Source organism: Streptomyces sennicomposti, assembly GCF_019890635.1.
Classification (GTDB): domain Bacteria; phylum Actinomycetota; class Actinomycetes; order Streptomycetales; family Streptomycetaceae; genus Streptomyces; species Streptomyces sennicomposti.
In genome coordinates this window covers 1-115343 of record NZ_JAIOAB010000016.1, presented here as the reverse complement: position 1 = coordinate 115343, position 115343 = coordinate 1, and the positions used below count along the sequence as shown (strand labels likewise).

The following is a 115343-nucleotide window of genomic DNA, read 5'->3' as shown; positions in this document are numbered from 1 at the left end:
AGCCCGGCAAGCCGCGGGTGCTGCTGGTGCCCCGGATCGAGGGCACGTACGCGAAGACCGGAGTGCTGGGCACCGTCGAGCAGGTCGGACGGCTCGCGGACGGCGACCCCGGCGCGCTGATCCGCGGCCGGAGCCGGATCAGGATCGGCGCCGGGACCACCGGGCCGGGCGCGGCCCTGTGGGTCGAGGGCACGCGGCTCGACGAGAGCGTGCCGGACCCGCTGCCCGGCCAGGTCGTCGAACTGGTGAAGGAGTACAAGGCCCTCGCCACCGCCTGGCTGCGCAAGCGCGGCGCCTGGCAGGTCGTCGACCGGGTCCAGGCCATCGAGGACGTCTCCGCGCTCGCCGACAACTCCGGCTACTCGCCGTTCCTGACCACCGACCAGAAGGTCGAGCTGCTGGAGACCGCCGAACCGGTGGCCCGCCTCAAGCTCGCCACCCAGCAACTGCGCGACCACCTCGCCGAGCAGGACGTCGCCGAGACCATCGCCAAGGACGTCCAGGAGGGCGTCGACAAGCAGCAGCGCGAGTTCCTGCTGCGCCGCCAGCTCGAAGCCGTCCGCAAGGAGCTGCGCGAGCTGAACGGCGAGAGCGAGGGCGAGGAGTCCGACGACTACCGCGCCCGCGTCGAGGCCGCCGACCTGCCCGAGAAGGTCCGCGAGGCCGCCCTCAAGGAGGTCGACAAGCTGGAGCGCGCCTCCGAGCAGTCGCCCGAGGGCTCCTGGATCCGCACCTGGCTCGACACGGTCCTGGAGATGCCGTGGAACGAGCGCACCGAGGACGCCTACGACATCCAGGGCGCCAAGGCGGTGCTGGACGCCGAGCACGCCGGTCTGGAGGACGTGAAGGAGCGCATCACCGAGTACCTGGCGGTGCGCAAGCGCCGCGGCGAGCGCGGCCTCGGCGTGATCGGCGGGCGGCGCGGCGGCGCGGTGCTCGCCCTGGTCGGCCCGCCCGGCGTCGGCAAGACCTCGCTCGGCGAGTCCGTCGCGCACGCCATGGGCCGCAAGTTCGTCCGGGTCGCCCTCGGCGGCGTCCGCGACGAGGCCGAGATCCGCGGCCACCGGCGCACATACGTCGGCGCGCTGCCCGGCCGGATCGTGCGGGCCGTCAAGGAGGCCGGGTCGATGAACCCGGTGGTCCTGCTGGACGAGATCGACAAGGTGGGCTCCGACTTCCGCGGCGACCCGGCCGCGGCCCTGCTCGAAGTCCTCGACCCGGCGCAGAACCACACCTTCCGGGACCACTACCTGGAGGTGGAGCTGGACCTGTCCGACGTGGTCTTCCTCGCCACCGCCAACGTCCTGGAGGCCATCCCGGAGGCGCTGGCGGACCGGATGGAGATCGTCCGGCTGGACGGCTACACCGAGGACGAGAAGGTCGTCATCGCCCGCGACCACCTGCTCCCGCGCCAGCTGGAGCGGGCCGGTCTGCTCGCGGACGAGGTGACCATCGAGGAGGGCGCGCTGCGCCGCCTGGCCGGCGAGTACACCCGCGAGGCGGGCGTGCGCACCCTGGAGCGGTCCATCGCCCGGCTGCTGCGCAAGATCGCGGCGCAGCACGAACTGGGCGAGCGGGAGCTGCCGTTCACCGTCGCCGACGGGGATCTGCGCGACTTGATCGGCCGGCCGCACCACGTGCCGGAGTCCGCGCAGGACCCGGCCGAGCGGCGGACGGCCGTGCCGGGCGTGGCGACCGGTCTCGCGGTGACCGGGGCCGGCGGCGACGTGCTGTACGTCGAGGCGTCGCTGGCCGACCCGGAGACGGGCGCCGCGGGGCTGACGCTGACCGGTCAGCTGGGCGACGTGATGAAGGAGTCCGCGCAGATCGCGCTGAGCTTCCTGCGCAGCCACGGCGCCGAGCTGGAGCTGCCGGTGGGCGATCTGAAGGACCGGGGCGTGCACATCCACTTCCCGGCGGGCGCGGTCCCCAAGGACGGCCCGAGCGCGGGCATCACGATGACGACCGCGCTGGCCTCGCTGCTGTCCGGGCGGCTGGTGCGCACGGACGTGGCGATGACCGGCGAGGTGTCGCTCACCGGGCGGGTGCTGCCCATCGGCGGCGTCAAGCAGAAGCTGCTCGCCGCCCATCGCGCCGGGGTGACCACCGTGATCATCCCCAAGCGCAACGAGCCGGACCTGGACGACGTCCCGGCGGAGGTGCTGGACAAGCTCGACGTCCACGCCGTCACCGACGTCCGCCAGGTCCTGGAACTGGCCCTCGCACCGGCGACGAACGGTGCGGAGACCGTGGTTCCGGCGGCGGCGTGACGGACGCCGTCGGTTGAACGAAGGCCCGGGCCCCCTATCCGGGGACCCGGGCCTTCACCCGCGCGCGGCGGCTGCGCGGAGCTGTGGAGCCGATCGGCTGCGAGCTGATCGGCGACGGAGCCGAGGGGCCGCGGCTACCCGTTGGCGAGGGCCTGCACCCGGTCGAGCGCCCCGTTGCCGTGCTTGCCCGGGGGCGACCCCCGGACCCCCGGCCGTCGAGCCCTAGCCGTTGGCGAGAGCCTGCACCCGGTCGAGCGCCCCGTTGAACTTGTCGTGGTCGCCGACGGTCGGGCCGGACGAGGTGTACTGCCACATCGTGTAGTAGCCCCAGCCGGCCGGCAGGGTGCCCACGGTGGAGGCGTAGCGGGCGATCCACAGCGGGTTGTTCGCGGCGAAGCCGCCGTAGTTGCCGGTGCACTGGGTCCACCAGCTGGTGGCCGTGTAGATGACGGCGTCGCGGCCGGTGCGGGCCTTGTAGGTGTTCAGGAAGTCGGCGATCCAGCTGACCATGGCGCTCGCGGACTTGCCGTAGCAGGCGGCGCCGTAGGGGTTCCACTCGATGTCGAGGGCGCCCGGCAGGGTCTTGCCGTCCTTGGACCAGCCGCCGCCGTGGTCCACGAAGTAGTTGGCCTGGGTGGCACCGCTGGTGGTGTCCGGGGTCGCGAAGTGGTACGCGCCGCGGATCATGCCGACGTTGTACGAGCCGTTGTACTGCTGCGCGAAGTACGGGTTCGTGTAGTACGTGCCCTCGGTCGCCTTGGTGTAGGCCCACCGGACGCCGCTGCTCCAGAGGGTGGACCAGGCGACGTTGCCCTGGTAGCCGGCGACGTCGACGCCCTCGGTCTGGGCGGCCTTGTCGGTCGTGGGCGTACCGCTCTGGCCGTCGTGGGCCAGGACGCCCATGCCCATGTAGGCGGAGCCGCGGGCGGGCGTCGTGGTGGCCGAGGAGGGTGCCGTGAGGAGGAAGGAGAACGCCGCGAGCAGGACTCCCGCTGCGGTCAGCCGCCGGGCGCGGGCCGTTCCGGATCTGTGCACGGGCATGACGTGCCTCCGAAAGTTCGGTGTTGCTCGGTGGGGGATAAAGCGGGCACGGCCCACGGTCGCACGGGGGGAGAGCGGATCAGGGAAGACCCGCCGGTGACGGTGCTGGCGTGAGCATGCCATTCACTGTTCTGGGGGAGACGCTACGCACGTAGACCCGGGCCTGGGAAGGGGGTCCGGGGTCCGCCGTTGGTCTACGCCTGCGGAATACTGACGGAGCTGCGGCGATGGCGGCCAATGGCGGAAACTTTCAGGACCGGGAAACTTCAGGCAGGGGCTGACGTGCACGAAGACGCGAACAGCGAAGTACACGCGGATGAACCGGGCTCGTCGCCCAGTGGTGCAGACCGGCCGTTCCTCGCCCTGGAGCGGGAACTGACGCTGCTGCTGCGCCGGGCGCGGGCCAGCCAGGGCGAGATGGCCCGTGAGGTCCACCCCGAGCTGGAGCCCTCCGCGTACGGGCTGCTGGCCCGGCTGGACGAGTGCGGCGGCCAGCGCGCCACGGCGCTCGCCGCGTACATCGGCGTCGGCAAGGCCACCATGTCCCGGCAGCTGCGCGCCCTGGAGGAGCTGGGGCTCGTCGCCCGCGAGCCGGACCCCGCCGACGGACGGGCCTGGCTGGTGGCCCTCACCCCCGACGGCCGCCGCCGGGTCGGCCAGGTACGGGAGGCGCGCCGCGCCCGCTACGTCCGCAAGCTCGCCCACTGGGACCGCCGCGAGGTCGCCGAACTGGCCCGGCTGCTGCACGAGCTGAACGGCGTCGTGGACAAGTAGCCGCAGGCCGCAGGCGGCAAGCGGCAGGGGGAGCGAGCCGAGGACGGTCGCCGTCGCCCCGGTGTCCCCCCGGAGTCGCCGTGCCGGCCGCACCCGCGGCCGTGCTGCCGCCGCGCCCGCCCCGTGCCGTCGTGCCGCCGCCGCGGGGCGGGTGCCGGCACCTGCCTTGGGGCCGCCGTCCGGCACCTGTCCGGGCGGCAAGACCGCCCGTCCTCCCGCCGTCCGCCTGGTGCTGCCGTCCCGCCGTCTGCCCGGAGCCCCGCGTCGTCCGTTCGCCCGGGGTCGCCGTCCCGCCGTCCGTCCGGAGCCGCTGCCCCGGTGCCTGCCCAGGGGCGCTGCAGGGGGGCGTCCGTTCGGGGCCGTCGTCCGTGTGGGGGTGCGTGGCAGCGGCCGTCGTCGGGGGCCCGTGCCGTCCGGCCGCCTGATGTCGTCGCGCAGGCGTTCGCCGGAGCCGCCGACCCGGCGCGAGCCCAGGCTCGCGGACCCGGCGTTCGCCCATGGCCCCGCAGGAGCGCTCGGCCGCCAAAGTCGCCGTCCCGGCGCGAGCCCGGAGGCGCCGTACCGGCGCCCCGCCCCCTCACAGCTCCGCGAACACCACCGTCGCGTCGTCGTGCGTCTTGCTGCGGCCGAGGTGGATGCGGGTGTCGCGGTCGGCCCGCTCCAGGTCCCGTACGCGGTCCACCAACGTCCGCGCGCCCTCCTTGCGGATCAGGGCGAGGCACTGGGTCCAGTCGCCCTCGCCGAACTTCTCCACCCAGCGCGCCGCCCCGTCCGTCAGTGCGGCCAGGGCGCGGACCCGGTCGCGCGGCACGCTGCCCGTCACCGCGCGCTCCGCCGCCGAGGGGTCCGCCGCCGCGGTGAAGAAGCCACCCTCCTTGTTGCGCAGGGTGGCGTCGATCAGTTCGTCGGTGGCCAGCGCGGCGCGGGGCAGCCGGGCCAGCCGGTCGTCCAGGACGGGCAGCACCGAGCCGTCGGCGCTCTCCAGCAGCAGCGCCGAGTCGGACAGGACGAGATGGTCGACGGTGTGGGCGGACCACCGCGCGAGCACCACGGTTGCCTGCGGCGTACGCGGGTGAGAAAGGTCACAGGTGATCGCGTGGGCCTCGGCGGTCCGCGCGATCGCCCGGGAAAGAATCTCCGTCAGCGTCAGATCTGCGCAGGAAACGGTCAGTTCGGTCAGCGCGCCGCCGAGCCGCGCGGTGAACCAGGGGACCGAATGCAGACACCCGGTCTCCGCCGGCGGCGTCACCCCGTCCAGGACGACAAGACAGCCGCCCTGCCCGGAGGCGGGCAGTGCGACGGCGGCGAAGTCCTCGTTGGGGTGCTCGGGAAGGCCCGGCTCGGAAACAACCTCAGTACGCATCCGGCCAGTCTGCACCAGCCCTTCACATGGCCCGCCGAAACCTGGCAACCACCTGCGAAACACCGCGGCAACGCCGGTCAACTGCCTGGTTTGGTAGGTATTGGCAGGCTCCGGGAAGGCGTGGCGGCGAATCCTGCCAAAGCCTGCCGCAGACGTCCAACCGGCCCACCGGAACCGGCCCCGGCACAGGCCGGAGGAACTTGCTCGCCAACTCCCCTCCGATGTTCACTCCTTCGGGTGGCCGGTCGGACGATGCGGGACCACTGCCCACCGGCACTGGGAGGGTCGGAAACCGACGCAGGTCCCCCGCACGCGCGACCGCGCAGGCCGGGGAGGGTGCGCGCACCCGTCGTACCAGCTGACGGAGCGACACCCGGGCCCATGAGTACACGAGTACAGGAATGCGAGCACCGGTGCAGAAGAAGCGGCCTCGGCGCACAGGCAAGCAGACGGCCACCCCGGGCGGACCGGCACAGCCGCCCGGCACGCCCCCCGTGGCTCCCGCCGCCCCTGCCGCCCCCGCCGTCCCGGTCGGCAAGGGCCGCGCCACGCATGTGCGCAACCGGCTCATCGCCGCGGTCGCCGTCGTGACCGCCGCCGTCGCCGCGGCCGGCGCGCCCTCCGTGATCGCCGCCTCCGGGCAGCTGAGCGACTCCCAGGACCTGGTCACCCTCGCCGGGCAGACCCAGGACGCCCTCGCCCTGGCCCACTCGCTCGCCGACGAACGCGACGAGGTCACCTCCTACGTCGCCGCCGGCCGCCCCAAGTCCAAGGCGCCCTCCGAGCAGCGCAGCACCCGCGTGGACCGCCAGGTCGACGAACTGCGCACCGACCCGGACATCCCCTCCTGGCTGCGCACCGACCTGAACGGCGTCGCCGCCGTGCGCCGCTCGGCGCTCACCGGGCAGAGCAACGCCCTCCAGGTCCACCAGGAGTACTCCGCCACCATCGCGGAACTCCACAAGCTCGCCGAACAACTGGCCGAGCAGATGCCCGCGCGGGCCGGTTCCGGCGCGCACGCGCTCGCCGAGCTGGACACCGCCGTCCAGCAGGCCGCCGCCGCCCGCGGACTGCTGCTGGCCGCCCTGAACGTGCCGCACTCCTCGCGCCCCGTCTACGACCCGCTCACCGGGCTGACCACGCGCGACGACACCTCCTCGGCCGCCGGCGCCAAGCAGCGCGACGCCCTCAGCGCCGCCGCCCAGCAGGCCCGCGTCCGCTCGGAGGCGGCCCTCGCCGAGTTCCGCGACACCGCGCCCGAGACGGCCCGCGACTCCTACGACTCCACGGTCACTGGAGCCGAGGCGAAGAGCGGCGAGGACTATCTGAAGAAGCTCACCGCGCAACCGACGCTCGGCGACGACGACCTCGACACCGACGTCGAGAAGGCGGACGCCGCGCTCAGCGCCCGCGTCGACCTGATGCGCGGCGCGGAGTCCTCCCTCTACGACCACCGCACCAAGGACCTGGAGGCCCTGCGCGACGACGACGTCACCGCGCTGGAGATCCGCGTCGCCCTGCTCGGCGCGCTGCTGCTGCTCACCATCGGCGTCGCCACCGCCCTCGCCCGCACCCTCACCCGCCCGCTCGCCGTGCTGCGGCTGGGGTCGGCCCGGCTGGCCGGCGCCGAGGACGCGACGGCCGAGGAGGCCATCCGCTTCACCGGCCGCAACGACGAGTTCGCCCAGGTCGTCCGCTCCGTCAACACCCTGCACGCCCGGGCCGCCGCGCTCGCCGAGCGGATCGCCACCCTGGAGACCGACCGCAAGCACCTCATCGGCCAGCGGCAGAAGATGGCCGACGCCCGCGAGGAACTGCGCGCCGAACTCGACGCCGCCGCCACCCAGGTGGAGCGGCTGCGCACCGGCATCGGCTCCACCTTCGTCAACCTCGCCCTGCGCACCCTCGGCCTGGTCGAACGTCAGCTCGCCGTCATCGAGGGCCTGGAGGAGCGTGAGCAGGACCCCGACCGGCTCGCCACCCTCTTCAAGCTCGACCACTTCGCCACCGTCATGCGCCGGCACAGCGAGAACCTCCTCGTGCTGGCCGGCTCCGAGCACGTCCAGCAGCACGCCGGTCCGGTGCCGCTGGTGGACGTGGTGCGGGCCGCGGTCAGCGAGATCGAGCGGTACGAGCGGGTGCGGATCGCGGCGCTGCCGCCGCACGCGCACGTGGCCGGGTTCGCCGCGGACGACCTCTCCCACCTGCTGGCCGAGCTGATGGAGAACGCCACCTCGTTCTCCCCGCCCGACCAGCCGGTCGAGGTCTCCGGCTGGCTCCTGGAGAACGGCGAGATCATGCTCTCCGTCCAGGACGAGGGCATCGGCATGGCCGCCGAGCGGCTGAGCCGGCTCAACGCCCGCCTCGCCGACTTCGACCCCGAGGCCGCCTACGACCACGAGAGCGAGGACGGTCTCGGCCTCGGCCTGTACGTGGTGGCCCGCCTCGCCCACCGGCACGGCGCGCGGGTGCGGCTGCGGGAGCAGAAGCAGGGCGGGATCGCGGCGGTCGTCGTCGTGCCCCAGCCGCTGCTGGCGTCCGCGCCGGCCGCCGCGGTGCCGACCGCCGGACCGTCCCTCACGACCACCGGGACCGTCTCGCTGCCGGGCGCGGACGCCGAGGCCAACTCCAACGTCCTGCACGCCCGCGCCAAGGACGGCGACCCCCTCGTCCAGCAGGCCGAGGCGGCCGTACGACGGGCGGAGGCGGCGAAGGGCGCGACGCCACCGGCGGACTCCACCGCCGCCGCGCCCGCGCAGCCCCCGGCCGACGCGGGTACGCCCACCCCGGCGGAGCCTCCGGCGGGCATCCCCCCGGAATCCCCCGCGGAGACGACGATGGAGCTGCTGCTCCCGTCCCCGACCGCGAGCACGGAGCACAGCGGCACCGGAGAGCACACCACCGCGTCCGGCTCCGCCCAGTCGCACCCGGCCCCGGACGGCGCCTCCGCCGAGGCGCACCCCGCGCCGGGGGCGTTCCCCGCGCAGTCGCGTCCGGCGTCCCCGGCGTCCGACGACGCCGGGACGGGGCCGCGCGCCGCGCACGACGCGAGCGGGCCCGACTCGCACGCCGCGCCCGCCCCCGGCGACTCCGCACCGCACCCCGCGCGCGAGCGGACCGAGCCCGCGCCGCACCCCGCGGGCGACGGACACGCGTCCGCGCCGTACGCCGCCGGAACGGCCCCCGCTGGGACGGCCCCCGCCGGAGCGGCCCCCGTACGACCGCGGTCCGAGGACGCGGAGAACAGGCTTTCGGCCGACGGCGGAGCCGACGCCGCCGACGTGCACGAACGCGCCGAGGAAGACCAGCTCACCGCCAAGGGTCTCCCCAAGCGCACCCCCAGAATCAGCACCCCCACCCAGGCCCCGCGCCAGCGCACCGGATCCGTGGACGCCGACGCCCTCCGCCGCCGCCTGGGCGGATTCCGCAAGGGCGCCCTGGCGGGCCAGCGGGACGTACAGGCGGAGATCGCCGAGCGGACGGGCCAGAACCAGCGGCCGGACCCGGCGGCCACCCGCGCACACGCCGAGGAATCCACGGGGGGCACCGTCGAGGAGGCAAGCAGTTGACCGCTCCCAGTACCTTCGGACTGAGCCGAGAGGCCCGCAACCTGCACTGGCTGCTGACCAACCTCGTCGAGGAGGTGCCCGGCATCGAATCGGTCGCCGTGGTCTCCTCCGACGGCCTTCTGCTGCTCTCCTCCGACCAGGACCGCAACGAGGCGGCCCGCCGCTCGCCCGGAGCGCCCCGGACCGGCCCGCGCGGCTCCGCCGCCGACCTCGCCACCGTCGTCTCCGGCATCGGCAGCCTGACCGTCGGCGCCGCCAAGCTGATGGACGGCGGCGCGGTCAAGCACACCATGGTCGCGATGGACGAGGGCAGCCTGTTCGTGATGTCGATCAGCGACGGCTCGCTGCTCGGCGTGCACGGCTCCGCGGAGTGCGACATGAGCGTGGTGGCGTACCACATGGCGCTCTTCGTCGGCCGCGCCGGCCACGTCCTGACCCCCGAACTCCGCAGCGAGCTGCGGAAATCACTGGAGTCCGAGTCGGCCGGGAGCCTGCGATGAGCCATGCCATGAGCAGTCCGCTGGGCGGCGTGCCCCGGCAGTACGCGCCCAAACAGCAGCTCCCGGTGCGCGGCGGCGACCGCAGGCCCGCCCGCGTCCGCCCCTACTCGCTGACCGGCGGCCGCACCCGCTTCGGCCACGTCCTCCTGGTGGAGACGTTCGTGGCGAGCACGGCCGCGCTGGAGGCGGGGGAGGAGCGCCGGGAACTCGGCAACGGCTCGCTCACCACCCGGGTGATGCCCGAGATGCGGGCCATCGTCGAACTGTGCCGCCGGATGCGGACGGTGGCCGAGATCGCCGCGCTGCTGAAGATGCCGCTCGGTGTGGTCCGCGTGCTCCTGAGCGACCTCGCGGACCAGGGAAAGATCCGTGTGTACGGAACCGGAACCGGTCACGGCACCGGCCGTCCGGACCGCGCTCTGCTGGAAAGGGTGCTGAGTGGACTCCGCCGTCTCTGACGCCGCCGCCTACGCGACCGGCGTCTCCCCGCTCGACGAAACCGACGAGACGCTGCGGCCCTGGCAGACGGACCGCACCCGCGCCCCGATCGCCACGAAGATAGTGGTGGCCGGCGGCTTCGGCGTGGGCAAGACCACGCTGGTGACCACCGTCTCGGAGATCACGCCCCTGCAGACGGAGGCGCTGATGACCGAGGCCAGCGCCGAGACCGACGACCTGACCGCCACGCCCGGCAAGGTCACCACCACCGTCGCCATGGACTTCGGGCGGATCACGCTCGACGACGACCTGGTGCTGTACCTGTTCGGGACGCCCGGCCAGCAGCGGTTCTGGTTCATGTGGGACGACCTGGTGCGCGGCGCGATCGGCGCGGTGGTCCTCGCCGACACGCGCCGGCTGAAGGACTGCTTCCCGGCGCTGGACTACTTCGAGAGCTGCGGGCTGCCGTACATCGTCGCGGTCAACCACTTCGACGGCAGCGAGCTGTTCGAGCCGGAGGACGTCCGGGAGGCGCTCACGATCCCCGCGCACATACCTGTCATGATCATGGACGCGCGACGCCGGATCTCGGCCATCGAGACGCTGCTGGCCCTGGTGGGCCACGCACTCGAGGAGACCCCCGAGTAGTCACCGGGCAGCCCGGCCCCGGAGCCTCGGGCACTCCCGGGGCTCCGGGAAGTGCGGGGCTCCGGGACGTCCCGGGGCTCCGGACACTCCCGGGCCCGCGAGCCGTCCCCGGGTGGCCGCGAGCCCGTCCGCACGCCGCGCGCGCCGTTCCCAAGCCGTAGGAGGTACCACCGCATGCGCAAGATACTCGTCGTGGGGGCCGGCCAGTCCGGTCTCCAGCTCGCCCTCGGCCTGCAGTCGCACGGCTACGAGGTCACCCTGATGTCCAACCGGACCGCGGACGAGATCCGCTCCGGCCGGGTCATGTCGACGCAGTGCATGTTCCACACCGCGCTCCAGCACGAGCGGGACCTCCAGCTGAACTTCTGGGAGTCCCAGGCGCCGAAGATCGAGGGGCTCGGCGTCTCCGTCGCCGCCCCCGGCTCCTTCGACCCGGGCCCCTCGCAGCGGGCGATCGACTGGGTGGGCCGGCTCGACGGGTACGCGCAGTCGGTCGACCAGCGGGTCAAGATGGCCGGCTGGATGGAGGCGTTCGCGCAGCGCGGCGGCCAGCTCGTCGTGCACGGCGCGGCCGTCGGCGACCTCGACTACTTCTCCCGCGCCTACGACCTCGTCCTCGTCTCGGCGGGCAAGGGCGAACTCGTCTCGATGTTCGAGCGGGACGCCGAGCGGTCCCCGTACAGCGAGCCGCAGCGCGCGCTGGCGGTCGCGTACGTGCACGGCCTCGGCCCGCGCCCCGAGCACCCGGAGTTCGACGCGGTCCGCTGCAACCTCGTGCCCGGCGTCGGCGAGCTGTTCGTCATGCCGACGTACACCCTGTCCGGCCGGGCCGACATCCTGTTCTGGGAAGGCATACCCGGCGGCCCGCTCGACGTCTTCAAGGGCGTCAAGGACCCGGCCGAGCACCTTTCCCTGACCCTCGACCTGATGAAGACCTTCCTGCCGTGGGAGTACGCGCGGGCCACCAAGGTGGAGCTGACGGACGCCGGCGGCACCCTCGCCGGCCGCTACGCCCCGACCGTGCGCAAGCCGATCGGGCGGCTGCCCGGCGGCGGGCTGGTCCTCGGCGTCGCGGACGTCGTCGTCGCCAACGACCCGATCACCGGCCAGGGTTCCAACTCGGCGTCCAAGTGCGCCGCCGCCTACCTCGCCTCGATCCTGGAGCACGGCGACCAGCCGTTCGACGAGGAGTGGATGCAGCAGACGTTCGACCGCTACTGGAAGACCGCGCAGCACGTCACCAAGTGGACGAACGCCATGCTCGCCCCGCCGCCGGAGCACGTGCTGAACCTGCTCGGCGCCGCAGGGCAGCTCCAGCCGATCGCCGACCGGTTCGCCAACGGCTTCAACGACCCGGCCGACTTCGAGAACTTCTTCTTCGAGCCGGACAAGGCCGAGGCCTACCTCGGCGAGGTCGCCGCGGCCGGCTCCGCCGCGTAGAACCCGGCGTCCGGCCCGTCCAGGGCGCCCCGCGGGAGCACCGGCGGCACATACCGCCGCAGGGGCGTGCCGCCCGGGTCGGGCCGTACGGCGCCCAGCACCGGGTTGGCCGCCAGCGGCGACACCTTCACCGCCGCACCGGGGCGGGGCGCCTGGACGACCATGCCGTCGCCGAGGTAGAGCGCCACGTGCGTGGCCTCGGGGAAGTAGACGACCAGGTCGCCCGGGCGCAGCTCGCTCAGCGGCACCCGCTTCAGCCGGGCCCACTGCTCCTGGCTGGTGCGCGGGATCGGCGTCCCGGCCCGGGCCCACGCCTGCGAGGTCAGCCCCGAGCAGTCGTACGCGAGCGGACCCGCGGCGCCCCACCGGTACGGCTTGCCGAGCTGCCGCACCGCGTAGCGCACGGCCTCCTCGCCCTGCGCGGTGGGCGGCTGCCCGGCGCCGAGCACCCCGGAGGCGAGGAACCTGCGCTGCGCCTCGACGATCCCGGTCCGCTCGAACTCGGCGAGCGCGGCGAGTTGTCGACTGCTGAGCGAGGCGAGCAGCTTCTCGACGGCGGCCAGCCTCGCCCGCACGTCGTCCCGGGCCCGCTGCTGCCGCCGGGCGATGTCGAGCTGGGCGTCGAGCGCGGCGTGCGCCTGCCGGGCGAGGACGGCGGCACGCTTCTCGTCCCCGGTCAGCCGCTCCACCGTCCCGGCCCGCTCGCGCGCGATCTCCCCGACGACGTGGCCCTGCTGCAGGGCGTGCTGCGGATCGCGGGCCAGCAGCAGCCGCAGGTACGGCGACAGCTCGCCGCTGCCGCCGTCCTGGTACTGCTGCCGGGCCAGCCGCCCGGCCGCCGCCCGGCTCCCGTCCAGCGCGGCGCGCGCCCGCGCGAGCGCCCCGTCCAGCCGCGCGACCTCGGCCCGCTGCCGCTCCAGCGCCACTCCGGCGGCGTCATACCGCTCGGAGGCCTGCTCGGCCTCCCGGTACAACTGCCCGAGCCGCCCGAGCAGTCCGGCCACGGTGGCCGACTGAGCACCACCACCGCCGGCAGCTCCGACAACGGGCTGCACGCCGGTCGTGGGCTGTGGCTGGGTCGTGGGCTGCGCTCCGGAGGCGCCCGCCGCCGGGGCCACGGGCTGGTTCCCGGCCAGGGGCGACTGCCCGCCGGGCGCCGCCGCCCGTGCCGGGGGCTGCGCTCCCGGCACGGGGGTTCGCCCGGCGGCGGGCGAACCTGCGGGGGAGGGCTGCGGCGGCTGCGGTGCGGGGTGCTGTCCGAAGGCGGGCGTGGGTCGTTTCGTGGGTGGTTGCGCGAGGGTGGGGGTGGGGTGAGTTTCCGGGGCGGGGGCCTGCTCGGTGGTGGCCGTCGGCCGTGCGGTGGGCGGTTGCCCGGCGGCCGCTCCCCTGGGTGCGGGACGCGTCCCCGAGGCGGCGGCCTGCCCGGCGCCGGCTGCCGGCCCTGACGTCGGTGGCTGCCCGGCGGGGGCTTGGGGCGGGGCGGAGACCTGCCGTGCGCGGGGCGCGGGCTGCGTTCGCGACGCGGTGGGCTGCCCGGCGGGGGCCGTCGGCGCCGCCATCGGGGGATGCCAGACACCGCCGTAGGCCCCGAGCCCAGCCGTGGGCCCGAGGACGGGCGGTCTCCCGGGCGCGTGCTGTGCTTCCGGCGCGGGGTGCTTACCGTCGGCGGCCTGCCGCCCGCCCGCCTGCGACGCGGCCCGGTTCGGAGTACCGGCGGTGGGCGTCGGTGCGGTCATGGGGGGATGCCAGGTGCCGTCCTGCGTCCCGCGGCCGCTTCCCGGCCCGAGGACGGGCGTCCCCGCGGGCGCGATCCGCGCCCCGATCGCGGGACGCTTCCCATCGACGGCCTGCCGCCCGCCCGCCTGCGGCGCGGCACGGTCCGAAGTACCGGCGGCGGGCCGCGCCCCGGCACCGGCCCGAGTCCCTGCACCGGCCCGAGTCCCGGCACCGGCCCGAGTCCCGGCATCGGCCGGAGTCCCGGCATCGGCCGGAGTACCAGCGGAGGCTTGAGCCCCGGCGGAGGCTTGAGCCCCGGTGGCGGCTTGAGTGCCGATGGTGGTCGGAGGCGTGGCACCGGCTGGAGCCGCCGCGGCCGACCGAACCGCTGCGGTCGGCCGAGTGCCCGCACCGGCCCGAGTCCCCGAGGGCGGTCGCTGCTCGGCCGCAGGCCGGGGATCGGTCGTGGCCCCGGGGCCGGTCGGCTGCGCCTTCGCCGCAGTCGGGTGGCCGGGGGCGGTGGCCGGGGCCGCCTGGGCCACGGGAGGGTGCACCGCGGCCGACGCCGTGGTCAGTGCCGCCTGGGCCGCCATCGCCGCCGTGCACACCAGGCGCGGCAACCTTCCTGACACGTCATCACCTCCGGTGCGGGGCGGCTTCTCCGCCTCACACCGTGAGATTCGACGTATGAACCGACGATGTGTGCCCGCTGTACTCCGTACGGCGCATCATGCTCACCCGCCCGTGTCACCCGGCTTGCCCGCGGGGCCGTTTCCGGGACCATGGCCACTTCAAGCCGCCGTCCCCCTCGCCCTCGGGGGCGTACTCGTACTTCCACCCCCGGTGCAGCCCGAGCCTCTTGCTCTGTGCGCGCGGGACCCGGTGGTAGACGAGCACCGTGGGCGGGCCGCCCGCCGGGTCCGGGACCGGGATGCGGTACGTCTTCGGGGGGTGCCCGGTGGGTCCCACCAGCACGGGCAGCACCCGCCCGTCCATGGGGCCGCCCTCGAAGGGGGTGTCTTCGCTCTTCACGGTCCCAGTGTCAGCCATCGGCCGGCGACAGCAGCCGTCCCACCAGCGCGGCGGTCTGCGCATCGCGGTTCGCGGTCACCGACAGCACCGCCACGAACTGCTCCACCAGCCAGTCCCGCAGCTCCGCCAGCGGCGGCTGCTTGTCCTCGTCGAGCCAGATCAGCGAGGCCGCCTCCACCGCCGTGATCCACATCCGCACGGTCATCCGCAGCCGCGGACCCGGCTCGGTGACCTCCAGGTGGCTGAGGATGTGCTCGGCGGCGGCCCGGCGCACCCCGTCCACGATGGCGCTGGTACGGGACGTCTCCACCACGCTGCCGCCCTGGAGCAGCGCGGTGAACCCGGCGTCGTGGCCGTCCACGAAGGCCAGGTAACGGTCCAGGGCGCGGGAGAGCCGGGGGAGCAGCGGCCCCTCGTGCGGCTCGTCGAAGCAGGTGCGCAGCTCCTCCGCCGCCGAGCGCAGCGCGGCCTCGTACAACTGCTGCTTGCCGCCGGGGAAGTACCGGTACACCAGCGGCCGCGACACCCCGGCCGCCTCCGCCACGTCGTCCAGCGAGACCTCCTCGGGCGCCCGGTGCGCGAAGAGGGACAGCGCGGATTCGAGCAGCTGAGCGCGCCGCTCCTCGACGCTGAGCCGTCGATAGGCGGGGGTGGATGCGGCAGGGCTCATGCTGGGCAGCGTAATCGCTGCCCACCCCACCCGTCCCCGCCACCGCCCCGCACCCGCCGTACACGGACAGGGAAACCGCTCACCCGCCCCCGCGCACCGACCCGCAGACGCCGTACGACGGAAGCAGGCCGCCCATCCCTGCGCCTCGGCCCCCACCGGGCCGCAGACGCCGTACGACGGAAGGGGCCGTGGTGGTACGTCCATATGCCCGCCGCGTACTGCGGTCCCTCCTCCGTCGACCAATCAACCTCCGGGCCGTATGTCCGTGGGCGGCGGGCTGGACGTACCACCACGGCCCCGACCCACCACGCACCCCAGGCGCCCCGCCCACGACCAGCCGCGCCCCTACGCCAGCAACCCCGACGACCGCCACATCCGCCGCCCGACCCCCCGCAGCACCCCGATGTCGTCCAGGAAGTCGGTCAGCCGCTTCGCGCCCGTCTGCATGACCTCGCGCCGATGCCCGCTGGCCTTCACCTGCGCCATGGCCTCCCGCTTGTCGAGGCCGACGTTCGTGTACACCTCGGGGTTGATGAAGGCCACCGAGAACACCCGGGCGAACTCGCCGGAGGTCACCCGGGTGAACTCCCGCGACCACCGCGGAGCGGTCAGCATCTGCCGGCGCAGCTCCTCACGGGCGTACCGCACATGCCGCGCCTCCTCCACGACGTGGATGCGCGTGACCCCGCGGATCAGCGGCTGGACCCGCTCGTCCGGGAAGGTCAGCCGCTGCATCCAGTCGAGGACCTCCTCGCCGAGCAGGGTCGCGGTGAAGGACCCGGGCGTGGTGGAGATCGTCTTGAACAGCCGGCCGAGCTGCTGATGGATCGGGGACACCTGGTACCAGGGAGTGCCGCCGCGGATGATCATCCGGGCGAACATCTTCGAGTGCCGGCACTCGTCCTCGATCTCGGTCAGCGCGTACCGGACGTGCGCGCTGGTCGCCGCCTTGTCGTAGACGTGCCGCACCAGCAGCTGCATCAGGATCAGCTCGAACCAGATGCCGAGCGAGGCGAGCGCGGCGGCCTCGTGCTGCGAGAGCAGAAGCCGCTGCTCCTCGCTCATTTTCTTCCACATCGGCGTGCCGTACAGCGACACCAGCTCGGGAGGCCAGAACCACTTGCCCTCCTCGAACGGAGCCTCCCAGTCCAGTTCCTTGTCCGGGTCGAAGGAGTGCTTGGCGGACGAGTCCAGCAGCCGCTCGGCCACCTGCTCCCGGTCCTTGAGCAGACCGAGCGCGTCGCGCAGTCCGGCGAGCGCGTCGGCATCCGTCACGGTCGTCATGGGCGTCCCACCTCGTCGTACGGGAGTGTGGCCGGATCGGCTCGTTACCCGGCGGTCAGGTTCACGCCTCTTATGAGACTGCCCGTCAGCAAGACCGTCAATCCCTCCGGCACGACTTGTTGACCGGGCGGTCCCGTGTGAGCCTGCGGAGTATGGCGACCCACGACCTGTACGCCAAAGGCCCGGGCGAGCCGCACTGGCAGGTCCCCGCGACCGGCGCGGCCCGCTTCGCCTGGGAGTACGACGACGGCCGCGACCGGCTGCTGGCCCTCTACCAGAAGGGCAAGGACAAGCAGTGGGACGGGCGGAAACGTATCGACTGGGACCTGGAGGTCGACCCGTACGACCCCCTCGGCACCCCCGAGGAGGCGATGATCCTCCACGGCACGCCGTACTGGTCCAGGATGACCGACCGCGACAAGGGCGAGCTGCGCCGGCACTTCGCCTCCTGGCAGTTCAGCCAGTTCCTGCACGGCGAGCAGGGCGCGATGATCTGCGCGGCGCGCATCGTGGAGTGCGCCCCCGACCTGGACGCCAAGTTCTACTCGGCGACCCAGACGATGGACGAGGCCCGGCACGCCGAGATCTACGCCCGCTTCCTGCACGAGAAGATCGGGCTGGTCTACCCGATCGACGACAACCTCCGGTCGCTGCTCGGGGACACCCTGCGCGACAGCCGCTGGGACATGCCGTACCTGGGCATGCAGGTGCTCATCGAGGGCCTGGCGCTGGCCGCCTTCGGCATGATCCGCGACACCACGCACAAGCCGCTGCCCCGGCAGATCCTCGCCTACGTCATGCAGGACGAGGCCCGGCACGAGGAAGTGGCCGAACGCCTGGACGCGGAGCGATTCGCAACGGAGGAACGGGAGCGGGCGGCCGAGGTGGAACAGACGATCGAAACAGGCCGGACACCGGACGCCTGACCTCCCCCCGCGTGACAGCGCGCCGTGTCCACAGCCCCGCCCTCACGCCGCCGGAGGCGAATGCAGCACCGCCTCCATCACCGCCTTGGCGATCGGCGCCGCCGTCCCGCCCCCGCTGATGTCCCCGCGCCGCGCCGACGCGTCCTCCACCACCACCGCGACCGCCACCCGGGGAGCGAGGTCCTGGTCGCCCTGCGCCCAGGAGACGAACCAGGCGTACGGCGTGCCCCGGTTGCCCACGCCGTGCTGCGCGGTCCCCGTCTTGCCGCCGACCACGGCCCCCGGGATCGCGGCGTTGCGGCCGGTGCCCTCCTCCACCACACCGCACATCAGCTCCCGCAGCCGCTCGGCCGTCGTCGGCCGCATCACCTGCCGTACCGGCCGCGAACCGGCCGCCGACACCGTGGCGCCGCCGCTGCGCGTGGTCCGCTCCACCAGATACGGCGCCCGTAGCTGCCCGCCGTCGGCGACCGCCGCCGCGACCATGGCCATCTGCAACGGCGTGGCCCGCGTGTTGAACTGCCCGATCGAGGACAGCGCCCGCTGCGCCCGGTCGGCCGGCGCGTCGAACGTGCTCGGCGTCACCGAGAACGGGATGCGCAGTTCCTCGTCGTCGAAGCCGAAGCCCCGCGCCGCCGTCCGCATGGCGTCGGCGCCCACGTCCACGCCGAGCTTCGCGAACACCGTGTTGCAGGAGAACTCGAAGGCGTAGCGCAGGGGCGCGTTCTCGCAGCCCTCGCCTTCGTTGACCAGGCGCGCGGTGCTGCCGGGCAGCGGGTACGGGTCCGGCGAGTCGGTCGGCGCGTCGAGGTCGCTCACCAGCCCCGCGTCCAGCGCCGCCGCCGCGGTGACGACCTTGAAGGTCGAGCCCGGCGGATACGTCTGGCGTACCGCCCGGTTGAGCATCGGCTGCTCGGGATCGTCGTTCAGCCGCGCCCAGGCCGCCGCGACCGCAGGGCCGTTGCCGGACAGCTCCGCCGGGTCGTACGAGGGCGTGGACACCAGGGCGAGGATGCGGCCGGTGGCCGGCTCGATCGCCGCGACCGCGCCCTTGCGCGCGCCCAGCCCGTCGAACGCGGCCCGCTGCGCCGCCGCGTTCAGGGTCGTCACGACGTTGCCGCCGGGCGCCTGCGCGCGGGTGAAGTCGTTCCACGGCCGGAACCCCGCCAGCATCGGATCGGTGCCCGACAGCACCTGGTCCTCGGCGTGCTCCAGGAACGTCGTGCCGTAGCGCTGCGAGGCGAAGCCGGTGACGGGCGCGTACAACGGGCCGTCGGCGTAGGTGCGTTCGTAGCGCAGTTGCTCGCCGGTGTCCCGGGAGCCGGTCACCGGCCGGCCGCCGACGAGGATCTGGCCGCGCGGCTGCTCGTAACGGGCGATGGCGGGGCGGCGGTTGGCCGGGTTGCCGCCGTAGGACGGGCTCAGGACGAGCTGGAGCCAGGCGGTGTGGACCAGCAGCGCGACCAGCAGCAGCACACAGAAACCGGCGGCATGCCGAATGCACCGGGTCACCGTGACCACCCCCCACCCGTCCGGTCCACGCCCGCGCCGCCCCGCCCCCGCCCCGCCTCCGTACGGCGGCTCACGGCGGCGCCGTCCCGTCGTACTGGCGGCGGGCCACATGGCTGACCCGGATCAGCAGGGCGACGATCGCCCAGTTGGTGACGACCGAGGAACCGCCCTGCGCGAGGAACGGCATCGCCATGCCGGTCAGCGGGATCAGCCCGGTCACCCCGCCCGCGATCACGAACACCTGGAGCGCCAGCAGCGAGGCGAGCCCGACCGCCAGCAGCCGCCCGAACGGGTCGCGCAGCGCGAGGCCCGCCCGGTAGCCGCGCTCGACCAGCAGCGCGTACAGCAGGAACACCGCCGACAGCCCGGCCAGCCCCAGTTCCTCACCGGCGGTGGCCAGGATGAAGTCGGACTTGGCGGCGAAGCCGACCAGGATCGAGTGCCCCGCCCCCAGCCCCGCGCCGAGCAGCCCGCCGGCCGCGAACGAGAACAGCGACTGCGCGACCTGGCCGGGCCCCTGCCCCGCCTCGATCGTCGCGAACGGGTGCAGCCACTCCTGCACCCGGCCGTGCACATGCGGCTCCAGCCGCCCCACGCCGACCGCGCCGGCCACCGCGAGCAGCAGCCCGACCGCGATCCAGCCGGTGCGCCCGGTGGCCACGTACAGCAGGACGACGAACAGCCCGAAGAACAGCAGCGAGGTCCCGAGGTCCCGTTCCAGCACCAGCACCCCGACGCTCAGCAGCCAGATCGCGGCGACCGGCCCGAGCACCCGCCCGGTGGGCAGCTGGAGCCGCCACACCCGGCGCCCGGTGTACGCCAGCGCGCTGCGGTTCGCGGCCAGGTACGCGGCGAAGAACACCGCGAGCAGCACCTTGGCGAACTCGCCCGGCTGGATGGAGAACGCCCCGAAGCGCACCCAGATCCGGGCGCCGTTGACGGGCGGGAAGAGGATGGGCAGCGTGAGCAGGGCGAGCGCGGCGACGACGCAGACGTAGGAGTAGCGCTGCAGCCAGCGGTGGTCGCGCAGGACCAGCACCACCAGGATGAACAGGGCGACCCCCAGCGTGGACCACACCAGCTGCGCCGGCGCGGCCCGCTCGCCCGGCGTCTCCAGGTCGAGCCGGTAGATCAGCACCAGGCCGAGGCCGTTGAGCAGCACGCCGATCGGCAGCAGGAGCGGGTCGGCGTACGGCGCCCGCAGCCGCACCGCGCCGTGCGCGAGCAGCGCGAGCACGCCGAGCCCGGCGCCGTAGCCGGCGGCGCCGGGCGGGAGGGCGCCGTACTTCGCCAGGCCGACGGCGCAGTAGCCGTACACGGACAGCAGGACGGCGACGACGATCAGGGCGAGTTCGACCCCGCGCCGCCGGGGGAGCAGGGCGGCGACCGCCGGGGCGGGGCGAGCGGCGTCCGCGGGGACGGCCGCAGTGACCGCGATGACCGCGGCGGCCGGCACGGGCGTGGCGGCCCGGGGGGCGCCGGACGGCGTGGGGGTGTTGGAGGGGGCGGGGGTGTTGGACGGCGTGGAGGTGCGGGACGGCGTGGAAGTGCCGGCGGGGCCGGTTGTCCTGGGGGTCCCTGGCGTCTGAGCCAGGCCCGTGGGTCCGGTTGTCCTGGGGGCGCCTGGCGTCCGGGTCGGGCCGGTCGGGCCGGTGGGGCTGGTGGGCCCGGGGGTTCCTGGGGTTCCGGGCGTGCCGGCGGGGCCGGACCTGCCGCTCGGGCCGGTGGGGCCTGCGTGTCCGGCAGCCCCGGGCGCCTCGGCCGAACCGGTCGAACCGGTCGAACCGGTCGAGCGGGTCGCGCCGGTCGAGCCGGTCGAGCGGGCCGAGCCGGTCGAGCGGGCCGAGCCGGTCGAGCGGGCCGGGTCGGTCGAGGCGGTTGAGCGGGCCGGGTCGGTCGAGGCGGTTGAGCGGGCCGGGTCGGTCGGGCGGGCCGGGTCGGCCGGTTCGGTGGGGCCGGGGGCTCCGGCGGCCCCAGGCAGCCCGGCCGGGCCGGCGGCTCCGGTGGGTCCGGCCCCGGTCATGGCCGGGACCTGCCGGAAGCGGCCGCCCCGCCCGTCGCGTGGGTCAGCACCAGCGCGGCGCGGGCCCGATGTTGTCGATGTAGCGGGCCGCGCCCCACGCCCAGGTGCCGTCCGCGAGCAGGTACCAGAGGTTGTTGCCCTGCACGTTCTGGCCGGGCGTCTTGCAGTAGATCCAGACGTCCTCGCCCTGCCGTGCGACCCGCAGCACCTGGCTGCCCCGGTCCGGGCGGGAGTGCAGGGCGAGGCCGCCGCGGGCGGTGACGCGACCCCGGTAGAAGCGGGTGCCGGTCGAGGCGGGATCGGCGGAGGCGGCGGGGGCCGCGGGAGCGGCGGGGCTCGCGGAGGCGGAGGGAGTGGCGGGGGCGGCGGCCTGCGGGCTCGCCGCCGCGCTCTGCGAACCCGTGTTCGCGTCGGTCTTGCCGGGAGTGGCGGAGCCCTTGTCGGCGTCGGCCGGTGCGGCTGAGGCCGCCGGTGCGGCGGGGGTGCTGCTCGCGCTCGGCGTGGCCTTGCCGCCGACCGGGCCGCTGGCCGGGGCGGGACCCGGGGCGCCGCCCCGGCCGTCGTCGGCGACGGCGGGCACGACGGCCGCCGCGGCCGCCAGGGCGCCGGCCGCCGCCGCCACGGCCAGCCGGGTGAGGGGGGAACGCAGGTACATGAAGAACCTCCACCTGAGGTGGCGAAGCCCGCCGTAGGCGGACGAATCTGACTAACCGCCACATTAGGAGCGTCACCCCCGCGATACCCGCCGCACAGCGCCGACGGGGCCGCGCGTCCCCACGTGAGGAGGCGTCAGGGGCCCGTCAGGAGAGTGACGGAGAAAGGAAAAGCCGCCGGGGCCCCGCGCCCTCGGCCGCCACCGCCGCAGGGCGGATCAGCGGGAGTCGGCTTCCCCGGCCGTCCCCCGTGGGGCGGGCCGGAGAGGCCCCGCGCCTCAGCCGTCACCCTCGCGGGGCGGGCCGGCGAGGACCTGCGCCCTTGGCCGCCGCTGCCGTAGGGCGGGTCAGCGAGAGTCGGCGTCCCCGGTCGTCCCCCGTGGGGCGGGCCGGCGAGGCCCCGCAGCCCCGGCCGCCACCGCCGCAGGCGGAATCAGCGAGAACCAGCATCCCCGGCCGCCACCCCCCCGGCAGGCGGGTCAGCGAGGCCCCGCGCCCCCGTCCGTCACCCCCGTGGGACGGACCAGCGGGGCCCCGCGCCCCCGGCCGCCACCTGTCCGAGCGGCGGACCAGCGAGGCCCCCGCCCCCGTCCGTCACCCCCGCAGGATGGACCAGCGAGGCCCCGCGCCCTCATCCGTCACCCCCGCAGGACGGGTCAGCGAGGACCCCGACCCTCGCCCGTCACCCCCGCAGGCGGGTCAGCGAGGCCCCGCGCCCTCATCCGTCACCCCCGCAGGACGGGTCAGCGAGGACCCGCGCCCCCATCCGTCACCCCCGTGGGACGGATCAGCGAGGACCCGCGTCCTCCGGCGTCCCGCCGCTCGGCGGGCGCTGCGGCAGCGTCAGGGTCGCGATCGCCCCGCCGTCCGGCGCGTTGGCGAAGTCCAGGCGGGCGCCCAGCACCTCGGCCTGGCCCAGTGCGATGGTCAGCCCCAGCCCGTGCCCGGTCGCGCCGCCCTCGGTGCGGAACCGCTGCGGTCCGTGCGCGAGCAGGTACTCCGGATAGCCGTCGCCGTGGTCGCGCACGCTGACCACCGGCCCGTCCACGGTCAGCACCACCGGCGCCCGCCCGTGCCGCAGCGCGTTGGCCACGAGGTTGCCGAGCACCCGCTCCAGCCGCCGCCGGTCGGTCTCCACATACACGTCCCGCACCACCTCGACCCGCGCGCCGTCCCCCGCACCGCCGCTGCCCGCCGCGCGCACCACCCGTTCCGCCACCGTGCTCAGGTGCTCGGCGTCCAGGTCGAGCCGTTCCCGCCCGGTGTCCAGGCGGGAGATCTCCAGCAGGTCCTCGGTGAGGGTGCGCAGCGCGGCCACCCGGTCGCGCACCAGCTCGGTCGGGCGGCCCGGCGGCAGCAGCTCGGCCGCCGCGTGCAGCCCGGTCAACGGAGTGCGCAGCTCGTGCGCCACGTCCGCGGTGAACCGCTGCTCGGCCAGCAGCTTGCTCTGCAACGAGGACGCCATCGAGTCCAGCGCGGCGGCGACCGCGGCCACCTCGTCCTGCGGACGGGACCGGTCCCGGGTCAGGGGATCGTCGACGCGGGCGTCCAGGTCGCCCGCGGTGATCCGCCGGGCCACCCGCGCCGTGGCGTGCAGCCGCCGCGTCACCCGGGTCACCGCGAACGCGCCGACCAGCAGCGTCGCCCCGATCGCCAGCAGCGAGGACCACAGGATGGCCCCGTCGAGGCCGGCGATGGTGCGGGCCTGCTGCGAGTAGTCGACCTCGACGGCGAGCGTCCGGCCGTGGTCGGCGGGCCCGGCCGCCCACATGGTGGGCCGCCCGTGGTGCCGGCCGACCATCGTGCCGCGCTGCCCCCGCGCGGCCAGCCGGCGCAGCGGTTCGGGCAGCCCCGGCGGGTCCACGCCCGCACCCGGCAGCAGGGTGTCGCCGTTCTCGAACGCGTTCGTCGCGTCCTTCAGCCGGGACAGCGCGAGCGTACGGGCCTGGCCGACGGTCTGGTCGGTCACCGAGACGTGCACGAGGATGCCGAGCAGCGCGGCGAGCGCGCAGCACATCACCGTGATGAAGGCCGCGGCCTTCATGGCGAGGGTCCCGGTCCACCCGGGCAGCGGGACCCTCATTCGGCGCTCTCGGCGAAGACACCCGACGCGCCCGACGCGCCCGAGGCACCCGACGCGCCCGACGCGCCCGAGGCGCCCGCCGACGCGCCCGGCGCGCCCGGAGGCGTCGGACCGGAGGGCGTGAGGTCGGGGGTCGGGGTCGGCGTCGGGCGGGGGACCGGCGAGGGCGTGGCGGTGGCCGCCGGGGTGTGCGCCCGGGTGGGCTTGCGCCGCCCGGTGCGCAGGAACTCGTCGCGGGAGAACACCATCGCCCGCTGGTCCGCGTCCCAGGACCAGGTGGTGCGGTACTCGTATCCGGCGATCCCGGCCGGCGAGCGGATGATCACCGCCCGTCCGGCCAGCTCCACGCCGATGACCGCGTCGTCGTTGGCGAACACCTGGACGAGCTTGGAGCCCTCGAAGGTGTAGACGCGGACGGCGGTCTGGTTGGTGGGGTACAGCCGGAAGCCGAGCGTCATGTCGTCGCGCCCGTCCCCGGTCAGATCGCGGAAGTACGGCTTCATGACCGGGCACCGCCGCCCCGCGTCCCCGGCCTTGCCGCAGTCCGCCAGCCGGGTCGCGGCCTCGCGGTAGGGGGCCTTGGCGGCGGTGTAGTCGGCCGGGTGCGCGGCGACCTCGGCCCGTACGACGGCCACCGGATCGACCTTGTGGATGTCGTTCCCGGGGGCCGTGATCCCCTTCACCGTCTCGATCTGGACCTCGTCGTAGGGCCAGGCCGGGCTGGCGGCGGGCCGCAGCGTGGGCCAGAGCCGGGCGGGGCTGATCGCGGTCGGCGTGCCGCCGGCCGACTCCAGGCCGCCCGCGTCGCCGCACGCCGCCGCCGTGCCCAGCAGCAGGGCGACGAGGGCGGTGACCAGGGCGGGACGGCGACTGCGGATGACTGCTCTCCGAGGGGCGACGGGGGGTGAGACGGGGGTGACGGGCGGCGGGGCGGGCGGGCGCGTACACCGCGAGGGGTGCGGCGCGCACGTCCGGGGGGTCGGGACGCGTACGCCGGGGGGCGGGGCGCGTACACCTTATTCGTACGGAAGTCCTTTTTGTGTGGGAGGCGCCGTCTTCGCCGCCCCATGCAGCGTACGCAGGAAGACGAAACGATTATTCGGCCAGTTCCTCCAGCAACCGGACCGTGACGAGACCCGCCCGCAGATAGTCCACGAACAGCTCGTTGTGCAGCGCCCAGGGGGAGCGGCGGGCGCGGATCAGCCCGATCGCCTCGTCGGCGGAGCACCCCCGGCGCACCAGGGCGTGCGCCACGACCAGCCCGGAGCGGTTGTAGCCGGACCAGCAGCGGACCAGGACCCGCCGCCCCGCGTCCAGCGCGTCGCCCGCGGCCTCGGCCAGCCGGATCACCCCGGCCAGCTGCGTCCCGTCCAGCGGACCGTCGGGAATCGGCCACACCTGGTGCTCGACGCCCGGGTCGGGGCCGTGCCCCGGCAGCCTGAGCAGGGTCTGCACGAGATCGAACTCGTCGTGCACGACGACGGTCTCCCGCTGCCCGGCACGGCTGCGCACCTCGTGCCCGCCCATCCACAGCCCGGGCACGATCTCGCTCCACGGGCTGTCCGGGGCCGGTACGTCGGGCTGCTTCCCGCGGATCCGCAACGGCGCCTCCCCCACTCCGCTCCCCACCGCTCCTCAACGGTAGCCGCCTTCTTGCCCTGGGAGCACCCCGCCTGTTCCCATGGTCGTAGGGGTGATGGTGCATGAGCGGATCACGTCGACGACCCGGAACGACCGGCCCGGGCGGCCTGCGCGTCCTGCCGGGCCGGCACCACGGCCAGGAGCGGCTCTACGTCTGCCGCGCGGACGGCCGGAGCGCCGCCTGGTACGACCGCGAGGCGGCTCGCGTCTACGTCCTGAGCGAGGCCGACCGCGAGGACGTCCTGCAGGCCCTCGGCCCCTTCCTCACCGGCCCGGTCGCGGTCGGCCCGCCGCCCGTCCCCACCGCCGCCGACCTCGCCCGGCTGAGCCTGCACCCGGACGACGACCTCGCGCCGAACCGCCCCGGCGAGGCGCTGCTGATCGCCCTCGACCGCGACCCGGCCCCCGTGCGCCGGCTGCGCCCCGACCCGCGCCGTCGGGCGCTCACCGCCGAGCAGGCCGTCGGCGAGGCCCTCGACCGGCTCGACGGCGCCGGCTGGCACACCCTGCACTCCATCCCGCTGCCCGGCGGGGACCGCGTCCACCACCTGGCGATCGGGCCGGGCGGCCTGTTCGCCGTGCACAGCGTGTACGCCCGCAAGCAGCGGGTGCGGATCGCCGACCCGGTGGTCACGCTGGGGCGGCGCGCCCCGGAACCCCTGCTGCGGCGGCTGCGCGCGCTCGCCGACCGCGCGTCCTACGCCCTCACCGCCGAGGTCCTCCCCCTGCTGGCCCTCACCGACCCCGCGGACCTCAGCATCACCACTCCGCCCAGGGCCCTGCGCATCCTCACCACCGAGGCCCTCCCCACCCTGGCGAGACTCGGCGGCACCCTGAAACCCACGGACGTGGAAGCCCTTCACGCGATGGCGAGGGACCGGAGGACGTGGGAGAGGGTGTGAGCCCCCACAGGGCCACCGCGACTCCGTGGCCCTGAACCGAACGGCCCCACCGACTCCGCCCCCAGCTCACGGCAGCTCCACCGCCCCCGAGACATCCAGCACCGCCCCCATCAGATCCCCGAACTCCCGCACCCGCCCCACGACATCCTCCGCACGGAACTCCAGCCCGCCCCCGTCCTCACACCCCGCGACCTCCTCCCACGTCACCGGCGCCGACACGGTCGGCACCCCCCGAGCCCGCAACGTGTAAGGCGCCGCGGTCGTCTTCCGCGCGGCGTTCTGACTCCAGTCCACGAACACCTTCCCCGGCCGCAGACTTCGCGTCATCCGGTGCAGCACCAGCTCCGGCATCGCCTTCTCCGCCTCCACCGCCAGCCCCTTCGCGTACTCCGAGGCCCGCTCGCTGGACGCCCCCCGCACCGCCGCCACCAGATGCAGCCCCTTGGACCCGGACGTCTTCGCCCACGCCGAGATCCCGTCCGCGGCCAGCCGCTCCCGCAGCCAGAGGGCCACCCGGCAGCACTCCACCACCGTCGCCGGCGCCCCCGGATCGAGGTCGAACACCAGCCGGTCCGCCTCCCCGGGCGCCTGGACCACCCACTGCGGGGTGTGGAACTCGGTCACCAGGTTCGCCGCCCACATCAGGCTCGCCAGGTCCTGCACCACCACCATCCGCGCCGCCCCCGCCGACCGCGGCACCTCCGCCGTCGTAACCCACTCGGGCGTACCCGGCGGCACGTTCTTGACGAAGAAGCGCTCCCCGTCCGCCCCGTCCGGATACCGCAGGAAGGACAGCGGCCGGTCCCGCAGATGGGGGAGCAGCACGTCGGCGACGGACGCGTAGTAGTGCAGCACCTCGCCCTTGGTGAATCCGGTCGCCGGATACAGCACCTTGTCCAGGTTGCTGAGCGCGACCCGTCGCCCCTCCACCTCCGTGATCGGTGCCATACGATAAGAAAACCACGACAACTGAGGACAAGCCCTGACATTCCCTGGCGAACAGCCCAAAATGCCACGGACCTACCTGCCTACATCTATCTGCCTACCTCCACCTACCTGCCTCCCGTACCGCCTCGATCCGGAAGGTGCTGCACGTGCGATCCATCTGGAACGGCGCCATCTCGTTCGGCCTGGTCAGCATCCCGATCAAGTTGATGAACGCCACCGAGCACCACACCATCTCCTTCCGCCAGATCCACACGGAGGACGGCGGCCGCATCCGCTACCGCAAGGTGTGCGAGCTGGAGGACCGCGAGGTCAGCCAGGGGGAGATCGGCAAGGGCTACGAGGAGTCGGACGGCAGCATCGTCCCGATCACGGACGAGGACCTGGCCCATCTGCCGCTGCCGACCGCGCGGACGATCGACATCGTGGCGTTCGTCCCGGCCGACCGGATCGACCCGCTCCAGATGGAGAGCGCCTACTACCTGGCCGCCAGCGGCGCCCCCGCCGCCAAGCCGTACACGCTGCTGCGCGAGGCGCTCAAGCGCAGCAAGCGGGTGGCGATCGCGAAGTTCGCGCTGCGCGGCCGGGAGCGGCTGGGGATGCTCCGGGTGGTGGACGACGTGATCGCGATGCACGGCCTGCTGTGGCCGGACGAGATCCGCGCCCCGCAGGGGGTCGCCCCGGACGTGGACGTGACGGTACGCGACCAGGAGCTGGACCTCGCGGACGCCCTGATGGACACCCTCGGCGAGGTGGACCTGTCGGATCTGCACGACGAGTACCGCGAAGCCCTGGAGGAGGTCATCGCCGCGAAGGCGGCCGGCGAGACGCCGCCCGAGACCCCGGAACCGGCCCCCGGCGGCAAGGTCCTCGACCTGATGGCGGCCCTGGAGAAGAGCGTACGGGCGGCCAAGCAGTCCAGGGGCGAGGAGGGGGAGGCGGCGGGGACCGCCGAGGAGGAAGGGGAGGAGGCGGCGGCCTCCGGGTCGGCGTCCGAGCCCGAGTCCGGGGCCGAGGTCAGACACCTCCCGCGCCGCAAGACCTCCCGCGCCGCCGAGGAGAAGCCGGCCCGGTCCGCGCCCAAGAAGTCGACCGCGAAGAAGACGACCGCCAAGAAGACCACGGCGAAGTCCGAGCCGAAGAAGACGGCGTCCACCGCCAAGTCCACGGCGAAGAAGTCCACGGCGAAGAAGACGCCCGCCAAGAAGACGGCGGCCCGCAAACGCACGGCGTGACGCGACCTTCCGGGTTCGCGGGCCCGGCGGGCCCGGCGGACCCGGCGGGCCGGGTGGACCTGGCGGATCTGACGGATCTGACGGACTCGGAGGACCCGGCGGGTCGGACGGGCCGGGCGGCCCGGGGTGCAAGCGCAGCGCCCTGCGGCCCTGTACCCGAGGCAGCACCGACCCCCTGCGGCCCCCCTGCACCGGCGGCAGCACCGATCCTCTGCGATCACCGCTGCACCGGCGGCAGCACCGACCCCCGCGATCCCCCTGTACCCGAGGCAGCACCCCCCCCCGCGCCCCCCGCGCCCGGCTACACCCGCCGCAGCGCCAGCACCGCGTTGTGGCCGCCGAAGCCGAACGAGTTGCTGAGGACCAGGTCGCCCGCGGCGGGCAGCGGGCGCGGGGCGCCGGTCACCACGTCGAGGGCGATGTCCTCGTCCACCTCCGCGCACCCCACGGTGGGCGGGACGACCCCGTTGTGCAGGGTGAGTACGGCGGCGACGGCCTCGACGCCCCCGGCGGCCCCCTGCATGTGCCCGAGGTGCCCCTTGAGCGCGGTCACGGGCACTCCCGCACCCGTCCGCGCGCCCTCGCCGAGCACCGCCCGCAGCGCGCCCGCCTCGGCGAGGTCGCCCTCCTTCGTGGCGGTGGCGTGCGCGTTGACGTGCACGACGTCGACGACGTACCCGCCCGCGTCCCGCACCGCGCGCCGCAGCGCGAGCGCGACCCCGCCGCCGCTGGGGTCGGGCGCGGCCATGTGATGGGCGTCGGCGGACAGCCCCCACCCGGCGGCCTCGCAGTAGATCCGGGCGCCCCGGGCCCGCGCGTGCTCCTCGGCCTCCAGGACGAGCAGCCCGGCCCCCTCGCCGTTGACGAACCCGGCGCGGTCCTTGGCGAAGGGCCGTGACGGCGAGACGCCGTCCTCCAGCCCGAGACCGGACAGGGCGCGCATCGCGGCGAACGACGCCATGATCGCGGGCGTGACGACCGCCTCCGCGCCGCCGGCGAGGGCGATGTCGACGCGCCCGTACCGTATGCGGTCGATCGCCTGCCCGATGGCCTCGGTGCCGGAGGCGCACGCGCTGGTGACGGTGCGGGCCTCGCCGGTGATGTGCAGATCCAGGGAGACCTGGGAGGCGGCCTGCGAGGGCACGGTCATCGGCGTGGTGAGCGGGGACACCGCGCGCGGGCCCTTCTCGCGCAGCTTCCGGTCGCCGCCGACGAGCACGGAGGCGTCCCCGAGGATGGCGCCGAGGCTGACCCCGACCCGCTCCGGGTCGAGCCCGCTCTCCCGGGTGCCGCCCTCGGCGAACCCGGCGTCGTTCCAGGCCTCGCGGGCGGCGAGCACGGCGAACTGCGCGGAGCGGTTCATCCGGCGGGCCGCGGCCCGGGGCAGCAGTTCGGCCGGGTCCACCGGCACGACGCCCGCGGTGCGCACGGGCAGTTCGGCGAACTCCTCGCCCGTCAACTCCCTTATGCCGTGGCGTCCTTCGAGCAGCCCCTGCCAGAGCTGGTCCACGCCGACGCCGAGCGGGGTGACGGCCCCGAGGCCGGTCACGACGACCCGCCGGGGGACGACCGCGGCGGGTTCGCGCCTCGGCCGCGCGTGATGGCGTACGACATGGCCCGCGCGGTCGGCGTCGGAGGCCCAGCCGCGCACCACGTCGTCGGTGACGGTCTCGGCGGTCCGGGAATCGAGGTCCCGGTGCCACACGCCCCACCGCCGCCGGTACGTCACCTCGACGCCCTCCGGGTCGACGGCCCGCAGCCGGGTCACGGTGTCCCCGTCGCGGAACTCCACGGCGTCCAGCCGGGGCGAGGTCACGGCCGGCACGGCCGCCGTGTCCATCCGCCGTCCGGCGACGACCACCTCCTGGCCGCGTCGCAGCACCTCGTCGCGGTCCACTCCGCCGAGCGGCGGCCGCAGCGTCACGCGGATCGTCTCGGGCGACTCGGGCAGGGTGTGCATCACGACACACCACTGCCGCGCCTCGGCGGCCTCCCGCGTCAGCGCGACGAGATCGCCGGGGACGACCTCGGCGGCGGTCACCGTGTGGGGATTCATGGGGACTTCTGGCATCTCGGACGAATAGGACATACCCGTACTTCTTCCTGGCTGCTTCCTGTGACCCAACTGCCGTAAGGCGGACCAGAACGAGTGAAACGGGCAAAGGCCCGGAAAACTACGGAAATAGAGATGGGTCCCAAACAGGACGCCTGTACGAATACCCGCAATCCGCCCGAACAGCCCACGAGTTGGCCCACGGACCGCACCGGGATGTGCGCCGGGTCACGCGCACTCGGCCCACCAGTTCGAGATCCGCCCCATGCGCGCCCCGCCCCGAGACGAGAGCCAGGTCACTGACACCGCGCGCGAGACGAGACGCGGGTCACTGACGCCCCGCCCCGACCGAGATGACTGAGAGCCAGGTCACTGCACGGGGTCCGAGCCCGCGCCCGAGCCCGAGCCCGAGCCCGTGCCTGCACCCGGCGGGGCTGGGGGCGGCGTCACACCGCGGCGGCGGCCCTCCGGGCCCGCACCTCGGCGGCGTACCCGGCGCCGACGACGAGCAGCGCGGCGGCCAGTGCGAGGGAGAGGCTCGTCCAGTTGATCCAGGTGTAGGAGGGGTCGCTGGAGTAGACGCTGCCGTCGACGCGCACGCAGTCGAAGCGCAGGGGGAGATAGGAGGACCGGTGGTGGCTCAGGCCCCGGACGGTCTCCGGATCGAAGCCGTCCCGGCAGGCCGGGGCCGGCACCGAGTCGGCGCCGTCGTCGAACTGGGACTCGGAGGCCAGGACCCCGAAGAGACCGAGCGAGTAGACGGCCGCCGCCCCGCAGCCCGCGAACAGCGCCCCCCGCCGCAGCAGATGCGACGCCCACGGCTGGGGCCGCCCCGGCAACAGCATCGCGAGAACCCCGAACAACGAGATCACCGCCCCGACGGCACACAGCGCGCACACGGCGAATCCGACGAACACGAACCTCACGTCCTCACGGTGCAGGGGGACGAGCACGGCCCCGCATCGCCACGGCCCCGACCGGACACGGACCCGACCGGCATGGCACCGATCCCGAACGGACATGGACCCGCAACGACACGGACCCGACCGGCACAGCGCCGATCGACACGGACCCGACCGGCGCGGGCCTGATCGGCCAACCCCACCAGGACCGAGGCCGAACGGTCTGTGACCCAGCTCACCCCTCCCGTCACAGCCCTGTTACGACACCCCCCGGCCGACCGCCGCCCGCGGGCACCGGACAGACCCGGTCTGCAGCCGAGTACCGAACGACCCCTTCCGCCCCGCTCCGTGAGCACTACAGTCACTTGTGCACGGCGCGTCACTCTGCGTCGTGCCGTGAGGTGGCCGGGACGGGAGATCTCCCGTGCCCGGTCTGCGTATCGGTGGGGGCATCTGTGCATGAAATGATCAAGGGCTCGAACGTCTCTCTGGGAGCCCTGAGCGAGAACGTCGGTTCGGTGCTCGTCAGTCTGGGCTGGGGGAGCCCGACCGGCGAGGGCGACGCGGACGTGTCGGTCCTGCTGCTGGACGAGAACGGCAAGGTACGCAGCGACGCCGACTTCTACTTCTACAACAACCCGGTCGCGGCCGACGGAAGCGTGCAGCTGCTGGGCAAGACGCCGACGGCGGACGGCAACGAGGACCGGATCAGCTTCGACCTGACCGCCGTCCCGGCCGACGTGGAGCGCATCGTCGTGGCCGCGAGCCGGTACGGCGAGGCACGCTTCGGCGAACTGGAGGACGTACGGCTGACGTTGGCGGACGCGGCCGGTGAGGAGCTTTTGCACTTCGCCATCGACGACGCCGGCTCGGTGAGCGCGGTCATCTTCGGTGAGCTGTACCGGCGTGCGCAGGAGTGGAAGTTCCGCGCCGTGGGCCAGGGTTACGACACCGGCCTCGCCGGACTGGCGACGGACTTCGGAGTCGACATCGACGACGACGCGGCCGAGGTGGAGGCGCAGGCGCGCGAGAGCGCCGAGGCCGACGACCAGCAGGACGCGCCGGACGGGACGGACCAGCAGGCCCCGGCCCCGACTTCAACCACGGCCCCGGCCCCGACCCCGGCTTCGACCACGGCCCCGGCCCCGACCCCGGCTTCGACCACGACCCCGCCGCCCCCGGCCGAGCCCGAGACCGACGCCCGGCCGGCCCCGCCGCGGCCGCCGGAGTCGGTCGCCGTGCCCCCGGCGGCCGTCCCGGCTCCCCGCCGCCCCGAGGACGACGCCGGGCAGAAGAAGCCGCCCGCGCGCCCGCGCACGGCGAAGAAGAAGGTCACGCTGCCCAAGGTGGTCAAGAAGACCCTCGCGGAGAACGACTCCTGGCGGGCCGCCCGGCTCTTCCCGGTCTCCTCGCTCAAGAGCGACCGGGACCGTGAGATGCGGGCCACCTCGGTCCTGCTGTCGGTGATGGCGCAGGTGCCGGAGTTCGGCCGACGGCTCACCGCGGCGTTCGGAGCGCCGGCCGGCCGGATGGAGACCTTCACCGAGGTCACCCTGCCGCACGGCGACACCCCGCGCCGCCCCGACGGGGTGATCCGCGTCGAGCGCGCCGGGAAGCTCTGGACGGCGCTGGTCGAGACGAAGACCAACGGCAACGCCCTCAAGTCCGAGCAGGTCCAGGCGTACATGGACATCGCCGCCCGCCGCGGCTACGAGGCCGTGATCACCCTCTCGAACGACGTCGCCCTGGAGGGCAGCCCCCTGGTCGACGTGAAGATCGACCGGCGGCGCAAGCACAAGGTGGGCCTCTGGCACCTGTCGTGGGCGGAGGTCGCGCACCAGGCGCAGATGCTGATCCGCCACGAGGGCGTCGGCAACGCGGCCCACGCCTGGCTGCTCCAGGAACTGCTCCACTACCTCCAGCACGACAACTCCGGCTGCCACGGCTTCCAGAACATGGGCCCGGCCTGGGTGCCGGTGCGCAACGGCATCGACGACGAGACCCTGTGCCAGGGCGACGCGCGCGCACTGGAGGTCGTGGAGAGCTGGGAGCGGCTCATCCGCCAGGTGTGCCTCGGACTGGGCGGCGAACTCGGTCAGAAGGTGCTCCCGGTCCAGCGCGCCAAGCGGGGCACGGACCCGGACGCCCGCCGCACCGCCCTCGCGGACCGGCTGTGCACCGACGGCAGGCTGCAGGCGGAACTGCGCATCGAGGGGACGCCCGGCGTCCTGGCGGTCACCGCCGACCTGCGCACCGGAAAGCTGCGTACCTCCATCGAGGTCCCGGCGCCCGAGCAGGGCTACCCGCTGTCCTGGGCGAAGCGGCTCGTCCGCCACCTGGCGGACGCACCGGCGGACCTGCACGTCGAAACCCTCGTGGAGGGCGAGACCCCCGGCCCCCGGGGCACCCTGGAACGCCTCCGCCCCGAGCCGGCCGACCTCCTCCCCAAGGACGGCGCCACCCGCATCACCGGCTTCCGCCTCTCCCTCCTCAAGAGCATGGGAAGCAGCCGGGGCAACGCGGAGACGGGCTTCATCCGCAGCGTGGACGACGCGGTGCACCGCTTCTACACCACCGTGGTCCTCCACCTGGACCGCCCGGGACCCCGCCGGGGGCCGTCGAAGGAGGGCACGCCGGCGGCCTGACCCCGGGGCGGCGACCACCCCGGCCACCGCCTCCCGCCCCCCGCGAGGTCCCTACTCGTCGAGGAACCTGGTCCCGTCCGGTCCGGCGAAGACCAGCTGGGTGAGCGGGGGGCTGTGGTCCGCGGCGACGGTGACCCGGTAGAGGCCCGTGTCGGGGACGGAGACCGTCGCGCGCAGCCGGTCGTCGCCGTCCGTCTGCACGCGGGCCGTCCTGCTGTACTCGGAGTCGACGGCCGACACGGAGCAGGTGACGCCCGCCGGGTCGTCGGTCCCGGTGACGGACAGGTCCCACTTGGCGGCGGCCCGGACGTAGTCGGGCACCTGAAGCCCCAACACCCGGTCGGCCTGCTCCTGGCCGAGGTGGTCGTCCTCCAGGAGGAAGGAGGAGACCGCGACCTGGGCCTGGGAGCCGCTCGCCAGTGCCCCGTGCTGGGCGGAGATGTTCTGGGTGTTGCGGGCGGGGGAGGCGGAGGGGCGGTGGACCGTCCCGTCCCCCTTGCCGGGGAACCGCAGGGGGCGCCCGTGGGCGTCGCGCTTGAGTTCCCCGTCGCCGTCCGCGCGGAAGCAGTACTCGGAGGCGTGGACGACGCCGGAGACCAGCCGCATCGACTGGACGGTCGCCTGGCCGACGCCGGCGACGGGCCGGAGCCCGGGCAGGGGATCGCGGGCGAGGGTCTCGAAGAAGTCCTGTGACGCCTGGAAGAGATCCTTGTCGCCCCCGAGATCGGCGACGTCCGCGGGCGTGAGGCGACGGACGGTGTCGTCCTCCTCCAGGCACAGGAAGCGGGGCAGCAGGTCGTGCACGCCCGGCATGGTGGCGGCCGCGGCGGCGAGCCGGCCGTGCGGCAGCGGGATGGGCGCGCCCTGGACCGCGTTGAGGATGTTGGCCGCGACCACGGACCCCTGATAGGGGGTGCCCAGGGTCATGACGCCCCGGGTGTCGTCGGCGAGGTCGCCGTCACCGCCGAGGGAGAGGGCCGCACGGGTGACCAGCCCGCCCATGGAGTGGGCGATGAAGACGAGGCGCGCCTCGCGCTGGTCGACCGCGTGCGCCCGGGCTGCCGCCTGGGCCGGGTGCGCGCGCCAGCGGGTGAGGTGCTCGCGGGCCGCGGTGGCCAGGGCGCGGGCATGGGCGGCGACGGGCAGACGCCAGTCGTAGGGGAAGGTGAGGACCGCCTCGGGGTGCGCGACGGTGTTCCCGATGGTCCGCAGCAGCTTGTGGTAGGGCTCGAAGCCGTTGAGGAACGGGCTCCAGACCGGGGTCCTGAGCAGCCTCGGGGCGACGACGCGACCGTAGTGGCCCGCCAGTTCGTCGGGGGTGAGCCGGAGGGGCGCCAGCCCGGAGCGGGTCAGCCAGGCACGGGTGAGCCAACGGCTGTTCGCCAGCCCCCACACCACGTCGCCGGTGCTCGTGTCCAGCAACTCGCTCCCCATGATGCCCGGAACGACGACGACGGCGTCATGGGTGACCTCGGGGAGTACCGGTGGCTCGACTCCGTAGGAGTGAGTGGGGAGATGGCCCTGTGCCCGCTGAATCATGCCTGTCACACTAGTGAGATGGGGCACACGGGGGGCGAGGTTCAGGAACAACTCGCAGTGGCCGCGATGGAGGACGACCGGCCCGTCGGCCCGCGGAAACTGCTGACCGTCGCCGTCCGTGACTACGAGGACGACGACGAGGACGAGGCGGAGGAGTTCGCGGCCGGCATCGACGAGCAACTCGAGGTCGTCGGCCAGTGGTGGGGCCCCGGCGGCTCGTTGCCGCCGTTCCACGCCGTGCCGCCGCGCGCCCTCAAGAGCCGCGACGACGTCGAGGACCTGCTGCGCACCGAGGGGGTACGCGGGATGCGGGGCCACGCCCTGGTCCTGTTCATCACCGGACACGGCATCGCCGCCGCCTCCGGCACCCACTTCCTCAAACTGCCGAAGACCGAGCAGGGGCGCTACCTGGCCACGGCCGTGCGCACCAGCGACATCATCGCCGCCGCGCTCGACTCCCACGTCGAGAACGTCCTGGTGATCGTCAACGCCTGCTACGCGGCCAGACTCGACACCGAACTCTCCCTCCTGGTCAAGGACCTCGGCCAGGACCGGCGGGAGAAGAGCCGCCTGGACGTGCTCGTCACCTGCGCCCACAACCGCACCATCGAGGTCCGCCGCTTCCCGGCCACTCTGCGCGGCGTGTACGAACGGCTCCGCACCAAGTCCGGCATCACCACCCCGTACCTCACGGTGGTGGAGTTCATGGCCGAGTACGAGCGCGAGTTACGCCACGCCGACCGCGAGCGCTACCGCCTGCGGCGCCTGGTGGACGGCAGCGGACTCGAAGACCCCAGCCCCTGCCTGCCCAACCCGGGGTACGTGCGCGCCCGGGACCTGATCGGGGTGAGCCCGCGGCAGGCGACCGCGGCCGACGGCTACTGGCTGGACCGCGCCACCGGCCGCACCCAGGAGAGCGACGCCGGGTGGTACTTCCGGGGGCGGGACGACCTCAACCGGCACATCGCGACGTTCCTCGGGCCCCGGCGCGGGCGAGGCGTCCTGCTCATCACCGGCAGCACGGGCAGCGGCAAGTCCGCCGTGATCGCCCGCGCCGTCGTGCTCAGCGACCCGCTCTTCCGCGAGGACCCCCTGTACAAGGCGGCCGCGGACCTGGCGGCCGCCGACACGATCCCCCCGGAGGGATCGGTGACCGCCGCCGTCCTCGCGCACCGCCGCGACGCCGCCCAGGTCGCCTCCGACCTGCTGCGCGCCCTGCGGGTCCGTCCCGCCCCGGTGGGGCCGGCCGACGACCCGGTGCAGCGCTGGTCGGGCCAGCTCCACGACTACGTGCGCGATGCCGGGCAGCCGGTCACGCTGGTGATCGACGGGCTGGACGAAGCCTTCGAACGTCACCGCATCGTCCACGACGTGCTGGCGCCGCTGAGCGGGTTCTGCGCGCCGTCCCCGGGCGTGCCCGGCCAGCGGACGGACGACGGCCCACCGGCGGCGCGGCCCGCGGCGCGGCTGCTGATCGGCATCCGCTCCACCCGCCCCTCCTCCCGCCCCGACCCGTCGGCCGCCGGCGACGAACACGAACTGCTGCAGGTGCTCAGGCAGGTCTTCCGCACCGCCGAGGTGCAGCGCACCGACGGCGAGGACGCCCGGCGGGACATCGAGGAGTACCTGCACGCCCTGATCAGCGCCGGCGGCCACCGCGGCACGGCCCGGGCCGCCGCGCGACTGGTCGCCCCCGTCCTCGCCCCGTCCTTCATCGACGCCAGGGTGGCGGGGGAACACCTGCGCAAGGCCCGTGATCCGGCACAGCTGGCCGCGCACCCCAGGTGGCAGAAGAGACTCAGGCAGGGCATCCGCGGCCTGCTCGTCCAGGACCTGCGGCTCGTCGAGGAGGACCGGGACGGGCTGCCCCGCGACGTCGCCCTGGCGTTGCTGCGGGCCGCCGCCTTCGCCCAGGGAGCCGGCGTCCCCTGGTCGGACATCTGGCCCCAGGTCGCGGGGGTCTTCCTGCGGCGCCGGCTGCCCGCCGACGAATGGGACACCATGATCGCCAGACTCCTCGCCGGCCGGCTCAGCGGCTATCTCGCCCACGATCACGAGGACAACCGGCTCGTCTACCGCCCCGCCCACGAAGCCCTCGTGGACCTGCTGATGAACACCGACGACGACCTGGCCGACGACGACCTCCCGGCCGACGACGTCGCGTCCGACGCCGGGAGCGAGCAGTGAGCGACCCCATCGACCCCATCGACCCACTCGAGCGCAGCGGCCACAGCGAGATCCACCGCCGGATCGCCGAGGCGCTGGCCGAACTCGTACCGGACGACTCCACCATGCCGCCCCACCCGTATCTGCGCCGGCACCTGGCCGAGCACGCCGCGCGGGGCCGCGTCCTCGACGACGCCCATGTCCCGCCCGCACTGCTGCCGTGGGAATCGAGCCTCGGGGTGCGCCGGCTGCTTGCGGCGCACCCCACCGACGCCACCGGAAGCCAGTGGCTCCAGGCCTGGGCCCGGCTCGAGCCGTTCGTGCGCGACGTCGACCCGCTGTCCCGCGCGACGAGCCTCCGCCTGGCGCGGCACACCACCCGGACGACCCCCGCCGGAGCGCCCGAGCCCCAGGCGTTCGACCGGTCGCCGGTGACCCCCGTCTGGAGCGAGGGGGCCGCCCCGGACAACGTGTGGCTCGTCAACGAGGTCGCCGTGACCGCGCTGGCCGCCGTCGACGCCCCGCACGACCGCGCCCTCGTCATGGCCGGCGACGACCGCGGCTTCCTGCACGCCCTGCGCCACGACGGCAGCAACGCCTACGCACCGCTGCGCGTCCACCGCGGTCAGATCACCCAGTTGCTGGCCCTGCCCGGCGGCCTGGTGGCGACCGGCAGCAGCGACGGCTCCGTCACCGTCGTGGACGCCCTGCGCGGTCGGCTGAAACTCCGTGCCGTGCCGCGCCGGCCGGGGACCTGGGTCAGCTCCCTGACCCTGCACCGGCCCGCACACCACACGCCGGCCCTGCTGGCGGCGTTCAGCGACGGGTACGTCGCCGCCCTCCATCCGGTCGTGCTCCGCCCCGTGGACATCCCGCTGCCCCGCCTCACGGACAGCCCCCTGCTGAGTCCCCTGCCGATGCCCGGCGGCGGCCAGGGGCTGCTGTGCGCCCAGCGCGACAGCGTCCACCTCTACGACGGCCGCCGCACCCGGCTGCTCTCGGAGCACCGGGCGCGCGTGCGCGCCGTCGCCGCACTGCCCCGGCCGGGCCGGTACGCCGTGGCCGACGAGGACGGGAACCTCTCCGTGCACGACGCGACCCGCACCGGGGAGACGATCGACCGGGCGCCCGGCAGCGGTTCGGCCATCACCTCGCTGCTGCTCACCCGGGTCGACGAGGGCTGGGCCCTGCTCACGGCGGGCGGCGACGGCAGTGCCCGCCTGTGGAGCCTGCCCGGTCTCGAACCCGTCGGCAGGCCGCTGCCCGCCCACACCGCCGCCCTGAACGCCCTCACCTGCCCGAGCGGCGCGGCCGGACCCCGCCTGATCACCGCCGGAGCCGATGCCACTGTACGGAGCTGGCCCCTGACCGCCCGGACCTTCCACGACGCCCCCGAACGCCGGGACCGCATCACGGCCAGCGCCCTTTCCCCCACGCAGCCGCATCTCCTGGCCACGGCCCGGGGCGGCCGGATCGCGGTCGGGGACATCCACCGCTCCACCGATCTCCGGACCGTTCACGAGGGGCAGGCGGTGACCGCTCTGGCCTGGCCCCGGCTGAAGGGCCGGCTGCATCTGGCGGTCGCGCTGGAGGACAGCCGGATCATCCTGCTGGACCCGGCGAAGCCGCACGGCGAACCCGTGCTGGAGCTGCCCGGGCACCATCTGCCCGCGCTGACGATGGTGCCGCTGAACGGTGTCGAACTCCTCGCCAGCGGCAGCACCGACGGCCGGGTGTGCGTGTGGGACCTGCCGTCCGGCCGGCGCCTGGCGCACTTCCCCGACCACCAGTTCAGCGTGCGCTGCCTGGCCACCCAGTACCGCCGCCGGCACGGCTTCCGGGTCGCCTCCGGCGGCAGCGACGGCAACGTACGGGTGTGGGACGTACGGACCCTCCGGCAGTGCGGTCCGACCATCAGGTGCGGACAGCACTTCGTGAACGACCTCGCCTTCGCCCTGGGACCCGACGACGAGTCGCTTGTGGCCAGCGCGGGCCAGAACGGGACCCTCAAACTCTGGCGGGCCGACACCGGCGAGCAGACCGCACAGCTCAGCCCCGGTGACGGTGAACTGACGGCGGTGACGTCCCTGACCCTGCCCTCCGGCCGCCGGCTCTTCGCCGCGGCGGGCAGGACCAGCATCCACCTGTGGGACCCGGACGCGGACCGGCGGCTGCTCCAGATCGTCACCGCGGAGCCCGTCGGCACCCTGAAGACCGCCCGTGACCACACCCGCGAAGGGGCACTGCTCCTGCTGGCCGCCGGTGAGCGGGAGACCTCCGTCTTCCGGTTGGATCACGACCGTATCTGAGGACCGTGCGCCTGCCCTATGCGCCCACGCACTGCGAATGCGCCCCGTGCGCTCCCCCCAACAGCCCTGAGAAACGGCAGCGGTTGGGGAGAATGTTCCGCCCAGTGCCTGGGGCCACGACTGTTCGATGAGTCACCCGCAACACGCGAAACCGGTGAGGAGCCATGACCGCTGCCTTAACCCGATCCGCCGGCCGCCCTGGTGGTCCGATTCCCGCGACGGCCGACGGCGACGCCCGGCCGTCCACCACGGCGGCCGGCCGGGACGGAGGACACCGCCGATGACGACGCCTTCCGTCACCAGTGTCCCCGCGCCCCCGGACGGTGTGTGGCGCCTGGGCTGGGCGCACGCCCCCGTCCGGTACAACCAGGTGGAGCCCGATACGTTCAGCGGTTCGTCGGCCGGCCGCTTCAGCCTCTTCTCCTACGGCATGCTCTACTGCGCCAGCGATCTCGCCGGCTGCTTCGCCGAGGCACTGGCTCATTTCCGGGTCGATCCGGTGATCCGCGCCCTCATGAGCGACGCCGAGCCCAACTCCGACCTCATGGGGATCGGCCAGGTCCCTTCCAGCTGGCGGGACGAGCGCATCCTCGTCCGGCTGGTCCCGACGGCGGAGGCGGCCTTCCTCGACGTCGACTCCGAGGACACCAGGAAGGCGCTGGCCGGCGAACTGGAGGCGGAACTCGCCAAGTGGGGCGTCACCGGCCCCCTCACCGACCGCGACATCTACGGCAGGGACCGCCGTATCGCGCGCCAGATCGCCGCCTGGGCGGTGGCCCAGCGCGACAGCGAGGGCGGCCAGAAGTACCAGGGCATCACCTACCGCTCCCTGTACGGCGGATGCCAGTGCTGGGCGATCCTGCGCGACACGCCGCTCAGGGAGGAGGAACGCCGGGCCATCCGGGCCGAGACGGCCGAGTTGCAGGAAGTGGCGCGGGAGTACGGACTGACCGTCAGGTGAGCATCTTGCGTCAACTGGCCGTATCCATCATCACTCGTTCCGGTCTACCCGGCGTTCCGCACGTCACACTTCAGTAACCGGTGTGACCCGCATAGTGCCAGGTCAGCGATGTTCGAGTGGCGCTGGAGGGGGGATTCGGGGGTGTTTTCACCGGGGAAAGCCATGGATTTTAGAGCTGTAAAACGGGTACCATCGACCCAACAGCCAAGAGGGGGACCGATGTTGGAAAGATCGATAGGCCGGTTAGCCGGGCTTGGACCGCGATCGGAGCACGTCGCACCGAGTACGTTCCCGCGCATCTGCGCCTCCTCCAGGCCGACACAGTGTGCTGCCCATCGCAGCGACCCGGACGCAAGCACGCGTGGCGCTCCCCGCCCCAGCTGAATCCCCGCGGTCACCACCACACACAGCCTTCACGCCGCGCACGGCGTGACATCTCCCGCTCCACAGGCAGCACCAGCGAGCGGTGAGGAAACGAGGAGACCATGTCCACTCAGCGAGAGACCACCGCAGAGGACCGAGCCCACCGCGACACGGCAGAGCTGGGCATCCCCGAGATCGCCCGCTTCCTTCAGGAACAGTTCAGTCAGCGCACCGTCGCCTACGTCGCCGGCATTGAGGACGCCAAGCAGGTAGGCCGGTGGTGCCGGGGGCAGAACAACCCCCGCTTCGACTCCGAGTTCCGCCTGCGCACCGCGTTCCAGGTCTTCCGGTACATCGAGGAGTGCGAGAACCGGCACGTCGCACGCGCCTGGATGATGGGGATGAACCCCCAGCTCGAAGACAGCTCCCCCCTGCAGGCCATCGCCGACGACCACTTCAAGGAAGTCATGGCCGCGGCCCGCTCCTACCGCCAGGGCGACCTCTGACAACGCCTACGCCGCCGACGTATTGCCCACCCCCGGAAACGCTCGGGGTCCCCTGACTCGAACGACTCGAAACTCAGGGCCAGACATCGGAGAGCGCCCGAACCCACGCACCCCTCCCCGGGCTCGCTCGGGGACGCGCCCAGCTGTACCCGCACGCGAGGCCCTGCTCCTCTCGGCGGTATCGCTGAGGAACAGGGCCTTCGGCAGGTCGGCCGAGCGGCGTCCGCTGTCCCGCCCGGTCCGTCATTCGACGAAGCTGCCGGAACCGGCTCGAGGAAGCCTGACCAAGTCGGCTGCGCCGCAGCCGGAACGACACTTCCGGCTCGCGGCCCGGCGAGAAACGGCTACTCCCGGCGACATCCACCTGGGCATACGACAAGACCCCGCACTCAGCGAACTCGCTGAGTGCGGGGTCTTTGGCACACTTACACAGTGTGCCCCCGGCAGGATTCGAGCCTGCGCACACGGCTCCGGAGGCCCTTTCGTCTCACAGCAAACGTGCTGGTCACAGTCCCAACCGTGTCACGCCGACTGCTTGTCGTCCACGGATAGTCCACGACCGAGCACTCCCTACGACGGCAGCCGTGAGGCGTGATGGGCGCGACCTCTCGTGCCCCCCTGCCACTCAGGATGGCGCTACGCGCCCTGTGAGGGCTGCGAGCGCTCCCATTACGTTGGGCATCCCACCACGAACTGTCGGAGGCAGCGGCTAGTGTTGGTCCGTCGCTGGATCGGCCAGCGCGGTGGTTGACGGAGACGGTGAAGGTGTCGAGCAAGCGGTTGGCGTTGACTTGGTTCAATCAAGACAAGGCCCTGCTGCCGTTGCCAGCGGGCGGTTATGAGTGGATCGAGCGAGACGACCCCCGCGTGACGGAAGTCCGGCTGCTGAGTGAGACCGGCCGCGTGGGTGAGGTGACCGGCACTACTGCTGACAACCTGCTCATCGTCGGAGACTCATACCAGGCCCTACACGCTCTGAACTCGATTCCTGAATACGCGCGGGAATATAAGGGCAAGGTCAAGCTGGTCTACATCGACCCGCCGTTCAATACCGAGCAGACTTTTGGTGAATTCTACGACGATAATTTTGATCATTCGGTCTGGCTCACTATGTTCCGAGACCGCATCAAGCAGTTGAGTGAACTGATGAGCAATGACGGCGTGATCTGGGTGCATCTCGACGATGCCGAAGTTCACCGCGCGCGAATGGTTCTAGATGAAGAGTTTGGAATAAGTAACCACCTGGGAACGGTTGTTTGGCAAAAGGCTGATGGGCCGCGGAATGACCTTCCGAACTTCTCACCAGACCATGACACGCTGCTTGTTTATGGCAAGACGTCGGAGGCACAACTCATCCGGTCCGCACGCGATGAGTCCCTGAACTCGATTTACAAGTCCGTAGATGGGGATCCCCGTCCGTGGTACGACGATAACCCGACAGCACCGTCCGCACATCGTAATCAGACGTGGGTGTACGCTATTCAGTCACCTATCACTGGTGAGCTCATGTACCCGGCCAATGGGCGGTGTTGGGGCACAAAGCAAGAGACGGTACTTGCCGCCCTGTCTGAGTATGCGCCCTATAAGCAGGTGGTCCTCGACGATGACGAGAAGCGCGCCGAAGTATGTGGCGTCTCTGTTGAGGAGCTACGCAAGGGTATTCCAGCATTGCTGCTAGATGTGCCTCTTGAGGAAGCGCGCGAGCTGACCGAGAAGCGGAAGGCTGCGGGCGTGTGGCCGGAGTACATCATCCGCCCGAAAGGTTCAATTGGTCGTAAAAGAATCCAGCCGGACAAGGGTTCTAACGCGCGAACCATGTGGTTCAACTCAGAAGTAGGTCATAACCGTGAGGCCAAGGCAGAGATCAAGGCTCTCTTTCCGGGCATGAACCCCTTCTCCACACCTAAGCCGGAGAGGTTGCTGCGCAAGATCATCGAAGTGACCACTCGGCCGGGAGATGTCGTGGTCGACTGCTTTGCGGGATCTGGAACTACCGCCGCAGTTGCGCACAAGCTCGGGCGGCGATGGATCACAGTTGAGACCGTAAAGACTACGGTGGATAACTTTACGGCACCACGTTTGGCGAAGGTGGTGGACGGTTCTGACATGGGTGGCGTTACGAAGCCCAAGGAACGTGTTGCCAGCATTTCCCTTCCGGATGATGTAACAGTGGCCGCGCTCGATGAGGCGCGCAAGGTGTTCGAGAAACTTGTGAAAGCGGAAGTGCTGGAGGCCGACGCTGACACGCTCGCTTCACTCGTTAAGCAGATGAAGACGAAGCCCTCAAAGGAACGTCTGTGGCACGGAGGCGGTGGCTTCCGCATGTTGAGGGTAGAGGAGCCGAAGACTGTGGTTGTCGGCGACCGAGTGTTCCTTGCAGATGGTGCGGCCGATCTAGGGCCGTGGGTCGCTGCGCAGCTTGGTTACACGCTCACGCCCGACAGACGCGGGATTGTCGGGTTGAAGAACCGTGATGCCCTCGTAGTCGTAGACGGCGTGGTGGATGAAGCGCAGATCAAGCATGCCGTTTCTCTGCTCAACGATGACGAGACACTGACCCTCGCTGGTGTCGCCGTACACCCTGATGCCACCTCTCTGCTCGCGGATATGCGGGTTGGCTCGCGAGTAATCAAGGTGCCGAACGGTCTCTTTAAGCAGTCAAGGGTGATCCGATGAGTTGGGTTGAGTACGAGCCGCAGAGGGTCGAAGCTATCGCAGCGCGACTGGACCTTCGTGACGCCAACCAGCGAGCGCTACACAAGGTTGCGGAACACCTCGCGGAAGGTGATGGGCGTGAGTTCATCTGCGATCTTGCTACCGGCGTCGGCAAGACGTATCTCGCAGCAGGCATCCTTGAGTACCTTGCCGAAGCGGGCGTGCGTAACGTCGTCATGATCGTGCCGCTGGACGTCATCTACGAGAAGACCATCCAGAACTTCACTCCCGGTAGTCAGAAGTACATTGAAGGCGCGGCATGGGAGCCCGTGGTCGTCACGGCTGAGAACTTCAAGCAGCACGTGGACGACATGAATGACTCCACGAAGCTCAAACTATTCATCTTCAAGGTGCAGACCCTCCTCAAGCCGAGCGAGGAAATGCGCCGAAAGATTCACGATGAGAACGAGAGCATGGGAGAAGCGCTCTATGCGCACCTACAGGGGCTCGATGACCTTGTAGTGCTGGCTGATGAGCATCACGTCTACTCCGGTGACGCGGAGAAGTACGGGGCCACCATTCGTGAGTTGGGTGCTCGTGCCATCGTCGGACTGACAGCGACTCCCAACAAGGCCGATGCGAGGGCGGGCAAGGTCATCTTCCGCTACACGCTCGCGGAAGCCATCGCAGACGGCCTCGTGAAGATCCCCGTGGTGGTGTACCGCGAGGACGGCACCAAGGACACTCGCTCGCAGCTTGCCGACGCCTGCCACCTACGGGGCGTGAAGGAGTCCGCATGGCGGGCCTACGCACACGCCATCGGCAAGACGACAGTTGTGCCTGTTCTCTTCGTGGTATGCGAGGAGGTCAAGAAGGCCGAGCAGGTAGCTGAAACGCTCCGCGCCGAGTTTCTGACCGAACCCGATCAGGTCTTGCTCATTACTGGTGGATCGAGTGACAAGGCACTACGAGCGCTCAAGGCGGTCGAAGATCCCAACTCCCGTGTCCGCGCCGTGGTCAGCGTGGACAAGCTCAAGGAAGGGTGGGACGTTCGAAACATCGGTGTCATCGTGAGCTTCCGCCCACTGCTCTCTGCCACTCTCACGGAGCAGGTGCTTGGCCGCGGCCTGCGTCTGCCCTTCGGCGAGCGCACCAGCATTGAGGCCATCGATACTGTGGACATCGTTGCCCACGAGTCCTACCGACAGTTGCTCGCGAGTAAGCAAGCACTCCTTGAGCAGGTGCTTGAGGAACGTGCCGCCGGTGCCAAGGAGTTGAGCACCACGCCGGCAGTCCAGAAGTCGGGCAAGGAAGGCGAAGGACCCTCCGTACCGGGTGGTCTCGCGATGACTCAGCCGAGTCTGACCTTCGTCTTCGACAATACCCACGGCGGCGAGGTGATCGATCCCTCCGTGCTCCTCAAGGTGCAACAGTACGACACCACGGTGGAGCAGCAGGAGAAGGGCGCTGCCGCCACCGTTCAGTTTGTATCCCCGGTCAACAGTGCTCCTCGCATCAAGTTCCCGCGACTTGAGCGCCAACCCATCCCCACAAAGTTCTCGCTGAGCTTGATCACGGAACAGCAGGCTCGAGACCTTGGAAGCAAGTACCTCTCCGACGAGTCGGTCTACATGAAGCGTGTGGCGCTCGACGCCGAACGTGGCATCGGTGGCGAGGTAGTGGTCGGTGAGCGCTTCCTAGAAGAAGAGAAAGCCTACATTGAGACGCTGCCGTGGTCCACGGTGAAGAAGCAGCTTGAGACCAAGGTGCTTGGACTTAGCGTAGTTGCGTCCACGCTCACTGAGTTTCAAGCCGCAAGTAATGTCATCGGCTGGTTCCTCGACGGCGCAGGAGTGACCGGAAATGAACACGCACAGTGGAGCGTGAAGCGCACAGCCCTCGCAACCCGCGCCATTGAGACAATGATTATCAAGGCATACGAGCTGCGCGCCACCACGCCCACGTGGGACTTCAACGTCATCGAGGTGCCGGTCCTGCCGCCCTCGCGGCCCATGCCTTCTCCCATACTGAGCAAGTGGGCGGAATTCGCAAAAGGCGTCTGGTATGGGGAGTGGCAGAAGAGCGTCGAGAACGTCTCAAGTTTCGATGCCCGCACTACGGAGTTCTCGCTGGCGCAGATGCTCGACTCCTCCTCACAGATCAAGTGGTGGCTGCGCATCTACACCAACGGTCCTACATGGATCGAGTGGGAGGGAGGGCGCTACTTTGCCGACTTCATCGCCATTGATACTAACGGGGTTTACTGGCTCATTGAAGGCAAGGCCGATGATGACGCTAACGACGAGAGCGTGGTAGCTAAGCGTAAGGCTGCCGAAGCGTGGGTGGAGCAGGTCAACGACGCGGGCGTATACGGCCAGTGGCGCTACCTCTTCGCCACGGAGACCGCCATAAAGGCAGCCAACGGGCGCTGGCTGGACCTCATCAAATAGCTGACGGCTCCACGTGCGCGCCGACACAAGCGCAGGAATGCCCGTAGGATATGTAGCACCCGCGGGCGTTGCGACTACTGTTGTCACCCGCATCATCTTCGTGCTCAAGGGAGAAGGCCCAACCACGTTCGACGCGGTTGGGCCTTCTCGGTTGCTGTATTAGGTCAAGCTGAGAAGCCGTTGTCTGTGGGCCGTCGTCGATTGTTCCCGTGAAGTATTCCACCTTGCACGGCACAGTGGAGGCCAGGCCGGCGATTGCGGTCTCCTCTAAGTTCGCTAGATGGACGACCCGGCCCCGTACGCCGTCGTTCCCCGGCGGATGATGTGTGGAGCCGCCTTATGCTGTCCGCGGTGGCTGCTCGGTTGCTGGTCTATCGCTCGGCCCGAAACACGGGCCGGGGGCACGACTGCTGAGGTCTACTTAAGGCTTCTGGAAGCACTGCTCCAGGTTTTTCACTACGCCTTCATCCTGGATGTGCCAAAACCCCCAATTCAGCCAGATATTTTCAACCCCAAAGACTTCACTCGCCTTATTTCCTGGGAAGCGATCAGGTATGCAAATCCCCAGATCGTGCACGACTTTCATCGGGAAGGTATGCGTGTATCTATCTGCATCAGGCCATGGCGCCTCGCGGGCAATGCTCGCTGCCGCACTTGCCTGGATCTTTGCTCTGAGCCCGCCGTCTCTCGACGATCCATTTGCGAACCAGACAAATACCAGGTCACCCGCCTGAACCATCTCGGCCGCCTTCTTTGCGTTATTGCTCGCCCCCGGTACACCCCAAATGCCGTTATTCTTGCAGATGTCCCAATTTGATCGGTATGTCGCCTTGATGCAGGCGATAAAGGCTCGCATATCAGGGATGGTAGATGTTCCGGTTGCTGCGCAGAACAGGATCCAAGGGTCTGCGTCTGTTTGATGCCAGCGGTCACGTACTCACGCGGTCGGCGTAGCGATTTTGGCCGGGAGCTGCTTTGGCGCGAGTGATCATGGCCCCGTAAGCTTCCGGCGCGTCGGGCAGTCTGTGGACCTGCCCGCTAAAGCACGACGTTGGGGCCATGATCTTCGAGGCTCGCGCCAAAGTGGCTGGCTAAAATCGCGGAGCCGACCGCCCCAGCCACGACGTACTCCTTCTCTGGCGGTAAGCGGCTGATTGCTGTGTGCGCGGCACGGGCGCCGGCCGGGCTGGAGCGGGGCGAAGACAGGAGCGCAGGCCCGGCCGGGGACCGGGCCGCGCGCGGTGAGCGGAGCGAGCCGCCTTGAACCCGTAAAGAAGGTTGTAACTCAGTCGTCGGCAGGGATGCGCCACAAGGGCGCCGCGTACTGCTCTGGGCGGCTGCTGATGAGGAGTTGGCGCAGTTCACCGCGGTGAGAGCCGCTGAGGTTCAGGGCTTCGGTGATGTGGCGGAAGGTCGTGTGGGTGACTCCGCGAGCTCGGGCGTCATGTTGGAACCGGTCGAGCCGGGACAGTACGTCGCCGGGGTCGAGCTTCGTCGGTGGCTGCTCGGTGAGCCATGCCGCCTTGTTGCGTTCGTAGTCGATCTCAGAGAAGCCGCAGATCTCGCGGCTGTACGCCTCGGCCTCGTCCAGGGCGGCCGTCGTCATGATGGCGCGGGCCAGGTTGTTGCGGCTCACGGCTTCATCCAAGTCGACTTCGTGGACCGTGGGCCCCTCGTCGGTGAGGGGTACGGCGAAGCCAGCGTCCCGGATTTCGCAGATGCCGCGGGCTCCTCGGGCCGTCGCCGCGAGCATCGCTGTGGCCTCTGAGGGGTGCCACTCCAGGACGCTGTCGACCGACTCCACGTCCCGGCCTGTGAAGCTGTGGACGAGAGGGCCGAAGAGGGGGCGCAAGTCGTCGGGTGAGACTTCACCGTCCAGTCCCGGGCCTGCCACCAGCAAGCGGAGAGGGGCGTTGACCTGACAGCACGCGGCGAGGGTGAGGGCGTCGGCGAGCGGGCTCTTGAGAGTGGGCTCGTCGCCCTGGGCGAGGATGTCGCCACCCACGTCCAGCAGATCGATCGACGCGGGGGCCAGATGGTCGATCAGCTCTTCGAGCTGGCATGTGACGCCCTCGGCGCCGTGGTGCGGGTCGAGCAGGGCGAAGGTGTGTGGGAGCTCCGCCGCGAGGCGGGGGAGTGTGGACCCTGCCGGCGCGATCGGCTCGGCCGTGGCCGGCACTGACTGGACGGAGCGAGTGATCGGCTCAAGCCCCGTGAAGCTGTCCGCTCCTCGTGGGCCCGGGATCGGGTCGATCAGGAGACGGTCCCAGGCGTACGTGAGGATCACCGCCTGGTCCTCGTCGCCGTACAGGGCGGCGTGAAGCATCGCGGCGGCGACTGCGTCGCCACCTCCTCCTGCTGCGACGATCAACCGCGTCATGTGCTCAACATTACGGGCTGAGGGCCTAGCCACTCACCCTATAGTGGCCAGAGGCCATAGCCACTTGGACGAGGAGGTCACATGCCGCAGATCGAGGAGGCTCAACCGAAGTATCTCCAGATCGCCCACTACATCCGCGATCAGATCCTTCGAGGCGACCTACGGGCAGGGGACGAGGTTCCCTCGGAACGGCAGCTGGCTGCCGACTGGAAGGTGTCCCGGCCCACGGCGGCCCGGTCATTGGAGGCGCTGAGCCATCAGGGGCTCGTCGAGAAGCGCCAGGGTTCGGGTACCTACGTGCGCAGTCTCGAAGTGAACCGGCGGGCGCGGGAGTTGTACGGCCGCGCTCGCCAAACCGGGAAGATCTACACCCCCGGCGAGTACGCCGTCATCACGTCTGCCGGCTGGCTGGACGCGCCCGATCACGTCGCCGAGGCCCTGGGGCTGACGAAGGACCGTCGGGCAGTGCACCGCCGACGGGTGACCAACAACCAGGACGGTCCGATCACCCTGTCCACTTCGTGGTTCGCGCCTGACGTCGGTCAGCGTGCGCCCAAGCTCATGGAGCCTGAGCGCATCCAGGAGGGGACGCTGATGTACGTCGAGACGATGACAGGGCGCAAGGGCAGTTACGCCGAGGACCGTATGTGCGCCCGGAGTGCCACCGACGAAGAGGCCTCGGACTTGCAACTGGGGTCTGGATCGGCCGTGTTGGTCGTCCACCACGTGGTCTACGACCTTCAGGACCGGCCGCTGGAGTTCGCCGAGGCCACCTACCCGCCGCGCCGCTGGGCGTTCGAGCAGGGTTACCCCCTCACCTGATTGCGGGCCACTTCGCGCGAACGGCTTGCGCGGCCAATGTGGCTAATGCCACCATCCAGTAAGTGGCTAAGGCCACTTACGAGAAGGGGGCACGGCGTGACGAGTCAGCGGCCGGATCAGGGTACGCGCTTAGCTTGCCGGGGATGCCGGGGGCGCGGCTGGAAACGCGTCGGTTCGCGCACGGCGGTGGCTCTGGCCATGGCCGATGACCCGGACTCGTGCCACGTCGAAGCGGCGCTGCCTCGACTGCGACGGCAGCGGCAAGGAGTGAGCGCGGATGACCTACACGATGGATCGCTACCCCTGCGAGGACTCGCCGCGGCTCGGGGCGATGACCTTGCTACCAACTCCGGAGTCCGTACCCAGGGCCCGGCGCTGGTTCCGCAAGTTCATCGCCCCTACAACCCGCTCTGCTCGGTCGACGACTGCACGCTGATGATCTCGGAGCTGGTGACCAACGCGATCTGCTACGGACGGTCGGACGAGGAGTGGCTCGTACGGGTGGAGTGGTTCCGGGAGGGAACTTCACTGCGGGTGGAGGTGCACAACCCGGGATACCCGGCGAATGTACGTCTCCGCCCGCCGGACGCGGACGACGCGCACGGGCGCGGACTGCTCCTGGTCGACTCCATCGCCGAGTCCTGGGACTCCAGGCCGAGCCGCTTCGGGGGAACGGTCGTCTCCTTCGTGATGGCCGATGCCTGGCCTTCATGAGCCAGACCTGCCCCGCTTCTACTGCCGCCCGAGCATAGTCGCTAGTCTGGTTGACTGGTTGGCCTGGCCAATCTCGACAGGCGGCGGCGTTCATGGCGTATGAAGTGGAGGCACCCAAGTACGTGCGCCTCGCGCAGACGATCCAACGTCGTATCGAGGACGGCACGTACGCGCCTGGCACACGGGTTCCCAGTGAGAACGAGTTGGTGCAGGCGTTCGGGATGTCACGCCCCACGGTCGTGCGAGCGCTGGAGCGGGACGGCTGGCTGGAGTCCCGGCAGGGTACGGGACCATGGTGCGCGGACGCCCCGCGGTCGTCGAGAGCAAGGATCGGCGCGGTCTCGAGGCCTTGACACGCGACGAGTCGCAGACCCATGGGCGCCTGGTCGATGTCACGAAGCGGGTGTCCGCCAGGCTGCCCGACGCTGCCGAAGTTGAGTTGCTGGGGCTTCCGGATGGCATCCCTGTCCTGAGCGTTCTTGTCATCGCCTGCGATGCCTCCGGCCAGGCACTGCAGGTCTCTGACGTGCTTCTTCCTGCGGATGGGCAGGAACTGGAAGACGCCTACCGTTTGAACTGAGCTGCCTGACTGCCGCCCCTCAATTCGGCCTTACGCCGACTCGGGGGAGACCCGCGACGATCGGGGACTCAAGGATCGGCCGACCGAGGATGTTCGGTGCGTGCCCATTCCTCCACAGCTCGTCGCTGTGCTGTGCGAGCACCTGGCCACGTTCGGCACGGCGAAAGACGGGCGACTCTTCTTCAACGAGAAGGGATCGGTCGTCTCGTCCTCGACCTACTACCACGTGTGGCAGGAGGCTCGGCTTTTGGCGCTCCCGCTGGCCGTACTGGCCTCGCCGCTTGCGAGCAGACCGTACGACCTTCGGCACTATCGACGTGGCTCAATGCAGGAGTCGACCGAATGGAGGTTGCCGAGCGCGCCGGCAACAGCGTCGAGGTTCTACTGACCCGCTACGTGAAGTGCCTCGACGGACGGCGCGGCGTCGCCAATCGCCGCATTGAAGACCTGCTGCGCGAATACGAGTGACAAGGCCTGATCATTTGTGAGGCCCCTGAGCGCCATGCGCAGGGACCTCGGCATCTGGTTTGTGCGTTATGCGGATCGGCTGGTCTCGATCTGCTCTGAAGCGAGTTGGCGTTCAAGGGCTCTTCGTTCACTGTCGAGGGCAGCGAGAGCTCGCATGCGAGAGCGTTCGAAGTCAGGCTGCACCTCGACGCCGAGGTCATGTCGCAAAGTGACCCGCAGTAGGTACACGCCGTCGGACAGCGGGCCGCTGAACCAAGTATGCGCCCGGCTGTATGCCGCACTTGGGCTGAGACTGCTCGGCAGGTGCTTCGCAACGGCATATCCGACACCAAGAGCCCTGTTCAGGGCCGAGGTCACTTCCAGGACGTCCTTCGACAGTGCCATCTGCGCCTGCGAATATTCCTCCGCCCAGGCCTCTTGGGCAGCATCGAGGACTGCTGACTCGACGTCTTCACCCCGCTCGGCTGCTCGGACTACATCTCGGGCAGCGACCCGATATGCGCGAGCGGTGGTGTTCAGCCGGGCATAGAGGTCACGTCTTGCTTGCTGTGCTCTGTCGTCGCGTTCCTGCATGCGTTGTCGATCAGCACGCTTTTCGCGCTTCTGGCTGGCGAACTCGTTGAACATCGCCCCACCCAGAGTTCCTCCAGCAGTGATCAGCCCAACGGCTACAGCGGATAGATCCATGAGTCCCCCAACTCGTCTGTTCGTCTGTCTGGAGCCGACGGCTGAGGGTAGCTGCGACGGTTCGCGACGCGAGCTTGATGTCTCGCCACGGCGGACCTCAGGGCCAGAGCGACGATAGCGAGGAGCAGGCCTGCTCGACTCGGATCAGGCACATCACCTGCGGCGATGCCCCAAGATCCCGTCCACGCCTCGTCCACAGACCCCGACATACGGCCGCTCCGGGCGGCACACACCTGCACAAACATAAAGACCCCGCGCTCAGCGTTTCCGCTGGTCACGGGGTCTTTAGGCACCTCACAAAGGGTGCCCCCGGCAGGATTCGAACCTGCGCACACGGCTCCGGAGGCCGTTGCTCTATCCCCTGAGCTACGGGGGCGTGTCGGGTGCGTTCCTCGCGCCCGGCGACGAGTAGAACACTACCAGCTCTGGTGGGGTGGTCATGAACGTTTTCGGGGGGAGGGGCGCCCGGGGGCTGGTCCGGGGGCTGTGTCTGCGGGTGGCCCGGACGCGGGGGAGGCCGCCGGTGTCCGCCTTCGGGGCCGGCCTGGGGTTCGTGGTCCCGGTGGCGGCTTTTCGTCGGGTGGTGGGGTGGGTGTTCGACGGCGTGGGGCGGCATCGTTCCGGGGGCGTGGTGCCGGCGTCCACCTCCGTATGCCGCGTCCCCCGGACGGGGTGGAAGTGGGGAAAACCCGGACGCGCCGGCCGGGCTGGACCTACGCTCGAGTTGTGTCAGGCGCTTCGGGACGGGTGCTTGTTGTGGACGACAACAAGGTCATCCGGCAGCTGATCAGGGTCAATCTCGAGCTTGAGGGGCTCGAGGTCGTGACCGCGGCCGATGGTGCCGAGTGTCTGGAAGTGATCCATCAGGTGCGGCCCGACGTCGTCACCCTTGACGTCGTCATGCCCCGGCTCGACGGCCTCTCCACCGCCGCCCAGCTTCGTGCCGACCCCCGTACGCGTGATCTTCCTCTCGCCATCGTCAGCGCGTGCAGCGAGCACGAGGTCGAGGCCGGGGTCGGCGTCGGGGTCGACGCCTTCCTCGCCAAGCCCTTCGAGCCCGCCGAGTTGGTGAGAGTCGTGCTGGGGCTCGTCGAGGGGCGGGGGCGGCAGGCCGGCGCCGCGGGGGACGGGCCCTCCGGGCCCGGAGGCGCCGGGCGGTGGGCCGGGCGGCCCGGCGGCTGATCCTCCACGGCCTCCACTGCGCCGTTCCTCCGTCCCGCGCATCGGTATCCCACCGTCCACATACCGATACCCCGGCCAAATGGACTCGCCTACCCACCCCCCTCCTCCCCTACGCTTGACCCGTGACCCCCGTCGAGCTCTCCCGTACCGTGCTGCGCGCGGTGCGTCGCGCTGTCGACGCGGGGGAGCTGAGCGTGGATCCGCCGGAGCGGGTCGTCGTGACTCCGCCCGGGGCCGGCGGGTGCGGTGACTACGCCACCAACGTCGCCCTTCAGCTCGCCCGGCCCGCCGGACAGCCCGCCCTCCGCGTCGCCGACGTGCTGCGCGGCCACCTCCTGGACCTCGACGGCATCCGCGACGTCTCCGTCACCGGGCCCGGGTTCCTCAACATCAGCCTCCGCGCGGCCGACGCCGACGCCGGGGCGCAGCGCCTCGTCGAGGAGATCCTCCGCCGCGGGGAGCGGTACGGGCACGCCGACCCCGGCGCCCCCTCGCGGGCCGTCGAGCTGCGCTGCCGCCGCGAACCCCGCGCCCTCGTCCACGCCGACGTCGTCGCGCGGCTCCTCCGGGCGGTCCACGGCGACACCGTCCGTATCCGTTGCGTCGGCGTCAGTGCCGGTGCCGGTGCCGGTTCCGGCGCCGGTGCCGGCGTCAGTCACGCGGGCCCGCCCCCGCCGCCCGCCTCCGCCTCCGCCTGGGCCGACCTCCTCGCCCTCCCGGCAGACATCAGCCTCACCGCCGCCGACGCTCCGGCAGACGTCCACTTCTCCGCCGGCGCTCCGGCAGACACCAGCCCCTCCGCCGGCCCTCGCGCAGACGCCAGCCCCTCCGCCGCCGCCCCCGCAGACCTCGGCCCCGCCACCACCGCCCCGCTCGACGGCAACGACACCCCCGTCACCCCCGCCACCCCCGTCACCCTCGACATCCGCCCCACCCCGGCCGTCCCCGCCCCCGCGCCCCCGGAAGGCGACCTCGCCGAAGGCCGTGCCCCCGCCGGAACCCCCGAGAGCGACCTCCTCTCCCTCGGCCCCGACGCCGCCCGCTGGGCCCTGCTCCACCCCGCGCCCCACGACCGGCCCCGTCCCGGCCGGGCGTATCTCGTCCAGCGGGAGAGCAACCCCCTCTTCCGCGTCCGGTACGCCCACGCCCGCGCCCGCGCGCTGCTGCGCAACGCCGCCGATCTCGGGTTCGGGCCCGAGCCGGGGCCCGTCGACGGGGCGGCCGCCCGTGCGCTGCTCGCCGTCCTCGCCGATCACCCCCGTGTCCTCGACGGGGCCGCCACGCACCGCGCGCCCGACCGTCTCGCCCGGCACCTCGTCAATGTCGCCGATGCCGCCCTGCCGTACCTCGTCACCGTGCTGCCGCTCGGCGAGGAGAAACCCTCGGCCGCCCACCGCGCCCGGCTCGCCCTCGCCGAAGCCGCCGGGACGGTGCTGGCCGGCGGCCTGTCCCTGCTCGGCATCGACGCCCCTGACCACCTCTGAGAGAGTGCAGAGAGACACACCGACATGAGCCGTTCCGCACATCCCGCCGGGCCCCGTCACGCCGATGTCCTGCCCGAGGGGCACTACTCGGCCCCGCCCGCCGACCTCAACACCCTCGACGCCAAGGTGTGGGCGCAGACCGTCGAGCGGGGCGCGGACGGTGTCGTGACCGTTGGCGGCCTGCCCGTCACCCGGATCGCCGAGGAGTTCGGCACGCCGGCGTACGTGCTGGACGAGGCCGACTTCCGTTCCCGCGCCCGCGCCTGGCGCGACGCCTTCGGGCCGGGCGCCGACGTGTTCTACGCCGGCAAGGCGTTCCTGTCCCGGGCCGTCGTGCGCTGGCTGGACGAGGAGGGGCTCAACCTCGACGTCTGCTCCGGCACCGAGCTGGCCACCGCGCTGTCCGCCGGGATGCCCGCGGACCGGATCGCCTTCCACGGCAACAACAAGTCCGCCGCGGAGATCGAGCGCGCCGTGCGCGCCGGGGTCGGGCGGATCGTGCTCGACTCCTTCCAGGAGATCGTCCGCGTCGCGCACATCGCCCAGTCGCTCGGGCAGCGCCAGCGGGTGCAGATCCGGGTCACCGTCGGCGTCGAGGCGCACACGCACGAGTTCATCGCCACCGCCCACGAGGACCAGAAGTTCGGCATCCCGCTGGCCGGCGGCCAGGCCGCCGAGGCGGTGCGGCGGGCGCTGAAGCTGGACGGGCTCGAACTCATCGGCATCCACAGCCACATCGGGTCGCAGATCTTCGACATGTCGGGCTTCGAGGTCGCCGCGCACCGCGTCGTCGGCCTGCTCAAGGACATCCGCGACGAGCACGGCGTCGAGCTGCCCGAGATCGACCTCGGCGGCGGCCTCGGCATCGCGTACACCAGCGACGACGACCCGCGCGAGCCGCACGAGATCGCCAAGGCGCTCACCGAGATCGTCAGCCGCGAGTGCGAGGCCGCGAAGCTGCGCACGCCCCGTATCTCCGTCGAGCCCGGGCGCGCGATCGTCGGGCCGACCGCCTTCACGCTCTACGAGGTCGGCACCGTCAAGCCGCTGGACGGGCTGCGCACCTACGTCTCCGTCGACGGCGGCATGTCGGACAACATCCGCACCGCGCTCTACGACGCCGAGTACAGCGTCGCCCTGGTCTCCCGCACCTCCGACGCCGAGCCGATGCTCGTCCGCGTCGTCGGCAAGCACTGCGAGAGCGGCGACATCGTCGTGAAGGACGCGTTCCTGCCCGCCGACCTCGCCCCCGGCGACCTCGTCGCCGTGCCCGCGACCGGCGCGTACTGCCGTTCCATGGCGAGCAACTACAACCACGCGCTGCGCCCGCCGGTGCTCGCCGTCGCCGACGGCGAGGCCCGGGTGATCGTCCGGCGCGAGACGGAGGACGACCTCCTCCGTCTCGACGTCGGGTGACGCGGGCTCGGCGGCGGGTGACGCATGAGCCAGACACGACACGTCCCGGGGCCGGAAGATCTTCGTCGCCCGGGCCGACGAAAATGAAATAAACGTCTCACGATCCGGACAAATGACAGAAACTGCGGTCCGGTGAGTGAGACTGGTCGAACCGTAGACGGTATGAGGAAACGAGGTCGGATGATGCGTACGCGTCCGCTGAAGGTGGCGCTGCTGGGCTGTGGGGTCGTCGGCTCAGAGGTGGCGCGCATCATGACGACGCACGCCGCCGACCTCGCCGCCCGCATCGGCGCCCCGGTCGAACTGGCCGGGGTCGCCGTCCGCCGCCCCGCCAAAGTGCGCGAGGGCATCGACCCGGCCCTCGTCACCACCGACGCCACCGCCCTCGTCAAACGCGGCGACATCGACGTCGTGGTCGAGGTGATCGGCGGTATCGAGCCCGCCCGGACGCTCATCACCACCGCCTTCGAGCACGGCGCCTCCGTCGTCTCCGCCAACAAGGCCCTCCTCGCCCAGGACGGGGCCGCCCTGCACGCCGCCGCCGACGAGCACGGCCGCGACCTGTACTACGAGGCCGCCGTCGCCGGCGCCATCCCGCTGATCCGCCCGCTGCGCGAGTCCCTCGCCGGCGACAAGGTCAACCGGGTGCTCGGCATCGTCAACGGCACCACCAACTTCATCCTCGACAAGATGGACTCCACCGGCGCCGGCTACCAGGAGGCCCTGGACGAGGCCACCGCGCTCGGGTACGCCGAGGCCGACCCGACCGCCGACGTCGAGGGCTTCGACGCCGCCGCCAAGGCCGCCATCCTCGCCGGGATCGCCTTCCACACCCGGGTACGCCTGGACGACGTGTACCGCGAGGGCATGACCGAGGTCACCGCCGCCGACTTCGCCTCCGCCAAGGAGATGGGCTGCACCATCAAGCTGCTCGCCATCTGCGAGCGGGCCGCCGACGGCGCCTCCGTCACCGCGCGCGTGCACCCCGCGATGATCCCGCTCAGCCATCCGCTGGCCTCGGTGCGCGGCGCGTACAACGCCGTCTTCGTGGAGTCGGAGGCCGCCGGCCAGCTGATGTTCTACGGTCCCGGCGCCGGCGGTTCGCCCACCGCCTCCGCCGTCCTCGGCGACCTCGTCGCGGTCTGCCGCAACCGGCTCAGCGGGACCACCGGGCCCGGCGAGTCGGCGTACGCCGCGCTGCCCGTCTCGCCCATGGGCGAGGTCGTCACGCGCTACCACATCAGCCTGGACGTCGCCGACAAACCCGGCGTCCTCGCGCAGGTCGCCACCGTGTTCGCCGAGCACGGGGTGTCCATCGACACCGTCCGTCAGCAGGGCAGAAATCAAAGCAGCGGCGACGCAGTCGCCGTCGTTCAGGGCGGTGGTGGGCGACGGGAGGGCGGCGAGGCCTCCCTCGTCGTCGTCACCCACCGAGCGTCCGACGCCGCCCTCACCGGCACCGTCGAGGCGCTGCGCAGCCTCGACACCGTGCGGGGCGTCGCCAGCATCATGCGGGTTGAAGGAGAGTAACCAGCAATGACCCACCAGTGGCGCGGCATCATCGAGGAGTACCGGGACCGGCTGCCGGTGTCCGACAGCACGCCGGTCGTGACGCTCCGGGAGGGCGGTACGCCCCTCGTCCCCGCGCAGGTGCTCTCCGAGCGCACCGGCTGCGAGGTCCACCTCAAGGTCGAAGGCGCGAACCCGACCGGGTCCTTCAAGGACCGCGGCATGACGATGGCGATCAGCAGGGCGAAGGAGGAGGGCGCCAAGGCGGTCATCTGCGCCTCCACCGGCAACACCTCCGCCTCCGCCGCCGCCTACGCCGTACGCGCCGGGATGGTCTCCGCGGTGCTCGTGCCGCAGGGCAAGATCGCGCTCGGCAAGATGGGCCAGGCCCTCGTGCACGGCGCGAAGATCCTCCAGGTCGACGGAAACTTCGACGACTGCCTCACCCTCGCCCGCTCGCTCAGCGACAACTACCCCGTGGCGCTGGTCAATTCGGTCAACCCGGTGCGGATCGAGGGCCAGAAGACGGCCGCCTTCGAGATCGTCGACATGCTCGGCGACGCCCCCGACATCCACGTCCTCCCGGTCGGCAACGCGGGCAACATCACCGCGTACTGGAAGGGCTACCGGGAGTACGCCGCCGACGGCGTCGCCACGAAGACCCCGCGCATGTGGGGCTTCCAGGCCGCCGGCAGCGCGCCGATCGTGCGCGGCGAGGTCGTCAAGGACCCCTCGACCATCGCCACCGCCATCCGCATCGGCAACCCGGCCTCGTGGACGTACGCGCTGGCCGCCCGCGACGAGTCCGGCGGCGCCATCGACGAGGTGACGGACCGTGAGATCCTGCGCGCCTACCGGCTGTTGGCCGCGCAGGAGGGCGTCTTCGTCGAACCCGCGTCGGCCGCGTCCGTCGCCGGTCTGCTGAAGGCCGCCGAGCAGGGCAAGGTCGACCCGGGCCAGCGGATCGTGTGCACCGTCACCGGCAACGGCCTCAAGGACCCCGACTGGGCCGTCGCCGGCGCCCCGCAGCCGGTCACCGTCCCGGTGGACGCGGCCACGGCGGCGGAACGGCTGGGCCTGGCCTGATCCGGACGGGCCGGGCGGCGCGGCTCCTGCGGGCGCCCGCCGCCCGGCACCTGCCCGGCGGGCCAGTCCTGCGGGCGCCTGCTGCCGAGCGCTTCGGCAGGTCGGCAGGTCGGCGCGGTCGGCGCGTCCTCGGGCTCGCCGCCCGGCCCCGGCGTCCCGCCCGCTTCCGGATGAGCGCACCCCGTCCCGGCGGAGTACGCCTGCCGTACCCGGCGGCGCGCCGCGCAGTCGTACGAGCCACTGCGCGCCGCGCAAGTCGTACCAGCCACCGCGCGCCGCGCGGCCGTACGCCCCACCGCGCGCCGCACGCCGGTACGGGCCCCGCAGCGGTACAGACGCACTCCGTGCCCGGTGGCACGGACGCACTCCGTGCCCGACGGTACGGACGCACTCCGTGCCGCCGTCGCCGGACACCCGCCGCGCTCCGCGCGCACTCCGCGTCCCGCGCCGCGCACTCCGTACCCCGCACTCCGTACCCCGCACCCCCCGCCACCTTCCATGACGCCCCCTCCAGGGGCACCGTGCGCAGGGTGCACGGGGGGCATGCGACACGCATCGTGCGCCTCCTGTGCGCCCTATGTCGCCACAGAACCTTCCTTCGATAGGCTGTACCGAACCCGCCCGCCGCATATGCCCCGCATAGCGTGCGGCGCCGCGCCGTTCCCGCGGTCGCGGCCCCCGGGTCCTTTCGTCCCTGTCGAACGTCAGCCGAATGTCGGTCGAATGTCCGTCGGATGCCCGTCGAACGCCATTCGGCCACCACGCAGCTCAAGGAGAGTCAACGAGCGATGGCCGGTCCAGCGTTCCGCGCCGCCGCCGTCCGGGTGCGCGTCCCCGCCACCAGCGCCAACCTCGGGCCGGGCTTCGACGCCTTCGGCCTCGCGCTGGGGCTCTACGACGACGTGGTCGTCCGGGTGGCCGACTCCGGGCTGCACATCGACATCGCGGGCGAGGGCAGCGAGACCCTGCCGCGCGACGAGAAGCACCTGCTCGTACGGTCGCTGCGCACCGCCTTCGACGTGCTCGGCGGGCAGCCGCGCGGCCTGGAGATCGTCTGCGCCAACCGCATCCCGCACGGCCGCGGCCTCGGCTCCTCCTCCGCCGCTATCTGCGCCGGCATCGTCGCCGCCCGCGCCGTGACCATAGGCGGCGAGGCCCGCCTCGACGAGATCGGGCTGCTGGAGCTGGCCACCGAGATCGAGGGCCACCCGGACAACGTCGCGGCGTGTCTGCTCGGCGGGTTCACCCTGTCCTGGATGGAGAGCGGCGCCGCCCGCGCGATCAGGATGGACCCCTGCGATTCCATCGTTCCGGTGGTTTTCGTGCCCGGGAAGCCGGTACTGACCGAGACCGCGCGCGGCCTGCTGCCGCGCACCGTGCCGCACGTCGACGCGGCCGTCAACGCGGGCCGTGCCGCGCTGCTCGTCGAGGCCCTGACCCGGCGCCCCGAGCTGCTGCTGCCGGCCACCGAGGACCGCCTCCACCAGGAGTACCGCGCCCCGGCGATGCCGGAGAGCGCCGCGCTGGTGGAGCGGCTGCGCGCCGACGGGATCCCGGCGGTCATCTCCGGCGCCGGACCGACGGTCATGGCGCTGGCCGACGCGGACACCGCCGACAAGGTGGAGCGGCTGGCCGGACCCGAATGGGCCGCCAACCGGCTGCACCTGGACCAGCAGGGCGCGTGCGTGCTCCCGTTGGCGGGCTGACACGCGATTGCCGGATTTCGAGAGGGGGAATGTTTGTTGGATCCGGTAGTGTTAATCTCAAGTCTGCACCCGACCTCACCATGGCGAGGTGCTTCGTGTCCCCGTCCGGGACCAACATTCTTCCGGGAGCTCCCCAAGTCACTCTGTGTTCCGTACGCCGTATCCGGGCAGTACGTCGTACGCGGACACTGAGCGGTCCACAGGTGGGGGTCCCCCCTCTGGGGGAGCTTCGGAATCGGTGCTACCAGGCCACGTGACACTCGGTGTCGCGGATCGTCGGGGAAGCGCCAGTCACCAGATATCTCTTCCGCCGCTTTGGCGGACCACCGCCCCGGCACGGTCCACACAGCAAGGACCGAAGCCGGACAGCACAACCGGTCGCCGAGCCAGACAGGCCGACGTCCGCTCCAGGGAAGGACCCTTCGTGAGCGACACCACCGATCTGATGGGCGCACGTGTCGAGGAGACCGCTGCCGCGCCCGCCACGGACGCCTCCGCGCCTGCCACCGGTGCCGGCTCCCGGCGGCGCCGTGGTACCGGCCTCGAGGGCATGGTGCTGGCCGAGCTGCAGCAGGTCGCCTCCGGCCTCGGCATCAGGGGCACCGCGCGGATGCGCAAGAGCCAGCTGATCGAGGTCATCAAGGAGGCGCAGGCCGGAGGGGGCGCCGCCCCCGCGAAGGCCGCCGCGCCCGCCGGCGAGGCTGAGACCAAGCCGAAGCGCCGCACCACCTCCCGCGCCCGCACGGGTGACGAGGCCGCGAAGAAGGCGGCCGAGGCCCCGGCCGAGAAGGCCACGGCCCAGCAGCAGATCGAGATCCCCGGCCAGCCCGCCAGCGAGGATGCTCCCGTGGAGCGCCGCCGGCGTCGTGCCACCGCCGACGCGGGCAGCCCGGCCGGCAGCGCCGAGACCGTCGCCGCCGAGGCGAAGAGCGAGGCGAAGGCCGAGACCGCCCCCGCGCAGCAGGCCCAGCCGCAGGCCGACGCCAAGGGCGGCGACGCCGACGGCGCCGAGGGCCGCCGCCGCGACCGTCGTGAGCGCGGCCGTGACCGTGACCGCGACCGTGACCGCGGCGGGGACCGTGACCGCGGCGGGGACCGCCGCAAGGGCGACGACCAGCAGGGCGGCGGCCAGGACGGCCGGCGTCAGCAGCAGAGCCAGCAGCAGGGCGGCGGCCGCCAGGACCGCAACAACGGCCCGCAGGACGACGACGACTTCGACGGCGGGCGCCGGGGCCGGCGCGGCCGCTACCGCGACCGCCGTGGCCGCCGTGGCCGCGACGACGTGCAGGAGCCGCAGATCGCTGAGGACGACGTCCTGATCCCGGTCGCGGGCATCCTCGACATCCTCGACAACTACGCGTTCATCCGGACCTCCGGCTACCTGCCCGGCCCGAACGACGTGTACGTCTCCCTCGCCCAGGTCCGCAAGAACGGCCTGCGCAAGGGCGACCACATCACCGGCGCCGTGCGCCAGCCCAAGGAGGGCGAGCGCCGCGAGAAGTTCAACGCGCTGGTCCGCCTCGACTCCGTCAACGGCATGGCGCCCGAACACGGCCGCGGCCGCCCGGAGTTCAACAAGCTCACCCCGCTCTACCCGCAGGACCGGCTCCGTCTGGAGACCGACCCGGGCGTGCTGACGACCCGCATCATCGACCTCGTCTCGCCCATCGGCAAGGGCCAGCGCGGTCTGATCGTGGCCCCGCCGAAGACCGGCAAGACCATGATCATGCAGGCGGTCGCCAACGCGATCACGCACAACAACCCCGAGTGCCACCTGATGGTCGTCCTCGTCGACGAGCGTCCGGAAGAGGTCACCGACATGCAGCGGTCGGTCAAGGGCGAGGTCATCTCCTCGACCTTCGACCGCCCGGCCGAGGACCACACCACGGTCGCCGAGCTGGCCATCGAGCGCGCCAAGCGCCTGGTGGAGCTGGGGCACGACGTGGTCGTGCTGCTCGACTCCATCACGCGTCTGGGCCGCGCCTACAACCTGGCGGCGCCGGCCTCCGGCCGCATCCTGTCCGGTGGTGTCGACTCGACCGCCCTGTACCCGCCGAAGCGGTTCTTCGGCGCGGCGCGCAACATCGAGGACGGCGGTTCGCTGACCATCCTCGCCACCGCGCTGGTGGACACCGGGTCCCGCATGGACGAGGTGATCTTCGAGGAGTTCAAGGGCACCGGCAACATGGAGCTGAAGCTCGACCGCAAGCTCGCGGACAAGCGGATCTTCCCGGCGGTGGACGTGGACGCGTCCGGCACCCGCAAGGAGGAGATCCTGCTCGGCGCCGAGGAGCTGGCGATCGTCTGGAAGCTGCGGCGGGTGCTGCACGCGCTGGACCAGCAGCAGGCGATCGAGCTGCTGCTGGACAAGATGAAGCAGACGAAGTCGAACATCGAGTTCCTGATGCAGATCCAGAAGACGACGCCCGCGCCGGGCAACGGCGACTAGTCGCTCTTCGGCGGGTGCGCAGGTGCCCGTGGCTTGTCGGGTGCGGGTGAGGTGCGGCTGATCGCGCACATCCCCGCGCCCCTGACAGGCAGCGTGCGTTCTCGCTGGTCGCGCACTTCCCCGCGCCTCTGAGGAGGGCCGCTTCCGTCCTTGTGACGGGGGCGGCCCTCCTCGCGTTCCCGGCCCGGCGAGAGGTTTGACACAGCCGGCCGTGTGCCGGGCGGGCGAAACCCTGTGCAACCCTTTGGCCCGTCGTGCCGTCTGAGTGTGCGAGCGACGAAGCGGTGCGCAGGGGCGCGCCCCCGCGAGCGAAGTCGGGGGCCCGGGGGTACTCGCCGACGAGGACGGAGACACCGGAGCCCGACCCTGAAAACAGGGGGTAACCGACCGGATACGAGAGCTGAGGAGCGCATGTCCGCCGAGAGCACACCGGACCCCGGCATACCGGGGGAGACCGGTTCCACGAGCAGCAGACGACGGGCCGCGGCCAAGGGCCGCCGCCGCAAGCCCCCCACGGGACGGCGCAGGGCGCTGACGGCCACCGCGTGGACCGCGGCCGGGATCGTGGTGCTGGGCGGCGCCGGCGCCGGCTACCTGTTCCTCAAGCTCAACGACAACCTCAAGACCGTCGACATCAACCAGGCCCTCGGCACCGACCGGCCCACCGCGGCCGACAACGGCTCCGAGAACATCCTGGTCCTCGGCTCCGACACCCGCGCCGGCGGCAACAAGAAGCTCGGCGGCGGCACCGACGACGGCAGCGCCCGCTCCGACACGGCGATGATCGTGCACGTCTACCAGGGTCACAAGACGGCCGGCGTGGTCTCCATACCCCGCGACACCCTCGTCGACCGCCCCGAGTGCACCGACGCGCAGGGCGGCGAGCACCGGGCCGCGCACAACGTGATGTTCAACGAGTCGTACGGCACCGGCGGCGCGGCCTGCGCCGTGAAGACCGTGGAGTCGCTCACCGGGCTGCGGATGGACCACTACCTGGAGGTCGACTTCAGCGGCTTCCAGAAGCTGATAGACGACCTCGGCGGGGTCGAGGTCACCACGACCAAGGCCATACACGACCCCAACAGCCATCTGAACCTCGCCGCCGGCACCCACACCCTCGACGGGCAGCAGGCCCTCGGCCTGGTGCGCACCCGGCACGGCGTCGGCGACGGCTCCGACCTCGGCCGCATCCAGCTCCAGCAGGCGTTCGTCAAGGCCCTGCTCACCCAGATCAAGCAGGTCGACCTGTTCGGCAACCCGAAGAAGCTCTACGACCTCGCCGACACCGCCACCAAGGCCGTCACCACCGACTCCGAGATCGGCTCGGTGAACTCGCTGCTCTCCTTCGCCGGCGGCCTCAAGGGCATCGGCGCCGGTCAGATGCACATGATCACGATGCCGGTGCAGTACGACTCCGCGAACGCCAACCGGGTCGTCATCGACGAGGCCAAGGCGCGGCAGGTGTGGAACGCCCTGCGCGCCGACCGGCCGATCCCGGCGAGCGCCACCGAGGGCACCGCCACGGGCGAGGCCAAGGACGTGGTCAGCGCCTCCTGAGGCCCGGCCGCCCGCGCCACGGGCGGCCGCCTCCCGCCGCTCCGGAGTCGCGGGAAGCGGCGAGCCGCCCGCCCCGGTGCGCGTCGTGACCCTCCCGGCGCCCGCCGGGAATACCTCGCGCCGCCCCCCGGTTTTGGGGGATGGCGCCAGTGCTGGCAGACTGGTACGTCGGCTCCGGTTCACGCTTCCGCATCCCGCGGACGGCGACCCGGCGCCCTCCCGGAACCTAGGAGACACCTTGAAGCGCGAGATCCACCCCGAGTACGTCGAGACGCAGGTCAGCTGCACCTGTGGCGCGTCGTTCACCACCCGCAGCACCATCGAGTCCGGCACCATCCGGGCCGAGGTCTGCTCCGAGTGCCACCCGTTCTACACGGGCAAGCAGAAGATCCTCGACACCGGTGGCCGTGTGGCCCGCTTCGAGGCCCGCTTCGGCAAGGCTGCCGCCGGCTCCAAGAAGTAGCGAGCCCCTTTTCGCCGGTCCACGGCCGTACCCCCTCGCGGGGCGGGCCTGGACCGGCGTTTTTGGTCGTTCGCCTTCCCCTTACCAGCAGTACAGGCAGTACAGGAGCCGCAAGATGTTCGAGGCCGTCGAGGAGCTCGTCGCCGAGCACGCCGACCTGGAGAAGAAGCTCGCCGACCCGTCGGTCCACGCCGACCAGGCCAACGCCCGCAAGCTGAACAAGCGTTACGCCGAGCTGACCCCGATCGTCGCCACGTACCGCTCCTGGAAGCAGACGGGCGACGACATCGAGACCGCGCGCGAACTGGCCGCCGACGACCCGGACTTCGCCGCCGAGGTCAAGGAGCTGGACAAGCAGCGCGAGGAACTCACCGAGAAGCTGCGCCTGCTGCTCGTGCCGCGCGACCCCAGCGACGACAAGGACGTCATCCTGGAGATCAAGGCGGGCGCGGGCGGCGACGAGTCGGCGCTGTTCGCCGGCGACCTGCTGCGCATGTACCTGCGCTACGCCGAGCGCGTCGGCTGGAAGACCGAGATCATCGACGCCACCGAGTCCGAGCTGGGCGGCTACAAGGACGTCCAGGTCGCGGTGAAGGCCCGCGGGCAGATCGAGCCCGGCCAGGGCGTGTGGGCCCGGCTGAAGTACGAGGGCGGCGTGCACCGCGTGCAGCGCGTGCCGGCGACCGAGTCGCAGGGCCGTATCCACACCTCCGCGGCCGGTGTCCTGGTGACCCCGGAGGCCGAGGAGGTCGACGTGGAGATCAACCCGAACGACCTGCGCATCGACGTCTACCGGTCCTCGGGCCCCGGCGGCCAGTCCGTCAACACCACCGACTCCGCGGTGCGCATCACGCACCTGCCCACCGGCGTCGTGGCCTCCTGCCAGAACGAGAAGAGCCAGCTCCAGAACAAGGAGCAGGCGATGCGTATCCTGCGCTCCAGGCTGCTCGCGGCCGCGCAGGAGGAGGCGGAGCGGGAGGCCGCGGACGCCCGCCGCAGCCAGGTCCGCACCGTCGACCGCTCCGAGAAGATCCGCACGTACAACTACCCGGAGAACCGCATCTCCGACCACCGCGTCGGCTTCAAGGCGTACAACCTCGACCAGGTGCTGGACGGCGACCTCGCCGCGGTGATCCAGGCCTGCGTCGACGCGGACTCGGCCGCCAAGCTCGCGGCCGCGTAAGGCACCCGCGGGCCGCGCACGGCACGCAGTACGAAGCACGAGCACCGGAGGACGAGCGTGCAGCAAGAATTCGGGGGGCGCCCCCCAGGCCCCCGCAGCGTGCTGCTCGCGGAGGTGGCGCAGGCCACCCAGCGGCTCGCCGACGCCGGCGTGCCCTCGCCGCGCAACGACGCCGAGGAGCTGGCCGCGTTCGTGCACGGCGTCAAGCGCGGCCAGCTGCACACCGTCAAGGACGCCGACTTCGACGCCCGCTACTGGGAGGTGATCGCCCGGCGCGAGCAGCGCGAGCCGCTGCAGCACATCACCGGGCGGGCCTACTTCCGCTATCTGGAGCTGCAGGTGGGCCCCGGGGTGTTCGTACCGCGCCCGGAGACCGAGTCCGTGGTCGGCTGGGCCATAGACGCGGTGCGGGCGATGGACGTGGTCGAACCGTGCATCGTCGATCTGTGCACCGGCTCGGGCGCCATCGCGCTCGCCCTGGCGCAGGAGGTGCCGCGCTCGCGGGTGCACGCCGTGGAGCTGAGCGAGGACGCGCTGCGCTGGACCCGGAAGAACGTCGAGGGCTCCCGCGTCGATCTGCGCCAGGGCGACGCCCTGACCGCCTTCCCGGACCTGGACGGCCAGGTCGACCTGGTGATCTCCAACCCGCCGTACATCCCGCTCACCGAATGGGAGTACGTCGCCCCGGAGGCCCGCGACTACGACCCCGAGCTGGCGTTGTTCTCCGGAGAGGACGGCCTCGACCTGATCCGCGGCATCGAGCGCACCGCGCACCGGCTGCTGCGTCCGGGCGGCGTCGTCGTCATCGAGCACGCCGACACCCAGGGCGGACAGGTGCCGTGGATCTTCACCGAGGAGCGGGGCTGGGCCGACGCGGCCGACCATCCCGACCTGAACAACCGGCCCCGGTTCGCCACCGCCCGCAAGGCGCTGCCGTGACCGCGCCCGCCAGGACTTCAAGCCAGCAGTACGTGTACGAGGAGGCCCGCTGACAATGGCACGGCGATACGACACCAACGACGCGACCGACCGTGCGACGGGTCTGCGCGAGGCAGCGTCCGCCGTCCGCCGGGGCGAACTCGTGGTGCTGCCGACCGACACCGTGTACGGCATCGGCGCCGACGCGTTCTCCGGGGACGCCGTGGCCGATCTGCTGGACGCCAAGGGCCGCGGCCGCGCCATGCCCACGCCGGTCCTCATCGGCTCCCCGAACACGCTGCACGGCCTGGTCACGGACTTCTCCGAGCAGGCCTGGGAACTGGTCGACGCGTTCTGGCCGGGCGCGCTGACCCTGGTCGCCCGCCACCAGCCGTCGTTGCAGTGGGACCTCGGCGACACCCGCGGCACGGTCGCCGTGCGCATGCCGCTGCACCCGGTCGCCATCGAACTGCTCACCGAGGTCGGCCCGATGGCCGTCTCCTCGGCCAACCTCACCGGCCATCCGGCGCCCGAGACCTGCGACGCCGCGCAGGAGATGCTCGGCGACTCCGTCTCCGTCTACCTCGACGGCGGCCCCACCCCCGGCAACGTGCCCTCCTCCATCGTGGACGTCACCCGCGAGGTGCCCGTCCTGCTGCGCGAGGGCGCGCTGTCGCCCGAGGAGCTGCGCAAGGTCGTACCCGACCTCGAGGTGGCGAATTGACGGCCCCTGACGCGGGGCGTGGCATAGGCGGAAAGACCGCGCCGGGCAGCATCCCGGCGCAGCCGGGGCCGCCCGGCGAGACGTTCCGCATCCTCCACGTCAGCACCGGCAACGTGTGCCGCTCGCCCATCACCGAGCGGCTGACCCGGCATTTCCTCGCGGACCGGCTCGGCGATCCGGCGGGCGGCGGGCTGATCGTGGAGAGCGCCGGCACCTGGGGCCACGAGGGCGCGCCCATGGAGACCAACGCGGAGACGGTCCTCGCCGACTTCGGCGCGGACGCGTCCGGCTTCACCGGCCGCGAACTCCTCGACGAGCACGTGATCATGGCCGACCTGGTGCTCACCGCGACCCGCGACCACCGCGCCCAGGTGGTGTCGATGGGCCACTCGGCGGGGCTGCGCACCTTCACGCTCAAGGAGTTCACCCGCCTGGTCAAGGCGATAGACCCGGCGACGCTGCCGCCCCTGGAGGACGGCGTGGTCGAACGCGCGCGCGCCCTGGTCCGCGCCGCCGCCGCTCTACGCGGGTGGCTCCTGGCCCCGACCGCGGAGGCGGACGAGGTCTACGACCCCTACGGGGCCCCGCTGCCGTTCTTCCGCTCGATCGGCGACGAGATACACCAGGCCCTGGACCCGGTGGTGACGGCCTTGACGGGGGTCGCGGCGCGCGCCTGAGGGGTCGGGAGCACCCGTCGGGCACAGGGCCTCGCGTGTGGATCATGCCGGGCTCGCGGGGCCTGATCCACACGGGAGGCCCAGCGGCCGCGCGGGGCCCCGGGTGCGGGCCTACATTGGACGTACGTCACCGTCGACCCGTCCGGAGACCACCATGTCGGTCATCCCCGCTCTTGAGGGCGACGTCCTGCGACGGCAGGACCCCGAAGTGGCCGACCTGGTGCTGGGCGAGCTGGAGCGGCAGTCGACCACATTGCAGCTGACGGCGGCGGAGAACTTCACCTCGCCCGCGGTCCTGGCCGCGCTCGGCTCCCCGCTGGCCAACAAGTACGCCGAGGGCTACCCCGGCGACCGCCACCACGGCGGCTGCGAGTTCGTGGACGCCGCCGAGCGGCTCGCGGTGCGGCGCGCGACCGAGCTGTTCGGCGCCGAGCACGCCAACGTGCAGGCGCACTCCGGCTCCTCGGCCGTGCTGGCCGCCTACGCGGCGCTGCTGCGCCCCGGCGACACCGTCCTGGCCCTCGGGCTGCCCTACGGCGGCCACCTCACGCACGGCTCGCCTGCGAACTTCTCCGGGCGCTGGTTCGACTTCGTCGGCTACGGCGTCGACGCCGAGAGCGGGCTCATCGACCACGTCCAGGTGCGCACCCTGGCCCGCACGCACCGGCCCAAGGCCATCGTGTGCGGGTCGATCGCCTATCCCCGCCACCTCGACTACGCCTTCTTCCGCGCGGTCGCCGACGAGGTGGGCGCCTATCTGATCGCGGACGCCGCGCACCCCATGGGCCTGGTGGCCGGGGGAGCGGCGCCGGACCCGGTGCCGTACGCGGACGTGGTGTGCGCCACCACGCACAAGGTGCTGCGCGGGCCGCGCGGCGGGATGCTGCTGTGCGGGAGCGAGCTGGCCGAGCGGGTGGACCGGGCGGTGTTCCCGTTCACCCAGGGCGGCGCGCAGATGCACACCATCGCGGCGAAGGCCGTCGCGTTCGGCGAGGCGGCCACGCCGGCCTTCGCGGCGTACGCCCACCAGGTGGTCGCCAACGCGCGCGTGCTGGCCGCGTGTCTGGCCGCGGAGGGGCTGGCGGTGACCACCGGCGGCACCGACACCCATCTGATCACCGCGGACCCGGCGCCGCTCGGCGTCGAGGGGCGCACCGCGCGCGGCCGGCTGGCGGCGGCCGGGATGGTGCTGGACTGCTGTGCGCTGCCGCACACCGACGCCCGCGGACTGCGCCTGGGCACCGCGGCGATCACCACCCAGGGCATGGGACAGGAGGAGATGGCGCGGATCGCGGTGCTGTTCGGCAAGGTGCTGCGCGGCGAGGTGGACGTGGTGCGGGCCCGGGAGGACGTGCGCGAACTCACCGGGGCGTACCCGCCGTATCCGGGCTGATCCGGGGCAGACGCACCCGGGAGGAAACGGTACACAGCCACACGTGCAACCATCGTCGCTACCCGGAAGTCCCCATACATATGCCCGCGTCGCTAGTGTGTGGGGCTGAGATGGCCAGCGAGACCTGTGGGGAATGCCCGTGCGTGAATACCTGCTGACGCTCTGCGTCACGGCCGCGGTGACGTACCTGCTGACCGGGCCGGTGCGCAAGTTCGCGATCGTGGCGGGGGCGATGCCGGAGGTCCGGGCGCGGGACGTGCACCGGGAACCCACTCCGCGGCTCGGCGGTATCGCGATGTTCTTCGGCATGTGCGCGGGGCTGCTGGTCGCCGACCACCTCACCAATCTGAACGAGGTCTTCGAGAAGTCGAACGAGCCGCGGGCGCTGCTCTCCGGGGCCGCCCTGATCTGGCTGATCGGCGTGCTGGACGACAAGTTCGAGATCGACGCCCTGATCAAGCTGGGCGGCCAGATGATCGCCGCCGGTGTGATGGTCATGCAGGGTCTGACGATCCTGTGGCTGCCGGTGCCGGGTGTGGGCACGGTGGCGCTGACCCAGTGGCAGGGCACGCTGCTGACGGTGGCGCTGGTCGTCATCACCATCAACGCGGTCAACTTCGTGGACGGCCTGGACGGTCTGGCCTCGGGCATGGTGTGCATCGCGGCCGCCGCGTTCTTCATGTACGCCTACCGCATCTGGTACTCGTACGGCATCGAGGCCGCCGCCCCGGCCACCCTGTTCGCGGCCGTGCTGATGGGCATGTGCCTCGGTTTCCTGCCGCACAACATGCATCCGGCGCGGATCTTCATGGGCGACTCCGGCTCGATGCTCATCGGCCTGGTGCTGGCGGCCGGCGCGATCTCGGTGACCGGGCAGGTGGACCCGGACGTGATCGGCCTGTTCGCCGGGTCCGAGCGCAACGCGGTGCACCAGATGGTGCCGGTCTACATCCCGCTGCTGATGCCGCTGTCGATCATCGCCATCCCCGCCTGCGACTTCGTCTTCGCGGTGGTGCGGCGCACCTGGCGCGGGCAGTCGCCGTTCGCCGCGGACCGCGGCCATCTGCACCACCGGCTGCTCCAGATCGGCCACTCGCACAGCCGGGCCGTGCTGATCATGTACTTCTGGGCCGCGGTCATCGGCTTCGGCGCCCTCGGCTACTCCGTCAACTCCGCGTCCATGTGGATCGTGCTGGGCATCGTCTTCCTCAGCTTCGTCGGTCTGGTGCTGCTCCTGCTGCCGCGCTTCACACCGCGCGCCCCGCGCTGGGCCGAGCGGTTCGTGCCGCCGCGCTACCGCCGCCGGCGCGCCGCGGCCACGGCGCCGGACGCGGCCTCGCCCGCGGGCCTGGCCGCCGCCGCGGCGCCCGAGGACGGCGGGGCGAGCGGGAACCGGGTGGCCCGCGAGCACCCCGCGCCGGTGGCGGCGGGGGTGGCCGGGGTCAACGGAGCGACCGCCGTCGGCGCCCGTCCTCGGCTCCTCGAGGGGCGCAAAGCCGGAACGTCACGCTGACGCCAAGGTAAGAATCTGACTAAAGCGTTGCCCATTCATGGGGGAGCGAAGCGGCTTATACCAGACAAGTCGCCCCGGTTTTTGCACAGACGCGCACTGTCACTCTCATGTGTGACAGCCAGCACACGCTCTTGGTAAAGACCGCATCAAATAGTTTGTGATACCGTTCACGAGAACCCGGGATGCAGCCGAAGGGGCCAAGTGCAAGGGTCCCCCGGCGTAGAGGTTCCTCTCTCGAACCGGGGACTACGCTCGTCCATGACGACACCCCTGCCCCCCTGCGAAAGCGGAGTTGCCGCCATGCCGTCCAATGACGTCCGGAACCTACTGCAGATCGCTGCGCCCGCAGCGGCTGCGGGCGTGATCGCCGTCGCCGTGAGCGCCGCGGTCGCGGGGGGCCAGGGCGCGCTCGGTGCGGCCATCGGCACGGTGCTGGCCGTCCTGTTCATGGGAATCGGCCTCTACGTGCTGCAGTGGACGGCGAAAACGCTTCCGCAGCTGTTCCAGGCGATGGGCCTGATGCTGTACATGGCCCAACTGCTCCTCCTCCTCGTCTTCGTCGCCGTCTTCAAGGACACCTCCGCCTTCAACGCGAAGGCGTTCGCCGCGGCGCTCGTGGCCACCACCGTCGTATGGATGGGCGCGCAGGCCCGTGCGCATATGAAGGCCAAGATCTTCTACATCGATCCGGACCACGCGAAGGACGAGAAGCGCGAGAAGACGGGACCGTCCTCGTGAGGGGTAGGGGCGGGATAAAGGCTTGCGAGATCTCCTGCTATCGTCCGGTGCCAACTGCGGCATCGCGGGCGCGGGCAGCTGAGCTGACGCCTGCTCGATCGCGAAGCTCGATGCCCCCCAGCCGCCCCCACATTCGTCACACCAGTCCGGTGCCGATCCGCGGCCGTGCGCCGCGCCGACACAACGAGGTTGCCGTACCCATGCGTCATGCCGAAGGAGTCCGCGGTGAGTGCTGACCAGACCCAGCTCGCCTTTGACTGGAGTTGTCGGGTCATGTCCGACAACGGGTGCGGCTTCCCGGCCCCGGGCCTGCAGTCCTTCCTGTTCAAGCCGCTCGCCACGGTCGGGGGCTTCGAGTTCAACAAGGTGATGCTGCTGGTGCTCATCACCACCGTGCTCGTCATCGGCTTCTTCTGGGCCGCCTTCGGCAAGGCCAAGGTCGTCCCCGGCAAGCTGCAGATGGTCGGTGAGGCCGGCTACGACTTCGTGCGCCGCGGCATCGTCTACGAGACCCTCGGCAAGCGTGAGGGCGAGAAGTACGTCCCGCTCATGGTCTCGCTGTTCTTCTTCATCTGGATCATGAACATCTGGTCCGTGATCCCGCTGGCGCAGTTCCCGGTGGCCTCGGTCATCGCATTCCCGGCGGTGCTGGCCGCGATCGTCTACATCACCTGGGTCGCGCTCACGTTCAAGAAGCACGGCTTCGTCGGCTTCTTCAAGAACGTCACGGGTTACGACAAGTCCCTCGGCGCCGTGCTGCCGCTGGTCATGGTCATCGAGTTTTTCTCGAACCTGGTGGTCCGCCCGTTCACGCACGCGGTGCGACTCTTCGCCAACATGTTCGCCGGTCACCTGATGCTGGTCATGTTCACCGTGGCCTCCTGGTACCTGCTCAACAGCTGGCTGGTCGTCGGCGCCGGCGTCTCCTTCGTGATGACGATCGCCATGATCCTGTTCGAGCTTTTCGTCCAGGCCGTCCAGGCATACGTCTTCGTACTGCTGGCCTGCTCCTATGTTCAGGGCGCTCTCGCCGAGCACCACTGAGTCGCATCACCTGCCCGCCCCCCAGTCGTCCGGTGGCCAACCCCCACCGGTCCGTAAAAGAGAAGGAAGAAACGGCATGTCCGCTGCCATCGACCTCGCCGCCGGCGTCTCCGGTTCCCTCGGTTCCATCGGCTACGGCCTCGCGGCCATCGGCCCCGGCATCGGCGTCGGCATCATCTTCGGTAACGGCACCCAGGCCCTGGCCCGCCAGCCCGAGGCCGCCGGTCTGATCCGCGCCAACCAGATCCTCGGCTTCGCCTTCTGTGAGGCGCTCGCCCTCATCGGCATCGTTATGCCGTTCGTGTTCGGTCGGTAATCAGCCACCCACCGACACGTTTCGACGAAAGGCACTGATGTGATCGCCAACCTGGCACAGCTGGCGGCCGAGGAGACCGAGCAGAACCCGCTCCTCCCGGCCGGCCCCGAGCTGCTCGTCGGCACCATCGCCTTCGCCATCGTGTTCTTCTTCTTCTGGAAGAAGCTGCTCCCGAACATCAACAAGGTTCTGGAGGAGCGCCGAGCGGCGATCGAAGGCGGTATCGAAGAGGCCGACGCCATGAAGGTCGAGGCCCAGAGCGTCCTTGAGCAGTACAAGGCGCAGCTGGCCGAGGCCCGGCACGAGGCCGCGCGCCTGCGCCAGGAGGCGCAGGAGCAGGGCGCCGCGCTCATCGCCGAGATGCGGGCCGAGGGCCAGCGTCAGCGCGAGGAGATCGTCGCCGCCGGCCACGCCCAGATCGACGCCGACCGCAAGGCCGCCGCGTCCTCGCTCCGCCAGGACGTCGGCAAGCTCGCCACCGAGCTGGCCGGCAAGCTCGTCGGCGAGTCCCTCGAGGACCACGCCCGGCAGAGCCGCGTCATCGACCGCTTCCTCGACGAGCTCGAGGAGAAGGCCGAGGCGGCGCGATGAACGGAGCGAGCCGCGAGGCCCTGACCTCCGCACGTGAGCGTCTCGACGCGCTGACGGACTCCACGTCCGTCGACGCCGCGCGGCTCGCCGACGAGCTGGCGTCCGTCACGGCGCTGCTCCACCGCGAGGTCGGCCTGCGTCGGGTCCTGACCGACCCGGCGCAGTCCGGTGACGCCAAGGCCGCGCTGGTCCAGCGCCTGCTCGCCGGCCAGGTCGGCGAGGCCACCGTGGACGTGGTGTCCGGCACCGTGCGCTCGCGCTGGTCGCAGTCCCGGGACCTGGTGGACGCGCTGGAGGAGCTGGCGAACCTCGCCGACCTCACCACCGCCCAGCGGCGGGGCGCGCTCGACGAGGTCGAGGACGAGCTGTTCCGCTTCGGCCGGATCATCTCCTCCAGCACCGAACTGCGCGCCGCGCTGACCGACCGGGCCGCCGGCGCCACGGCCAAGGCCGAGCTGCTGCACCGCCTGCTCGGCGGCCGGGCCAACCGGATCACCGAGCGTCTGGTGACGCGCCTTGTGACCGCGCCGCGGGGACGTAGCCTGGAAGCGGGACTGGAGTCCCTGTCCAAGCTCGCCGCCGACCGCCGGGGCCGCATGGTCGCCGTCGTCACCTCGGCGGTCCCGCTGAGCGACACCCAGAAGCGACGCCTCGGCGCCGCCCTCGGCAAGCTCTACGGCCGCCAGATGCACCTCAACCTCGACGTGGACCCCGAGCTGGTCGGCGGAGTCCGGGTGCAGGTCGGCGACGAGATCATCAACGGCTCGCTCGCGGACCGGCTCGACGACGCCGCCCGCCGCATGGCGAGCTAGCAGCAACTCAACACGCAAGACGTACACGACGGCCCTGGTTGGGCCGTGCAGAGGATTCACCTCTTTTCGGGGGGAGTCCCAGACTCGTGGAATGCCCCCCCGAGTGAAACTTCGGGCCCAACAAGGAGAGCAGGGAACCCAGATGGCGGAGCTCACGATCCGGCCGGAGGAGATCCGGGACGCGCTGGAGAACTTCGTCCAGTCGTACAAGCCGGACGCGGCCTCGCGCGAGGAGGTCGGTACGGTCACCCTTGCCGGCGACGGCATCGCGAAGGTCGAGGGCCTGCCCTCGGCCATGGCCAACGAGCTGCTGAAGTTCGAGGACGGCACCCTCGGCCTCGCCCTCAACCTCGAGGAGCGCGAGATCGGTGCCATCGTCCTCGGCGAGTTCAGCGGCGTCGAGGAGGGCCAGCCGGTCACCCGCACCGGTGAGGTCCTGTCGGTCGCCGTGGGCGAGGGCTACCTCGGCCGCGTCGTCGACCCCCTCGGCAACCCGATCGACGGCCTCGGCGAGATCGAGACCGACGGCCGCCGCGCCCTCGAACTGCAGGCCCCCACGGTCATGCAGCGCAAGTCGGTGCACGAGCCGATGGAGACCGGCTACAAGGCCGTCGACGCCATGACCCCGGTCGGCCGCGGCCAGCGCCAGCTGATCATCGGCGACCGCCAGACCGGCAAGACCGCCCTGGCCGTCGACACGATCATCAACCAGCGCGACAACTGGCGCACCGGCGACCCGAACAAGCAGGTCCGCTGCATCTACGTCGCCATCGGCCAGAAGGGCTCCACCATCGCGTCGGTCCGCCGCGCGCTGGAGGAGAACGGCGCGCTGGAGTACACGACCATCGTCGCCGCCCCGGCCTCCGACCCGGCCGGCTTCAAGTACCTGGCGCCCTACACCGGTTCCGCCATCGGCCAGCACTGGATGTACCAGGGCAAGCACGTCCTGATCATCTTCGACGACCTGTCGAAGCAGGCCGACGCCTACCGTGCCGTCTCCCTGCTGCTGCGCCGTCCGCCGGGCCGCGAGGCCTACCCGGGCGACGTCTTCTACCTGCACTCCCGTCTGCTGGAGCGCTGCGCGAAGCTCTCCGACGACATGGGCGCCGGTTCGATGACGGGTCTGCCGATCGTCGAGACCAAGGCCAACGACGTCTCGGCGTTCATCCCGACCAACGTCATCTCCATCACCGACGGCCAGTGCTTCCTGGAGTCGGACCTGTTCAACGCCGGTCAGCGCCCCGCGCTGAACGTCGGCATCTCCGTCTCCCGAGTCGGCGGCAGCGCGCAGCACAAGGCGATGAAGCAGGTCTCCGGCCGACTGCGCGTGGACCTCGCCCAGTTCCGTGAGCTGGAGGCGTTCGCCGCCTTCGGTTCCGACCTGGACGCGGCCTCCAAGTCCCAGCTGGAGCGCGGCCAGCGCATGGTCGAGCTGCTCAAGCAGGACCAGTACCAGCCGATGTCCACGGAGGACCAGGTCGTCTCCGTGTGGGCCGGCACCACCGGCAAGATGGACGACGTCCCGGTCGCCGACATCCGCCGCTTCGAGAAGGAGCTGCTGGAGTACCTGCACCGCAAGGAGCAGGGCCTCATGACCTCCATCCGCGAGGGCGGCAAGATGTCCGACGACACCCTCACGGCCATCGCCGACGCGATCGCGGAGTTCAAGAAGCAGTTCGAGACCTCGGACGGCAAGCTGCTCGGCGAGGACACTCCGGCCGCTGCCGCCAAGTGACGTAAGGAAGGGACCTGACTCATGGGAGCCCAGCTCCGGGTCTACAAGCGTCGCATCCGATCCGTCACCGCGACCAAGAAGATCACCAAGGCGATGGAGATGATCGCTGCCTCGCGCGTCGTCAAGGCGCAGCGCAAGGTGGCGGCCTCCACGCCGTACGCGCAGGAACTGACCCGCGCGGTCACGGCGGTCGGCACCGGTTCGAACACCAAGCACCCGCTGACCACGGAGGCGGAGAACCCGACCCGCGCCGCGGTGCTGCTCCTCACGAGCGACCGCGGTCTGGCCGGCGCCTTCAACTCCAACGCCATCAAGGCGGCGGAGCAGCTGACCGAGCGCCTGGAGCGCGAGGGCAAGCAGGTCGACACGTACATTGTCGGCCGGCGCGGCGTCGCCCACTACAACTTCCGCGAGCGCAAGATCGCGGAGTCGTTCACGGGCTTCACCGACGAGCCGTCGTACGCGGACGCCAAGAAGGTCGCGGCGCCGCTGATCGAGGCCATCGAGAAGGACACGGCTGACGGCGGCGTGGACGAACTCCACATCGTCTACACCGAGTTCGTCTCGATGATGACGCAGACCGCGGTCGGCCCCCGACTGCTTCCGCTGCGTCTGGACGAGGTCGCGGCCGAGACGCGGAAGAAGGACGAGATCCTTCCCCTCTACGACTTCGAGCCGTCGGCGGAGGACGTCCTCGACGCCCTGTTGCCGCGCTACGTCGAGAGCCGCATCTACAACGCGCTGCTCCAGTCGGCCGCTTCGAAGCACGCCGCCACGCGGCGCGCGATGAAGTCGGCGACCGACAACGCGGGCGAGCTGATCAACACGCTCTCCCGTCTTGCCAACGCGGCCCGCCAGGCCGAAATCACCCAGGAAATCAGCGAGATCGTCGGTGGCGCGAGCGCCCTGGCCGACGCGACCGCGGGGAGTGACAACTAATGACCACCACTGTTGAGCCGACCGCTGCGTCGGGCGTGGCCACCGGCCGCGTCGCGCGGGTCATCGGCCCGGTCGTCGACGTGGAGTTCCCCGTCGACGCGATGCCGGACATCTACAACGCCCTGCACGTCGAGGTCGCCGACCCGGCGAACGAGGGCGAGCGCAAGACGCTGACCCTGGAGGTCGCCCAGCACCTGGGTGACGGCCTGGTCCGCACCATCTCCATGCAGCCCACCGACGGCCTGGTCCGCCAGGCCCCGGTCACCGACACCGGCGACGGCATCACCGTCCCGGTCGGCGACTTCACCAAGGGCAAGGTGTTCAACACCCTCGGTGAGGTGCTGAACGTCGACGAGCAGTACACGGGCGAGCGCTGGTCCATCCACCGCAAGGCCCCGAACTTCGACGAGCTCGAGTCGAAGACCGAGATGTTCGAGACCGGCGTCAAGGTCATCGACCTGCTGACCCCGTACGTCAAGGGCGGCAAGATCGGTCTGTTCGGCGGCGCCGGCGTCGGCAAGACGGTGCTCATCCAGGAGATGATCTACCGCGTCGCCAACAACCACGACGGTGTCTCCGTGTTCGCCGGTGTCGGCGAGCGCACCCGTGAGGGCAACGACCTCATCGAGGAGATGTCCGACTCGGGCGTCATCGACAAGACCGCGCTGGTCTTCGGCCAGATGGACGAGCCCCCGGGCACCCGTCTGCGCGTCGCGCTGGCCGGCCTCACCATGGCCGAGTACTTCCGCGACGTCCAGAAGCAGGACGTGCTGTTCTTCATCGACAACATCTTCCGCTTCACGCAGGCCGGCTCCGAGGTCTCCACGCTGCTCGGCCGCATGCCGTCCGCGGTGGGTTACCAGCCGAACCTGGCCGACGAGATGGGTCTCCTCCAGGAGCGCATCACCTCGACCCGCGGTCACTCGATCACCTCGATGCAGGCGATCTACGTCCCCGCCGACGACCTGACCGACCCGGCCCCGGCGACCACCTTCGCCCACCTCGACGCGACGACGGTTCTGTCCCGTCCGATCTCCGAGAAGGGCATCTACCCGGCCGTGGACCCGCTGGACTCGACGTCCCGGATCCTGGACCCGCGCTACATCGCGCAGGACCACTACAACGCGGCCATGCGCGTGAAGAACATCCTGCAGAAGTACAAGGACCTGCAGGACATCATCGCGATCCTCGGTATCGACGAGCTGGGCGAGGAGGACAAGCTCGTCGTCCACCGGGCCCGTCGCGTGGAGCGCTTCCTGTCCCAGAACACCCACGTCGCCAAGCAGTTCACCGGCGTGGACGGTTCGGACGTGCCGCTGGAGGAGTCGATCGCCGCGTTCAACGCGATCTGCGACGGCGAGTACGACCACTTCCCGGAGCAGGCGTTCTTCATGTGCGGTGGTCTCGAGGACCTGAAGAAGAACGCCAAGGAGCTGGGCGTCTCCTGAGCCGTCGGCTCACCGTGGGCCGCACGGTCCACACCCGAGGGGGCGGGGCGTCCCGCCCCCTCACCCACGCCCAACGCTGTGCCTCACGGGGGACTTCCCCCGAAGCCCCCGGCCTGCCGGGGGCGGGCCAGGGCACTTGGTGCCGCACGGCCCACTAGACTTGTTTCCAACACCCGGTGACCCCACCGGGTGGTGACCCGAGGAGCCTCCCTTGGCTGCTGAGCTGCACGTCGAGCTGGTCGCCGCCGACCGGCAGGTCTGGTCCGGCGAGGCCACCCTGGTCGTGGCGCGCACCACGTCCGGCGACATCGGCGTCATGCCCGGTCACCAGCCGCTGCTCGGTGTGCTGGAGTCGGGCCCGGTGACCATCCGTACGAGTGACGGGGCGACGGTCGTCGCCGCGGTGCACGGCGGTTTCATCTCCTTCGCGGACGACAAGCTGTCGCTGCTGGCGGAGGTCGCCGAGCTGTCGGACGAGATCGACGTCCAGCGCGTGGAGCGGGAGCTCGAGCGCGCCAAGGCGGAGGGCGACGCCTCCGCCGAGCGCCGCGCCGACGTCCGCCTGCGGGCGGCGACGGCGGCGCGCTGAACCCAGCGCCGATGCGATGACGTCACTCAGCCGCGGCCGGTACCGGAGCAATCCGGAACCGGCCGCGGCTGAGGCGGATGTGGGTGTTTTTTCCGTTCCATTACCTAGGAGACGAGGAGGTCGGTGCCGATGGTCCTCGCTCTGACTGTGTGCGGGGTCGTGGTCGCGCTCGTGGTGGTGGGACTGTTCGTCTTCGGGCTGCGGCGCCGGCTGATCCAGCGCTCCGGCGGCACCTTCGACTGCAGCCTGCGCTGGGACGTGCCCGAGACGCCCGACACCAGCGGCAAGGGCTGGAGCTACGGCGTCGCCCGCTACAACGGCGACCGCGTCGAGTGGTTCCGCGTCTTCTCCTACGCCCCCCGCCCGCGCCGCACCCTGGAGCGGGCGTCGATCGAGGTGGCCGGCCGCCGGCTGCCCGAGGGTGAGGAGGAGCTGGCGCTGCTGTCCGACGCGGTGATCCTCACCTGTGTGCACCGCGGCATCCGCCTGGAGCTGGCCATGAGCGACGACGCGCTGACCGGCTTCCTCGCCTGGCTGGAGGCGGCCCCGCCCGGCCAGCGGGTGAACGTCGCGTAGAGCGACGTTCGGGGCCCCGCTGGGTGGGGGTCCCCCCGGCAGCGAAGCTGTTGGGGGAGGGTGAACGTGGCGTAGGGACGGACCCCAGACATGAAGAAGCTCCCCCGGACCGGGTCCGGGGGAGCTTCCGTGTCACTCGGGGCGGGCTGTGCTCACGACAGGCCGCTGCTGAGGGCGTTCACGAGTTCACCGTCGCTGGTGTCGCCGCTGAACTCCCAGAAGAAGGCGCCGCCGAGGCCCTGGCTGTTGGCCCAGGCCATCTTCGACTTGATGGTCGACGGGGTGTCGTAGGACCACCAGTTGCTGCCGCAGTGGGCGTAGGCGGTGCCGGCGACGGTCCCGGTGACCGGGCAGCTGGTCTTGAGGACCTTGTAGTCCTCGATGCCGGCCTCGTAGGTGCCGGGCGCGGCGCCGGTCGCGGTGCCGCCGGGGGCGTCCTGGGTGACGCCGGTCCAGCCGCGGCCGTAGAAGCCGATGCCGATCAGCAGCTTCTTGGCGGGCACGCCCTTGGCCTTGAACTTCGCCAGCGCGTCGGCGGTGGTGAAGCCGGCCTTCGGGATGCCGCTGTAGGAGGTGAGCGGGGAGTGCGGGGCGGTCGGGCCCTTCGCGTCCCAGGCGCCGAAGAAGTCGTACGTCATCACGTTGTACCAGTCGACGTACTGCGAGGCGCCGGCGTAGTCGGTGTGGTCGATCTTGCCGCCGTCCGAGCCGTCCGCGGTGGTGGCGGCGGTGACGAGCTCCTTGCCGAACTTGGCGCGCAGCGCGGCCATCAGGTTCTTGAAGGCGTCGGGGCCGCTGGTGTCACAGGTCAGACCGCAGTCGTTCGGGTACTCCCAGTCGATGTCGATGCCGTCGAAGACGTCGGCCCACCGCGGGTCGTGCACCAGGTCGTAGCAGGACTGGGCGAAGGCGGCCGGGTTCTTGGCCGCGTCGCCGAAGCCGCCGGACCAGGTCCAGCCGCCGAAGGACCACAGCACCTTGATGTTCGGGTACTTGGCCTTCAGCTGGCGCAGCTGGTTGAAGTTGCCGCGCAGCGGCTGGTCCCAGGTGTCGGCGGTGCCGCTGACGGACTGGTCGGCGGTGAACGCCTTGTCGTAGTCGGCGTAGGAGTCGCCGATCGCGCACTTGCCGCCGGTGACGTTGCCGAAGGCGTAGTTGATGTGCGTGATCTTGGCCGCGGAGCCGGACGTCACCAGGTTCTTGACGTTGTAGTTGCGGCCGTAGATGCCCCACTCGGTGAAGTAGCCGAGCTTGACCTTGTCGCCGGTGGGCGGGGGAGTGGTGCCACCGCCGCCGGTGGTGTGCACGGCGACGGAGCCGCTGACCGGGCCGGTCTGGTCGGCGGTGTCGCGGGCCTGCACGCTGTAGGAGTAGTCGGTGCCGGCGGTCAGGGAGCTGTCCGTGTACGAGGTCGTCGTCACGGTGGCGACCTTCGTGCCGTCGCGCAGGACGTCGTAGTTCTTGACGCCGTTGTCGTCGGTGGCCGCGCTCCAGGAGAGCTTCACCGAGGTGTCGGTGACGCCGGAGGCGGTCGGGGTGCCCGGCGCGCTCGGCGGGTTGTCGCCGGGGACGCTGGGGCCGCCGTCGCAGCTGCCGCCGTTGAGCTTGCAGCCGGAGGGGGAGCCGGGGCCGGAGCCGTTGAAGCCGAAGGAGACCGAGGCGCCGGGGGCGATGGAGCCGTTCCAGCCGACGTTCTTGGCGGTCCAGTGGTTGCCGGAGTTGGTGACCGTGGCGTCCCAGGCGGAGGTGACCTTGGTGTCGGAGGGGAAGTCCCACTCCACGGTCCACGAGCTGATCGCCGAGGCGCCGGTGTTCTTCACGGTCCAGGAACCGCCGAAGCCGGTGCCCCAGTCACTGGTCTTGGTGAAGGTGGCGGTGGCGGTGGCCGCCGCGTCGGCCGCCGCGCTGGCCGGTCCGGTGAGGGCGACCAGTCCGGCCATGGGGAGCACCAGGGTCGCGAGCCCTGCCGCCACTCTGTGTCTGAAGCGCATGCTGCGCCTCCCTTGTCGGGGGTGTGAGTGTCAGGGGCATGACTGAGCCTCCATGCCCAAGTGCCGCGAGAATAGAAAGGTCTGGACCACGGGTCAATAGGTCTGGACCACTCTGGCGGAGGTTGGGCGGCGGATCGGCTAGATGCCCAACTCCTGCGCCGGCACCGCCGCTTGCAGCCGGCTGCGCAGCTCCAGCTTCCCCAGCAGGCGGCTGACGTGCGTCTTCACCGTGCCCTCCGCCAGCCGGAGCCGGTCGGCGATCTCCGCGTTCGACAGTCCCCGCCCGAGGCAAGCGAGCACTTCCCGCTCGCGCGGGGTGAGCGCCGCCGGCCCCTCGGGCACGGGCCTCGGCTCCGGCGCGGACCGCGCGGCGAACTCGGCGATCAGCCGCCGGGTCACCGCCGGGGCGATCAGTCCCTCGCCCCGCGCCACCGTCCGCACCGCCTCGATCAGGTCGCTCGCCTCCGTGTTCTTCAGCAGGAACCCGGCGGCCCCCGCCCGCAGCGCGCCGAACACGTACTCGTCCAGGTCGAACGTGGTCAGCACCAGAACGTCGGCCAGGCCCTCACTAGCCACGATCCCCGTCGCCGTCACCCTCGCCCTGCTCCAAGCGGCGGTCTGGTACGTCGGCCCGGCCGGGCAGCGCCCCGCTGAAGTCCTGGCAGGGGAGCGCGCTGTGGGTCACCGCGGTCCACGGGGTGACCGCCCTGACGTATCTGCTGTTCCCCAGGAAGCCGCCGGCCGGGGACGCCCGGCCCGAGGCTCATGACGGGTTGTCGCGCAGCCAGTCCAGGCGTTCGGCGGCCGCGCGGGCCAGCGGATGGGACGGGCCGAGGATCCGCCGGTAGCCGTCCAGGCAGCCGCGCAGCAGCCGCGCCGCCTCCTGGCGGTCCCCGGCGTCGATCAGGACGTTGGCCAGGTTGTCGAGGACGCGCAGCGTCTCCAGGGCGCCCTCGCCGTGCACGCGCACGTCGGCGGCCGCCACCGCGCGCAGCTCCGCCGCGGCCTCCCGGTACCGGCCCTCGGCGTGCAGCACGGCGGCGAGGTTGTTGCGCACCGAGAGGGTGTCCCGGTGATCGGGCCCCTTGGTCCGCTCCCGGTCGGCCAGCACCGAGCGCAGCACCGACCGCGCCTCGCGCAGCCGGCCGAGCCGGCACAGGGCGGCGCCGAGGTTGCCGCGCGCGCTCATCAGGATCTCCTCGTCGCGCCCCGGCTGCCGCTCCAGCAGCCCGATCAGCTCGCGCAGTTCCCGCTCCGCCTCCTCCCAGCGGTCCCCCTTGATCAGGGACATGGCGTGGCCGTTGGCGGCGCTGAGGGTGTCGGGGTGGCCGGGGCCCAGGGCGAGCCGGCGGCGTTCCAGGACGTCCCGGCGCACCGCCGTGCCCTCCGGCACGCGGTGCAGGGCCTCCAGCACCTCGGCGAGGCGGACCGCGGCGGCCAGGGTGTCGCCGTGGTCGCGGCCGAGCCGCTCGGCCCGGGCGTTCCACACGCTCCGCCACGCCCCCTCGGCCCGGTTCAGCTCCCCGGTCGCCTGGAGCAGATCGGCGAGGTCGGCCGAGGTGACGAGGGTCTCCGGGTGGTCGGGCCCCAGCACCCGCCACTGCGCCCGCGCCACCTCCGCCATCCGCTCACAGGCCTCCGCCCGGTGCTCGGGCGTCCGGGCGAGCACCCGGGCGTAGTCGCGGAAGGCGGTCAGCGTCTCGGGGTGGTCGGGTCCCAGCCGGTCCAGGGCGGCGTCGGACCGCATGCCGTAGTACTGCTCGGGAGGGATGCCGACGCGGGCGATCTCCTGCTCGTTCCCCTCCCCGTCGCCCAGCGTGACGACCCACGCGGGACCGCCTCCCGGCGCGGACTCGGCCGCCCGCCCGGACCCGGGCGCGGGCTCCGGGCCGGTCGGTCCCTCGTCGTCCCGGGACCTGCCGCGCCACCATCGGGCCATCTCGGATCAGCTCCTTCCGCGTCCCACTCGCGTGCTCGGTCAGGCTCCGGAGTGCACGTGCGCCGCCCACAGGCTGGGGGTGCGCGGGAAGGCCGCGCGGCACTCCCGGACGGCGTGGTGCAGCGCCTCGGCGCTCCGCGCGGCGTCCAGGCCCGGCGCCCCGACGGGCCGCCCCGCGCGCAGGAACCGGTACAGGCTCCGGGTCACCCGCACCGCCACCGCGTCGTGCACCGGCCACAGGGTGCCGATCGCGTGCGGGTAGCCGGCGATCTGGAACGCCGAGGTGATGTGGATCGACTCGTCCGCCAGCCGTTCGGCGCCGCGCGCCGTCTCGCAGGCCGACAGCACCGCGAGCCGCGCCCGCGGCAGATCCAGCCGCGCCACCTGACGCACCGTCAACGGCGCCTCCTGGTGGTCGTGGACGAGCAGCCGCGCCCGGGACGGGTCGTCCGGGTCGCTCACCCCGTGGCACGCGAAATGCGCGTACGGATGCGCGGGCAGCGCCGCCAGCACCCGGGCCAGCGTCGCCTCGGCCCCGGTGAGCAGGTCGAACGGCAGCAGCTTCGCCAGCTCCGCCACCTCCCGCCGGGCGCCGCCCAGCGGCCGGGCGCCCGGCGTCTCGGCCTGCGCCACCGCCAGCAGCCGCCCCGGCGGCACCGGACCGGCCGCCCGGGCGCGGGCGTACGCCAGCGCGCGCACGGTCGGCGTGTACGAGGAGACCACCCGGTCCAGGACCGAGCGCCGCCCGTCGTGGTGACCGGCCGCGTGCAGCGGCAGCGCGGCCAGCGCCCCGCCCGGCGACCACCACAGCCGCGGCCACTCCTCGCCGGCCGGCGCGTCCAGCAGCCCGAGCCGTTCGAGCACCGGCTCGGCGATCCGGTCCCACGCCCACGCCAGCACCTCGCTGAGCACCCGCTGCGCCCCCTGCTCCCCGGCCGGGTCGGTGGCCGCCGTCAGCGCGCCGTCCAGCCGCGCCACCTGCTCCTCCACCGCCTCCGGGGTGACCTGCGGCAGCGGCACCACCAGCACGCCGTCCGGGCGCAGCACCAGCGCGTCGCTGCGATGGACGCCGCAGTACGCGTACACCACCGGCCCCCGGTCGGCGCAGGCCAGCAGGTCGGGCAGGGCGGGCGCGGCGAGGAAGCCGGCGAAGCCGGGCCGGGCGCGGACGACGGCGACCAGCCGCTCCCACTCGGCCGCCAGCCGGTGCCGTTCGTCGGCCGGCCCCTCGGGCGCGATCCGGTGCCGCGCGGCGGCCGGACGGTCGCCCTCCCGTGCGTCCAGCTCCTCGATGCGGTCCCGCAACTCCAGGAACCGCGCGGCCAGTTCCGGGTGCGCGTCGTGCAGCCGCTGCCACTCGCCGCGCGCCGCGACGGCCTGCCACAGCAGCACGCCCCGGCCCTGCTCCAGCAGCAGCACGGCCAGTCGAGGGTCCCCGGCGTTGACCGCGCACGCCGCGGCCTCCGCGGCCAGCCCGTGCACGGTGGCCAGCCGGTGCTCCTGGTCGCCGCGCGCCAGCCGCCGGGTCACGCTGAACGGCAGCAGCTCCACCGCCTGCCGGTAGCCGCGCACCGCCTCCTCCCAGCGGCCCCCGTCCGCCGCCGCGGCGCCCCACTCGCGGGCCGCCTCGATCCGGCGGGCCGCCGGTACGGAACCGAGCGCGGCGACCTGCCGGTAGGCGTCCTCGGCCGCGAGCAGCACCCCCGGATCGCCGTCCCTCTCGTACAGGGTGCGCAGGGCGTCGGCGTACGTCCGCAGATGGTCCGCGTGCGCCGTCTCCCCGCCCGAGGGCGCCCACACCGCCCGGCCGAGCGTGGCGACCGCCCGGCCCAGCACCGCCGGGTCGTCGCCCGCCCGCGCCCCGCGCAGCAGCGCCGAGCCCAGGTTGTGCAGCAGCAGGGCGAGCTGGGGATCGCCGTAGGGGACGGTGTCGGCGGTCCGCGTCAGCAGCCCGATCGCCTCGTCCAGGTCCGCCGCCTCGCCCGCCGCCTCGTACCGGGCGCGCAGCGCGTTGGCGAGGTGATTGGCCCGGCCGGGCCGCTCGGGGCTGTCGGCGGGGGTGCGGTCCAGCACCTCACGGGCCACCGCCACGGCCTCGTCCGCCACCTCGGGGTCGCCGGTGCGGTCGTACCAAGTCTGCAGAACGACCCCGAGGTTGGCGAGGTGGCCGGCGGCCTTCAGCGGCGCGCGGGCCGCGTCGGCGGCCCGCCGGGCCAGTCCGGCCGCCTCGCGCAGGGCGTCCAGGTCGCCGGTCTGGTGGTAGCGCTCGCGCAGCGCGACGGCGAGGTTGGCGAGGAAGGAGGAGTCGCCGGGCGAGTCGGCCACGGCCCCGCGCAGCGCCTGGACGGACTCGTCCAGCAGGGCCGCGTCGCCCGTGTGCGCGCCCAGGCGGTGCAGGACGTTGCCCAGGCTGTTGAGCCGGTGCGGCAGGTCGGTGCTGTCCTCGGGCGTGTGCCGGACCGCCTCCCGCAGCAGCCCCGCCGCCCGGCGCAGCGCCTCGGTGTCGCCGCTGTCCTCGGCGGCCAGCCGCAGCCCCACGCCGAGCCCGGTCAGCGCCGCCAGCCGCTCGGGATCGTCCGCCCGCTGCGGGGCCTGTGCCAGGGCGGCCCCGGTGAGCCGGAGCAGTTCGTCCACCGGGGACCGCCCGGGCGTGACGTCCGCCCACGTCCACAGGGACGACACGAGCAGCTGCAGCACGGCCGCACGCTGCGGCGCGCCGGGCGGGCAGCCGGCCAGCGCCTCGCGCAGCAGTGCGAGCGCCTCCCGCAGCGCCTCGGCGTCGCCCGTGCGGTGGAAGACGTGCTCCCGCGCCAGCGCGAGGCCGCGCAGCACCTCCGGGCGGTCCGGCTCACCGGGCGGCACATGGGGCAGCGCGGCACGGAAGGCGTCCTCGGCCGCCGCCAGGTCGCGCGGGTCGTCGGTCACCGCATCGTGGCGCAGCAGGAGCAGTTGGCCGAGCAGATCGAGGGCGGCGCCGCGGTTGCGGGCGCGGTCCGGCGGCACCTGTGCCGCCCGGCGCAGCACCTGGACGGCCCGCTCCAGGTCCTCGCGCCGCCGCGAGCGCTCGAAACGGTGGCCGAGCGCGGCGCCCAGGAAGAGCAGGTCCTGCTCCTCCGCGGCCGGCGGCACGGTCCCGCCGGACACCGCCTCCTGGGCCAGCGCGATCAGCTCGTCCCGGTCGCGGTCGTCGCGCAGCGCCTGCCACCGCACCCACAGGCCCATCCGCAGGTTCGCCGCGCGGATGTGCCGCAGACGCTCGCCGGGGGCCTCGCGCACCGCCGTCCGGAACCACTCCACCGCCCCGTCGACGTCCCGGCGGTCACCGGTGTGCCGGAACCGGTCCAGCAGTTCGCCCGCCGTCCGCTCCGCGTCCCGCGGCCCGGCTCCGTTGCCGTACGACATGACCGGCCCCCCCTCGCGCCGATGACGACGCCTCACGATATCCAACCGGACAACTACCCGGCGTCACACCGCCGTTATGCTGGGGCGCGCTGCGCACGGAGGGGACGGGCGGGATGACGGTGGAACCGGGACCGGGCCACGAACGGCTCGCACAGCTGTGCCGCAGGCTGATGGCCGCGCCGGACGGACTCACCGCGGACGCGCGCATGCGCGAACTCGTCGACGGCATCCTCGCCGAGGTGCGCGCCGGCCGCCCGCCGCAGGACCTGGAGGACTGCTTCGACGAGGTGGAGGAACTGCTGCTGGCCGCCGGGCACAGCGCCGGCCTCGGCTCGTACCGCACCACCCCCGGCGCCTACCGGCGGCTGCCCGGCGGCGGCCACGGACACCCGCCGCTGTACGTGCTCGCCTGCCCCCTCGGCCACTGCTCCCGCGTCGAGGCGCCCGAACCCGGCGCCGGGCGGCCCGCGCACTGTCAGGTCTTCGAACGGCCGCTGCGCGAGATCACCCTGCGGCCGTGAACGCCTTCCTCAACGCCCTCGGCGGCAAGCTCGCCGAACGCTGGCTGGCCCTCCTCGCGGTCCCCGGCCTGATCTACCTGATGACCGCCGCGGTCGCCGTCACCCTCGGCCGCCGCCACTGGCACGACGCCGGACGGCTGCGCGCCCGGCTGGACGCCCTGTCCGGCGCGCCCGGCGCGCACAGCCCGGGGACCGTCGTCCTGGCCGCGCTCGCCGTGCTGGCCGGGGCCGCCGCCACCGGGGCCGCCGTGCAGGCGGTGGGGACCTGGCTGGAGAAGGCCTGGCTCACCGCACCGCGCGGACCGGTCACCACGTGGCTGACACGGCGTCGGCTACAGCGCTGGCAGGCCGCCGACAGCGCCTACCGCACCGCGCTGGTGGCCGCCGGACGCGCCACGATCGCGGGCGCCGGCGACGCGGACCGGCTCACCGGCGAAGCCGAACGCCTGCACGCCGCCCGCGACCGCGTCGCGCTCGCCGCGCCCCGGCACCCGTTCTGGACCGGCGACCGCGTCACCGCGCCCGAGCGCCGCGTCTGGCGCGCCTACCGTCTCGACCTCGCCGCCGCCTGGCCCCACCTGTGGCTCCTCGCCCCCGACGGCGCCCGCGCCGAACTCACCGCGGCCCGCGCCGCGTTCACCTCGGCCGCGCGGCTGCTGGCCTGGTCGGCGGCGTACCTCGCGCTGGGGGCGTGGTGGTGGCCGGCCGTGGTGATCGGCCTGCTGACCGCGGTGACGGCCGTCGGGCGGGGCCGCGACGCCGCCGAGTCCTTCGCCGACCTCACCGAGGCCCTCGCCGACCTGCACACCAAGCCGCTCGCCGAAACCCTCGGCATTCCCTGCGAGTCGGGCCTCACCCGGGAGGTGGGCGCGGCGCTGACGCGGGCGCTGAGCAAGGGCGGCGAGTAGCACCGCCCGTGCGCGCCCTCACGGCGGGGCGGGGTACGCGGGCGGGCGGAGTGCGCGGGCGGGTACGCGACCGGGCCCGGCGGCCCGGAAGCCGCGTCCGCCCCGCCCGCCGGACACCCCCTACGGGCCTGGCGGACACCCTCTGCGGGCCGGCGGACAGCCCCTACGGCCCGGCGACAGCCTCGCGGGCCCGGCGCGCGCCCCTTACGGGTCCGGGGGACGTTCCCTACGGACCGGGGACGCCCCCCTGCGGGCCGGGGGACGCCCCACTACGGGCCGGGCGGGCGTCCCTTACGCCCCCGGTGTCACTCCCGTTCGCCCCCCGGCACCCACAGCACGTCGCCCGTGGCCTTGTTGGCCGTGCGGGCCAGGATGAACAGGAGGTCGGAGAGGCGGTTGAGGTAGGTGGCGGTGAGGGGGTTCATGGTGTCGCCGTGCACCTCCAGGGCCGCCCACGTGGAGCGTTCCGCGCGGCGGACCACCGTGCACGCCTGGTGCAGCAGGGCCGCGCCCGGGGCGCCGCCGGGCAGGATGAACGAGCGCAGCTTCTCCAGCTCCTCGTTGAAGCGGTCGCAGTCCGCCTCCAGCCGGTCGACGTAGAACTGCTCGACCCTGAGCGGCGGGTACTCCGGGTTCTCGGCCACCGGCGTGGCGAGGTCCGCGCCCACGTCGAACAGGTCGTTCTGCACACGGACGAGGACCTTGACGATGTCCGCGTCGAGGCCGCCGAGGGCGATCGCCGTGCCGATCACCGCGTTCGCCTCGTTGGCGTCGGCGTACGCCGAGATCCGCAGGTCGGTCTTGGCGACCCTGCTCATGTCGCCGAGGGCGGTGGTGCCCTTGTCCCCGGTCCGGGTGTAGATGCGCGTCAGATTGACCATGCGACCAGCCTAGGGTCTTTCGTTTGGAGCAGGCCGGATCAGGGAGCGGGGTCTGGTGCCGTGCATCGTAAGGCGGAGGAGGGCGTCATGGCGGAGCCATGGCAACCGACGACAACGCGGCGAGGTGCGGTGCCAGGGCCCGCGAGCCCGGCCTGCTCCAAACGAGAGGCCCTAGTTTCGCCGGGGCCGCGACGACGTGTGCCTGTGTCGGCCGTCACCGAGGACGTGTTGAGCGGGAAGCCGCCCAACTACGCCGTCCGGGGCGTGCAGTGACCCATGCCGGTGTGATGTCCGTCATCTGAGACGTGACGCGCGTTACTTACCGGTCACACAGCCCCGTACGAGCGCTAGTGTCCGCTCAGGAGTCGTACGAGAACAGTGTGTGAGCCGTCCCGCGCCCGCCGCCGGCCGCTCGCACGGTCGCCACCGGTCGTCCAGCGCGATCCGCACGGCCCGCGCGACCGTCCCGTCCGACACGTCCAGGCACGTCCGACACGTTCATCACGCTCACCAGGGGAGTCGTCAGTGGCACGCAAGCTCGCCGTCATCGGAGCCGGCCTCATGGGTTCCGGCATCGCCCAGGTCTCCGCGCAGGCGGGCTGGGACGTCGTCCTGCGGGACGTCACCGACGAGGCGCTCAGGCGTGGCACCGACGGCATCAAGGCGTCCTACGACAAGTTCGTCGCCAAGGGCAAGCTCGCCGCCGACGACGCCGAGGCCGCCCTCGCCCGCATCACCACCACCACCGACCTGGACGCCGCCGCGGACGCCGACGTCGTCGTCGAGGCCGTCTTCGAGAAGCTGGAGGTCAAGCACGAGATCTTCCGCACCCTCGACAAGCTGGTGCGCGAGGACACGGTGCTCGCCTCCAACACCTCCGCCATCCCGATCACCAAGATCGCGGCCGTGACCGAGCGCCCGGAGCGCGTCGTCGGCGTGCACTTCTTCTCGCCGGTGCCGATGATGCAGCTCGTGGAACTGGTCCGCGGCTACAAGACCAGCGACGAAACCCTCGCCACCGCGCGGGAGTTCGCCGAGTCCGTCGGCAAGACCTGCATCGTCGTCAACCGCGACGTGGCCGGCTTCGTCACCACCCGCCTCATCTCCGCCCTCGTGGTGGAGGCGACCAAGCTGTACGAGTCGGGCGTGGCCACCGCCGAGGACATCGACCTGGCCTGCAAACTGGGCTTCGGCCACGCCATGGGCCCGCTCGCCACCGCGGACCTGACCGGCGTCGACATCCTGCTGCACGCCACCGGCAACATCTACACCGAGACCCAGGACGAGAAGTTCGCCCCGCCGGAGCTGATGCGCCGGATGGTGGACGCCGGTGACATCGGCCGCAAGAGCGGGCAGGGCTTCTACAAGCACTGAGACCGCACGGGCGCTACCCGGATCACCCCTTGGGGTGAATTCGGTATCGGTTCGCCACCAGGCAGCAACCGCACCGCCGCACACGCAGTCAGAGGTTGCACAGCCACATCGTCAAACGGAGCACGCCACCGCATTCCCGGGGAGCGCATATGTACATCAGGGGCGACCACGCCCAGGTGGTCGTCGGGGGCCGCCTCGACGTCCGCAGCGCGGCGGACGCCCGTACGGCCCTGCACTCGGCCGTGGACGACGGCGTGGGCGACCTGGTCCTCGACCTCTCCGAGCTGGACTCCTGGGACGCCACCGGACTCGGCGTGATCATGGGCGTCCACCGGCGGGCCGGCCGCTGCGGCCGGCGGCTCGTGCTGCGCGACGTGCCGCCGCAGATGCAGCGCCTGCTGGTGGCCACCCGGCTGCACCGCATCCTCGCGATCGAGGGCGGCATCGGCGTGGAGTCCCTGCCCCGCGTCTAGGAAGCGCCGTACGGGAAACGCCCGTACGGGAAGACCCCTCCGGCCGGCCCGTACGGGATGACCCTGTACGGGATGACCCCGTACGGGTGTGAAGCGGGCGACGCGGGAGACCCGGGCGGACGACGCCGAACCGTACGACGCGCGCAATCCTCACGAGACCGTGACGTTGCGGGCGGCGCGGTACCCCGGGCTGTCGTAGATACTGTGCGAAGGTTTAGGGTTCGGTCGCCCGCTGCTCAGCGACCCTCGAGCGGGCCCGGACCAGAAGCGACAGCGTGCAGCAAGGCCGGGAGGGCTCGAAGAGCACACCGCTTTTGGGGGCTTGGAACCGATGGAACCCATGGACCCGAACACCCGGGAGCCCGACGACATGGGCCCCGACGGCGACGGTCACGCACCCGGCCCGCGCCCGCCCCGGGACACCCGCGCCGCCGACTTCACCCCGCACGCGCCCGCCCTGGCCCGCACGGTGCGGGTCGTCGCGGGCGACTTCCTGCTCACGGTGAACCCCGTCGACGGCAGCGAGATCGAGGTCTGCCCGCCCGGCGAGCGCCCCGCGCCGCCGCGCCGCCGCGACCGGGCCGAGCGCGCCGATGCCGACCGCGCCGCCCGGCCGCCCGTCCCGCCCGGACCGGCCCCGTCCGCCGAGCCGCTGGTGGACCGCCAGGACGAACGCGAGCGCCTGGTCCGGCTGCTCGCCCGCGGCCGCACCGTACGCCTCACCGGCCCCGGCGGCTCCGGTCGCACCAGCCTCCTCGACCTCGTCGCCGAGGACTGCGCCGACCTCGCCCCCGACGGCGTGGTCCGCCTCTGCGGCCACCGCCGCACCGCGACCGAGCTGCTGCACGACCTCTTCCACGCCGTCCACAGCGCCCCCCTGCACCGCCCCGGCCGCGACGAACTCCTCGCCCACGTCCGGGAGATCGGCGCCGTCGTCATCGTGGACGACATCGAGTTCGGCGGCGCCGCGCTCGACGAACTCCTCGACGCGACCCCCGAGTGCGCCTTCCTCGTCGCCGCCACCCCCGACGTGCCCGCGCCGTCCGCCGACTCCGGCGTCGAGGAGGTCGTCCTCGGCGGCCTCGACCGGGCCGCCGGCGTCGAGATCATCGAGCGCGGCGTCGGCCGGGTCCTCACCGAGGAGGAGACCCGCTGGGCCGGCGACCTCTGGTTCGAGTCCGAGGGCCTGCCGCTGCGCTTCGTCCAGGCCGGCGCGCTGCTGCGCCAGCGCGACCGGCTGCGGGCCGGCACCAGCGCCGTCGAGGAGTTCGGCGTCTTCGCCGAGGCGGCGCCCGAGGACGCCGCCCCCGGCGACGACACCGCCGACGAGGTGCCGCTGCCCTCGCTGGGGGACGCCGCCGCGCCCGCCCCGCTGCTCGCCTCCCGGCTCAGCGCCTCCGCCCGCGCCACCCTGCGCTTCGCCGTCGCGCTCGGCGGCGAGGTGCCCCACCAGGCGCATCTGCCCGCCCTGGTCGGCGACACCCACGCCGACGCCGCCCTCGGCGAGCTGGCGGGCTGCGGCCTGGTCTCCCCGGTCGGCGCCCGCTACCGGCTCGCCGCCGGGGTGCTCACCCAGCTGGAGGCCGCCGGATACGGCGCCGACGCCGAGGAGCAGGCGCGTGCCGCCGCCCGGCACTACGCCTGGTGGGCCGGGCACCCCTCGGTCACCCCGGAGCGGGTGAGCACCGAGGCGGACGCCGTGCTCGCCGCGCTGGCCGTGCTCGTGCCGGCCACGGCGCCGCTCGGCGAGGGCGAGGAGTCCATCGCCCTGCGACTCGCCCGCACGGCCGCGCCCGCGTTCGCCGCCGGACTCAACTGGGGCGCCTGGGAGCGGGCGCTGCGGTACGGCTCCGAGGCGTCCCGGCTGGCCGGCGAGGTCGCCGAGCAGGCCTACTTCCACCACGAGTTGGGCGTCCTCGCGCTCTGCGGCGACCGGCTGGACAGGGCCCGCGCGGAGCTGGAGGCCTCCATCGGCCTGCGCGGCGCGCTCTCCGACAAGCGCGGCGCCGTCGCCGGCCGCCGCGCCCTCGCCCTGGTCGCCGACCGCTCCGGTACGGCGTCGGGACTGCTCGCGCTGCCGGCGGGCGAGGACGCGGCCGACGCGCGCCCCGAGGGGCCGGCGTCGCCGTCCGGCGGGGTCCCCGCGCCGTTCCCCATGCTCCAGTCGCCCGGCGGTGAGTCCTCGACGCTGGTCACCTACCAGCCCTCGTCGTCCGCGCCGTACGCCCCGGCCGCGGCGTCCTACCCCCCGGCCGCTACGCCGGGAACCCCGGGCGTCGGTGCCAAGTCCCGGCACCGGGTGGGGCTCAAGGGGATGGCCCGGCGCAACCTCGTGGCGGCGGGCGCGGGCGCGCTGCTCGCGGCCGTCCTCGGCACGGTGGTGACGCTCGGCGCGACCTCGCACAACGACGCGAACGACCCGTCCGACAACGTCGGCGTCAACCCGTCCGCCGGCCAGGCCGACGACGGCGGCCTCGGCGCGGATGTCCCGCAGGACGGCACGGGCGGCGGCACCGGCGGGGGCGGCGACACGGGCACGGCCACCAGCCGCCCGACCGACCCGGGCCCCGACGGCACCTACGGCACGGCGGACGACCCGGCGGACCCGGCGGGCACGGCCGGGCCGTCGTCCGGTCCGAGCGGGACGACGGGGACGGGTACCGGTCAAGGGGGCGACGACGGCGGCGGCAAGGGCGGCGGCACGGACGACGGCGGGTCGCCGACGACGTCCGGCTCTCCGACCAGGCCGGGGTCTCCGAAGCCGTCGTCCTCCTCGGGAGGCTCGTCGCCGACGGGCGGCACCTCGACGAGCCCGTCGGACACCCCGTCCCACTCCAGCAGCCCGTCCGCGCCGGAGACGCCGCCCGAGACCTCCGAGGAGCCGCCGTCCGGCACCACGAACTCGGCCAGCGGCCCGGCCACGTCCGGCGCTCCCGCCGCTTCGAGCGCCCCGGCCGACTCCGGGAGCCCGGGGAGCACGCCGGCCGACGCCGCGTCGTCGCCGGGCGGCTCGGGCGACACGGTGATCTGAGCGCCCTCGCGAACACCGGGCGCCCTCACACACGAAAGGGCCGGGACCGTCCCCGACGGTCCCGGCCCCCGCGCGTGCCGTGGGTCAGAACAGCCGCAGCTTGTCGTCCTCGATGCCGCGCAGGGCGTCGTAGTCCAGGACCTGGCAGCCGATGCCGCGGTCGGTGGCGAGGACGCGGGCCTGCGGCTTGATCTCCTGCGCCGCGAAGATCCCCCGCACCGGCGCGAGATGCGGATCGCGGTTCAGCAGCTCCAGATAGCGGGTGAGCTGCTCCACCCCGTCGATCTCACCGCGCCGCTTGATCTCCACGGCGACGGTCTGCCCCTCGCCGTCCCGGCACAGGATGTCCACCGGGCCGATCGCGGTCATGTACTCGCGCCGGATGAGCGTGTAGCCCTCGCCGAGCGTCTCGATGCGGTCGGCGAGCAGTTCCTGGAGGTGCGCCTCCACGCCGTCCTTGATCAGCCCCGGGTCCACGCCGAGTTCGTGCGAGGAGTCGTGCAGGATCTCCTCCATCGTGATGATGAGTTTCTCGCCCGCCTTGTTGACGACCGTCCACACCCCCTCTTCGTCGCCCGTCCCCTCCTTGAGGCTGCACGGCGGCGACATCCAGTTCAGGGGCTTGTAGGCGCGGTCGTCCGCGTGGATGGAGACGCTGCCGTCCGCCTTGACCAGGATCAGACGGGGTGCTGACGGGAGGTGGGCGGTGAGCCGGCCGGCGTAGTCGACGGAGCACCGGGCGATGACGAGACGCATGGTCGGCAACGCTACTCGACACACCGGGCCGGGCGCGATTCGCCCGCCGGGGCTCCGACTCCGGCGCGTGGACGCGCCCCGTGCGCCGCCCCATTTTTCCCACGATCACCCGTGTTCACTTGTGGCCGATTGTGTGCCCAACCCGCCCTGCCGGTACGTGCATTCGCCTGGTGGGTGACCGTTCAGTTGCCTAACGTAGAGAACGGGAGGTCGCGATGTGTGTACGCACCGTGTTCGGTATCACGAACTCCCTCATCTGTCCGGCAACCCCCGCAGTCCGGGGGTGCGAGAGGAGAACCCATGTCGCTCGACGTCTCACCGGCCCTACTCGAACAGGCCGAGCGAGGCGAGGTCGACGAAGCCGACTTCGTCGACTGCGTCCGGACCTCCCTGCCCTATGCGTGGGAGATGATCAGCTCCCTGGTGGCCCAGCTGAAGGTGGACGGCGGAGAGTTCGCCGACAACCAGACGCCTCCGCCGGACGAGCACGCGCGCGGCCAGCTGCTGCGCGCGCTCGCGAGCGATGCGATTCGCGGCGCGCTCCAGCGGCACTTCGGTGTCCGGCTGGCCTTCCAGAACTGCCACCGGGTGGCGGTCTTCCCGCTCGACTCCTCGGTCGACGAGCGGCTCGCCCGGTTCACGTCGGTGCGCGCCCAGCTGCTCAACCAGTCCCCGGAGCTGCGGGACTGCTGACGCGCGGGGCCTGACGCCCGGGGCGCGCCGGACTTGAGGGAAGCGCACCGGACGCGAGACCCGCCGTCCCCCCGCCGCTCGGTCCGCGGGAGGTGCATTCAGGACGGAGCGGCCGTAGGACCTGCCGTGCCGCGACGGCTCGGTCAGCCGAGGTGGGGGAGTACCTCGGCGCCGAGCCGCCGTACGTTCTCCTCGGTCGCGGCCAGGTCGCCCGAGCCCTCGACGAGCAGCGCGAACCGCGAGATGCCGGTCCGCTCGGAGGTCGCCGCCAGCCGGTCGGCGCACAGCCGCGGGGTGCCCACCGGGTGCAGCCCGCACAGCAGTTCCGTGTACGCCAGCGGATCGCGCATCCGGCGGGCCCGGCCGTCCACCGTGACATGGGCGCCCAGGCCCTGCCTGAGCCAGCCCGGCATCGCCTTCAGCAGCGCCTCCGCCGCGTCCGTGCGCCGGTCGGCGATCTGGCAGACGCCGGCCGAGACGTGCCCGGCGTCCCGGATCTCGTCGCCCGGCCGCCCGGCGGCCTCGGCGAAGCGCCGCCACAGGGCGACCATCTCGGCCTTCTCCTCGTCCCCGACGTGCATCCCGAGGAGCATCGGCAGCCCGCGCTCGGCGGCCAGCCGCACGCTCGCCGGGGAGGTGCTGGCCACGACGACCTCGGGGCCGGGGACCTCGGTCAGCGCCTCCGACGGACGCGGCACGACGGGCACCTCACGGAAGGCGAATCGTTCCCCCGAGGCGCCCACGGACGGCTCGCGCAGCCAGCGCATCAGCAGATCGAGCGACTCCGGGAACCCGTGTTCGTACGCGTCCAGGCCCGTCCCGAACACCTCCAGGTCGACCCACGGTCCGCCGCGGCCCACGCCGAGCGAGAACCGCCCGCCGCTCGTCACATGCAGCAGCGCGGCCTGCTCGCCGAGCGCCACCGGGTGCACCGTGGGCAGCACGCTGACCGCCGTGCCGACCCGCAGCCGCCGGGTGCGCCCCAGCAGCAGCGCGGCCAGGGTGACGGCGGACGGGCACGTTCCGTACGGTACGAAGTGGTGCTCGGCCAGCCAGACCGCGTCCAGGCCCGCCTCCTCGGCCACCTCGGCCGTACGGACCGCGCGGTGCAGCGCCTCCCCTTGTCCCTGGCCCGGGAACTGGGCGGCCAACACGAAACTTCCTACGCGCATCGCTGTTTCCTGCTTCCTCGGCTCCGACGCGGAGCTCCCCCGCCCGGCATAACCGTCCGACACGTGCCGAGGACACGGCCTGGCAAGAGGATTTCCGGATTGTCGGTCGAATGCGGCGTCCCGTAGGGGGACTTGTGCGGTTTGGTGGGGGATACGGTTCCGCACACGTACCCCTGTCGGCGGCGCGTAGTCTGGATGCGGCCCCGTTCCCGAGCACGTTCCGTGAGGTGTCCCGTGTCCCCGCGTCGCAACCGCCCCAAGAGCCCCGGCTCCGCCGGCCGGAGCGCCGAGGACGACAGCGCGAGCCGCTACGGCGGCTGGCAGTCCACGGAGAGCTGGCGGGGCGAGGACTGGAGCGTGCGCCATGTCGCGGGCGCGAGCGCGGCGGGCAAGACGTACCGCTGCCCGGGCTGCGACCAGCTGATCGGCTCGGGCGTCCCGCACGTGGTGGCCTGGCCCGAGCACTCCGGGGTGGACGACCGCCGGCACTGGCACAAGGCGTGCTGGAACGCGAAGGACCGCCGCACCACGCGGGTGCAGCGGTCCCGTAACGCGCCCAGATTCTGAGGGCGGGTTCTGAAGGCAGGTTCTGAAGGCGGCGGCCCTGCGGAGGGGCCGTTCACGGCCACATCTTGAAGACCGGCCCGAAAGACCGCCCCCCGAGGACCGCCCCCCGAAGGCCGGCCCTGACGCCCCCTACACGTCCCGCTTCTCCAGCAGCGCCCAGGCGCCGGCGAAGGCGGCCGCCGCGACGCCCAGCATGATCCACAGCGGGTCCCAGCCCGAGGGGCCGGAATCGCTCAGGGAGCTGGAGTAGAACACGCCCAGCTGGTTCGGGATCGAGTACTCGAACAGCGCCGTGCGCACCTTCTCCAGCGAGCGCGTGGCCATGAACAGCGCGATCACCAGCGGGGCGAGGACGACACCGATCATGATCGTGATGCCGCCCGCCGAGTGCCGCAGCACCGAGCCGATCAGCAGCGAGACCAGGCCGAGCAGGGCGATGTAGAGGCTGACGCCGACCGTGGCCTTGAACCACTCCCCGCCGGTCGGCTGCCGGGCGCCGCTGCCGTCCAGCATGGCCGTCTGCGCGAGCGCGACGAGCACGGTGGACACCAGGGTGACGGTGAAGGCGACGAGGAAGAACACCAGCGCCTTCGCCGTGAGGATCCGCCCGCGCGCCGGGCACGCCGTCGCCGTGGTGCGGATCATGCCCGTGCCGTACTCGGAGGCCGTGGTCAGCACCCCCAGCGTGATGACGCAGATGCTGCCCAGCAGCACCCCGAAGAAGCCCAGCGACAGCGCGTTCTCGTCGCCGGAGAGATCGGAGCCGGAGTCGGCGACCAGCACCCCGGTCAGCAGCCCGATCCCGACCACGAGCAGCACGAACACCCCGAGCGTCCACATCGTGGAGCGCACCGACCGGATCTTCGTCCACTCCGAGGCCAGGGCGTGCCCGAGATGCGTGCGCACCACGGGGATCGGCGAGGTGTAACCGGGGTGTGAAGGGGCGGCCCCCGCCTCCCAGGCGGGCGGCGCTGCCTGCGGCAGCGGAGTCTGCGGCGTGCTCATCGGGCGTCCTCGGACTTGGTCGTGTCGACGGCGGGGGTGGCGGCGGGCGCGGCGGCCGGGGGAGCGGGGGCCGCGGGCGCGGCCGGGGCGGGCGGCTGCGCGGGCGCCGGCGCGGCGTCCTGCGCGTACGGGTTCGGGGCGCCGGCGTGGCCGTGCGGCTGCGGCGCGGCGCCGTAGGGGCCCTGGCCCGGGACCGGCTGCGGCGGCGCGAACGGCTGCCCGCCCTGCTGGGGCGGCGGCGGGGCGTACCAGCCGGGCTGGCCCTGGCCCGGCACCTGCGGCGGCGGCTGCGCGCCCGGCGGCAGCGGCTGCATCAGCCCGGCCTTCTGGTCGGCGGTCGAGCGGTAGTCGACCGCGCCCTGCGTCATCCGCATGTACGCCTCCTCCAGCGAGGCCTGGTGCGGCGACAGCTCCCACAGCCGTACGTCGGCCTCGTGCGCGAGGTCGCTGATCCGCGGCAGCGGCAGCCCCGTCACGCGCAGCGCGCCGTCCGGCTCGGGCAGCACATGGCCGCCGGCCTCGGTCAGCGCCGAGGTCAGCTTCTCCCGCTGCTGCGGCTCGGTGTCGGGCGTACGGACCCGGGCGAAGTCGGCGGAGTTGGCGGAGATGAAGTCCGTCACGCTCATGTCGGCGAGCAGTTGCCCGCGCCCGATGACGATCAGATGGTCCGCGGTCAGCGCCATCTCGCTCATCAGATGACTGGAGACGAACACGGTCCGGCCCTCGGCGGCCAGCGCCTTCATCAGATTGCGCACCCAGAGGATGCCCTCGGGGTCGAGACCGTTCACCGGCTCGTCGAACAGCAGCACCTGCGGGTCGCCGAGCAGCGCCGCCGCGATGCCGAGCCGCTGGCCCATGCCGAGCGAGAAGCCCTTGGAGCGACGCTTGGCCACGTCCTGGAGGCCGACCACGCCCAGCACCTCGTCCACCCGGCGGGGCGGGATGCCCGACAGCTGGGCCAGGGACAGCAGGTGGTTGCGGGCGGACCGGCCGCCGTGCACCGCCTTGGCGTCGAGCAGCGCGCCCACCTGGCGCGGGGCGTTCGGCAGCTTGCGGTACGGGTAGCCGCCGATGGTCACGGTGCCCGCGGTCGGGTTGTCCAGACCGAGGATCATCCGCATGGTGGTCGACTTGCCGGAACCGTTCGGCCCGAGGAATCCGGTGACGGCGCCCGGCCGTACCTGGAAGGAGAGGTTGTACACGGCGGTCTTGTCGCCGTAGCGCTTGGTCAGGCCGACTGCCTCGATCATGCTCCGGTCCCATCGGAAGGTACCCGTCCCAGGTCCGGGACAGCGGGGCGCACGCCCCCGTAAGGGTTAGGAGGATATCCAGGCGCTGACGGTTCCGGCCAAAAGAAAGTAAAAGAGCGAGGTCCCGGAAACCCGCCCGCACGCCCCCCGGCGGTCCCGTCCGGCTGCGCCGGGCGTCCGTCCGACGGGCCCCCAGCGTCCTGTCCGGCGAGGCCCCGGCATCCCGTCCGGCCGGGTCCCGGGCCGCCGTCCGGCGGGGGCTCAGGCGTCCCGGCGGCGCAGCAGGGCGTAGCCGCCGGCGAGGGCCGCGAGCACCCACAGCACCATGATCCCCAGGCCGCCCCACGGCCCGTACGGGGTGTCGTCGCCGACCCGGGGCAGCACCCGCATGATGCGGCTGCCGGCCTGGTCGGGCAGGTACTGGCCGATCTTCCGGGTGGCCGAGACGTTGGCCAGGATGTTGGACACCAGGAAGAAGAACGGCATCAGGACGCCGAGGGAGAGCATCGGCGAGCGCAGCATCACCGCGACGCCCATGGAGAACACCGCGATCAGGGTCATGTAGAGGCCGCCGCCGACCACCGCGCGCAGCACGCCGGGCGCGTCGAGCGTGGTCCGCAGCTGCGGGCCGAGCATCGCCTGGCCGAGGAAGAACGCGGCGAAGGCGGTCGCCATGCCGACGAGCAGGGCCAGACCGGTGGCGACGGCCACCTTGCTCGCCAGGAACGCGCCCCGCCGCGGGACCGCCGCCAGCGAGGTGCGGATCATGCCGGTGCTGTACTCGTTGGACACCACCAGCACCCCGAACACGATCATCGCCAGCTGGCCGAGCGCCATCCCGGCGAAGCTGACGAAGGTGGGGTCGAAGGAGAGCCGCTCGCGCGGGCCCATGGCGCCGAACTCGTTCTTCGACAGGGCCGAGATCAGCATGCCGAGGGCGATCGTGACGACCACCGCCAGCGACAGCGTCCACACCGTGGACGCCACCGACCGGATCTTGGTCCACTCGGAGCGGATGACCTGGGTCGCCGCCATGCTCTCAGCCCTCCGTCGGCGTCGTGGTGGGGGTCGTCGCCGGCGTCGCCGCCGGAGGCGTCCCGGAGGATGCCGCGGGGGCCGCCGTCCGCGCGTTCCAGTGCGCGCCCCACGGCTGCCCGGCCGGCTCCGGCTGTGCGTGGTACTCCACCGACTGGGCCGTCAGCCGCATGAAGGCGTCCTCCAGCGAGGACTGCCGCACGCTCAGCTCGTGCAGCACGACCCGGTGGCGGGCGGCCAGCTCGCCGATGCGCTCCGGGCTGCCGCCGTCCACCTCCAGCAGCCCCTCGCCCGTCTCCACGACCGCGATCCCGGCCGCGTGCAGCGCGTCCAGCAGCCGCTCGCGGTCGGGGGTGCGGATGCGGACGTAGGAGCGGGAGTTGCGCTCGATGAAGTCGGCCATCGTGGTGTCGGCGAGGAGCCGGCCCTGGCCGATGACGACGAGATGGTCCGCGGTCAGCGCCATCTCGCTCATCAGATGGGAGGAGACGAAGACGGTACGGCCCTGCGCGGCCAGCGATTTCATCAGCCCGCGGATCCAGTGGATGCCCTCGGGGTCGAGGCCGTTGACCGGCTCGTCGAACATCAGGATGCGCGGATCGCCGAGCAGCGCGCCCGCGATGCCGAGCCGCTGGCTCATCCCCAGCGAGAACCCCTTCGCCTTCTTCCGCGCGACCGCCGTCAGCCCCACCGTCTCCAGCACCTCGTCCACCCGGCGGGCGGGGATGCCGTTGCTCTGCGCGAGGCACAGCAGATGGTTGCGGGCGCTGCGGCCGCCGTGCACCGCCTTGGCGTCCAGCAGCGCGCCGATGTACGTCAGCGGGTTCGCCAGCTCGTGGTAGTGCCGCCCGTCGATGCGGACGTCGCCGCCGGTGGGGTGGTCGAGACCGAGGATCATCCGCATGGTGGTGGACTTCCCGGCCCCGTTGGGCCCGAGGAACCCCGTCACGGTCCCCGGCCGCACGGTGAAGGTGAGGCCGTCGACCGCCGGCTTCTCCCCGTACCGCTTGCTCAGCCCCACGATCTCGATCATGCGGCCACGCTAGAACGGGACAAAGCGCCCCGCCACCGGAGGGCATGCGCTCCGCCGGGTGCCCCGGGGGACTCCGCCGCCGCAGGACACCGCGAAGCCCCCCGCTCCCGCAGGGGCGGAGGGCTTCACGGAGATCGGTCCCGCGCGGTCCGGTTACCGGGTCTGCTGGGCCGGGACGCCGCGGGAGACCGGCTCGTCCTCGGTCGGGGAACCCGCGGCGGCCACCGCGGCGCCCGTGAGGGTCGCCAGCATCTCGCGCACGTTGGTCAGCTGCGCGTTGATCGAGTCGCGGCGGTTGGTGAGCGCCGCCAGCTCCCGCTCGGATTCCGAACGGATGCGGTCCGCCTTGGCGTTGGCGTCGGCCACGATGTCCTCGGCCTGGCGCTGCGCGGTCTCGACGGTCTGCCGGGCCCGGCGCTCCGCGTCCGTGCGCAGCTTCTCCGCCTCCAGGCGCAGCTGCTCGGCGCGGTGCTCGATCTCCGCCAGCCGCTTCTCCGCCTTGGCCTGACGCGACGCCAGGTCCCGCTCGGACTGCTCGCGCCGCTTGGCGAGGTTGGTCTCGAAGTCGGCGGCGGCCTGCGCGGCCTTGGCGCGGGTCTCCTCGAAGAGGGCGTCCGCCTCCTCCCGCTTGGACTGCGCGTCCTTCTGCGCCTCGGACCGCAGCTGCGCGGCGTCGGCCTTGGCCTTCTCGACGATCCGGACGCCCTCGTCCTCGGCCTTGGCCTTGCGCTCCGCGGCGAAGGACTCCGCGTCGTTGCGGACCTGCTGGGCCGCCGACTCGGCCAGCTCGCGGTGCTGTTCGGCCGCGCGCCGGGCCTCCTCACGCAGATCCTTCGCCTCCTCCTCGGCGAGGCGGAGGATCTTCTCGACCCGGGCGCCGAGACCCGCGTACGACGGTTCGGCGTCACTGATCTGCGCCTGGGCGTTCTGCGTCTCGAGGTGCAGCTCCTCGATGCGCTTCTCCAGGGCGGTGATACGGGAGAGAGCACTGTCACGGTCGGAGACGAGCTTGGAGATACGTTCGTCCACCTGAGCGCGGTCGTACCCACGCCGCACAAGCTCGAAGCCGTAGGGGGAAGTGTCGCTCATGGGGTTCCTGTCGAATGAGACCGGTGAGGTGATAGGTCGAATCCTAGGGGCCGAAGCGGTGTGTCATCGAGCGGATACGTGTTTGATCTGGAGAATGACACCTCTTTTGAGTGGCTGACCGCCGCGAGGCTTGCCAACACCCCTCGCCAAGCCCCCGGAGACTCCCCCGTCAAGTCCCCGAATTCACCTCAAAGACTACCCTTCTGACGATTTGCCACCCGAGCGGGGTGCGCCCACCGTCGCCCCGGCCCGCACCCCGGCGTCCTTGGCCGGCGCGGGCGCCTCGAAGGACTCCAGCGCCTCCAGCACGTCCTGCACCCGGGAGATCTCGGCGTTGATGTCCTCGCGCCGGCGCACCAGGACCTCCAGCTCGCGCTTGCCCTCCTCGACCGTGCGCCGCGCCTCGTGGACCGCCTCGGCCTTCAGCTCCTCGGCCTCCTTGACCAGCTTGGCCTTCTTCTGCTCGGCCTCCTTCAGCAGGCCCTCGGCCTTCTTCACCGCGGCGATCCGCACCTTGCCCGCCTCGGAGTTGGCGTCCGAGACGATCTCCTTGGCCTTGGCCTGCGCCTTGGCGAGCTGCTCCTCGGCCGCCTTGATCAGCGCGTCGCAGCGGTCGCCCGCCGACTTCATCGTCTCGGCGGCCTCGCGCCGGGCCCGCTCGTGCAGCTCCTCGATCTCACTGGTGAGGCGCTCGCGCAGCTCCTCGGCCCGCTCCCGGATCTGGGTGGCGTCCCGGCGGGCGCCGACGAGCAGCTCGTCCGCGTCCGTACGGGCCTTCTCCACCGCCGTGTTGCCCTGCACGGTCGCCTCGGCGAGGATCCGCTCGGCCTCCTGGCGGGCGGCGCCCACCATCGTGTCGGCCTGGGTCTCCGCGTCCGCCTTCGTCTTGACCGCGCTCGCCTGCGCCTCGGTCAGCAGCTTGTCGGCCTCGGCGGTGGTCTCCGTGATCAGCGTGTCGACCTGCTCGGCCGCCTCCGAACGCCGCTTGTTGGCCTCCTGGCGGGCCTCGTCCAGGGTCCGCTCGGCCTCCTCGCGGGCCGCGGTCAGCGTCCGCTCGGCCTCCGCCTCCGCCTCGGCCTTCAGCCGCTCGGACTCGGTACGGATCCGCTCGGCGCGGCTCTGCGCGGCGCCGACCGTCTCGGCCGCCTCCGCCCGCAGCCGCTCCGCGTCCCCGGTCGCGTCCGAGATCAGCTTCTCCGCCTTGGCGACGGACTCCGCGCGCACCCGGTCGGCCTCGGCGATGGCCTCGGTGCGCACCCGCTCGGCCTCCGCGGCCGTCTCCGCGCGCAGCCGGTCCGTCTCCGCGATCGTCTCGGCGCGCAGCCGGTCGGCCTCGGTGATCGTCTCCGTGCGCAGCCGGTCCGCCTCCGCGACCGTCTCCGTCTGCAGCCGCTCCGCCTCGGAGCGGGCCTCGGAGATCAGCGCGTCCGCCTGCGCCGCCGCGTCCGACCGGATGCGGTTGGCGTCCTCGCGGGCCTCGGCCCGCGTCCGCGTGGCGTCCTGGTCGGCCTGCGCGATGGTGTCGGAGGCCTCGGTACGCACCCGCTGGGCGTGCTCGGCGACATCGGCGCGGATCCGGTCGGCCTCGGCGATCGCCTCGGACACCGTGCGCTCGGCGAGCGTCTTGGCGGCCTCGGCCTCCTCCTGCGCCTCCCGGCGCAGCCGGGCCGCGTCCTCGCCGGCCCGCTCCCGCTCCGCGTAGGCGTCGGTGCGGACCCGGTCCGCCTCCTCCTCGGCCTCCCGCCGGGTACGGTCCGCCGCGTGCTCGGCGGCCGACCGCAGCCCGGCGATCTCCTCCTGCGCCTGCTCGTGCAGCCCGGCGACCGACTCCCGCACCTGCGCCGCGTGCTGCTCGGCCGCCGACACCAGCTCGGTGGCGCGCCGGTCGGCCTCCTCCACCAGCCGGACCGCCTCGGCCTGCGCCTCCTCCACGCGCTTGCGTGCCGAGGCCAGCAGCTCCTCGCTCTGCTCGCGGGCCCGCTCGCGCTCCTGGTCGGCCTCGCCGCGCGCCGCGCCGAGCAGCTCCTCGGCCTCGCGACGGCGCCGGGCGGCCTCCTCCTGCGCGGCGGCCAGCGTCTCCGACGCCTCCGCCCCCAGCCGCTCGGCCGCGGCCTGCGCCTCGGCGCGCACCCGGTCGGCGGTGTCCTGCGCCTCCGTCTTCAGCCGCTCCGCCTCGGCCGCGGCCTCCGACCGCAGCCGCACCGCCAGCGCCTCGCCCTCCGCACGGGAGGCGGACGCGTCCGCGGCGGCCTCGGTGCGCAGCCGGTCGGCCTCCGTCTCCGCCTGCTGCTGGAGCGTACGGATCCGCTCGGCGGCCTCGGTGCGCAGCCGCTCGGTCTCCTCGGCGGCCTCCCGGCGCAGCCGCTCGGCCTCCGCGCGGGCGTCGGCCAGCGCCTCCTCGGCGGCGGCGAGCCGCTGCTCGGCGTCGGCGTGCAGCCTGGTCAGCTCCTCGGCGGCCTCGCTCCGGCGGGCCGTGATCGCCCGCTCGGTCTCCTCGCGCAGCTCGCGCGCTGCCCGCTCGGCCTCCGCCCGGACCGCCTGCGCCTGCTCGTCGGCCTCGGCGCGGTGCCGCTCGGCCTCCTTGCGGGTGCGCTCCAGGGTCTCCTCGGCCTGCCGGCGCAGCGCGGTGGCCCGCTCGATGGCCTCGGTGCGGACCTTCTCGCTGTCCGCCGTGGCGGTCTTGCGCAGCTCGTCGGCGTCCGCCTTGGCCTTGGCCAGCAGCTCCTCGGCGGACTTGGCCGCCTCCTCGATCTGCGCGACGGCCTCGCGCCGCGCCTCGGCGCGGATCCGCTCGCCCTCGGCGACCGCCTCGGAGCGCAGCTGCTCGGCCTCGCCGCGCAGCCGGCGCGCCTCCTCCTGCAGCTCGACCGTCTTGGCCCGGTACTCCTTGGTGTCGTCCTTGGCGGCGCCCTTGAGCTGCTCGGCGATGTCGTGCGCCTCGGCGCGCAGCCGGTCCGCCTCGGCCTCGGCCTCGGTGCGGATCCGCTCGGCCTCCTCGGCGGCGGCCTTGGTGGTCTTCTTGGCGTCCTCGGCCGCCTTGTTCAGCACGTCCTCGGCGGTCTTGGCCGCCTTGGACAGCTGGGTGGCGGTCTCCTCGGCGGTCGCGCTGCGGGCCTTCTCGGTGGCCTCCGCGACGATCTTCTCCGCCTCGGCGCGGGCGTCGGCGACCAGCTGCTCGGCCTCGGAGCGGGTGTTCTCCGCGTCCTTGGTGGCCTCCTCGACCAGCCGGGCGACCTGCTCCTTGGCGGTGCGGGTGCGCAGCTCGTTGGCCGACTCGGCGCTCGCCAGCGCCTTGGCGGCGGCCTCCTTGGCCTCGGCGACCAGCTTCTCCGACTCGGTCTGCGCCTTGCGCAGCGCCTCCTCGGCCTCGGCCATCCGCTGCTCGGCGGCCCGGCTCAGCTCGGCGGCCTGCCGGCGGGCGGCGTCCGACTCGCTGGCCGTGCTGCTGCGCAGCTGCTCGGCGTGGTCGGTGGCCTCCTGCGCCTGCGTGGAGGCGGCGTTCAGCAGCCGCTCGGCGTCGGCGCGGGCGCGGCGCAGGATCTGCTCGGCCTCCGCGCGGGCCGACTCGGCCTCGCTCTGCAGCCGCTGGCGGGCCTCGGCGGTCAGCCGCTCGGCCTCCGCGCGGGCGGCGGCCATCGCCTGCTCGGCCTCGGCGCGGGACTCGTCGAGCAGCCGGCGGGCCTGCTGCTCGGTGCGGGCGCGCAGCTGCTCGGCCCACGCCACGTTCTCGTTGACGTGCGACTCGACGGTCTGCCGGCGCTCGGCCAGCTCCTGGTCGAGCTGCTGGCGGCGGGTCACCGCCTCCTGGTGCAGCTCGGCCTGCAGGCGCGCGGCCTGCTCGGCGTGCTCCTGGAGGATGCGCTGCGTCTGCGCCCGGGCCTGGCTCAGCTCCCGCTCGGCGTCCGCGCGGATCTGCTCGGCCTGCACCTGCGCCTGGCGCAGCAGCTGCTCGGCCTGGTAGCCGATGTCCGCGCTGTCGTAGGCGGGCCGGGTCATGATGGTCCGGCGCGCCTCGTGCAGCTTGGCGCGCAGCACCTCTACCTGGTAGCCGAGGTCCTCGGCGTGCTGGATCGCCTTCTCCCGCTCGGTCTTCAGCCGATCCATCTCGGCCTCGAACCGAGAGAGGTGGTCGACGTCAGCCGCCGGCTCTCGCTCCTGGCGTTCGTAGCCCCGCACTGCGCGGTCCCATCCGTCCCCTGGTCGCAAGCCTGTCCAAACGAGCTCCGTCCATCCGCCGGACGGGGCCCCCGGGGAATGGTGTCAGATCGACGGTGGGGCATGGGCTGCCGCCCCGTCGCCCGTCCCCCGAAACGCGGACCCCGGAAAGCGGTCGTACCCGCGTCGGGTACGACCGCCCCCAACCCTACCGGCCCTTATGTACGAGGGTCAGTGCTCGGCCGACTCAACAGCCGCTGAAGTGACCAGTTCTGTCAGGACACCGTGACAATCCTTGGGGTGCAGGAAGGTGATCCGGGACCCCATGGAGCCGCGACGCGGCTCGTCGTACAGAACGCGTACGCCCTTCGAGCGGATGTCCGCGGCGTCCGCGTCCACGTCCGCCGTGCCGAAGGCGATGTGGTGGACGCCCTCCCCGTTCTTCGCCAGCCACTTCCCGACGGCGGAGTCCTCGCGGGTGGGCTCCAGCAGTTGCAGATAGGAGGCGCCGCCGTCGGACGTCTCGTTGATCTTGAGCATGGCCTCCCGCACGCCCTGCTCCTCGTTGATCTCGGTGTGGAACACCTCGAAGCCGTAGGTGGCCCGGTAGAACTCGACGGTGGCGTCGAGGTCGTGGCAGGCGATCCCGATGTGGTCGATTCGCGTCAGCATGGTCTCAGTGCAGCGCCACGGCGGTGGTTACGCAACGTGCGCGCGATCACACCGAAAGGCCGATGACGGGCGAAGTACCGCTCAGTACATTCGAAGTAAACCCTCGTTCACTCCTCGGCTGTGCAGGCCGGTAAGGGGATCGCAGCTCATGTCTTCTGGAACTCCCGGTACGACCGGCTCGGTGATCGTCGCGGGCGCGCGCACGCCCATGGGCCGGCTGCTCGGCTCGCTGAAGTCCTTCTCCGGAGCCGACCTCGGCGGCTTCGCGATCAAGGCCGCCCTCGACCGTGCGGGGATCGGCGGCGACCAGGTGCAGTACGTGATCATGGGCCAGGTGCTCCAGGCAGGCGCGGGCCAGATCCCGGCCCGCCAGGCCGCGGTCAAGGCCGGCATCCCGATGAGCGTCCCGGCGCTCACCGTCAACAAGGTGTGTCTGTCGGGCCTGGACGCCATCGCGCTGGCCGACCAGCTGATCCGCGCGGGCGAGTTCGACATCGTCGTCGCCGGCGGCCAGGAGTCCATGACCAACGCCCCCCACCTGCTGCCCAAGTCCCGCGAGGGCTTCAAGTACGGCGCCGTCGAGATGCTCGACGCGATGGCGTACGACGGCCTGACCGACTCCTTCGAGGGCGTCGCCATGGGCGAGTCGACGGAGAAGCACAACACCCGCCTGGGCATCGGCCGCGCCGAGCAGGACGAGATCGCCGCCCTGTCCCACCAGCGCGCCGCCGCCGCGCAGAAGAACGGCCTGTTCGAGGCCGAGATCACCCCGGTGGAGATCCCGCAGCGCAAGGGCGACCCGGTGCTGTTCAGCAAGGACGAGGGCATCCGCGGCGACACCACGGTCGAGTCGCTCGGCAAGCTGCGCCCCGCGTTCGCCAAGGACGGCACGATCACCGCCGGCTCCGCCTCGCAGATCTCCGACGGCGCGGCGGCCGTGGTCGTGATGAGCAAGGCCAAGGCCGAGGAGCTGGGCCTGGACTGGATCGCCGAGATCGGCGCCCACGGCAACGTGGCCGGTCCCGACAACTCCCTCCAGTCGCAGCCCTCCAACGCGATCCTGCACGCCCTGAAGAAGGAGGGCCTGGAGGTCTCGGACCTCGACCTGATCGAGATCAACGAGGCGTTCGCCGCCGTCGCCGTGCAGTCAATGAAGGACCTCGGCGTGTCCACGGAAAGGGTGAACGTGAACGGTGGCGCCATCGCCCTGGGTCACCCGATCGGGATGTCCGGCGCCCGTCTGGTGCTGCACCTGGCCCTGGAGCTGAAGCGGCGCGGCGGCGGGGTCGGCGCGGCGGCGCTGTGCGGCGGCGGCGGCCAGGGCGACGCCCTGATCGTCCGCGTGCCGAAGGCGTAAGGACACCGGGGCGCGGACCCGCCCCGCACCCACCCCCCTCGACCGGTCCGGTCCGCACCCGAGACCCCCGCGGACCGGGCCGGCGGACCACGCGGATCACACGGATCATGTGAACGGAGCTGTGATGCAGGACGTCTCCTCTCTGGTGGCCCAGGCCAGGGAAGGCCGGCCCCGGGCCGTGGCCCGGCTGATCTCCCTGGTGGAGGGCGCGTCCCCGCAGTTGAGGGAGGTCATGGCGGCCCTCGCCCCGCTGACCGGCAACGCCTACGTCGTCGGCCTCACCGGCTCCCCGGGCGTCGGCAAGTCGACGTCCACCTCGGCGCTGGTGACGGCGTACCGCAAGCAGGGCAAGCGGGTCGGCGTGCTCGCCGTCGACCCGTCCTCGCCGTTCTCCGGCGGCGCGCTGCTCGGCGACCGCGTCCGGATGTCGGACCACGCCTCCGACCCGGGCGTCTACATCCGCTCGATGGCCACACGCGGCCACCTCGGCGGCCTCGCCTGGGCCGCCCCGCAGGCGATCCGGGTGCTGGACGCGGCCGGCTGCGACGTGATCCTGGTCGAGACGGTGGGCGTGGGCCAGTCGGAGGTGGAGATCGCCTCCCAGGCGGACACCAGCGTGGTCCTGCTGGCCCCCGGGATGGGCGACGGCATCCAGGCGGCCAAGGCCGGCATCCTGGAGATCGGCGACGTCTACGTCGTCAACAAGGCCGACCGGGACGGCGCGGACGCCACCGCCCGCGAGCTGAACCACATGCTGGGCCTCGGCGAGGCCCGCGGCCCGGGGGACTGGCGGCCGCCCATCGTGAAGACGGTGGCGGCGCGCGCGGAGGGCGTCGACGAGGTCGTGGAGGCGCTGGAGAAGCACCGGGCGTGGATGGAGGAGCGCGGTGTGCTCGCCGAGCGGCGGCGCGCCCGCGCGGCCCGCGAGGTGGAGACCATCGCCGTCACGGCCCTGCGCGAACGCATCGGCGACCTGCACGGCGACCGCCGCCTCAGCGCCCTGGCGGACCGCATCGTCGCCGGCGAACTGGACCCGTACCGGGCGGCCGACGAACTGGTCGCGAGCCTGACGGAGTCCTGAACGGCGAGGACGCGGGAGGGGGCGGGGACTCATCGAGTCCCCGCCCCCTCCCGCGTCGTGTGTCCGTGCCTCAGGGGCGCCCGCGCTGCCCGCGCAGATGCTCGGCGATCGGCTTCAGGGCCTTGTCCAGCTCGGTGAGCGCCTCGGGGTCCAGCAGGTCGATGAAGTGCCTGCGCACGGACGCCACATGGTGCGGTGCGACCTTCTGCATGGTTTCCATGCCGTGCTCGGTGAGGACGGCGTACAGTCCTCTGCGGTCGGACTCGCAGTTCTCACGGCGCACCAGGTTCGCGTTCTCCATGCGGGTGATCTGGTGCGAGAGGCGGCTCTTGGACTGGAGGGTGGCGGAGGCGAGATCGCTCATCCGCATCCGCACGTCCTCGGACTCGGACAGATTCACCAGGATCTCGTAGTCGTTCATAGTCAGGCCGAACGGCTGCAGATCCTTTTCGAGCTGGTAGGACAACAGCCTGTTGACCTCCAGGTGGGTGCGCCAGGCGCACTGCTCCGCATCCGTCAGCCAGCGCGTGGCCGTCTCGGTCTCCATGTATGAAGTCTACCTAAGAAGTTGAAAAGCGAACGAGTGAGGGGTGGTGTGACGGTGCGCACGCGTTCGAGCCGTCACACTCCGCAGACTACCGCTCACAGCCCGAAGCGACGCTGGAGGTCTCCCAGCTGTCCGGGAAGACGCGGTGCGCCGGCGTGCGCCCCGTGGCCTCCGGAACCCCCCGTACCACCGGGCACCCCGGGCTCCTGTGGGACCGCTCCCGCGGCCAGCTCCGGCATGAGCGCCTCGGACGACTGCAGCAGCACCGTCCCGGCCCCCACGAACTCGAACTGATGCTCCTCCCCGGACACCCCGCCCAGCCCCGTCATCGCACGTAGACCGCCCATCACCCCGGTCAGGTACCCATGATCGTAGTGATGGCACGGGGAGGGGCAGTCCGCCCAGCCGACGAGCGCCTGGGGGTCCACCCGGATCGGGGGTTCCATGAACACCACCGGACCGTTTGACGCGGCCACGAACTTTCCGGTTCCGATCAGGGTCAGAAACCCCGGCACGATCGACTGCTTGAGCGCGAGACTTGGCTGAAAAGCAAGCAAGTTGCCCGAGCGAATGGTCAGATTGCCGTCGTCCAAGTCATAGGAATTCACATCGAAGGCCCGGTCGGCGAGGAGCATCTTGCCCGAGCCCTCCGCCACGACCCAGTCGCTCGCGTGCAGAGGCGAATGGAAGGAAGTCCGCACCAGCCGGTCCAGCCGGCCGTGCCCGACGCCGTTGAACTCGATCGCCCCGTAGTAGGCGATCATCTTCCCCTTCTGCAGGAACCACTGGCTCCCCTTCAGCTCCACGCAGAAGGTGTACGCGTTCACGTTGTCGTCGGCCGGCAGGGTCATCGGGTCGTGCACGACGCTCACAGCTTCTCCTCCGAGGCCTGGACATAGACGACGCCGGTGCCGCTCAGCTCCAGCTGGAACCCCTCGCCGGAACCGCGCCCCACCATCTCCCGCCAGCCGAGGGCGGTGGACAGCTTGTTGCGCACGTCGCCGTGGTGGGCGACGTAGGCCTGCGGATCCACGTGCACCGGCCGCTGCGGGCTGATCGGGATCTCCAGCACGCCGCCGTGCGCCATCACGGCGACCGCGCCGTGCCCCTTGAGCGTGGTGGTGAACAGGCCCTGGCCGGTCACCTGGCCGCGCACCATGCCCATCACCCCGCCCTGCGAGCCCATGAACATCGTGCCCTGCTGGAGGGTGCCCTCGAAGGCGAGCAGCCGGTCCGCCTCCACATAGAGCGTGTCGCCCGCGAGGGTGATGACCTGGATGTGATGGCCGCCGTGCCCGAAGAACACGGTGCCGCTGCCCTCCACGCTCATCAGGGGCGTCGCCTCGCCCGCGACCCGCCGCCCGATCATGGACATCACGCCGCCCTGACCGCCCTGGATGCTCGGCGTGAAGGAGACGTCGCCCTTGTAGGCCAGCATGGCGCCGCGCTGACTGAACAGCCGCTGCCCCGGCACGACGGTCGCCTCGACCATCTTCGAGTTGATCTCCCGGAAGCCCATGTCACACATCCCCCGCGATCGTGTTCCGCTCGCTGGGCTGCACGTACACGAGCCCGTCGCCCTCGAACCGGATCTGGAAGGCCTCCCCGCCTCCCTCGCCGAGGAAGGTGCGGAAGGTCACCCCGGACTGGAAGGACTGCCGGACGTTGCCCTGGTGCGCGATGTACGCGCCGGGGTCGACGGTCAGCGGGTACTGCGGACTGACCCGCAGCACCACGGCCGGCCCGTCCGACATGATCGCCGCCTGCCCGTGCCCCTCCACGGTCGTGGTGAACAGCCCGTTCCCCTGCGAGGCGCCCCGCAGCCCGGTGAACGAGGTCCCGGTCCTGAGCCCCCCGTCGGTCGCGAGCAGATTGCTGGACTCCACGAAGAGCTTGTCGCCCCGAAGCTCCACCAGATTGATCTCGGACGCCCGGTCGGCGAACCAGCACGTCCCCTGCCCCCGCACCTCCATCACGGTCATCTGCTCACCGGTGAGCCGCCGCGTCACCATCCCGCGCAGCCCGTCACCCCCACCGGTCAGCCTCTTGAATGCCATCTGCCCGTCGTACGCGACCATCGAGCCGTTCTTCGCCTTCACGGCGTCCCCGGTCATGTCGACGGCGAGCACCCTGCTGCCTTGAAGTCGGAACATCGCCACAGATGTGAAGGTAGCGGCGAACCGGGTGGAACGGACAGGCCCCACGGGGTGGAGAGATCCCCCATCCCGCCCCTTAGGGGCCCGGGCTAGCCGGCCAGATGCCGCTCCACGGTCTCCACCTTGCTGGTGAGACCGTCCGTGACACCCGGCCGGATGTCGGCCTTGAGGACCACGGAGACCCGGGGAGCCCGGGCCTCCACCGCGGCCACGGCGCGCTTGACCACGTCCATGACCTCGTCCCACTCGCCCTCGACCGAGGTGAACATCGCGTCGGTGCGGTGGGGCAGCCCGGACTCGCGGACCACACGGACGGCGTCGGCGACGTACTCGCCGACGTCCTCGCCGACGCCGAGCGGGGTGACGGAGAAGGCGACGATCATGCGTTCACGACCCCCTCGCGGCGGGCGCGGGAGGCGATGACCGCGTCCTCGGCCTCGCGCTTGAGCTTGCGCTCGGCGAAGAAGCCGCCGGTCGGCAGCACCGACAGGACGAAGTAGAGGGCGGCGGTCTTGGCGGGCCACTTGGTGCGGTTCCAGGCGTCGGCCCAGAACAGCACGTACAGGACGAACAGGATGCCGTGGATCGAGCCCATCACGGGCACGCCGTTGAAGTCCGTGGTGCGCTTCAGCACCGAGCAGATCAGCAGCAGGATGAAGCTGACCGCCTCGGGGGCGGAGACCAGGCGGAGGCGGCGGAGGGCGGAGGCTGTCTTGATGTCCACGGGTCACCTTCGGTGGGAGAGACACGGAGCCCGGCTTTGTGAACGCAGGCACAAGGTTCCGTCCATTGTGGCAAACCGACGAAGCCACCCCAGGAGGGGGTCACGCCCCCGTCGGCCCCCACCCACACGACGAGGGCGCGCCCGCACGCCGCCGTACGGCGGAAGTGGGCCAACCCCGGCAGACACCGGCCCGCACCCGCCGCACAACGAAAGCGGACCCCGGCAGCCCCACCGGCCCGCACCCGCCGTACAACGGAAGCAGGCCGCCCACCGGCCCGCACCCGCGGTACAACGAAGCGGGCCGCCCGCCCTCGCGCCCCGGCCCTCACCGGCCCGCAGCCGCCGTACAACGCACGCGGGCCACCCGCCCACGCGCCTCGGCCCCCACCGGGCCGCAGACGCCGTACGGCGGAAGGGGCCGTGGTGGTACGTCCATATGCCCGCCGCGTACTGCGGTCCCTCCTCCGTCAATCAATCACCCTCCGGGCCGTATGTCCGTGGGCGGCGGGCTGGACGTACCACCACGGCCCCGACCCACCACGCACCCCAAGCGCCCCCGGCCACAGCGGACCCCACCGGGTCACTCCCCACCCCACCGGGTCACTCCCCGCCCCCCAC

At 72.2% G+C, this 115343-nt stretch carries 89 protein-coding genes, 1 tRNA gene and 5 pseudogenes (1 of these 95 running past the window's edge); 55 read left to right on the top strand and 40 right to left on the bottom strand.

Annotation, left to right across the window (positions count from 1 at the left end; all coding sequences use genetic code 11):
• Positions 1-2270, top strand: the 3' portion of a protein-coding gene (gene lon / locus K7787_RS12405) for an endopeptidase La (protein WP_223001423.1). It extends 154 nt beyond the left edge of the window; 2270 of the gene's 2424 nt are visible here — the last part of the coding sequence; its start codon lies beyond the left edge, outside the window; its stop codon occupies positions 2268-2270.
• 222 nt (positions 2271-2492) lie between these two features.
• Here lon and K7787_RS12400 read toward each other — a convergent pair whose 3' ends face one another.
• Positions 2493-3311, bottom strand: a complete 819-nt coding sequence (locus tag K7787_RS12400) for a lysozyme (protein WP_164388389.1) — start codon at positions 3309-3311, stop codon at positions 2493-2495.
• 282 nt (positions 3312-3593) lie between these two features.
• Between K7787_RS12400 and K7787_RS12395 the strand changes: the two genes are divergently transcribed.
• Positions 3594-4085: a MarR family winged helix-turn-helix transcriptional regulator gene (locus K7787_RS12395; protein WP_009190592.1), complete on the top strand. Its 492-nt coding sequence runs from the start codon at positions 3594-3596 to the stop codon at positions 4083-4085.
• Between the two features lie 577 nt (positions 4086-4662).
• On the opposite strand, the gene K7787_RS12390 is transcribed toward K7787_RS12395, so the two are convergent.
• On the bottom strand, positions 4663-5448 hold the full coding sequence (locus tag K7787_RS12390; protein ID WP_223001422.1) for a protein phosphatase 2C domain-containing protein: 786 nt from the start codon (positions 5446-5448) through the stop codon (positions 4663-4665).
• Between the two features lie 413 nt (positions 5449-5861).
• On the opposite strand from K7787_RS12390, the gene K7787_RS12385 reads away from it, so the two are divergent.
• The 5 genes from K7787_RS12385 to K7787_RS12365 all read left to right on the top strand — a co-directional run bounded on the left by K7787_RS12385 (position 5862) and on the right by K7787_RS12365 (position 12043).
• Positions 5862-9017, top strand: coding sequence for a sensor histidine kinase (locus K7787_RS12385; protein WP_223001421.1), 3156 nt, complete (start codon positions 5862-5864; stop codon positions 9015-9017).
• Entirely contained in the window at positions 9014-9517 is a 504-nt protein-coding gene (locus K7787_RS12380) for a roadblock/LC7 domain-containing protein (RefSeq protein WP_009190596.1), read from the top strand. Before K7787_RS12385 ends, K7787_RS12380 begins: the two co-directional genes overlap by 4 nt.
• A gap of 8 nt (positions 9518-9525) precedes the next feature.
• On the top strand, positions 9526-9975 hold the full coding sequence (locus K7787_RS12375; protein WP_050790765.1) for a DUF742 domain-containing protein: 450 nt from the start codon (positions 9526-9528) through the stop codon (positions 9973-9975).
• Positions 9956-10603, top strand: coding sequence for a GTP-binding protein (locus tag K7787_RS12370; protein WP_019980425.1), 648 nt, complete (start codon positions 9956-9958; stop codon positions 10601-10603). Before K7787_RS12375 ends, K7787_RS12370 begins: the two co-directional genes overlap by 20 nt.
• Before the next feature lie 174 nt (positions 10604-10777).
• Complete coding sequence (locus K7787_RS12365) at positions 10778-12043, top strand: styrene monooxygenase/indole monooxygenase family protein (protein WP_164390609.1); 1266 nt, start codon at positions 10778-10780, stop codon at positions 12041-12043.
• On the opposite strand, the gene K7787_RS12360 is transcribed toward K7787_RS12365, so the two are convergent.
• The 4 genes from K7787_RS12360 to K7787_RS12345 all read right to left on the bottom strand — a co-directional run bounded on the left by K7787_RS12360 (position 12004) and on the right by K7787_RS12345 (position 16745).
• Positions 12004-13047 carry a C40 family peptidase gene (locus K7787_RS12360; protein WP_223001420.1) on the bottom strand — a complete coding sequence of 348 codons (1044 nt, stop codon included), beginning with the start codon at positions 13045-13047 and terminating at the stop codon, positions 12004-12006. The two genes, K7787_RS12365 and K7787_RS12360, sit on opposite strands and share 40 nt — an antisense overlap.
• A gap of 1459 nt (positions 13048-14506) precedes the next feature.
• The gene (locus K7787_RS12355; protein ID WP_106961890.1) at positions 14507-14791 is read right to left on the bottom strand and encodes a DUF8847 domain-containing protein; all 285 of its coding nucleotides are present in this window, start codon (positions 14789-14791) and stop codon (positions 14507-14509) included.
• Positions 14792-14801: 10 nt separating this feature from the next.
• The gene (locus K7787_RS12350; protein WP_019980429.1) at positions 14802-15461 is read right to left on the bottom strand and encodes a TetR/AcrR family transcriptional regulator; all 660 of its coding nucleotides are present in this window, start codon (positions 15459-15461) and stop codon (positions 14802-14804) included.
• A 345-nt stretch (positions 15462-15806) separates the two neighbouring features.
• A complete protein-coding gene (locus K7787_RS12345; RefSeq protein WP_223001419.1) occupies positions 15807-16745 on the bottom strand; it encodes an AurF N-oxygenase family protein in 939 nt (312 codons plus the stop codon).
• A 152-nt stretch (positions 16746-16897) separates the two neighbouring features.
• Here K7787_RS12345 and K7787_RS12340 point away from each other — a divergent pair.
• Positions 16898-17653: pseudogene (locus tag K7787_RS12340) on the top strand (ferritin-like domain-containing protein); the annotation flags it as partial.
• Positions 17654-17713: 60 nt separating this feature from the next.
• On the opposite strand, the gene K7787_RS12335 reads toward K7787_RS12340, so the two are convergent.
• From K7787_RS12335 to K7787_RS12310, 6 genes are all read right to left on the bottom strand, one after another.
• A complete protein-coding gene (locus tag K7787_RS12335; RefSeq protein ID WP_009190604.1) occupies positions 17714-19183 on the bottom strand; it encodes a penicillin-binding transpeptidase domain-containing protein in 1470 nt (489 codons plus the stop codon).
• A gap of 70 nt (positions 19184-19253) precedes the next feature.
• Positions 19254-20639, bottom strand: coding sequence for an FtsW/RodA/SpoVE family cell cycle protein (locus K7787_RS12330; RefSeq protein WP_009190605.1), 1386 nt, complete (start codon positions 20637-20639; stop codon positions 19254-19256).
• Positions 20640-21249: 610 nt separating this feature from the next.
• A complete protein-coding gene (locus K7787_RS12325) occupies positions 21250-21861 on the bottom strand; it encodes an SH3 domain-containing protein (protein ID WP_223001417.1) in 612 nt (203 codons plus the stop codon).
• A 785-nt stretch (positions 21862-22646) separates the two neighbouring features.
• The gene (locus K7787_RS12320) at positions 22647-23942 is read right to left on the bottom strand and encodes an ATP-binding protein (protein WP_223001416.1); all 1296 of its coding nucleotides are present in this window, start codon (positions 23940-23942) and stop codon (positions 22647-22649) included.
• A complete protein-coding gene (locus tag K7787_RS12315; protein ID WP_223001428.1) occupies positions 23939-24820 on the bottom strand; it encodes a hypothetical protein in 882 nt (293 codons plus the stop codon). The genes K7787_RS12320 and K7787_RS12315 overlap by 4 nt, the downstream gene beginning before the upstream one ends.
• Before the next feature lie 217 nt (positions 24821-25037).
• Entirely contained in the window at positions 25038-25544 is a 507-nt protein-coding gene (locus K7787_RS12310) for a protein-tyrosine phosphatase family protein (RefSeq protein WP_223001427.1), read from the bottom strand.
• Positions 25545-25645: 101 nt separating this feature from the next.
• Between K7787_RS12310 and K7787_RS12305 the strand changes: the two genes are divergently transcribed.
• Positions 25646-26485 (top strand): nuclease-related domain-containing protein, encoded by an 840-nt coding sequence (locus tag K7787_RS12305; protein ID WP_050790766.1) that lies wholly within the window; start codon positions 25646-25648, stop codon positions 26483-26485.
• A gap of 66 nt (positions 26486-26551) precedes the next feature.
• Here K7787_RS12305 and ligD read toward each other — a convergent pair whose 3' ends face one another.
• Complete coding sequence (gene ligD, locus K7787_RS12300) at positions 26552-27433, bottom strand: non-homologous end-joining DNA ligase (RefSeq protein ID WP_223001415.1); 882 nt, start codon at positions 27431-27433, stop codon at positions 26552-26554.
• Positions 27434-27579: 146 nt separating this feature from the next.
• On the opposite strand from ligD, the gene ku reads away from it, so the two are divergent.
• Positions 27580-28665, top strand: coding sequence for a non-homologous end joining protein Ku (gene ku, locus K7787_RS12295; protein ID WP_223001414.1), 1086 nt, complete (start codon positions 27580-27582; stop codon positions 28663-28665).
• 301 nt (positions 28666-28966) lie between these two features.
• On the opposite strand, the gene K7787_RS12290 is transcribed toward ku, so the two are convergent.
• Positions 28967-30721, bottom strand: a complete 1755-nt coding sequence (locus K7787_RS12290; protein WP_247720808.1) for a beta-ketoacyl-[acyl-carrier-protein] synthase family protein — start codon at positions 30719-30721, stop codon at positions 28967-28969.
• Positions 30722-31164: 443 nt separating this feature from the next.
• Positions 31165-31644, bottom strand: a complete 480-nt coding sequence (locus K7787_RS12285; RefSeq protein ID WP_372456638.1) for a hypothetical protein — start codon at positions 31642-31644, stop codon at positions 31165-31167.
• Between the two features lie 440 nt (positions 31645-32084).
• On the opposite strand from K7787_RS12285, the gene K7787_RS12280 reads away from it, so the two are divergent.
• Positions 32085-34265, top strand: coding sequence for a TerD family protein (locus K7787_RS12280; protein ID WP_223001412.1), 2181 nt, complete (start codon positions 32085-32087; stop codon positions 34263-34265).
• Positions 34266-34316: 51 nt separating this feature from the next.
• On the opposite strand, the gene K7787_RS12275 is transcribed toward K7787_RS12280, so the two are convergent.
• The gene (locus K7787_RS12275) at positions 34317-35804 is read right to left on the bottom strand and encodes a lipase/acyltransferase domain-containing protein (protein ID WP_308036335.1); all 1488 of its coding nucleotides are present in this window, start codon (positions 35802-35804) and stop codon (positions 34317-34319) included.
• A gap of 18 nt (positions 35805-35822) precedes the next feature.
• Between K7787_RS12275 and K7787_RS12270 the strand changes: the two genes are divergently transcribed.
• From K7787_RS12270 to K7787_RS12245, 6 genes are all read left to right on the top strand, one after another.
• Positions 35823-37991 carry an AAA family ATPase gene (locus tag K7787_RS12270; protein WP_247720807.1) on the top strand — a complete coding sequence of 723 codons (2169 nt, stop codon included), beginning with the start codon at positions 35823-35825 and terminating at the stop codon, positions 37989-37991.
• The gene (locus K7787_RS12265) at positions 37988-40279 is read left to right on the top strand and encodes a WD40 repeat domain-containing protein (protein WP_223001410.1); all 2292 of its coding nucleotides are present in this window, start codon (positions 37988-37990) and stop codon (positions 40277-40279) included. Before K7787_RS12270 ends, K7787_RS12265 begins: the two co-directional genes overlap by 4 nt.
• 280 nt (positions 40280-40559) lie before the next feature.
• Positions 40560-41240 (top strand): RES family NAD+ phosphorylase, encoded by a 681-nt coding sequence (locus K7787_RS12260; RefSeq protein WP_223001409.1) that lies wholly within the window; start codon positions 40560-40562, stop codon positions 41238-41240.
• A 485-nt stretch (positions 41241-41725) separates the two neighbouring features.
• Positions 41726-42109 carry a hypothetical protein gene (locus K7787_RS12255; protein ID WP_009190618.1) on the top strand — a complete coding sequence of 128 codons (384 nt, stop codon included), beginning with the start codon at positions 41726-41728 and terminating at the stop codon, positions 42107-42109.
• 765 nt (positions 42110-42874) lie between these two features.
• Positions 42875-44785, top strand: a complete 1911-nt coding sequence (locus K7787_RS12250; RefSeq protein ID WP_223001408.1) for a site-specific DNA-methyltransferase — start codon at positions 42875-42877, stop codon at positions 44783-44785.
• Entirely contained in the window at positions 44782-47214 is a 2433-nt protein-coding gene (locus K7787_RS12245; RefSeq protein ID WP_223001407.1) for a DEAD/DEAH box helicase, read from the top strand. Before K7787_RS12250 ends, K7787_RS12245 begins: the two co-directional genes overlap by 4 nt.
• Before the next feature lie 421 nt (positions 47215-47635).
• On the opposite strand, the gene K7787_RS12240 is transcribed toward K7787_RS12245, so the two are convergent.
• Together K7787_RS12240 and K7787_RS12235 are read right to left on the bottom strand one after the other, a co-directional pair.
• Positions 47636-48070 carry a hypothetical protein gene (locus K7787_RS12240; protein ID WP_223001406.1) on the bottom strand — a complete coding sequence of 145 codons (435 nt, stop codon included), beginning with the start codon at positions 48068-48070 and terminating at the stop codon, positions 47636-47638.
• Positions 48071-48499: 429 nt separating this feature from the next.
• A complete protein-coding gene (locus tag K7787_RS12235; RefSeq protein WP_223001405.1) occupies positions 48500-49594 on the bottom strand; it encodes a DUF1152 domain-containing protein in 1095 nt (364 codons plus the stop codon).
• Positions 49595-49675: 81 nt separating this feature from the next.
• On the opposite strand from K7787_RS12235, the gene K7787_RS12230 reads away from it, so the two are divergent.
• From K7787_RS12230 to K7787_RS12215, 4 genes and pseudogenes are all read left to right on the top strand, one after another.
• On the top strand, positions 49676-50416 hold the full coding sequence (locus K7787_RS12230) for a GntR family transcriptional regulator (RefSeq protein WP_223001404.1): 741 nt from the start codon (positions 49676-49678) through the stop codon (positions 50414-50416).
• 277 nt (positions 50417-50693) lie between these two features.
• A pseudogene (locus tag K7787_RS12225) lies at positions 50694-51130 on the top strand (ATP-binding protein).
• Between the two features lie 92 nt (positions 51131-51222).
• Positions 51223-51710, top strand: a pseudogene (locus tag K7787_RS32425) (GntR family transcriptional regulator).
• 34 nt (positions 51711-51744) lie between these two features.
• A pseudogene (locus K7787_RS12215) lies at positions 51745-52178 on the top strand (tyrosine-type recombinase/integrase); the annotation flags it as partial.
• Between the two features lie 66 nt (positions 52179-52244).
• Here the strand turns inward: K7787_RS12215 and K7787_RS12210 are convergent.
• Both K7787_RS12210 and K7787_RS12205 read right to left on the bottom strand, forming a co-directional pair.
• Positions 52245-52805 (bottom strand): hypothetical protein, encoded by a 561-nt coding sequence (locus tag K7787_RS12210; protein WP_247720804.1) that lies wholly within the window; start codon positions 52803-52805, stop codon positions 52245-52247.
• 364 nt (positions 52806-53169) lie between these two features.
• A tRNA-Arg gene (locus K7787_RS12205) sits at positions 53170-53241 on the bottom strand.
• A 275-nt stretch (positions 53242-53516) separates the two neighbouring features.
• On the opposite strand from K7787_RS12205, the gene K7787_RS12200 reads away from it, so the two are divergent.
• From K7787_RS12200 to K7787_RS12080, 25 genes are all read left to right on the top strand, one after another.
• Entirely contained in the window at positions 53517-54047 is a 531-nt protein-coding gene (locus tag K7787_RS12200) for a response regulator (protein ID WP_223001402.1), read from the top strand.
• 122 nt (positions 54048-54169) lie between these two features.
• Positions 54170-55531, top strand: coding sequence for an ArgS-related anticodon-binding protein NrtL (gene nrtL, locus K7787_RS12195; protein WP_223001401.1), 1362 nt, complete (start codon positions 54170-54172; stop codon positions 55529-55531).
• Between the two features lie 24 nt (positions 55532-55555).
• Positions 55556-56947, top strand: a complete 1392-nt coding sequence (lysA, locus tag K7787_RS12190; RefSeq protein ID WP_019983737.1) for a diaminopimelate decarboxylase — start codon at positions 55556-55558, stop codon at positions 56945-56947.
• Between the two features lie 180 nt (positions 56948-57127).
• Positions 57128-58477, top strand: a complete 1350-nt coding sequence (locus tag K7787_RS12185; protein ID WP_019983736.1) for a homoserine dehydrogenase — start codon at positions 57128-57130, stop codon at positions 58475-58477.
• A gap of 6 nt (positions 58478-58483) precedes the next feature.
• Positions 58484-59542, top strand: coding sequence for a threonine synthase (thrC, locus tag K7787_RS12180; RefSeq protein WP_019983735.1), 1059 nt, complete (start codon positions 58484-58486; stop codon positions 59540-59542).
• 788 nt (positions 59543-60330) lie between these two features.
• Positions 60331-61248 carry a homoserine kinase gene (thrB, locus tag K7787_RS12175; RefSeq protein ID WP_223001400.1) on the top strand — a complete coding sequence of 306 codons (918 nt, stop codon included), beginning with the start codon at positions 60331-60333 and terminating at the stop codon, positions 61246-61248.
• 424 nt (positions 61249-61672) lie between these two features.
• Positions 61673-63697 (top strand): transcription termination factor Rho, encoded by a 2025-nt coding sequence (gene rho, locus K7787_RS12170; RefSeq protein ID WP_169437708.1) that lies wholly within the window; start codon positions 61673-61675, stop codon positions 63695-63697.
• 411 nt (positions 63698-64108) lie between these two features.
• Positions 64109-65254 (top strand): LCP family protein, encoded by a 1146-nt coding sequence (locus K7787_RS12165; protein ID WP_223001399.1) that lies wholly within the window; start codon positions 64109-64111, stop codon positions 65252-65254.
• 238 nt (positions 65255-65492) lie between these two features.
• Entirely contained in the window at positions 65493-65717 is a 225-nt protein-coding gene (gene rpmE, locus K7787_RS12160) for a 50S ribosomal protein L31 (RefSeq protein WP_009190627.1), read from the top strand.
• Between the two features lie 115 nt (positions 65718-65832).
• Complete coding sequence (prfA, locus tag K7787_RS12155) at positions 65833-66900, top strand: peptide chain release factor 1 (RefSeq protein ID WP_009190628.1); 1068 nt, start codon at positions 65833-65835, stop codon at positions 66898-66900.
• A 99-nt stretch (positions 66901-66999) separates the two neighbouring features.
• Entirely contained in the window at positions 67000-67839 is an 840-nt protein-coding gene (gene prmC, locus K7787_RS12150) for a peptide chain release factor N(5)-glutamine methyltransferase (protein ID WP_009190629.1), read from the top strand.
• A 55-nt stretch (positions 67840-67894) separates the two neighbouring features.
• On the top strand, positions 67895-68542 hold the full coding sequence (locus K7787_RS12145) for an L-threonylcarbamoyladenylate synthase (RefSeq protein ID WP_009190630.1): 648 nt from the start codon (positions 67895-67897) through the stop codon (positions 68540-68542).
• Positions 68539-69219: an arsenate reductase/protein-tyrosine-phosphatase family protein gene (locus K7787_RS12140; protein ID WP_009190631.1), complete on the top strand. Its 681-nt coding sequence runs from the start codon at positions 68539-68541 to the stop codon at positions 69217-69219. The genes K7787_RS12145 and K7787_RS12140 overlap by 4 nt, the downstream gene beginning before the upstream one ends.
• Before the next feature lie 154 nt (positions 69220-69373).
• Positions 69374-70612 (top strand): serine hydroxymethyltransferase, encoded by a 1239-nt coding sequence (gene glyA / locus K7787_RS12135; RefSeq protein WP_223001398.1) that lies wholly within the window; start codon positions 69374-69376, stop codon positions 70610-70612.
• Between the two features lie 139 nt (positions 70613-70751).
• The gene (locus K7787_RS12130; protein WP_009190633.1) at positions 70752-72125 is read left to right on the top strand and encodes an MraY family glycosyltransferase; all 1374 of its coding nucleotides are present in this window, start codon (positions 70752-70754) and stop codon (positions 72123-72125) included.
• A 300-nt stretch (positions 72126-72425) separates the two neighbouring features.
• The gene (locus tag K7787_RS12125) at positions 72426-72863 is read left to right on the top strand and encodes a Cg1360 family ATP-synthase-associated protein (protein WP_009190634.1); all 438 of its coding nucleotides are present in this window, start codon (positions 72426-72428) and stop codon (positions 72861-72863) included.
• 207 nt (positions 72864-73070) lie between these two features.
• Positions 73071-73907, top strand: a complete 837-nt coding sequence (gene atpB / locus K7787_RS12120; protein WP_009190635.1) for a F0F1 ATP synthase subunit A — start codon at positions 73071-73073, stop codon at positions 73905-73907.
• 76 nt (positions 73908-73983) lie between these two features.
• Complete coding sequence (gene atpE / locus K7787_RS12115; RefSeq protein ID WP_009190636.1) at positions 73984-74223, top strand: ATP synthase F0 subunit C; 240 nt, start codon at positions 73984-73986, stop codon at positions 74221-74223.
• 39 nt (positions 74224-74262) lie between these two features.
• The gene (locus tag K7787_RS12110) at positions 74263-74814 is read left to right on the top strand and encodes a F0F1 ATP synthase subunit B (RefSeq protein ID WP_009190637.1); all 552 of its coding nucleotides are present in this window, start codon (positions 74263-74265) and stop codon (positions 74812-74814) included.
• Positions 74811-75626: a F0F1 ATP synthase subunit delta gene (locus tag K7787_RS12105; RefSeq protein WP_019983727.1), complete on the top strand. Its 816-nt coding sequence runs from the start codon at positions 74811-74813 to the stop codon at positions 75624-75626. The genes K7787_RS12110 and K7787_RS12105 overlap by 4 nt, the downstream gene beginning before the upstream one ends.
• 142 nt (positions 75627-75768) lie before the next feature.
• Positions 75769-77361, top strand: coding sequence for a F0F1 ATP synthase subunit alpha (gene atpA, locus K7787_RS12100; protein ID WP_009190639.1), 1593 nt, complete (start codon positions 75769-75771; stop codon positions 77359-77361).
• A 21-nt stretch (positions 77362-77382) separates the two neighbouring features.
• A complete protein-coding gene (locus K7787_RS12095) occupies positions 77383-78300 on the top strand; it encodes a F0F1 ATP synthase subunit gamma (protein ID WP_009190640.1) in 918 nt (305 codons plus the stop codon).
• Entirely contained in the window at positions 78300-79748 is a 1449-nt protein-coding gene (atpD, locus tag K7787_RS12090) for a F0F1 ATP synthase subunit beta (protein ID WP_027758378.1), read from the top strand. Before K7787_RS12095 ends, atpD begins: the two co-directional genes overlap by 1 nt.
• Before the next feature lie 211 nt (positions 79749-79959).
• Positions 79960-80337, top strand: a complete 378-nt coding sequence (locus tag K7787_RS12085) for a F0F1 ATP synthase subunit epsilon (protein WP_009190642.1) — start codon at positions 79960-79962, stop codon at positions 80335-80337.
• A gap of 129 nt (positions 80338-80466) precedes the next feature.
• On the top strand, positions 80467-80913 hold the full coding sequence (locus tag K7787_RS12080) for a DUF2550 domain-containing protein (RefSeq protein ID WP_223001397.1): 447 nt from the start codon (positions 80467-80469) through the stop codon (positions 80911-80913).
• Positions 80914-81065: 152 nt separating this feature from the next.
• On the opposite strand, the gene K7787_RS12075 is transcribed toward K7787_RS12080, so the two are convergent.
• The 4 genes and pseudogenes from K7787_RS12075 to K7787_RS12060 form a co-directional block, all read right to left on the bottom strand.
• The gene (locus K7787_RS12075; RefSeq protein ID WP_009190644.1) at positions 81066-82904 is read right to left on the bottom strand and encodes a glycoside hydrolase family 18 chitinase; all 1839 of its coding nucleotides are present in this window, start codon (positions 82902-82904) and stop codon (positions 81066-81068) included.
• A gap of 138 nt (positions 82905-83042) precedes the next feature.
• Positions 83043-83498 (bottom strand): annotated as a pseudogene (locus tag K7787_RS12070) (LuxR C-terminal-related transcriptional regulator); the annotation flags it as partial.
• A gap of 169 nt (positions 83499-83667) precedes the next feature.
• Positions 83668-84843, bottom strand: coding sequence for a tetratricopeptide repeat protein (locus K7787_RS12065; protein ID WP_223001395.1), 1176 nt, complete (start codon positions 84841-84843; stop codon positions 83668-83670).
• A gap of 39 nt (positions 84844-84882) precedes the next feature.
• Positions 84883-88245 (bottom strand): CHAT domain-containing tetratricopeptide repeat protein, encoded by a 3363-nt coding sequence (locus tag K7787_RS12060; protein WP_223001394.1) that lies wholly within the window; start codon positions 88243-88245, stop codon positions 84883-84885.
• 113 nt (positions 88246-88358) lie between these two features.
• Between K7787_RS12060 and K7787_RS12055 the strand changes: the two genes are divergently transcribed.
• Together K7787_RS12055 and K7787_RS12050 are read left to right on the top strand one after the other, a co-directional pair.
• Positions 88359-88766, top strand: a complete 408-nt coding sequence (locus K7787_RS12055; RefSeq protein WP_223001393.1) for a hypothetical protein — start codon at positions 88359-88361, stop codon at positions 88764-88766.
• Positions 88763-89674, top strand: a complete 912-nt coding sequence (locus K7787_RS12050; protein WP_223001392.1) for a hypothetical protein — start codon at positions 88763-88765, stop codon at positions 89672-89674. The genes K7787_RS12055 and K7787_RS12050 overlap by 4 nt, the downstream gene beginning before the upstream one ends.
• Before the next feature lie 305 nt (positions 89675-89979).
• Here K7787_RS12050 and K7787_RS12045 read toward each other — a convergent pair whose 3' ends face one another.
• Positions 89980-90555 (bottom strand): cob(I)yrinic acid a,c-diamide adenosyltransferase, encoded by a 576-nt coding sequence (locus tag K7787_RS12045; protein ID WP_009190650.1) that lies wholly within the window; start codon positions 90553-90555, stop codon positions 89980-89982.
• A gap of 525 nt (positions 90556-91080) precedes the next feature.
• Between K7787_RS12045 and K7787_RS12040 the strand changes: the two genes are divergently transcribed.
• The 3 genes from K7787_RS12040 (at position 91081) to K7787_RS12030 (ending at position 95433) form a co-directional block, all read left to right on the top strand.
• Entirely contained in the window at positions 91081-91929 is an 849-nt protein-coding gene (locus tag K7787_RS12040; protein ID WP_009190651.1) for a 3-hydroxyacyl-CoA dehydrogenase family protein, read from the top strand.
• A 149-nt stretch (positions 91930-92078) separates the two neighbouring features.
• The gene (locus K7787_RS12035) at positions 92079-92402 is read left to right on the top strand and encodes an STAS domain-containing protein (protein WP_009190652.1); all 324 of its coding nucleotides are present in this window, start codon (positions 92079-92081) and stop codon (positions 92400-92402) included.
• A 340-nt stretch (positions 92403-92742) separates the two neighbouring features.
• Positions 92743-95433, top strand: coding sequence for an ATP-binding protein (locus K7787_RS12030; RefSeq protein ID WP_223001391.1), 2691 nt, complete (start codon positions 92743-92745; stop codon positions 95431-95433).
• Between the two features lie 84 nt (positions 95434-95517).
• Here the strand turns inward: K7787_RS12030 and nucS are convergent, their stop codons facing one another.
• Positions 95518-96189, bottom strand: coding sequence for an endonuclease NucS (gene nucS / locus K7787_RS12025; RefSeq protein WP_019983715.1), 672 nt, complete (start codon positions 96187-96189; stop codon positions 95518-95520).
• A 300-nt stretch (positions 96190-96489) separates the two neighbouring features.
• Here nucS and K7787_RS12020 point away from each other — a divergent pair, with 300 nt between their 5' ends.
• The gene (locus tag K7787_RS12020) at positions 96490-96882 is read left to right on the top strand and encodes an SCO5389 family protein (protein ID WP_009190655.1); all 393 of its coding nucleotides are present in this window, start codon (positions 96490-96492) and stop codon (positions 96880-96882) included.
• Between the two features lie 143 nt (positions 96883-97025).
• On the opposite strand, the gene K7787_RS12015 is transcribed toward K7787_RS12020, so the two are convergent.
• Positions 97026-98054: an LLM class flavin-dependent oxidoreductase gene (locus K7787_RS12015; protein ID WP_223001390.1), complete on the bottom strand. Its 1029-nt coding sequence runs from the start codon at positions 98052-98054 to the stop codon at positions 97026-97028.
• Between the two features lie 234 nt (positions 98055-98288).
• Here K7787_RS12015 and K7787_RS12010 point away from each other — a divergent pair, with 234 nt between their 5' ends.
• On the top strand, positions 98289-98621 hold the full coding sequence (locus K7787_RS12010; protein ID WP_009190657.1) for an Rv1322 family protein: 333 nt from the start codon (positions 98289-98291) through the stop codon (positions 98619-98621).
• A gap of 129 nt (positions 98622-98750) precedes the next feature.
• Here K7787_RS12010 and K7787_RS12005 read toward each other — a convergent pair whose 3' ends face one another.
• From K7787_RS12005 to mce, 7 genes are all read right to left on the bottom strand, one after another.
• A complete protein-coding gene (locus K7787_RS12005) occupies positions 98751-99626 on the bottom strand; it encodes an ABC transporter permease (RefSeq protein ID WP_169437696.1) in 876 nt (291 codons plus the stop codon).
• On the bottom strand, positions 99623-100876 hold the full coding sequence (locus tag K7787_RS12000) for an ABC transporter ATP-binding protein (RefSeq protein ID WP_169437695.1): 1254 nt from the start codon (positions 100874-100876) through the stop codon (positions 99623-99625). The genes K7787_RS12005 and K7787_RS12000 overlap by 4 nt, the downstream gene beginning before the upstream one ends.
• Positions 100877-101137: 261 nt before the next feature.
• Positions 101138-101911, bottom strand: coding sequence for an ABC transporter permease (locus tag K7787_RS11995; protein ID WP_169437694.1), 774 nt, complete (start codon positions 101909-101911; stop codon positions 101138-101140).
• Between the two features lie 4 nt (positions 101912-101915).
• Entirely contained in the window at positions 101916-102944 is a 1029-nt protein-coding gene (locus tag K7787_RS11990; protein WP_169437693.1) for an ABC transporter ATP-binding protein, read from the bottom strand.
• Between the two features lie 153 nt (positions 102945-103097).
• Positions 103098-104033: a coiled-coil domain-containing protein gene (locus tag K7787_RS11985; protein ID WP_009190662.1), complete on the bottom strand. Its 936-nt coding sequence runs from the start codon at positions 104031-104033 to the stop codon at positions 103098-103100.
• Positions 104034-104228: 195 nt separating this feature from the next.
• Positions 104229-108209, bottom strand: coding sequence for a polarized growth protein Scy (scy, locus tag K7787_RS11980; RefSeq protein WP_223001389.1), 3981 nt, complete (start codon positions 108207-108209; stop codon positions 104229-104231).
• Positions 108210-108419: 210 nt separating this feature from the next.
• Positions 108420-108860 carry a methylmalonyl-CoA epimerase gene (mce, locus tag K7787_RS11975; protein WP_009190665.1) on the bottom strand — a complete coding sequence of 147 codons (441 nt, stop codon included), beginning with the start codon at positions 108858-108860 and terminating at the stop codon, positions 108420-108422.
• A 148-nt stretch (positions 108861-109008) separates the two neighbouring features.
• On the opposite strand from mce, the gene K7787_RS11970 reads away from it, so the two are divergent.
• Positions 109009-110217 carry an acetyl-CoA C-acetyltransferase gene (locus K7787_RS11970; RefSeq protein WP_009190666.1) on the top strand — a complete coding sequence of 403 codons (1209 nt, stop codon included), beginning with the start codon at positions 109009-109011 and terminating at the stop codon, positions 110215-110217.
• A gap of 124 nt (positions 110218-110341) precedes the next feature.
• On the top strand, positions 110342-111298 hold the full coding sequence (gene meaB, locus K7787_RS11965) for a methylmalonyl Co-A mutase-associated GTPase MeaB (protein WP_019983707.1): 957 nt from the start codon (positions 110342-110344) through the stop codon (positions 111296-111298).
• A gap of 70 nt (positions 111299-111368) precedes the next feature.
• Here meaB and K7787_RS11960 read toward each other — a convergent pair whose 3' ends face one another.
• The 6 genes from K7787_RS11960 to K7787_RS11935 form a co-directional block, all read right to left on the bottom strand.
• On the bottom strand, positions 111369-111845 hold the full coding sequence (locus tag K7787_RS11960) for a MarR family winged helix-turn-helix transcriptional regulator (RefSeq protein WP_009190668.1): 477 nt from the start codon (positions 111843-111845) through the stop codon (positions 111369-111371).
• 95 nt (positions 111846-111940) lie between these two features.
• On the bottom strand, positions 111941-112696 hold the full coding sequence (locus K7787_RS11955; protein ID WP_169437889.1) for an AIM24 family protein: 756 nt from the start codon (positions 112694-112696) through the stop codon (positions 111941-111943).
• A gap of 17 nt (positions 112697-112713) precedes the next feature.
• A complete protein-coding gene (locus K7787_RS11950) occupies positions 112714-113364 on the bottom strand; it encodes an AIM24 family protein (protein ID WP_019983705.1) in 651 nt (216 codons plus the stop codon).
• 1 nt (position 113365) lies between these two features.
• Positions 113366-113998, bottom strand: a complete 633-nt coding sequence (locus K7787_RS11945; RefSeq protein ID WP_164390356.1) for an AIM24 family protein — start codon at positions 113996-113998, stop codon at positions 113366-113368.
• Positions 113999-114090: 92 nt separating this feature from the next.
• Positions 114091-114384, bottom strand: coding sequence for an MTH1187 family thiamine-binding protein (locus tag K7787_RS11940; RefSeq protein WP_009190672.1), 294 nt, complete (start codon positions 114382-114384; stop codon positions 114091-114093).
• Positions 114381-114725 carry a DUF3817 domain-containing protein gene (locus K7787_RS11935; protein ID WP_009190673.1) on the bottom strand — a complete coding sequence of 115 codons (345 nt, stop codon included), beginning with the start codon at positions 114723-114725 and terminating at the stop codon, positions 114381-114383. The genes K7787_RS11940 and K7787_RS11935 overlap by 4 nt, the downstream gene beginning before the upstream one ends.
• Between the last annotated feature and the right edge of the window lie 618 nt (positions 114726-115343).

Coding starts and splice junctions, on each gene's coding strand:
- K7787_RS12400 (WP_164388389.1), bottom strand. CDS start 3,311: ATGCCCGTGCACAGATCCGGAACGGCCCGCGCCCGGCGGCTGACCGCA.
- K7787_RS12390 (WP_223001422.1), bottom strand. CDS start 5,448: ATGCGTACTGAGGTTGTTTCCGAGCCGGGCCTTCCCGAGCACCCCAAC.
- K7787_RS12375 (WP_050790765.1), top strand. CDS start 9,526: ATGAGCAGTCCGCTGGGCGGCGTGCCCCGGCAGTACGCGCCCAAACAG.
- K7787_RS12365 (WP_164390609.1), top strand. CDS start 10,778: ATGCGCAAGATACTCGTCGTGGGGGCCGGCCAGTCCGGTCTCCAGCTC.
- K7787_RS12350 (WP_019980429.1), bottom strand. CDS start 15,461: ATGAGCCCTGCCGCATCCACCCCCGCCTATCGACGGCTCAGCGTCGAG.
- K7787_RS12345 (WP_223001419.1), bottom strand. CDS start 16,745: ATGACGACCGTGACGGATGCCGACGCGCTCGCCGGACTGCGCGACGCG.
- K7787_RS12325 (WP_223001417.1), bottom strand. CDS start 21,861: ATGTACCTGCGTTCCCCCCTCACCCGGCTGGCCGTGGCGGCGGCGGCC.
- K7787_RS12320 (WP_223001416.1), bottom strand. CDS start 23,942: ATGAGGGTCCCGCTGCCCGGGTGGACCGGGACCCTCGCCATGAAGGCC.
- K7787_RS12305 (WP_050790766.1), top strand. CDS start 25,646: ATGAGCGGATCACGTCGACGACCCGGAACGACCGGCCCGGGCGGCCTG.
- ligD (WP_223001415.1), bottom strand. CDS start 27,433: ATGGCACCGATCACGGAGGTGGAGGGGCGACGGGTCGCGCTCAGCAAC.
- K7787_RS12290 (WP_247720808.1), bottom strand. CDS start 30,721: ATGAATCCCCACACGGTGACCGCCGCCGAGGTCGTCCCCGGCGATCTC.
- K7787_RS12280 (WP_223001412.1), top strand. CDS start 32,085: ATGATCAAGGGCTCGAACGTCTCTCTGGGAGCCCTGAGCGAGAACGTC.
- K7787_RS12275 (WP_308036335.1), bottom strand. CDS start 35,804: ATGATTCAGCGGGCACAGGGCCATCTCCCCACTCACTCCTACGGAGTC.
- K7787_RS12270 (WP_247720807.1), top strand. CDS start 35,823: ATGGGGCACACGGGGGGCGAGGTTCAGGAACAACTCGCAGTGGCCGCG.
- K7787_RS12260 (WP_223001409.1), top strand. CDS start 40,560: ATGACGACGCCTTCCGTCACCAGTGTCCCCGCGCCCCCGGACGGTGTG.
- K7787_RS12255 (WP_009190618.1), top strand. CDS start 41,726: ATGTCCACTCAGCGAGAGACCACCGCAGAGGACCGAGCCCACCGCGAC.
- K7787_RS12245 (WP_223001407.1), top strand. CDS start 44,782: ATGAGTTGGGTTGAGTACGAGCCGCAGAGGGTCGAAGCTATCGCAGCG.
- K7787_RS12240 (WP_223001406.1), bottom strand. CDS start 48,070: ATGCGAGCCTTTATCGCCTGCATCAAGGCGACATACCGATCAAATTGG.
- K7787_RS12235 (WP_223001405.1), bottom strand. CDS start 49,594: ATGACGCGGTTGATCGTCGCAGCAGGAGGAGGTGGCGACGCAGTCGCC.
- K7787_RS12230 (WP_223001404.1), top strand. CDS start 49,676: ATGCCGCAGATCGAGGAGGCTCAACCGAAGTATCTCCAGATCGCCCAC.
- K7787_RS12210 (WP_247720804.1), bottom strand. CDS start 52,805: ATGTTCAACGAGTTCGCCAGCCAGAAGCGCGAAAAGCGTGCTGATCGA.
- K7787_RS12200 (WP_223001402.1), top strand. CDS start 53,517: ATGCCGCGTCCCCCGGACGGGGTGGAAGTGGGGAAAACCCGGACGCGC.
- lysA (WP_019983737.1), top strand. CDS start 55,556: ATGAGCCGTTCCGCACATCCCGCCGGGCCCCGTCACGCCGATGTCCTG.
- K7787_RS12185 (WP_019983736.1), top strand. CDS start 57,128: ATGATGCGTACGCGTCCGCTGAAGGTGGCGCTGCTGGGCTGTGGGGTC.
- thrC (WP_019983735.1), top strand. CDS start 58,484: ATGACCCACCAGTGGCGCGGCATCATCGAGGAGTACCGGGACCGGCTG.
- thrB (WP_223001400.1), top strand. CDS start 60,331: ATGGCCGGTCCAGCGTTCCGCGCCGCCGCCGTCCGGGTGCGCGTCCCC.
- K7787_RS12165 (WP_223001399.1), top strand. CDS start 64,109: ATGTCCGCCGAGAGCACACCGGACCCCGGCATACCGGGGGAGACCGGT.
- prfA (WP_009190628.1), top strand. CDS start 65,833: ATGTTCGAGGCCGTCGAGGAGCTCGTCGCCGAGCACGCCGACCTGGAG.
- K7787_RS12145 (WP_009190630.1), top strand. CDS start 67,895: ATGGCACGGCGATACGACACCAACGACGCGACCGACCGTGCGACGGGT.
- glyA (WP_223001398.1), top strand. CDS start 69,374: ATGTCGGTCATCCCCGCTCTTGAGGGCGACGTCCTGCGACGGCAGGAC.
- K7787_RS12125 (WP_009190634.1), top strand. CDS start 72,426: ATGCCGTCCAATGACGTCCGGAACCTACTGCAGATCGCTGCGCCCGCA.
- atpB (WP_009190635.1), top strand. CDS start 73,071: ATGCCGAAGGAGTCCGCGGTGAGTGCTGACCAGACCCAGCTCGCCTTT.
- atpE (WP_009190636.1), top strand. CDS start 73,984: ATGTCCGCTGCCATCGACCTCGCCGCCGGCGTCTCCGGTTCCCTCGGT.
- K7787_RS12105 (WP_019983727.1), top strand. CDS start 74,811: ATGAACGGAGCGAGCCGCGAGGCCCTGACCTCCGCACGTGAGCGTCTC.
- atpA (WP_009190639.1), top strand. CDS start 75,769: ATGGCGGAGCTCACGATCCGGCCGGAGGAGATCCGGGACGCGCTGGAG.
- K7787_RS12095 (WP_009190640.1), top strand. CDS start 77,383: ATGGGAGCCCAGCTCCGGGTCTACAAGCGTCGCATCCGATCCGTCACC.
- atpD (WP_027758378.1), top strand. CDS start 78,300: ATGACCACCACTGTTGAGCCGACCGCTGCGTCGGGCGTGGCCACCGGC.
- K7787_RS12080 (WP_223001397.1), top strand. CDS start 80,467: ATGGTCCTCGCTCTGACTGTGTGCGGGGTCGTGGTCGCGCTCGTGGTG.
- K7787_RS12075 (WP_009190644.1), bottom strand. CDS start 82,904: ATGCGCTTCAGACACAGAGTGGCGGCAGGGCTCGCGACCCTGGTGCTC.
- K7787_RS12065 (WP_223001395.1), bottom strand. CDS start 84,843: ATGGCCCGATGGTGGCGCGGCAGGTCCCGGGACGACGAGGGACCGACC.
- K7787_RS12060 (WP_223001394.1), bottom strand. CDS start 88,245: ATGTCGTACGGCAACGGAGCCGGGCCGCGGGACGCGGAGCGGACGGCG.
- K7787_RS12055 (WP_223001393.1), top strand. CDS start 88,359: ATGACGGTGGAACCGGGACCGGGCCACGAACGGCTCGCACAGCTGTGC.
- K7787_RS12045 (WP_009190650.1), bottom strand. CDS start 90,555: ATGGTCAATCTGACGCGCATCTACACCCGGACCGGGGACAAGGGCACC.
- K7787_RS12035 (WP_009190652.1), top strand. CDS start 92,079: ATGTACATCAGGGGCGACCACGCCCAGGTGGTCGTCGGGGGCCGCCTC.
- K7787_RS12030 (WP_223001391.1), top strand. CDS start 92,743: ATGGACCCGAACACCCGGGAGCCCGACGACATGGGCCCCGACGGCGAC.
- nucS (WP_019983715.1), bottom strand. CDS start 96,189: ATGCGTCTCGTCATCGCCCGGTGCTCCGTCGACTACGCCGGCCGGCTC.
- K7787_RS12020 (WP_009190655.1), top strand. CDS start 96,490: ATGTCGCTCGACGTCTCACCGGCCCTACTCGAACAGGCCGAGCGAGGC.
- K7787_RS12015 (WP_223001390.1), bottom strand. CDS start 98,054: ATGCGCGTAGGAAGTTTCGTGTTGGCCGCCCAGTTCCCGGGCCAGGGA.
- K7787_RS12005 (WP_169437696.1), bottom strand. CDS start 99,626: ATGAGCACGCCGCAGACTCCGCTGCCGCAGGCAGCGCCGCCCGCCTGG.
- K7787_RS12000 (WP_169437695.1), bottom strand. CDS start 100,876: ATGATCGAGGCAGTCGGCCTGACCAAGCGCTACGGCGACAAGACCGCC.
- K7787_RS11995 (WP_169437694.1), bottom strand. CDS start 101,911: ATGGCGGCGACCCAGGTCATCCGCTCCGAGTGGACCAAGATCCGGTCG.
- K7787_RS11990 (WP_169437693.1), bottom strand. CDS start 102,944: ATGATCGAGATCGTGGGGCTGAGCAAGCGGTACGGGGAGAAGCCGGCG.
- K7787_RS11985 (WP_009190662.1), bottom strand. CDS start 104,033: ATGAGCGACACTTCCCCCTACGGCTTCGAGCTTGTGCGGCGTGGGTAC.
- mce (WP_009190665.1), bottom strand. CDS start 108,860: ATGCTGACGCGAATCGACCACATCGGGATCGCCTGCCACGACCTCGAC.
- K7787_RS11970 (WP_009190666.1), top strand. CDS start 109,009: ATGTCTTCTGGAACTCCCGGTACGACCGGCTCGGTGATCGTCGCGGGC.
- meaB (WP_019983707.1), top strand. CDS start 110,342: ATGCAGGACGTCTCCTCTCTGGTGGCCCAGGCCAGGGAAGGCCGGCCC.
- K7787_RS11960 (WP_009190668.1), bottom strand. CDS start 111,845: ATGGAGACCGAGACGGCCACGCGCTGGCTGACGGATGCGGAGCAGTGC.
- K7787_RS11955 (WP_169437889.1), bottom strand. CDS start 112,696: ATGACCCTGCCGGCCGACGACAACGTGAACGCGTACACCTTCTGCGTG.
- K7787_RS11950 (WP_019983705.1), bottom strand. CDS start 113,364: ATGGGCTTCCGGGAGATCAACTCGAAGATGGTCGAGGCGACCGTCGTG.
- K7787_RS11945 (WP_164390356.1), bottom strand. CDS start 113,998: ATGTTCCGACTTCAAGGCAGCAGGGTGCTCGCCGTCGACATGACCGGG.
- K7787_RS11940 (WP_009190672.1), bottom strand. CDS start 114,384: ATGATCGTCGCCTTCTCCGTCACCCCGCTCGGCGTCGGCGAGGACGTC.